The 115,343-nt window shown below is 32.7% G+C and carries 112 protein-coding genes, 1 tRNA gene and 1 pseudogene (1 of these 114 running past the window's edge); 56 read left to right on the top strand and 58 right to left on the bottom strand.

The genetic code is table 11. From position 1 onward, the window contains the following. From greA to ACVBED_RS09890, 7 genes are all read left to right on the top strand, one after another. Positions 1-49, top strand: partial view of a transcription elongation factor GreA gene (greA, locus tag ACVBED_RS09920; RefSeq protein ID WP_447120129.1) — the final stretch only. Its footprint begins 422 nt before the window's first position; only the last 49 of its 471 coding nucleotides appear in the window; the start codon falls outside the window, past its left edge; the stop codon is at positions 47-49. A gap of 48 nt (positions 50-97) precedes the next feature. Continuing rightward, positions 98-487: an HIT family protein gene (locus tag ACVBED_RS09915; protein ID WP_447120128.1), complete on the top strand. Its 390-nt coding sequence runs from the start codon at positions 98-100 to the stop codon at positions 485-487. Positions 488-525: 38 nt separating this feature from the next. Next, positions 526-1,689 (top strand): ATP-dependent Clp protease ATP-binding subunit ClpX, encoded by a 1,164-nt coding sequence (gene clpX, locus ACVBED_RS09910; protein ID WP_447120127.1) that lies wholly within the window; start codon positions 526-528, stop codon positions 1,687-1,689. Positions 1,690-1,785: 96 nt separating this feature from the next. Further along, positions 1,786-3,690, top strand: a complete 1,905-nt coding sequence (locus ACVBED_RS09905) for a T9SS type A sorting domain-containing protein (RefSeq protein WP_447120126.1) — start codon at positions 1,786-1,788, stop codon at positions 3,688-3,690. A 29-nt stretch (positions 3,691-3,719) separates the two neighbouring features. Next, complete coding sequence (locus tag ACVBED_RS09900; RefSeq protein ID WP_473094952.1) at positions 3,720-3,950, top strand: signal peptidase; 231 nt, start codon at positions 3,720-3,722, stop codon at positions 3,948-3,950. A gap of 73 nt (positions 3,951-4,023) precedes the next feature. Continuing rightward, positions 4,024-5,301, top strand: a complete 1,278-nt coding sequence (locus ACVBED_RS09895; RefSeq protein ID WP_447120124.1) for a TlpA family protein disulfide reductase — start codon at positions 4,024-4,026, stop codon at positions 5,299-5,301. Between the two features lie 48 nt (positions 5,302-5,349). Continuing rightward, a tRNA-Met gene (locus ACVBED_RS09890) sits at positions 5,350-5,423 on the top strand. Between the two features lie 48 nt (positions 5,424-5,471). On the opposite strand, the gene ACVBED_RS09885 is transcribed toward ACVBED_RS09890, so the two are convergent. From ACVBED_RS09885 to ACVBED_RS09865, 5 genes are all read right to left on the bottom strand, one after another. After that, entirely contained in the window at positions 5,472-8,072 is a 2,601-nt protein-coding gene (locus ACVBED_RS09885) for a DEAD/DEAH box helicase family protein (RefSeq protein ID WP_447120123.1), read from the bottom strand. Continuing rightward, positions 8,073-8,663 carry a hypothetical protein gene (locus ACVBED_RS09880; protein WP_447120122.1) on the bottom strand — a complete coding sequence of 197 codons (591 nt, stop codon included), beginning with the start codon at positions 8,661-8,663 and terminating at the stop codon, positions 8,073-8,075. Between the two features lie 2 nt (positions 8,664-8,665). Beyond that, positions 8,666-10,606 carry a DNA methyltransferase gene (locus ACVBED_RS09875; protein ID WP_447120121.1) on the bottom strand — a complete coding sequence of 647 codons (1,941 nt, stop codon included), beginning with the start codon at positions 10,604-10,606 and terminating at the stop codon, positions 8,666-8,668. Between the two features lie 9 nt (positions 10,607-10,615). After that, positions 10,616-11,272, bottom strand: a complete 657-nt coding sequence (locus ACVBED_RS09870; protein WP_473094951.1) for a hypothetical protein — start codon at positions 11,270-11,272, stop codon at positions 10,616-10,618. A gap of 69 nt (positions 11,273-11,341) precedes the next feature. Then, positions 11,342-14,719, bottom strand: a complete 3,378-nt coding sequence (locus tag ACVBED_RS09865; protein WP_473094950.1) for a methylmalonyl-CoA mutase family protein — start codon at positions 14,717-14,719, stop codon at positions 11,342-11,344. Between the two features lie 154 nt (positions 14,720-14,873). Between ACVBED_RS09865 and ACVBED_RS09860 the strand changes: the two genes are divergently transcribed. From ACVBED_RS09860 to ACVBED_RS09850, 3 genes are read left to right on the top strand one after another with little or no spacing between them, the layout of a single operon-like run. Beyond that, positions 14,874-15,314, top strand: a complete 441-nt coding sequence (locus tag ACVBED_RS09860) for a GNAT family N-acetyltransferase (RefSeq protein WP_447120119.1) — start codon at positions 14,874-14,876, stop codon at positions 15,312-15,314. Then, positions 15,314-16,384, top strand: coding sequence for an alanine racemase (locus ACVBED_RS09855; RefSeq protein ID WP_447120118.1), 1,071 nt, complete (start codon positions 15,314-15,316; stop codon positions 16,382-16,384). The genes ACVBED_RS09860 and ACVBED_RS09855 overlap by 1 nt, the downstream gene beginning before the upstream one ends. Before the next feature lie 3 nt (positions 16,385-16,387). Then, positions 16,388-16,720, top strand: coding sequence for a hypothetical protein (locus ACVBED_RS09850; protein ID WP_447120117.1), 333 nt, complete (start codon positions 16,388-16,390; stop codon positions 16,718-16,720). Positions 16,721-16,722: 2 nt separating this feature from the next. On the opposite strand, the gene ACVBED_RS09845 is transcribed toward ACVBED_RS09850, so the two are convergent. Genes ACVBED_RS09845 through ACVBED_RS09835 form a run of 3 tightly spaced genes read right to left on the bottom strand, consistent with a single transcriptional unit; the run spans position 16,723 to position 17,825 of the window. Further along, positions 16,723-17,382: a hypothetical protein gene (locus tag ACVBED_RS09845; RefSeq protein ID WP_447120116.1), complete on the bottom strand. Its 660-nt coding sequence runs from the start codon at positions 17,380-17,382 to the stop codon at positions 16,723-16,725. A gap of 41 nt (positions 17,383-17,423) precedes the next feature. Further along, a complete protein-coding gene (locus ACVBED_RS09840) occupies positions 17,424-17,618 on the bottom strand; it encodes a DUF3667 domain-containing protein (RefSeq protein WP_473094949.1) in 195 nt (64 codons plus the stop codon). A gap of 36 nt (positions 17,619-17,654) precedes the next feature. Next, positions 17,655-17,825, bottom strand: coding sequence for a hypothetical protein (locus ACVBED_RS09835; protein ID WP_473094948.1), 171 nt, complete (start codon positions 17,823-17,825; stop codon positions 17,655-17,657). 410 nt (positions 17,826-18,235) lie between these two features. Between ACVBED_RS09835 and rplM the strand changes: the two genes are divergently transcribed. The 4 genes from rplM to ACVBED_RS09815 all read left to right on the top strand — a co-directional run bounded on the left by rplM (position 18,236) and on the right by ACVBED_RS09815 (position 21,137). After that, the gene (gene rplM / locus ACVBED_RS09830) at positions 18,236-18,691 is read left to right on the top strand and encodes a 50S ribosomal protein L13 (RefSeq protein WP_473094947.1); all 456 of its coding nucleotides are present in this window, start codon (positions 18,236-18,238) and stop codon (positions 18,689-18,691) included. A gap of 5 nt (positions 18,692-18,696) precedes the next feature. Next, positions 18,697-19,083 carry a 30S ribosomal protein S9 gene (rpsI, locus tag ACVBED_RS09825; RefSeq protein WP_447120114.1) on the top strand — a complete coding sequence of 129 codons (387 nt, stop codon included), beginning with the start codon at positions 18,697-18,699 and terminating at the stop codon, positions 19,081-19,083. Between the two features lie 187 nt (positions 19,084-19,270). Beyond that, on the top strand, positions 19,271-20,032 hold the full coding sequence (gene rpsB, locus ACVBED_RS09820; protein WP_447120113.1) for a 30S ribosomal protein S2: 762 nt from the start codon (positions 19,271-19,273) through the stop codon (positions 20,030-20,032). Positions 20,033-20,336: 304 nt separating this feature from the next. Beyond that, on the top strand, positions 20,337-21,137 hold the full coding sequence (locus ACVBED_RS09815) for a hypothetical protein (RefSeq protein WP_447120112.1): 801 nt from the start codon (positions 20,337-20,339) through the stop codon (positions 21,135-21,137). Between the two features lie 151 nt (positions 21,138-21,288). Here ACVBED_RS09815 and trmB read toward each other — a convergent pair whose 3' ends face one another. The 9 genes from trmB to tsf all read right to left on the bottom strand — a co-directional run bounded on the left by trmB (position 21,289) and on the right by tsf (position 32,741). Next, entirely contained in the window at positions 21,289-21,966 is a 678-nt protein-coding gene (trmB, locus tag ACVBED_RS09810) for a tRNA (guanosine(46)-N7)-methyltransferase TrmB (RefSeq protein WP_473094946.1), read from the bottom strand. Between the two features lie 74 nt (positions 21,967-22,040). Continuing rightward, on the bottom strand, positions 22,041-22,733 hold the full coding sequence (locus ACVBED_RS09805; RefSeq protein ID WP_447120111.1) for an AcvB/VirJ family lysyl-phosphatidylglycerol hydrolase: 693 nt from the start codon (positions 22,731-22,733) through the stop codon (positions 22,041-22,043). Beyond that, positions 22,733-25,318, bottom strand: a complete 2,586-nt coding sequence (locus ACVBED_RS09800) for a flippase-like domain-containing protein (protein WP_473094945.1) — start codon at positions 25,316-25,318, stop codon at positions 22,733-22,735. The genes ACVBED_RS09805 and ACVBED_RS09800 overlap by 1 nt, the downstream gene beginning before the upstream one ends. A gap of 171 nt (positions 25,319-25,489) precedes the next feature. Further along, a complete protein-coding gene (locus tag ACVBED_RS09795) occupies positions 25,490-26,053 on the bottom strand; it encodes a hypothetical protein (RefSeq protein WP_447120108.1) in 564 nt (187 codons plus the stop codon). A 66-nt stretch (positions 26,054-26,119) separates the two neighbouring features. Next, positions 26,120-26,302: a hypothetical protein gene (locus ACVBED_RS09790; RefSeq protein WP_447120107.1), complete on the bottom strand. Its 183-nt coding sequence runs from the start codon at positions 26,300-26,302 to the stop codon at positions 26,120-26,122. Between the two features lie 18 nt (positions 26,303-26,320). Continuing rightward, entirely contained in the window at positions 26,321-26,620 is a 300-nt protein-coding gene (locus ACVBED_RS09785; protein ID WP_447120106.1) for an epoxide hydrolase N-terminal domain-containing protein, read from the bottom strand. 62 nt (positions 26,621-26,682) lie between these two features. Further along, positions 26,683-27,489, bottom strand: coding sequence for a hypothetical protein (locus ACVBED_RS09780; RefSeq protein ID WP_447120105.1), 807 nt, complete (start codon positions 27,487-27,489; stop codon positions 26,683-26,685). Positions 27,490-27,601: 112 nt separating this feature from the next. Beyond that, the gene (locus tag ACVBED_RS09775; RefSeq protein WP_447120104.1) at positions 27,602-31,741 is read right to left on the bottom strand and encodes a T9SS type B sorting domain-containing protein; all 4,140 of its coding nucleotides are present in this window, start codon (positions 31,739-31,741) and stop codon (positions 27,602-27,604) included. 175 nt (positions 31,742-31,916) lie between these two features. Further along, a complete protein-coding gene (tsf, locus tag ACVBED_RS09770) occupies positions 31,917-32,741 on the bottom strand; it encodes a translation elongation factor Ts (RefSeq protein ID WP_447120103.1) in 825 nt (274 codons plus the stop codon). A gap of 136 nt (positions 32,742-32,877) precedes the next feature. Here tsf and ACVBED_RS09765 point away from each other — a divergent pair, with 136 nt between their 5' ends. Then, positions 32,878-33,441, top strand: coding sequence for a DUF6759 domain-containing protein (locus tag ACVBED_RS09765; protein WP_447120102.1), 564 nt, complete (start codon positions 32,878-32,880; stop codon positions 33,439-33,441). Between the two features lie 60 nt (positions 33,442-33,501). Here ACVBED_RS09765 and ACVBED_RS09760 read toward each other — a convergent pair whose 3' ends face one another. Next, entirely contained in the window at positions 33,502-34,458 is a 957-nt protein-coding gene (locus ACVBED_RS09760) for an acetyl-CoA carboxylase carboxyltransferase subunit alpha (protein ID WP_447120101.1), read from the bottom strand. Between the two features lie 52 nt (positions 34,459-34,510). Beyond that, complete coding sequence (gene gltX / locus ACVBED_RS09755) at positions 34,511-36,022, bottom strand: glutamate--tRNA ligase (RefSeq protein WP_447120100.1); 1,512 nt, start codon at positions 36,020-36,022, stop codon at positions 34,511-34,513. Between the two features lie 85 nt (positions 36,023-36,107). On the opposite strand from gltX, the gene ACVBED_RS09750 reads away from it, so the two are divergent. After that, positions 36,108-36,452 (top strand): phosphomannose isomerase type II C-terminal cupin domain, encoded by a 345-nt coding sequence (locus tag ACVBED_RS09750; protein ID WP_447120099.1) that lies wholly within the window; start codon positions 36,108-36,110, stop codon positions 36,450-36,452. Between the two features lie 6 nt (positions 36,453-36,458). On the opposite strand, the gene ACVBED_RS09745 is transcribed toward ACVBED_RS09750, so the two are convergent. The 10 genes from ACVBED_RS09745 to pdxA all read right to left on the bottom strand — a co-directional run bounded on the left by ACVBED_RS09745 (position 36,459) and on the right by pdxA (position 46,234). After that, on the bottom strand, positions 36,459-37,505 hold the full coding sequence (locus tag ACVBED_RS09745) for a glycosyltransferase (protein ID WP_447120098.1): 1,047 nt from the start codon (positions 37,503-37,505) through the stop codon (positions 36,459-36,461). A gap of 3 nt (positions 37,506-37,508) precedes the next feature. Further along, positions 37,509-38,468 (bottom strand): WaaS/CpsH family glycosyltransferase, encoded by a 960-nt coding sequence (locus tag ACVBED_RS09740; protein WP_447120097.1) that lies wholly within the window; start codon positions 38,466-38,468, stop codon positions 37,509-37,511. A gap of 5 nt (positions 38,469-38,473) precedes the next feature. Next, entirely contained in the window at positions 38,474-39,445 is a 972-nt protein-coding gene (locus tag ACVBED_RS09735; protein ID WP_447120096.1) for a WaaS/CpsH family glycosyltransferase, read from the bottom strand. 26 nt (positions 39,446-39,471) lie between these two features. Continuing rightward, on the bottom strand, positions 39,472-40,233 hold the full coding sequence (locus tag ACVBED_RS09730) for a glycosyltransferase family 2 protein (protein WP_447120095.1): 762 nt from the start codon (positions 40,231-40,233) through the stop codon (positions 39,472-39,474). A gap of 201 nt (positions 40,234-40,434) precedes the next feature. Beyond that, a complete protein-coding gene (gene rocD / locus ACVBED_RS09725) occupies positions 40,435-41,715 on the bottom strand; it encodes an ornithine--oxo-acid transaminase (protein ID WP_473094944.1) in 1,281 nt (426 codons plus the stop codon). 553 nt (positions 41,716-42,268) lie between these two features. Then, entirely contained in the window at positions 42,269-43,621 is a 1,353-nt protein-coding gene (gene accC, locus ACVBED_RS09720; protein WP_447120094.1) for an acetyl-CoA carboxylase biotin carboxylase subunit, read from the bottom strand. 86 nt (positions 43,622-43,707) lie between these two features. After that, complete coding sequence (gene accB / locus ACVBED_RS09715; protein ID WP_447120093.1) at positions 43,708-44,190, bottom strand: acetyl-CoA carboxylase biotin carboxyl carrier protein; 483 nt, start codon at positions 44,188-44,190, stop codon at positions 43,708-43,710. A 108-nt stretch (positions 44,191-44,298) separates the two neighbouring features. After that, positions 44,299-44,502: a 50S ribosomal protein L32 gene (gene rpmF, locus ACVBED_RS09710; protein WP_447120092.1), complete on the bottom strand. Its 204-nt coding sequence runs from the start codon at positions 44,500-44,502 to the stop codon at positions 44,299-44,301. Positions 44,503-44,553: 51 nt separating this feature from the next. Beyond that, positions 44,554-45,075 carry a YceD family protein gene (locus ACVBED_RS09705; RefSeq protein ID WP_447120091.1) on the bottom strand — a complete coding sequence of 174 codons (522 nt, stop codon included), beginning with the start codon at positions 45,073-45,075 and terminating at the stop codon, positions 44,554-44,556. An 85-nt stretch (positions 45,076-45,160) separates the two neighbouring features. Then, positions 45,161-46,234, bottom strand: coding sequence for a 4-hydroxythreonine-4-phosphate dehydrogenase PdxA (gene pdxA / locus ACVBED_RS09700; protein ID WP_473094943.1), 1,074 nt, complete (start codon positions 46,232-46,234; stop codon positions 45,161-45,163). Between the two features lie 295 nt (positions 46,235-46,529). Between pdxA and ACVBED_RS09695 the strand changes: the two genes are divergently transcribed. The 3 genes from ACVBED_RS09695 to ACVBED_RS09685 are packed head-to-tail and all read left to right on the top strand — an operon-like array spanning position 46,530 to position 49,272. After that, entirely contained in the window at positions 46,530-47,135 is a 606-nt protein-coding gene (locus tag ACVBED_RS09695) for a riboflavin synthase (RefSeq protein WP_447120090.1), read from the top strand. Next, positions 47,116-48,570, top strand: a complete 1,455-nt coding sequence (locus tag ACVBED_RS09690) for a sensor histidine kinase (RefSeq protein ID WP_473094942.1) — start codon at positions 47,116-47,118, stop codon at positions 48,568-48,570. The genes ACVBED_RS09695 and ACVBED_RS09690 overlap by 20 nt, the downstream gene beginning before the upstream one ends. A gap of 48 nt (positions 48,571-48,618) precedes the next feature. Beyond that, positions 48,619-49,272 carry a tRNA1(Val) (adenine(37)-N6)-methyltransferase gene (locus tag ACVBED_RS09685; RefSeq protein ID WP_473094941.1) on the top strand — a complete coding sequence of 218 codons (654 nt, stop codon included), beginning with the start codon at positions 48,619-48,621 and terminating at the stop codon, positions 49,270-49,272. Between the two features lie 6 nt (positions 49,273-49,278). On the opposite strand, the gene ACVBED_RS09680 is transcribed toward ACVBED_RS09685, so the two are convergent. Then, the gene (locus ACVBED_RS09680) at positions 49,279-49,989 is read right to left on the bottom strand and encodes a cell division ATP-binding protein FtsE (RefSeq protein ID WP_447120086.1); all 711 of its coding nucleotides are present in this window, start codon (positions 49,987-49,989) and stop codon (positions 49,279-49,281) included. A gap of 142 nt (positions 49,990-50,131) precedes the next feature. Continuing rightward, a complete protein-coding gene (gene rpmH, locus ACVBED_RS09675; protein ID WP_447120085.1) occupies positions 50,132-50,290 on the bottom strand; it encodes a 50S ribosomal protein L34 in 159 nt (52 codons plus the stop codon). A gap of 221 nt (positions 50,291-50,511) precedes the next feature. On the opposite strand from rpmH, the gene ACVBED_RS09670 reads away from it, so the two are divergent. Beyond that, complete coding sequence (locus ACVBED_RS09670) at positions 50,512-51,516, top strand: DHH family phosphoesterase (RefSeq protein WP_447120084.1); 1,005 nt, start codon at positions 50,512-50,514, stop codon at positions 51,514-51,516. A gap of 47 nt (positions 51,517-51,563) precedes the next feature. After that, positions 51,564-53,087 (top strand): SulP family inorganic anion transporter, encoded by a 1,524-nt coding sequence (locus ACVBED_RS09665; RefSeq protein ID WP_447120083.1) that lies wholly within the window; start codon positions 51,564-51,566, stop codon positions 53,085-53,087. 3 nt (positions 53,088-53,090) lie between these two features. Here ACVBED_RS09665 and ACVBED_RS09660 read toward each other — a convergent pair whose 3' ends face one another. Both ACVBED_RS09660 and ACVBED_RS09655 read right to left on the bottom strand, forming a co-directional pair. Then, a complete protein-coding gene (locus ACVBED_RS09660) occupies positions 53,091-53,873 on the bottom strand; it encodes an alpha/beta fold hydrolase (protein WP_447120082.1) in 783 nt (260 codons plus the stop codon). Between the two features lies 1 nt (position 53,874). Beyond that, positions 53,875-54,357 carry a hypothetical protein gene (locus tag ACVBED_RS09655; RefSeq protein WP_447120081.1) on the bottom strand — a complete coding sequence of 161 codons (483 nt, stop codon included), beginning with the start codon at positions 54,355-54,357 and terminating at the stop codon, positions 53,875-53,877. Between the two features lie 140 nt (positions 54,358-54,497). Here ACVBED_RS09655 and ACVBED_RS09650 point away from each other — a divergent pair, with 140 nt between their 5' ends. Beyond that, entirely contained in the window at positions 54,498-54,869 is a 372-nt protein-coding gene (locus ACVBED_RS09650; RefSeq protein ID WP_447120080.1) for a rhodanese-like domain-containing protein, read from the top strand. Positions 54,870-54,937: 68 nt separating this feature from the next. Here ACVBED_RS09650 and ACVBED_RS09645 read toward each other — a convergent pair whose 3' ends face one another. The 5 genes from ACVBED_RS09645 to tilS all read right to left on the bottom strand — a co-directional run bounded on the left by ACVBED_RS09645 (position 54,938) and on the right by tilS (position 60,359). After that, positions 54,938-55,456, bottom strand: a complete 519-nt coding sequence (locus ACVBED_RS09645) for an ExbD/TolR family protein (protein ID WP_447120079.1) — start codon at positions 55,454-55,456, stop codon at positions 54,938-54,940. Between the two features lie 186 nt (positions 55,457-55,642). Next, complete coding sequence (locus tag ACVBED_RS09640) at positions 55,643-57,709, bottom strand: protein-disulfide reductase DsbD family protein (RefSeq protein ID WP_473094940.1); 2,067 nt, start codon at positions 57,707-57,709, stop codon at positions 55,643-55,645. A 10-nt stretch (positions 57,710-57,719) separates the two neighbouring features. Further along, positions 57,720-58,325: a peroxiredoxin-like family protein gene (locus ACVBED_RS09635; RefSeq protein WP_447120076.1), complete on the bottom strand. Its 606-nt coding sequence runs from the start codon at positions 58,323-58,325 to the stop codon at positions 57,720-57,722. A gap of 158 nt (positions 58,326-58,483) precedes the next feature. Beyond that, positions 58,484-59,044, bottom strand: coding sequence for an RNA polymerase sigma factor (locus ACVBED_RS09630; protein ID WP_447120075.1), 561 nt, complete (start codon positions 59,042-59,044; stop codon positions 58,484-58,486). 28 nt (positions 59,045-59,072) lie between these two features. Continuing rightward, positions 59,073-60,359 (bottom strand): tRNA lysidine(34) synthetase TilS, encoded by a 1,287-nt coding sequence (gene tilS, locus ACVBED_RS09625; RefSeq protein ID WP_447120074.1) that lies wholly within the window; start codon positions 60,357-60,359, stop codon positions 59,073-59,075. Between the two features lie 120 nt (positions 60,360-60,479). Between tilS and ACVBED_RS09620 the strand changes: the two genes are divergently transcribed. The 7 genes from ACVBED_RS09620 to ACVBED_RS09590 all read left to right on the top strand — a co-directional run bounded on the left by ACVBED_RS09620 (position 60,480) and on the right by ACVBED_RS09590 (position 65,653). Continuing rightward, positions 60,480-61,316 (top strand): OmpA/MotB family protein, encoded by an 837-nt coding sequence (locus ACVBED_RS09620; protein ID WP_447120073.1) that lies wholly within the window; start codon positions 60,480-60,482, stop codon positions 61,314-61,316. Between the two features lie 122 nt (positions 61,317-61,438). Next, positions 61,439-62,086, top strand: a complete 648-nt coding sequence (locus ACVBED_RS09615; RefSeq protein ID WP_447120072.1) for an O-methyltransferase — start codon at positions 61,439-61,441, stop codon at positions 62,084-62,086. A gap of 3 nt (positions 62,087-62,089) precedes the next feature. Beyond that, positions 62,090-62,806, top strand: coding sequence for a C40 family peptidase (locus tag ACVBED_RS09610; protein WP_447120071.1), 717 nt, complete (start codon positions 62,090-62,092; stop codon positions 62,804-62,806). Beyond that, entirely contained in the window at positions 62,806-63,270 is a 465-nt protein-coding gene (locus ACVBED_RS09605) for a DUF1648 domain-containing protein (RefSeq protein ID WP_447120070.1), read from the top strand. Before ACVBED_RS09610 ends, ACVBED_RS09605 begins: the two co-directional genes overlap by 1 nt. A 5-nt stretch (positions 63,271-63,275) precedes the next feature. Next, positions 63,276-64,526, top strand: coding sequence for a 3-deoxy-D-manno-octulosonic acid transferase (locus ACVBED_RS09600; RefSeq protein ID WP_473094939.1), 1,251 nt, complete (start codon positions 63,276-63,278; stop codon positions 64,524-64,526). An 85-nt stretch (positions 64,527-64,611) separates the two neighbouring features. Further along, a complete protein-coding gene (locus ACVBED_RS09595; protein ID WP_447120069.1) occupies positions 64,612-65,001 on the top strand; it encodes a hypothetical protein in 390 nt (129 codons plus the stop codon). Between the two features lie 4 nt (positions 65,002-65,005). After that, a complete protein-coding gene (locus ACVBED_RS09590; protein WP_447120068.1) occupies positions 65,006-65,653 on the top strand; it encodes a sigma-70 family RNA polymerase sigma factor in 648 nt (215 codons plus the stop codon). 1 nt (position 65,654) lies between these two features. On the opposite strand, the gene ACVBED_RS09585 is transcribed toward ACVBED_RS09590, so the two are convergent. Together ACVBED_RS09585 and ACVBED_RS09580 are read right to left on the bottom strand one after the other, a co-directional pair. Then, complete coding sequence (locus ACVBED_RS09585) at positions 65,655-66,284, bottom strand: deoxyuridine 5'-triphosphate nucleotidohydrolase (protein ID WP_447120067.1); 630 nt, start codon at positions 66,282-66,284, stop codon at positions 65,655-65,657. Beyond that, positions 66,284-67,036 (bottom strand): glycosyltransferase family 2 protein, encoded by a 753-nt coding sequence (locus tag ACVBED_RS09580; RefSeq protein WP_447120066.1) that lies wholly within the window; start codon positions 67,034-67,036, stop codon positions 66,284-66,286. Before ACVBED_RS09580 ends, ACVBED_RS09585 begins: the two co-directional genes overlap by 1 nt. A gap of 378 nt (positions 67,037-67,414) precedes the next feature. On the opposite strand from ACVBED_RS09580, the gene ACVBED_RS09575 reads away from it, so the two are divergent. The 12 genes from ACVBED_RS09575 to meaB all read left to right on the top strand — a co-directional run bounded on the left by ACVBED_RS09575 (position 67,415) and on the right by meaB (position 82,183). Beyond that, the gene (locus ACVBED_RS09575) at positions 67,415-70,447 is read left to right on the top strand and encodes a leucine--tRNA ligase (RefSeq protein WP_447120065.1); all 3,033 of its coding nucleotides are present in this window, start codon (positions 67,415-67,417) and stop codon (positions 70,445-70,447) included. A 278-nt stretch (positions 70,448-70,725) separates the two neighbouring features. Continuing rightward, the gene (locus tag ACVBED_RS09570) at positions 70,726-71,592 is read left to right on the top strand and encodes a MotA/TolQ/ExbB proton channel family protein (protein ID WP_447120064.1); all 867 of its coding nucleotides are present in this window, start codon (positions 70,726-70,728) and stop codon (positions 71,590-71,592) included. Positions 71,593-71,663: 71 nt separating this feature from the next. Further along, a complete protein-coding gene (locus ACVBED_RS09565; protein ID WP_447120063.1) occupies positions 71,664-72,269 on the top strand; it encodes an ExbD/TolR family protein in 606 nt (201 codons plus the stop codon). A gap of 3 nt (positions 72,270-72,272) precedes the next feature. Then, positions 72,273-72,845 (top strand): ExbD/TolR family protein, encoded by a 573-nt coding sequence (locus ACVBED_RS09560; RefSeq protein ID WP_447120062.1) that lies wholly within the window; start codon positions 72,273-72,275, stop codon positions 72,843-72,845. Between the two features lie 18 nt (positions 72,846-72,863). Beyond that, positions 72,864-73,697 carry an energy transducer TonB gene (locus tag ACVBED_RS09555; RefSeq protein ID WP_473094938.1) on the top strand — a complete coding sequence of 278 codons (834 nt, stop codon included), beginning with the start codon at positions 72,864-72,866 and terminating at the stop codon, positions 73,695-73,697. A gap of 246 nt (positions 73,698-73,943) precedes the next feature. Continuing rightward, positions 73,944-74,813, top strand: coding sequence for a PstS family phosphate ABC transporter substrate-binding protein (locus ACVBED_RS09550; RefSeq protein WP_473094937.1), 870 nt, complete (start codon positions 73,944-73,946; stop codon positions 74,811-74,813). 87 nt (positions 74,814-74,900) lie between these two features. Next, on the top strand, positions 74,901-76,634 hold the full coding sequence (locus ACVBED_RS09545) for a tetratricopeptide repeat protein (protein ID WP_473094936.1): 1,734 nt from the start codon (positions 74,901-74,903) through the stop codon (positions 76,632-76,634). Between the two features lie 116 nt (positions 76,635-76,750). Beyond that, positions 76,751-77,836: a peptide chain release factor 1 gene (gene prfA, locus ACVBED_RS09540; RefSeq protein WP_473094935.1), complete on the top strand. Its 1,086-nt coding sequence runs from the start codon at positions 76,751-76,753 to the stop codon at positions 77,834-77,836. Positions 77,837-78,043: 207 nt separating this feature from the next. Further along, a complete protein-coding gene (locus ACVBED_RS09535; RefSeq protein WP_473094934.1) occupies positions 78,044-78,346 on the top strand; it encodes a hypothetical protein in 303 nt (100 codons plus the stop codon). A 50-nt stretch (positions 78,347-78,396) separates the two neighbouring features. Next, positions 78,397-80,514: a methylmalonyl-CoA mutase gene (gene scpA, locus ACVBED_RS09530; RefSeq protein WP_473094933.1), complete on the top strand. Its 2,118-nt coding sequence runs from the start codon at positions 78,397-78,399 to the stop codon at positions 80,512-80,514. A 15-nt stretch (positions 80,515-80,529) separates the two neighbouring features. Further along, positions 80,530-81,189, top strand: a complete 660-nt coding sequence (locus ACVBED_RS09525; RefSeq protein ID WP_447120053.1) for a hypothetical protein — start codon at positions 80,530-80,532, stop codon at positions 81,187-81,189. Positions 81,190-81,199: 10 nt separating this feature from the next. Continuing rightward, positions 81,200-82,183: a methylmalonyl Co-A mutase-associated GTPase MeaB gene (meaB, locus tag ACVBED_RS09520; protein WP_447120052.1), complete on the top strand. Its 984-nt coding sequence runs from the start codon at positions 81,200-81,202 to the stop codon at positions 82,181-82,183. Here the strand turns inward: meaB and ACVBED_RS09515 are convergent, their stop codons facing one another. After that, the gene (locus tag ACVBED_RS09515; RefSeq protein WP_447120051.1) at positions 82,184-82,717 is read right to left on the bottom strand and encodes a DUF4251 domain-containing protein; all 534 of its coding nucleotides are present in this window, start codon (positions 82,715-82,717) and stop codon (positions 82,184-82,186) included. 102 nt (positions 82,718-82,819) lie between these two features. Here ACVBED_RS09515 and ACVBED_RS09510 point away from each other — a divergent pair, with 102 nt between their 5' ends. Together ACVBED_RS09510 and ACVBED_RS09505 are read left to right on the top strand one after the other, a co-directional pair. Then, entirely contained in the window at positions 82,820-83,626 is an 807-nt protein-coding gene (locus ACVBED_RS09510; RefSeq protein WP_447120050.1) for a M48 family metallopeptidase, read from the top strand. 80 nt (positions 83,627-83,706) lie between these two features. Next, positions 83,707-84,033 carry a hypothetical protein gene (locus tag ACVBED_RS09505; protein ID WP_447120049.1) on the top strand — a complete coding sequence of 109 codons (327 nt, stop codon included), beginning with the start codon at positions 83,707-83,709 and terminating at the stop codon, positions 84,031-84,033. A gap of 32 nt (positions 84,034-84,065) precedes the next feature. Here ACVBED_RS09505 and ACVBED_RS09500 read toward each other — a convergent pair whose 3' ends face one another. The 7 genes from ACVBED_RS09500 to pgi all read right to left on the bottom strand — a co-directional run bounded on the left by ACVBED_RS09500 (position 84,066) and on the right by pgi (position 90,956). Then, the gene (locus ACVBED_RS09500) at positions 84,066-84,689 is read right to left on the bottom strand and encodes an outer membrane beta-barrel protein (protein ID WP_447120048.1); all 624 of its coding nucleotides are present in this window, start codon (positions 84,687-84,689) and stop codon (positions 84,066-84,068) included. Then, the gene (locus ACVBED_RS09495; RefSeq protein WP_473094932.1) at positions 84,673-85,491 is read right to left on the bottom strand and encodes an ABC transporter ATP-binding protein; all 819 of its coding nucleotides are present in this window, start codon (positions 85,489-85,491) and stop codon (positions 84,673-84,675) included. The genes ACVBED_RS09500 and ACVBED_RS09495 overlap by 17 nt, the downstream gene beginning before the upstream one ends. Beyond that, positions 85,491-86,243, bottom strand: coding sequence for an MlaE family ABC transporter permease (locus tag ACVBED_RS09490; protein ID WP_447120047.1), 753 nt, complete (start codon positions 86,241-86,243; stop codon positions 85,491-85,493). The genes ACVBED_RS09495 and ACVBED_RS09490 overlap by 1 nt, the downstream gene beginning before the upstream one ends. Before the next feature lie 38 nt (positions 86,244-86,281). Further along, a complete protein-coding gene (locus ACVBED_RS09485) occupies positions 86,282-87,649 on the bottom strand; it encodes an exopolysaccharide biosynthesis polyprenyl glycosylphosphotransferase (protein WP_447120046.1) in 1,368 nt (455 codons plus the stop codon). Between the two features lie 27 nt (positions 87,650-87,676). Then, positions 87,677-88,306 carry a 7-carboxy-7-deazaguanine synthase QueE gene (locus tag ACVBED_RS09480; protein ID WP_473094931.1) on the bottom strand — a complete coding sequence of 210 codons (630 nt, stop codon included), beginning with the start codon at positions 88,304-88,306 and terminating at the stop codon, positions 87,677-87,679. A gap of 85 nt (positions 88,307-88,391) precedes the next feature. Further along, positions 88,392-89,276, bottom strand: coding sequence for a bifunctional 5,10-methylenetetrahydrofolate dehydrogenase/5,10-methenyltetrahydrofolate cyclohydrolase (locus ACVBED_RS09475; protein ID WP_447120044.1), 885 nt, complete (start codon positions 89,274-89,276; stop codon positions 88,392-88,394). 36 nt (positions 89,277-89,312) lie between these two features. Beyond that, complete coding sequence (pgi, locus tag ACVBED_RS09470; protein ID WP_473094930.1) at positions 89,313-90,956, bottom strand: glucose-6-phosphate isomerase; 1,644 nt, start codon at positions 90,954-90,956, stop codon at positions 89,313-89,315. A 472-nt stretch (positions 90,957-91,428) separates the two neighbouring features. Between pgi and ACVBED_RS09465 the strand changes: the two are divergent. Beyond that, positions 91,429-92,184 (top strand): annotated as a pseudogene (locus ACVBED_RS09465) (GLPGLI family protein); the annotation flags it as partial. An 85-nt stretch (positions 92,185-92,269) separates the two neighbouring features. On the opposite strand, the gene ACVBED_RS09460 reads toward ACVBED_RS09465, so the two are convergent. The 6 genes from ACVBED_RS09460 to lon all read right to left on the bottom strand — a co-directional run bounded on the left by ACVBED_RS09460 (position 92,270) and on the right by lon (position 98,622). Next, entirely contained in the window at positions 92,270-92,689 is a 420-nt protein-coding gene (locus ACVBED_RS09460; protein WP_447120042.1) for a hypothetical protein, read from the bottom strand. A gap of 31 nt (positions 92,690-92,720) precedes the next feature. Next, entirely contained in the window at positions 92,721-93,137 is a 417-nt protein-coding gene (locus ACVBED_RS09455) for a hypothetical protein (RefSeq protein ID WP_447120041.1), read from the bottom strand. Between the two features lie 74 nt (positions 93,138-93,211). Further along, positions 93,212-93,622 carry a hypothetical protein gene (locus ACVBED_RS09450; protein ID WP_447120040.1) on the bottom strand — a complete coding sequence of 137 codons (411 nt, stop codon included), beginning with the start codon at positions 93,620-93,622 and terminating at the stop codon, positions 93,212-93,214. A gap of 21 nt (positions 93,623-93,643) precedes the next feature. Beyond that, entirely contained in the window at positions 93,644-94,573 is a 930-nt protein-coding gene (locus ACVBED_RS09445) for a DUF4349 domain-containing protein (protein ID WP_447120039.1), read from the bottom strand. 437 nt (positions 94,574-95,010) lie between these two features. Further along, on the bottom strand, positions 95,011-96,126 hold the full coding sequence (locus tag ACVBED_RS09440) for an AI-2E family transporter (RefSeq protein ID WP_447120038.1): 1,116 nt from the start codon (positions 96,124-96,126) through the stop codon (positions 95,011-95,013). Between the two features lie 96 nt (positions 96,127-96,222). Then, entirely contained in the window at positions 96,223-98,622 is a 2,400-nt protein-coding gene (gene lon / locus ACVBED_RS09435; RefSeq protein ID WP_447120037.1) for an endopeptidase La, read from the bottom strand. A 295-nt stretch (positions 98,623-98,917) separates the two neighbouring features. On the opposite strand from lon, the gene ACVBED_RS09430 reads away from it, so the two are divergent. The 12 genes from ACVBED_RS09430 to ACVBED_RS09375 all read left to right on the top strand — a co-directional run bounded on the left by ACVBED_RS09430 (position 98,918) and on the right by ACVBED_RS09375 (position 111,906). Further along, a complete protein-coding gene (locus tag ACVBED_RS09430; RefSeq protein WP_447120036.1) occupies positions 98,918-101,071 on the top strand; it encodes a peptidylprolyl isomerase in 2,154 nt (717 codons plus the stop codon). Positions 101,072-101,189: 118 nt separating this feature from the next. Continuing rightward, entirely contained in the window at positions 101,190-102,140 is a 951-nt protein-coding gene (locus ACVBED_RS09425) for an MlaD family protein (protein WP_447120035.1), read from the top strand. Between the two features lie 14 nt (positions 102,141-102,154). Further along, positions 102,155-103,483: a 4Fe-4S dicluster domain-containing protein gene (locus tag ACVBED_RS09420; protein ID WP_473094929.1), complete on the top strand. Its 1,329-nt coding sequence runs from the start codon at positions 102,155-102,157 to the stop codon at positions 103,481-103,483. A 28-nt stretch (positions 103,484-103,511) separates the two neighbouring features. Further along, positions 103,512-103,973, top strand: a complete 462-nt coding sequence (locus ACVBED_RS09415; protein WP_447120034.1) for a GNAT family N-acetyltransferase — start codon at positions 103,512-103,514, stop codon at positions 103,971-103,973. 20 nt (positions 103,974-103,993) lie between these two features. Then, entirely contained in the window at positions 103,994-104,779 is a 786-nt protein-coding gene (locus ACVBED_RS09410; RefSeq protein ID WP_473094928.1) for a (Fe-S)-binding protein, read from the top strand. A gap of 165 nt (positions 104,780-104,944) precedes the next feature. After that, entirely contained in the window at positions 104,945-105,433 is a 489-nt protein-coding gene (locus tag ACVBED_RS09405) for a hypothetical protein (RefSeq protein WP_473094927.1), read from the top strand. Between the two features lie 677 nt (positions 105,434-106,110). Beyond that, complete coding sequence (locus ACVBED_RS09400; RefSeq protein WP_447120033.1) at positions 106,111-107,241, top strand: glycosyltransferase; 1,131 nt, start codon at positions 106,111-106,113, stop codon at positions 107,239-107,241. Beyond that, positions 107,242-108,489: an oligosaccharide flippase family protein gene (locus tag ACVBED_RS09395; protein ID WP_473094926.1), complete on the top strand. Its 1,248-nt coding sequence runs from the start codon at positions 107,242-107,244 to the stop codon at positions 108,487-108,489. Positions 108,490-108,505: 16 nt separating this feature from the next. Further along, positions 108,506-109,012: a hypothetical protein gene (locus ACVBED_RS09390; protein WP_447120030.1), complete on the top strand. Its 507-nt coding sequence runs from the start codon at positions 108,506-108,508 to the stop codon at positions 109,010-109,012. Between the two features lie 46 nt (positions 109,013-109,058). Next, positions 109,059-110,327, top strand: a complete 1,269-nt coding sequence (gene serS, locus ACVBED_RS09385) for a serine--tRNA ligase (protein ID WP_473094925.1) — start codon at positions 109,059-109,061, stop codon at positions 110,325-110,327. Positions 110,328-110,469: 142 nt separating this feature from the next. Further along, positions 110,470-111,228, top strand: a complete 759-nt coding sequence (locus ACVBED_RS09380) for a COG4705 family protein (RefSeq protein WP_447120029.1) — start codon at positions 110,470-110,472, stop codon at positions 111,226-111,228. Between the two features lie 108 nt (positions 111,229-111,336). Next, positions 111,337-111,906 (top strand): Dps family protein, encoded by a 570-nt coding sequence (locus ACVBED_RS09375; protein ID WP_473094924.1) that lies wholly within the window; start codon positions 111,337-111,339, stop codon positions 111,904-111,906. Between the two features lie 109 nt (positions 111,907-112,015). Here the strand turns inward: ACVBED_RS09375 and ACVBED_RS09370 are convergent, their stop codons facing one another. From ACVBED_RS09370 to ACVBED_RS09355, 4 genes are all read right to left on the bottom strand, one after another. Then, a complete protein-coding gene (locus tag ACVBED_RS09370; RefSeq protein WP_473094923.1) occupies positions 112,016-112,753 on the bottom strand; it encodes a sulfite exporter TauE/SafE family protein in 738 nt (245 codons plus the stop codon). Next, positions 112,744-113,199, bottom strand: a complete 456-nt coding sequence (locus tag ACVBED_RS09365) for a FixH family protein (protein WP_473094922.1) — start codon at positions 113,197-113,199, stop codon at positions 112,744-112,746. The genes ACVBED_RS09370 and ACVBED_RS09365 overlap by 10 nt, the downstream gene beginning before the upstream one ends. A gap of 5 nt (positions 113,200-113,204) precedes the next feature. Continuing rightward, positions 113,205-114,656, bottom strand: a complete 1,452-nt coding sequence (ccoG, locus tag ACVBED_RS09360) for a cytochrome c oxidase accessory protein CcoG (protein WP_473094921.1) — start codon at positions 114,654-114,656, stop codon at positions 113,205-113,207. Positions 114,657-114,711: 55 nt separating this feature from the next. Further along, positions 114,712-115,343 (bottom strand): c-type cytochrome (locus tag ACVBED_RS09355; RefSeq protein WP_473094920.1); only part of this gene is annotated, 632 nt, incomplete at its 5' end.

Here is a 115,343-nt window from a genome sequence, read left to right as displayed (position 1 = left end):
GCCAAATGGAAATAAACTCTCTTTCGAGGTTTTAAATATCACGATTTAATTTAAACATTAAGCATCAGATGTGTAATTTTGAACGAAGAAAATAGTGATGGAAACAGTTTTTACAAAAATCATTAATGGTGAAATTTCTGCATATAAAATTGCGGAAAACGATAAATTTTTAGCTTTTTTAGATGTTTCGCCTTTGGTAGAAGGTCATACTCTGGTCATTCCTAAAAAACCGATGGATAAAATTTTTGATATTGAAACTGAAGATTTCAAAGAATTATTTGGTTTTGCTCAAACAGTTGCGAAAAAAATTGAAAAAGTGATTCCCTGTAAAAGAGTAGGACTTGCCGTGGTTGGTTTAGAAGTACCGCACGCTCATATTCATTTGATTCCGTTAAATGTCATAGGCGACATGAACTTCAAAAATACCCGTTTAAAATTTTCTACTAAAGAATTTGAAGACACACAAAATTTAATTAAAAACTCATAAAAATTAGTCGAAAGGCTAATTTTTAATTTAGATAAAATATGAACTCAAACCAATGTTCTTTTTGCGGAAGAAAGAGAAATGAAGTGCAAATGCTTATTTCCGGGCAAGAAGGTTTTATATGTGAAAACTGCATCGAGCAAGCGCACGTTATTGTAAAAGAAGGTGGCGAAAAAGAAAAATTTTCACCTGCTGAAAGATTAGAAGAGCTTAAAAAACCACGCGAAATTGTTGACTTTTTAGATCAATATGTTATTGGCCAGGAACAGGCGAAAAAGCAAATGGCAATTGCTGTTTATAACCATTACAAAAGACTTTTGCACACGAAAGATGAAAACCGGGAAGTTGAGATTGAAAAATCGAATATCATTATGATAGGGGAAACTGGCACGGGCAAAACGCTTTTAGCGAAGACAATTGCCCGGGAATTAAATGTGCCTTTTTGTATAGTTGACGCAACAATTTTAACGGAAGCAGGCTACGTAGGAGAGGACGTGGAAAGTATTTTGTCCAGACTTCTTATGGTTGCTGATTTTGATGTGGAAAAAGCCGAAAAAGGAATTGTCTTCATTGATGAAATTGATAAAATTGCCCGGAAATCTGATAATCCAAGTTTAACACGAGATGTTTCGGGGGAAGGTGTGCAACAGGGTTTATTAAAATTATTAGAAGGAAGTATTGTAAATGTGCCGCCACAAGGTGGAAGAAAACATCCCGATCAAAAATATATTCAGGTTAATACACAAAATATTTTATTTATCGCAGGTGGTGCTTTTGACGGTATTAAAGATATTATTGAAAGAAGACTGAATAAGCAAGTGATTGGCTTTAGCGCAGAAAAATTAAATAAAATTGAAGAAGAAGACTATATTTTAAGCCAATTAAATGCGATCGATTTAAAAACTTTTGGTTTAATTCCAGAACTTTTGGGAAGATTTCCGATCATCACTTATTTGGATAAATTAACTAAAGAAACCATGATTCGTATAATGACTGAGCCAAAAAACTCTATTGTAAACCAGTTTGTGGAGTTGTTTAAAATGGATGGTGTTTCTTTAAAATTCAGCGAAAAAGCGATTGGCGATATCGTTGACGATACATTAGAGAAGGGTTTAGGTGCGCGTGGATTGAGAGGAACTACGGAGAAAGTTTTAGAGGATTATATGTACAATATTGACAGTATAGAAAAGAAAATCAGCATATAAATTATAAAATCTTTAATTATTTTGTGGATTTAGAGAAAAAAAGTACTTTTGTACAGAAATATTTATTCGTAGTAAATATTTATAAAACACAAACCGATGATTAAAAATTTACTAACTGCAGGGGTCATTCTCCTTGGCTTAGCTGCGCACGCACAAATTACTTACGTTGGGAACACAGCGGTCTTGACAGTTACGCCGAATACATTGGTTTATAATGGTGGTGGACTGAAAGTCGATACTGGTGGTGCATTTAACAACGGTGGAAATGTAATGGTTGTCGGAACCGGTTCTGACAAATTTGAAACAATTACAACTGGCAATTTTACTTTAAAGGATAATACGCCAGGGGTTTTTACTGCTCCTCCTTCATACGGACAGTTATATATTTCTGGAATCACACAAGTTAATTTAACAGGAATTGTAAGTAAGGAATATCAAGTTCCGTCTAATGGAAGTTACCAGCAAATGGCAATTCCTTTTTATAATAAAACTTTTAGTACCCTTGGTAACGGGACGGTTACCGGAGATTTTGGTGTTGGTAAAACTTTTATTAATTCGCGATATAGTAAAAATGAAATTTTAAAGTGGGATGCTTTTAAAGCGGTGAGTCGTAATACTGATATTGCATCCGCGACGGTCGACCCGACAGGTTACTATATTGTCGGTGGAACTAATTTAAATGTTGCTACGACGCTGCACACGCTTAAGGGAATGCCATACGCAGATGGTATATCGGTAACTTTATCAGGCGCTGGAACAGGTGCTGATTTTGGGAACGGCGGAAATGGCAGAAACGTTTACAACGAAAAATTTAATACATATTTATCGGACGAATTTGTAACTCCCGCGTGGGATGTTGCAAATGGTTATGGGAAAAATATTTACCAATATTCAAATCCTTATTTTACAAATCTAGACTTGTCTAATATCTATATAAATGATGCTAGTGCAAATGGTGATGGTAATTATATAAGTAGCATTCAGGGAATCAGAGTTGATGGAACTTACATAAACACTCGTGCTAGTGGAACAGTAAATAATTCTGAAAAATATGTGACATTCACTAACGCAAATCCTCCTGTTTTGGTTGGGGACGTTACTTATTTGATAATAAAACCAATGCAGACTTTTGAAATTAAATTAAGAAATAACACTACAGCACAAACTTTAGGTTTTGATAAATTAAGAAGATTTAATAATGTTGTACGAAATCCTTCTACTCCATATTCCGTTTCAGCAGCCAAGAACATTGGCTCTGGCGGATCAACTGTCAAACAATTAGGTGTTTTAGCTTTGGATTCAGACGGTAATGAGTTGGGTAGGACTTATTTCGTAGTTTATAATAGTGGTTTGTCCGGTCACTCATCAATAGGAACTACTCAAGTTTCTGGTGAACAGACTAATGTCATTGGAACATATGAAGAAAATCCCACTTTGGGTGGCATAGATAGTAACTATGCTTCACAGTATTGGCTTTATATTAATGAGGCGAATGAGCAAGATTTTAATGGAAAAGCACTGCCGCTGTCCATATTTGGATCTGATGTAAAATCTTTAAAATTTGAAATTCGTGAAAACGGTGCACTAGTTGATACCGGAGTGCATAACCTTTCTACAGGGACAGGCTTCTATTATGAAGCTATAAATGGTAAGGCTGAAGAAGCTGCTCAAGATCAAACTATTCCAGTATCTAACTCTCAATACTCACTATTTTATGGTAAACCAAACCAAACTTTAGGAACTGATACATCAATAAGCAAAATATCAAGAACTCAGGTAGCATATAATCCGTCCATCGATAATTATATTTTAAAATTTGATTCTGAGTGGAAAAAAGCAAACATTCAAGTTTATGATATGAGTGGAAAATTGGTTTTAAGTAAGAAAAATGTATCTACTAGTACTGATTTTGTGATACAGTTGGCTAAAGAGAATCGTGGGTATGTAGTAACTGCTGTGTCAGAAAAAGGAGTAAAAGCAACAGCAAAAATTGTAAGATAATACAAGGTATTTACACAAAAATCATTAACATGGAAAAAAATTTAAAAAATAAATTAGTAGTTACTTTCTTGGTATTAGTTACAAGCCTATTTAATTTTGCAAAAGCTGGAGTAACTCCACCACCACCGCCACCAAATGGCGCGGGTGGACCTGGAGCGGTTCCTGCTACACCTATCGATATATACCAAATTGTATTATTCACATTGGCAATTCTTTTAATAACCTATTTTTATAAAAAAATAAAATTTAATAAGGCATAATCTTTATAATATTTTTAACTTATAATCTCGCAATATTTATTGCGAGATTTTTTATATTTACGCCATGAAAAAAATGATCTTCATTCTTACACTGTTCATTGCATCTTTTATTAAAGCACAATTTACTGTTACCATAAATTCTACTGATTTGAAAAAAGGAGATGAAGCGTACCTTTACACCTTAAATGGATCCAAGGATATATTGTCTTCCAAAGCTTTGAAAGATGTTAATGGCTGGGTTTTTAATGTGCCAAATTCTTACCAAGGAATGATGCGCATTTATATCCCTCAAGCTAATAACTCTATTAATTTAATTTCTGAAAATAAGGACGTAAATATCAGTTTTAAAATGAATGCAAATAAATTAACTGATATTGAATATAAGGATGATTCTAACCGCATTATGAACGAAGTTCAGGATATTCTACGAAAAAAGGAACTTATATTGCCTGCACTTTATCAAATGAATGATTTTTATACTATCGCTTCGCCTTTTAAAAAGGCAATAAATCAGGAAATCGAAAGACTATCTCAGAAAATAACCTATGAACCTACGAAGTATCCTTTTATTTATTTTTACAACGTAAATTATAAAAAATATCTGGAGAACGATGCCAATTCTGTTCCTAAAAAGGAAGATGAGGTCATAAATTTCATCTCATCATCCAGCGAAATGCTGGAAACTTCATCACTATTAAAACCATTATTAATATCCTATCTTAATAATGCACCCAAAAGCTCAGTGTCAGGCTCTATTGATAAATTACTTACCGCATTGAATGTTGAAACGCCCCGCGGACAAACTGTTTTATCAGAATTGATAGAGATTTTTGATACTTATGATATGAGTGATTTAAAAAAAAAGTATTTAACCGAGGCAAGCAGTCTAAAATGTACTATTAATGATCGCTTAGCAGCTACCATTTCAACCAATAAGAATGTCGAAATGGGAGCAACATTCCAAAATTATATTTTTACTCAACCTTTTAACACCGCTGTAAAATCTATTTATGATGTGAAAGCTGACAAAAAAATTATACTTTTTTGGGCTTCAACTTGTTCACACTGCGAAGAAGAAATACCAAAAATCATTGAAAAATACAACGAGCTAAAAGCGCAAAATATTCAGGTGATTGGTCTATCAGTAGACAGTGATAAAGAGAAATATGAAAAGAGAATAAAAGATTTACCTTGGATTAACGATGCCGAGATTCGTGGTTGGAACAGTTCTTACGCAGAAAAGTACAATGTGCACGCTACACCTACTTATTTTGTTTTAGATAAAAATAACAAAATCATCGCTAAACCAGATCATGTGGCAGATTTATTTAAATTTTTAAATCTGAAATAACTATTTTTTAAGTCGCAATAATTTTTTATATTTGCACCACCTTAAAATGGCGAGGTAGCTCAGTCGGTTAGAGCGCAGGATTCATAACCCTGAGGTCACGGGTTCAATTCCCGTCTTCGCTACAAAGCATTGTATATTCAGGTTACAAGCATTATTAAAAAAAGCAGGAATTATAGTTCCTGCTTTTTTTTTAATTCTTTTAAAAATTTGTCAAAACTATTCCCTGTTTTTTGTTCTTCATTTATAAATATGCATTGTATTTTATAATTCTGTGTTCCTTCAGTTACTCCTATTTTTGCTTCACTTTCAATTTTACGAAAGAATTGCTTTGTATAAATTTCAGTATTTTTCTGATTTTTCTCTTCAATTATTATAAATATTTGAAATAGTTTTGAGTCTTTTTTATTCTTTTCAATTAAAAAACAAACAAAATCTGGGTTTAAAGATTTCCCGTCTTCAAAATTATAAAGTTTAAAGTGGTTATGATTTTTGAAAAGATAAATATTTGCATATGATTTTTGGAGTGACTTATATGATTGCTTTAATAAATTAAGTAAATATTCGTCCTGCGAAGCTATTTTTTGGGAATCAAATGGATAAAAACCTTCAATTAAATCTAATTTATTTGTTGAAGTTTTCTGTTTTTCAACATTTTTAGCAACATTTGCATTAACGGAATAACTCATCGTTTTATCTCTAAAAATGTCTGATATTTTATTTGCTTTAAATTCATAACTTCCTCTGAATTCTACTACACTTTTTAAAATAAATTCTTCAATTTCCTTCAAAACTGCTACTATAACTTTTAATTGGACTTCCTTATCCGGATTATTTGCAAAATCATAATCAGCTTCAATTTCTACTATTATCCCTTTCAAAAATGATGGGGAATTTATAAAATCGTTAATAGAAGAAAGATGGGGGAAGTGTTTTTGCAAATTATCAAAGTGATAGAATGGTAATTTATTGAGCGCTTTTCGAATAACAACTATTCCAAAATCAAGGATATGATATGTTTTTGTTGCAATTTTATTTTTTGTTAGACTCGTTTTTTCAAAAATTCTCGAATTTGTAGAATAACCATGAGAAAATTTTACTTTGAAAATTTTTACTCTTAATTCTTTCGGTAGTTCAAAAATATTTGATCTGTCATCTGTTTCTCGTGCATTTAAATAAATAACACCAGATTTATAAAATTCAGTTTCTTTAAAACGATCTTTTAATTTAATATTGTGCTCAATAATTTTTGATTCTTTTAGGCCAATTTCTTCCAAAGCCTTATTAAGTTCAGAAATGTAAGTTGGATTATGCGCAGAATGGTAATAAAGTTCCTCGCAAATTCTGAGTGAATTTCCCAAATCTTCATCAAATTTTCTTTGATATAAAGGCTGCATTTTGTCAATTTGAAAAGGACAGTAACGTGCACCACGACCAATGAGTTGGGCTTCCGACATCGTCGTTTTTCCAATTTTACCAGATTTATGATCGCCGTCTCGTGTGTTGTAAAGACGAACAATGTCAAAAAGATTAAGAACGTCCCAACCTTCATTTAATTTATCGACCGCAAAAACTACTCTAATTTCATTATTTATATCTTCTAAACTATTGATGATTAACTGTTTTTCATTACTATCATTTTTACTATTTATCGAAATGCATTTATTTTTATCAAAATCCTCTTTAATTTCAAGTAAAAAATTTTCTAGTGAAATATTATTTTTCTCTAAATATTCGAATATCGTTTTAAAAATACCTGTCCCATTTTTGATTTTAATATTTTCTAAATCACTTTCTTTTAAGCCCTTAATTTTTAATACAAATTCCTCAAAAAATGCGAGACTTTCGTCAATGGTTTTTGACTTCAAAAGAGTAACTGGTTTTATATTTTTTGCAAAATCTTGAAATATTTTTCTTCGGTATTGACTTAAAATTACTGCTTGCAAAGCGCGCTCAAAAGGCTCCAGATTCGATTGAAGCAAATTAACTTCCTTTGAGTATTTGTCAATCCTGAATTGCTTTAAAGGATAATCAAAAATTAATTTATTCTCATATTTTTCTTTAATATTTAAATTTTCTAAATCTGCAGTTGCCGTAAATTCTATTAAAAAATTTTCTTTATTAGACTTAAAAATTTTATTGACCGTCGCTTCCCAGCTTAAAATAGCTTCTTCTTCATCTTTCGTCAGCTTTCCCTTCTTCGTATCAGCATTAATGTGATGCGCTTCATCCGAAATTAAGACGACTTTCTGTTCCTCAAAATCTTCATAAGTAATTGAATTTTCTTTTGGGGAATTCATCTTTAAATGCAAGCCCTGAATCGTCGTGAAAACGATATTTATGTCATCTTTATTTGTTGCTTCAAAATTTTCTACTTCTGCAATTTCTATTTTTTTATCGTTAAAATCGATTTGGTCTGCAAAAAGATATTTCGATGATAAATTATTCAGAAAATTATCTCTCGTTTTTTCGATGATATTTCTGTTGTGGACAAAAAAAATAAAATTACGATAACCACTTTCGTATAAATTTAAAATGAGGCCAGCCATCACCAACGTTTTTCCACTGCCGGTCGCCATGTGAAAAAGTAAATGAGAAGGTGTTTTTTTAGATTGAAATTTCGAAGTATAATAATCAAATCTTGCAAACGCTTCCTTTTGATAAGGCCGTAATTCCCATTTTGAATTAAGATTTACCGAAATGTTATGAGTGGATTCGATTTTAAAAGAATGCTCACATAAAGCGGTGGAAATTTGATTATTTAAATTCTGCATTTAAATAAATCCTTTTTGGGATAAAACCAATTCTTCACCCCAAAGTTGCGTGAGAAATAAAATTTCAATTGGGAAAAAGCTGGAAGAATTATCGTTGTTATATTTTATAGGACACTCTATTTTTCCTTCTTTTATTATACAAGTATTTTTACCATTGTCAACTATGAAAATATCTCCACAATCAAGTTTTTTGTAAATCTTTTTTAAATCGACGACCGCATATTTTAAAAAGTCACTACAAGTATGAGATGAATTTTTATCGCAGTTAGTAACGCCGTAAACAAAATAATCTGCCTTTATTTTATAATATTCCGATTCTTTTCTGTCAGAATGAACATTATGATCTCTTCTATATCGTATGGTAAAATCCGAATAAATCGCATATTGTTTTTCTCTAAATCTTTCCTGAACTGTTACAGTTTTACCATTTGCAAAAAAAGCATAATCAATTCCATCTTTTATATCTGCCTGAATTGCTTCGTCTTTATCTCGCAAAATTTCTTGCCAACCTAATTGTTTATAAATCTTAAATAGCGCCACTTCTTTATGAATTAAATCTGTAAACGCTCTGTCAATCTTGTAATTTGCCATTTTTAAAAATTATAAAATTGGTTATTCAGTTTCTTCGTACGTTCTGATATTTTATAATCAATGTCGTTTATCTCTGAAAATGGGACATAGAGGTTGTTTTTATCTATAATTCCTAAAGCGATTTTTTGCTGTTCTTCGAAAGAAAGTGCAACGAAATCTTTACCTATTAATTTTTCAAGATCGGCATTATATTTAATTGATTTTTCAAAATTTGGTTTTTTCAAGATCAAAAGTAAGTCTTCTGTAGAATTCGAATTTAAAATAGAATCTACTAATTTCCCATTATTTTCAAGCATTTCCGCATAAACGTAACAACCTCCGCCGGTCCATTTTACGCGTTTCGAAATTCCAGATTGCTCACCATCAATAACTTTTATTAATCTTTGCGTGCTGTCATTTTCGCCATAATCCAATTGTTCGACTCCCAGATATCTTCGGTTTAATTTATGCGCAACGGCCATTGTCGTGCCACTTCCAAGGTGATAATCTAAAACCAGATCTCCATCAGAAGTACACATTTCAATAATTCTTTTAAGAAGTTTTTCCGGTTTTTTACCATTGCTAAAACTAACACCGCCTTCGGTGGAAGCAGTTGTACCAATATCTACCCAGAGATCAGAAGCCAAGACTCCAAAATAATTTTTGCCATCTTCTTCTACGATTCTTTCAATTAAAGGAACGAGCGAGCCACCTTCGTACATTAAAACGGTTTTATCTAATGAGTTAATAAATTCTTCTACTAAGCCTTTAGTTTTATTTTGACTTGCAAAATTTTTAAATTTCTCACCAGCTTTTTTTATGTTTTTTTCTAAAGAATAGATGTTTTTAGCGTTATTTAAAGCATAGATTTCAAATTCTTTTTTAGCTAAAATATCCTTTTCTGCTTTAGACAAATGATAGTTTTCAAATTTCTCTTTATATTTTTTTGATAAATCTGTTACTTTAAATTCATTGTCAGTCTTAATGACTTCATATTTATAGTTTGAATTAAATTCTGCTTTAGTATAAAAGGGATTAAACCTGAATTTTGAGCTTTTTGAGTAAAATAAAATATATTCTTTTACTTTAAAAAGTCTTTCGCCTCTTTTAACATTGATTGCATTTACGCCACTTTCTGTGCTTGATTTTAAAACAATAGTTTCCCGGAAGTTTTCTCTGCCAAAAATCTCGTCACACAGAATTTTTAAATACGCAAATTCACTGTCGTCAACTTGTATGAAAAAAGCACCATCATTATTTAAAAGTTGCCACGCTATTTCCAGACGATTTTTCATGAAAGTAAGCCACGTAGAATGATTAAAACTGTCGTTATATTGAAAGCTGTCATTTCCCGTATTGTAAGGTGGATCGATGTAAATAAGTTTAACTTTTCCTTTGTAGATTTTATTTAAACAATGTAAAGCGATCAAATTATTCCCTCTAATAATAAAATTATCATTTACTGAAATATCATCAATTTTATGTTCTCCATCTTTGTCAAATTTTTTCCAATTGGTAAAAACTTTCGGCTCCAGTAAACGGTCAATTTCATCCACCGCTAAAGTTTCGTTCCAAAAAATTTCTTGTTTTTTTTGATCTTCTTTTGTTTGTCCACCCTCCAAAATGCAGTCCTTGTAGGGGAAATTCAAAACTACTTCCCTAGTTTCTGTGAGATATTCACCATTTGCGCTAAGTCCGATCTTATTTTTAAATGAGGTAAAACTATCTGGTAAAAATTCTTTATTCGAAATAAATTTTTGGAATTTTACTTTATCGAAGACTAAAGTGCCCGAAGCCTCTTGAAAAAAAATACTTTTGGCTTTTTCGTCGCTTATTAATAGTGATAAAAGTGCAGGATCTAATTTTAAACCAGCTTCAACAATTTTATTTTTAAGCAGCACTTCTTCATTAGCAAACATTTCGTTTTGCTCTAAAAGTTTTTTAATGTGCTGGAATAAATTCATTTGTGGATTTTATAAGTCTGAAATTTGTGATTTAAGACTTCGGAAAACTTTTTTGTTTAAAAGTAAATCCATGCTTTCAGTTACGTTTGGATAATCCGGAGGATTAATCATATCTTTTTTCGTTATGTTTTGATATTTAAAAACATAAAATTCTTTTTTCAAAATATTGGTATTTGTATCCATCCAATAATTCCAAAAACTGATATTTGTTCTTTTGTCCCCATTAAAAGCGCCAACCTTTTCAACTTCCAAACCATACTCGCCTTTTACCACGATCAGTTCATCTACATTATATTTATCTTTGAATTGTCGAAAATCTATTTTCTTCTTAGTAGCAGTAAATATTGAGAAGTTTTTCGTGTCTACGGTATCTGTTAAAACGACTACATCATATCCTTTCTCTTTCAAGGTATTGATATAGAAGTCTTTTAATCTTGGCAAGGGATTGCCTTTTTCTGTTCCCATAAACTGTATTACGCCATAAAACTTATCTTCTTCACTTACATTTCGGTCGGTTGCAGTTGTCGCATAGACCGCTTGTTTATAAATTTTGTACGGCCCGTCAATATTAAAAATAATACCTATTTTTTTAGTCGTTTGTTGGGCAGATGTACTGGCTGAAATCGTCGAAAGAATGACCACGATTAATATTTTAAAAATTTTCATTCACAAATATAAAAAAAACTCTCAAAAGAATTTGAGAGTTTTTATTTGTGTCTTGGTTCTTACTCCTGACTACATATTCCGTCTGTATCTTCCGCCAACCTCAAAAAGTGCATTGGTAATTTCTCCTAGAGAACAATATTTCCCCGCTTCCATCATCACTGCAAATAGATTTTCTTGATTAACAGCCGCGTGTTGCAATTCTTTTAAAATTTCTGTCGATTTTTCAGAGTGTGCTTGCTGGTAATTTTTTACATTCGCGATCTGAATTTTCTTTTCCTCATCCGTAGAACGAATGACTTCTTTTGGCAAAACAGTTGGCGAACCATCTTTTCCTAAAAAAGTATTTACTCCAATAATTGGAAATTCTCCTGTATGTTTCAGCCATTCATAATGCATCGATTCTTCCTGAATTTTTGAGCGTTGATACATCGTTTCCATCGCGCCTAAAACGCCCCCACGCTCTGTAATTTTATCAAATTCTGTATAAACTGCTTCTTCAACTAGATCCGTTAATTCTTCGATAATGAACGAACCCTGCAAAGGATTTTCATTTTTAGCCAAACCTAATTCTTTGTTAATAATTAACTGAATTGCCATAGCTCGGCGAACAGACGCTTCAGTTGGTGTTGTGATTGCTTCATCGTAAGCATTTGTGTGAAGAGAATTACAGTTATCGTAAATCGCATAAAGTGCTTGAAGCGTCGTTCTGATATCATTAAAATCAATTTCCTGTGCGTGTAAAGAGCGTCCCGAAGTTTGAATGTGGTATTTCAACATCTGACTTCTTTCATCGGCGCCATATTTTATTTTCATGGCTTTTGCCCAAATTCTTCTTGCAACACGCCCAATTACTGCATATTCCGGATCAACACCATTTGAGAAAAAGAATGATAAATTCGGTGCAAAATCATTGATATCCATACCGCGACTCAAATAATATTCGACATAAGTGAAACCATTTGAGAGCGTAAAAGCCAATTGTGAAATCGGATTTGCACCCGCTTCTGCAATGTGATAACCGGAAATTGAAACCGAATAAAAGTTTCTTACTTTTTCATCAATGAAATACTGTTGTACATCGCCCATCAATCTTAAAGCAAATTCAGTGGAAAAAATACAGGTATTTTGCGCCTGATCTTCTTTTAAAATATCGGCCTGAACAGTTCCACGAACTGTTGCGATCGTTTTGGCTTTAATGTCGGCGTAAATGTTCGAAGGTAAAATTTCATCACCAGTTAAACCTAAAAGTTTTAAACCTAAACCGTCATTACTTGGTGGCAATTCGCCGGTGTAAGTTGGTCTTATAAGATTATTATCGTCGTATTTTTCTTTTAATTTTGCTTCTACTAAATGTTCTAAGTGATGTTCGGTGATATATTTTTCACAATTTTGATCGATCGCGGCATTCATAAAATAGGCAAGTAACATTGGAGCCGGACCATTGATGGTCATTGAAACGGAACACATTGCATTAACCAGATCAAAACCGGAATATAATTTTTTAGCATCATCTAAAGTCGCAATCGAAACACCTGCATTTCCGATTTTCCCATAAATATCTGGCGGCAATGCCGGATCTTGTCCATACAGCGTCACAGAATCAAATGCTGTTGACAGACGTTTTGCAGGGGTATCTGCAGAAACATAATGAAATCTTCGGTTTGTTCTTTCCGGACCACCTTCACCAGCAAACATTCTCGTTGGATCTTCGCCAGTTCTTTTAAAAGGATAAATTCCTGCCGTAAATGGAAATTGTCCAGGAACATTTTCCTGACCTTTCCATTGAATAAGATCACCCCAATCTTGGAATTTAGGTAAAGAGATTTTTGGAATAGCTAAGCCAGATAAACTTTTGGAGGATGTCTCCACTTTTATTTCCTTTCCACGTACAAAATAAGAAAAAGTGTCTTGTTTCATTTCTTCTTTAAAACCTTTCCAGCCTTTTAAAAACCGAATATTATCTTCGGAAAGTTCTTTCTTCGTTTTAATAAAAACTTTTTCTAATTTTTCCGTGGTGTCTTTATCATCTGTAATCAGATTTTTCGCGCCATCGATCAAATACATTCTTTTTGCGATCAGTGCTTGGTTTTTTACATCTGCATCGTATTCACGGTTATTATCAACGATTTCAGAGAGATAGCGAACTCTTCTTGGTGGAATAATAGTGGTTTCTTCCTGATGATTTTGTTCGACGTAAACATTGAAATTTAATTCTGGAAATTTTATATTTAATTTTTTAATTAAAATATTAAATAATTCTGTGGTTCCCCAATCATTAAACTGACTCGCTTTTGTAGAAAAAACCGGCATTTCTTCCAAAGTTTTTTCAAATAAAAGATGGTTTCTTTGGTATTGTTTTCTGACGGCTTGAACCGCATCTAAAGCACCCATTTTGTCAGATTTATTTAAAGCAATTAAATCTGCGTAATCTAGCATTTCAATTTTCTCCAGCTGTGTAGAAGCGCCGTATTCTGGGGTCATTACATACATTGAAAGATCTGCAATTTCTGTAATTTCTGAGCCAGACTGGCCGATCCCGGATGTTTCTAAAATGATTGCATCTGGATTTGCTAATTTTAAAATATTTAAAGCCGAATGGATATATGGTGAAACGGAAACATTGTTTTCTCTCGTTGCCATTGAACGCATATAAACGCGTTTGTCATTAATAGAATTCATTCGGATTCTGTCGCCTAGCAGTGCACCGCCTGTTTTCTTTTTAGATGGATCAATTGAAATTATCGCAATTTTTCTATCTGGATTTGAACGCAAAAAACGCCGCACTAATTCATCTGTCAAAGAAGATTTTCCTGCTCCGCCAGTTCCAGTAATTCCGATAATTGGTATTGTATTATAATGCTTATTTTCAGAGACACGTTTATCTATTTCTTGTACTAAATCTTGTTTCTCCTCCGAAAAATTTTCAACCGCGGATATAACTTCTGCAATAGATTTTGCATCTTCAAATTTAATTTTATCTAAATCCGAAATAGTGATGTCTCTTCCTGTGGGGAAATCACTTTGTTTCACTAAATCATTGATCATTCCTTGTAATCCCAATTCCCGTCCATCATCGGGCGAATAAATTCGGTCGATGCCGTAATCCATTAAATCTTTAATTTCTTCCGGTAAGATTACGCCACCACCACCGCCAAAAATTTTAATCTGCGGAGCATTTTTTTCGCGTAAAAGATCATAGATGTATTTAAAATATTCATTATGACCGCCTTGATAAGAAGTTAAAGCGATCGCATTGGCGTCTTCCTGAATGGCACAATTCACTACTTCTTCTGCAGATTTATCATGGCCAAGATGAATAACTTCACAACCAGTTCCCTGAATCACGCGCCGCATAATATTTATGGCGGCATCATGACCATCAAAAAGTGAAGCTGCAGTTACAATTCTTACATTATTTTTAGGGGAATAATTCTCTGTTGGTATCATATGTTTTGCTAAAGTCCAAAGATAATCATTCTGAAAAAAACTAGAAGGTATTTTGAAGGTTGATTTTCTTTAAAGAAAATCTTTTAAATACATTTTTAAGACATCAAATCTGAGAATCTTATCTTTGCGACAGAATTTTGTTCAAAATTAAATTATGTTAAAAATTAATACTTACACGCCAACCGATAAACCTACCTCTTCAGAAAAAGAGGCGATTGCTGGATTTTTGTTTAAAAGTCTAGAGCAATATGGTGATCCAAAAGAAGATATTTTAAAATGTATAGATTACGCTTTAAAAGAAACCAGCGCTATTGGTGGTTTTATTTGTGTGGCTTTTTTAGAAGATAAAATTGTTGGTTCTGTAATTGTTAATAGAACGGGAATGAAGGATTATATTCCTGAAAATATTTTGGTTTATATTGCCACTGATGCGGAAAAACGCGGACAGGGAATCGGACGGCAGTTGATGGAAAAGGCGATTGAAAAGGCAGATGGAAATATTGCGCTTCATGTAGAGCCAGATAATCCCGCGAAGAAATTATATGAAAAACTGGGATTTACAAATAAATATTTAGAAATGAGATTGGTAAAATAATGGCAACAATTACTTTACATCGTGAAAGACTGCATTACAATTTTGAAAGATTAGACTATTTGTTTAAATCTAAAGAAATACATTGGTCCATAGTCACGAAAATTCTCTGTGGGAATGAACTTTTTCTAAAAGAAATATTAGCTTTAAATCCCTCTCAAGTTTGCGATTCGCGCGTGAGTAATCTTAAAGTGATTAAAAAATTGAATCCCGAAATGGAGACAATTTATATAAAGCCCACGCCAAAAAGATCCGTTTCTTCCGTAGTAAAATATGCGGATATTAGCATGAATACTAATATTGAAACTATAAAATCTCTTTCTGAGGAGGCAGTAAAACAGCAAAAAATTCATAAGATTATTATAATGATTGAGTTGGGAGAATTGCGGGAAGGAGTGATGCGGGAAGATGTCATCAATTTTTATCGCCAGGTTTTTGATCTGCCAAATATTGATGTTGTTGGTTTGGGCGCAAATCTTTCCTGCCTTTTTGGGGTTTTGCCAAATACGGATAAATTGATCCAACTCTGTCTCTACAAACAGCTGATCGAAGCAACTTTCGAAAAAAAAATTCCCTTTGTTTCCGGAGGTTCTTCGGTGACAATTCCGTTAATTTTAAAGAAAATGTTACCGGCAGGAATTAATCATTTTCGTGTAGGAGAGACTCTGTATCAGGGAACTGACGTTTACAAAGATGAAAAAAGCAATCTTCTGGAGCAGGACGTTTTTACTTTGCAGGCAGAAATTATCGAATTAATAGAAAAACCGATGGTTCCCGAAGGTGATTTTGGAACCAATCTGGAAGGTGAGACATATAAGATAGAAGAACATCTAGTCGGAAAAACTTCTTTCCGCGCGATTTTAGATTTAGGAATTTTGGATCTGGACCGCATCAATATTTTTCCTAAAGACGAAACGATTGGCTATTTTGGATCCAGTTCAGATATGATTATTTTAGATTTGGGAGAAAATCGCCAGAATTATAAAGTGGGAGATATGTTAGATTTTTCCATTAATTACATGGGTGCACTTCGCGCAATGAATTCAAATTACATTGAAAAAAAGGTAGTTTAAAAAATGAAAAGAACATTAATTTACTTTGCAGCAGGAACAGTTTTCAGTTTCCTATTATATTACCTTTTTGTTGATACCCAAAATTTAACGTTAAATTTTTATTATTCTTTAGCATACGGTTCTGCGTGGGGACTGGCTTACTATTTAGATAATCCAACTTTTTCTTTGCCAATAAAGCTGGGAATTTCGCTTTTAGCCATGGTAATTTTAGTTGCTCTAGGTTATTTTCTTTTTAATTTAAAACAGGCAATTCCATCCGTTATTAAATTTTCAATCATTTTCGTTGCCTATTATTTAATGGCAAGTTTCCGGAAGACGAAATCCATGCGGGAATAATTTTATTTCACCATTAGAAAACTTAAAGCCATTAATCCTACGAGAACGAGTGAAAAGGCAAAAAAGTTGATAATGAACAAAATAATTCCAATTAAAACGCTGAATCTTTTCCCTGAATGATAAACCCGATGGTGCGCCAGAAAGAAATAGATCAGTGTGTAAATTGTTATCACAAAAATTGACAATCCTTCAATAAAATTGACAATCCCGTTTCCTGAGAATAAATTCACAATTTTGGCAAGTAACCAAAAGACGGTAATAATTAGCAGAAGGAAGGAAAAATAATGGAGTGTGAAGATGCCGTGATCAAAATACCACCATTTCTTTTTGTTATGAAAAATCCAGAGGAAAAAGGCGAAGAGTGGTAAGTAAATAAAAAGTGCTTTTGGCAGTTTGTGAAAAGCCACTTCAAAAAATTTAATAAGGATTTCCTTTTTGGAAATTCCCATTTCTTTTAATTCATAAAACTTGTAAGCAAAAGGTTTTTTAAATGAATTAGTCCAGGAAGGATGCAATTTCATATTTCGATCAAAATCTTCTGTCGTCTTGAAATCATAAATTTCTGAGTCTGCCCTCAGTTTGTTATCGATATTTGTAGCTTCTAGAAATTTATTGACTTTCGCTGAATCTTTTATAAAATCATTTACTTTTAACAGTGCCAAGGAATCCTTTATACTTAAAGATTTATTAGTATTTGTTTTGTTTAAAACTTCTTCAGAATGTAGCGCATCGATAATTTGCTTTTGTTCACCTTTTTTTGCTGCAACATTGTTAAAAACTGCAACTGTTGAAATTGGAGAAGATAATGAAAAAAAAAAGTGATAAAACTAACGAAAATATAGAGTTTCACGGGTACTACATATTGCTGTCTTTTTCCTGCTATATATTCATTTGTCAATTTCCCTGGGCGAAAAAGGAGATGTTTAATGGTTTTCTAGAATTGACCGTCATAATGCGTAAAATCTTCCGCAAAATGTGTGAAAAGAAAGTGAAAGCGCTGTTTTGATTCAATATTTTCCTGTCTGCAGTTTGGGCAGAATTTTTCTTCTACAATATGTCCACAATTCAGGCAATTTTTATTTAATCTTAATTTTCCATGACTCATTGGTTTTTTTTCAAAAATAATGAAATATTTAATATTGTGAATTATTTAATTTGGATAAAATTCCAATAATCATTGAAGATTTGAAAAATATCTCACGCCACTGTCTAAATCTTCTGAACAAAAAACAGTTTTCAACTTAGCCCCGATTGCAGCGGCATCCTTTTTCTTTTGCAAAAAGGAAAAGATAGAGTGAAAAGCGGGACTGAAAGTCTAAAAAGCAGTAAATTTATTGCTTCTAAGATTTTTAAGTTTCTAAATCACAAAGTATTTTTAAATGAGTGGTTTGATTTCTTGATAGACTTAGGTTTTAATTTTCAGATTTCTTAAATATAGTTTTTAGTCCCAAAAAATATTGCTACCTTTGCGCACCCGTTTTGGGGAAAATTATGTTTAATCGTAAACGATAAATTGTGAATACATTAAGTTACAAAACCGTTTCAGCTAACAAAGCTACTGCAAATAAAGAATGGGTTGTGGTAGACGCTGAAAATCAGACTTTAGGGAGGTTAGCTTCCAAGGTTGCAAAGATTTTGAGAGGTAAGCACAAAACGAATTTCACGCCTCACGCAGATTGCGGAGATAATGTGATCGTTTTGAATGCTGGAAAGATTACTCTTTCAGGAAACAAATGGGCAGACAAAACCTACATTTGGCATACAGGTTATCCTGGTGGCCAGAAGTCTATGACTGCTGAAGAGTTAAAAGCAAAAGACAGCTTAAAAGTTTTGGAAAAATCCGTAAAAGGAATGCTTCCTAAAAACAGATTAGGCAGTCAGTTGTTCAGAAATCTTTATTTATATGAAGGGACTGATCACAAGCATGAAGCTCAGCAGCCAAAGGAAATCAATATTAACGAATTCAAATAATTAATATGTCTATAACTCATAAAATAGGGAGAAGAAAAACTTCTGTAGCTAGAGTTTACCTTAAGCCAGGTTCTGGTGTTATTACGGTAAATCACAAAGATGTTGCTGATTATTTCTCCACAGATGTGATGGTTTATAAAGTGAACCAAGCATTTTTATTAACCGAAACGGTTGGTCAATATGACGTCACCGTGAATGTTTTTGGTGGTGGAAATACAGGTCAATGTGAAGCTATCAGATTAGGAATCTCACGCGCACTTTGCGATATTAATGCAGAGTTCCGTTTGTTGTTAAAACCTGAAGGTTTGCTTACAAGAGACGCTAGAATGGTTGAAAGAAAAAAACCAGGACAGAAAAAAGCGAGAAAGAAATTCCAATTCTCAAAACGTTAAAAAATTTCAGATTCAAGATTGAAGATTCAAGATTCAAGACTTTTCGAAGTTTTTATCTCTTGGCAATTGGTTTTTGGCTCTATTATCTAATCAAAAAATTGCCCGTTTAGTTTAGCACCCAAACTTTTCTCCCATCTAAAGAAATGTTGATTGCGTAACAGCGGAATGTAAACTAAAAAACAAGAACATGGCAAAAGCAAATGTAAAAGACCTCTTAGAGGCAGGCGTTCATTTCGGTCACATGACTAGAAAATGGAATCCAAACATGGCTCCATACATTTTTATGGAGAAGAACGGTATTCACATCGTTGATTTACATAAGACAGCAGTAAAATTGGAAGAAGCTTGTACAGCTTTGGAAAAATTAACTTCTGCAGGCAAAAAAGTTCTTTTCGTAGCAACAAAGAAACAAGCGAAAGAAATCGTGGCAAAACACGCGGCTGAACTCAACATGCCTTATATTACTGAAAGATGGCCCGGAGGAATGTTGACGAATTTCGTTACCATTCGTAAAGCGGTCAAGAAAATGAACCATATTGATAAAATGAAGAAAGATGGTACTTTCGAAACTTTATCAAAAAAAGAAAGACTTCAAGTTGACAGACAAAGAGCTAATTTAGAAAAGAATTTAGGTTCTATTTCTGATATGGTGCGTCTTCCTTCTGCTCTTTTTGTGGTAGATATTATGCGTGAGCACATTGCAGTAACTGAAGCTAGAAGCTTAGGCATTCCTGTATTTGCAATCGTAGATACGAATTCTGATCCAAGAAAAGTAGATTATGTTATTCCGGGGAATGATGATGCTTCAAAATCTGTAGATCTTTTGTTAACTAAAGTTGCAGAAGCAGTAAAAGAAGGACAATCTCAGAGAAAAGCAGACAAAGAAAAATCTAAAGAAGAAGGCGAAAAAGTATCAGCAGAAACTGATGCAGATTTCGACGAGAAATAAGATTTTCTTATGATATAGAAATCCGGCTCAAATTTATTTGAGCCGGATTTTTTTTGATTTAAATCTTTAAAGTGATTTTTAATTAAAATTAAAAATTTCGTATTCTATAAATAATCTATATAATATATGCAATATTTATAATATCTTTACTTTATATTCATAATAATTTTAATTATAAATTAATCAGAATATAAATGACTAAATATTGAATTATAACATTTGTTCTAAATCATAAAAATAAAAGATTTTAAACAATTCTTACAAATTTCATTTCTTCCAACAAAACATTTTAAGCATAAACCTAATGAAAACAAAAACTATTAAACTTACGTTTCTGATTCTCTTCTTCGGCGCAATATCACTGCTCTCGGCAAGAAAAAGTGAAAAAGTCCCTTTCATTTTAGCTCAAAATTATTTCGTTCGGAATGACTTTCCGGATAATGATCTGCAAATGAAAAGAATAACATCTGCCGAACAATTGGATGCGATTTTTGGTACTGCAACGAGGATGGGAGAAAATGGTAAACCAACGACCATCGATTTTTCGAAGAGTTTTGCAATTGCTTTAATTAATAGAGTTACAAACGATGTAAAATCTGTAGATATAAATGCTTTGACATTTGGAAACAACACCCTCAATATTGGCTATTTTATAAGTAAGACAGATGTAAAATCATTTTCTTCTCGTAATTTCAGTTTAATAATAGTAGATAAAAAATATTTTAAAAATAAACTTTATGCTAATTTTAATGGTGAAAATGGTGAGAGGATGGCAGGTGCTGATTTTGATGAGTTTGGTTGCAAAGGCTCGGCAGGAAATGTATGGAGTGTTTTAAAAAATAAATGTATCGGACCGGGTGAAACTGATTCTGTTTTTGAGTGCGCATCTGGAAATTTTGGTTTGCTATTTAATGATAATCATTTAAGAGCAGAATTAATTGGGTTTAATTATAAAAACTATGAATCTAACTTGATTCTTTCTAAAAATCAAAAAAGTAAATTTTGGAGAAATGGCGCGGTAAAAATGAAATCTTCAAAGGATTTTTATAGCTTGACGGATGACGATGTTGTGATCGCGAAAGCACGAAGAAAGACTTCAAAATAATCTGACTAAAAACTGTAAATACTTAAAATTCCCTGAGGTCATTCGTTTTATTCGGTGGATAGTTGTATTTGTTTTTATTTAGAAAAGTCTTTTTCTGAGAAAAGCAAAGAGCGAAACTGATAATAAAAAGTAATTATTTTCTGATTTTAATTTACTTTAGACGGAATTTAATATAAGTTATTGTCTTGCCTTTTTTTGAAAATAAATCCTCGTAATAAGTTTGAATTTCCCTCAGAAGTGCGGTATTAGCGTCATATTCTGGCGCCCCATAAATATCGTGGTGCGCCGTAATTATTTCATGTCCTGCGCCTTGCAGCAGCCCTAAAGTATAGCCGTGTAGAAATTCAGAATCTGTTTTCAGATGAACTAAGCCATCTGTTTTAAGAAATTTTTTATAACGAGCCAGAAATTCCGGATGAGTCATTCGGTGTTTCGTACGGCGGTATTTTATTTGAGGATCGGGAAATGTGATCCATATCTCGTCAATTTCATCTGTTGCGAAGAAATGATCTACAAGTTCAATCTGAGTTCTTAAAAAAGCCACGTTTTTTAAACCAGTTTCATGTGCTTCTTTTGCGCCAAACCAAAAACGTGCGCCTTTAATATCAATGCCGATAAAATTTTTATCTGGAAATGCTTTTGCTAAACCGACAGAATATTCGCCTTTGCCACAACCTAGTTCTAAAACAATAGGCTTATCATTTTTAAAAACTTCTGCGTTCCACTTTCCTTTTAAATGGTATTCTGCTAAAGCTTCTGCTCTTGTTGGTTGAAAAACATTTGGTAATGTTTTATTCTCGTCAAAGCGTTTTTGTTTGTTTTTTCCCATAATTTTTTTCGCCACGCAAAAATAAATCTAATATTTTAGAATGCAAATATTAGAGGTAGAATTATTTAAAATGATCATTTAGAAGTGATATTTTGAGAAATCAAAGTCGCCAATTTTGCGTATTCATTATTGTACCTGTGATTTCCTGGTAAATGCTTCATTGTAAAATCTTTAACAGTAATCGCTTTGTAGGGAAATCTGATTCCAATGTTACTTAAAATTGCCAAAGTTTTCGGAGCTTTCATTTTATTGACCTCAGGTAAAACTTTATAATCTCCGCGACCTTTGTCGAAAATCATTCCCTGAAAACTAACTTCAAAATCTGCAGTTTTTGATGGATCCAAAAGAATGACGGAAATTATCTTGTCATGTATGTTTTTTGCCAATCGGTTATAAATAAAAGGTGATATATCCGCACCAAAACTATAACCTAATAACACTATTTTTTGGTTTTTTCTACCTTTTAATCTTGCAGTTAAATAATCGCTAATCTTTTTGGCAGTTTCCGCGGGATTTTTTCGTTTCCAAAAGTAGATTTTAGAATCTAATGCAGTGATGTCATAATTTCTTTTAAATAATTCATCACTCAAACTTTTAGAAAATGTATTAAAGCCGGCGTCACCGCTGACGTAAAATATAAATGGACTGTCATTTTGAGCATCTAATTCACGGATTGGAAAATCTGGATTTTCGGCAGAATCTGCGCAACCTTGCAAAAATGCAAGCGAGAATATCAGAATAATATTAAATTTCGAAAATAATTTCATCACTCTTTCATTACTTTATTCAGTGCAGCAGGAATTTGCAGCAACTCAAAATCATTATTGTAAATTAGAAATTTATTTTCCCAAATAGTCGCATATTTTTCTTTAAAAAATCTGAGAGTTTGAAAATGTTTTAAGCTGCCAACCCGGTGATATGCGTACTTCATAATCTGCTCTACGGGATTGTCAGGTTCTTCTATTCCACTCATTGGCGTAAGTCCCATGTTTAGGTATTTTAAATTTTTACTTTTAGAATAATCAATTAAACTGACAATTAAAACATCTAAACATCCACCTGGCGCTTCTTTTCTTTTTCTAATTAAATCATAAGTGCTTTCTTCAGGTGCAAAGTCTGGGATAATATTTAAAAAAGCCTGAAGTTTTCCGTTTTCATCTTTAATAGCAATAACAGTTTGATTTTTTAATTCATCATCCTCAAAACTTCCCTGGGAAAAAACACTTTCTTTTTTGTCGAATTCATTTAGCCATTCGTCTGAAATACTTTTTAATTCTGATATTAATTCTGCTGAATGGGGCGCTTCATAAACTTCTGAAACATATCCTTTTTTTGAAATACTATTGATGCCATTTCTTAAAGATTTACGGTCTTTTCCTTGCAAAGTAAAATTTTGAACATCGACCAAAGCTTCCTGTCCAATTAACAGTTTTTGTTTTTTTAAGGATTTAAAGAGAAATAAGTTATTTTCTGGAGCCCGGTAGTAAATAGGTTTCAATCCTTTGTTTCGGCAAAATCCTTCAAATTCTCTTAAAATAAAAAGTTTGTCCTCTTCATCGCAAACTGGTTCTTCTAAAACTACGGCAAAATTATTAGCAATTTTAAAAGAAACAAAGCCTTCCCGATTTTCAGAAAAATAGAGGCTTTTATCTTTACTGATTTTAAAAAAATCTAAGGCGGAACTGCCATATTTATTAATTAATTCTTTGGCAGAATTTTCTTCATTTTCTTCATTTTCAAAATCAAATTTAAATGGAATTAAAAGAGCTAAAATTAAAAATAACCAGGAAATAAAACCTAAAAATTTAGTGATACTAATAAAATCACGGCCAAATGGTGTTGCAGCCTTTGGTAGATCAGTATAAAATAAAGTATAACTTTGGAAAGTGTAGTAAATAGATTGATTCCATGTAAAATCTATTCCAAAATGTCTTTTATCAATCAGGTAAAAGCTGAAAAAATCAAAAATCAAAATTGCTGACAGAACAAGTAAGATAGTACTTAAACCCAACCTGAGGAATTTACGGTTGGTCTTTATCAGATATTGTTTTCGGGTAAAAAATAATAGCAGTATTGTAAAAATTGCGAATGAAGCTTCTTCATAATCAAATGCTTTGAAAACATTTCCAACAATTGAAAATATTGAAAAAATAATTGCCAAGTACCAGGCGCTTTTTAAACCTTTTAAAAGTTGTGCAGAAACAATCATTAATCCAATCCCGATTACCAAAACTGATAATTTTGAAATATGTCGCGTTTCAAAAGGCAAATAATGTTTCACCATTACCAAACGTTCGGCTAATGGCGGAGTTATAACTGATATTAAATTTATCACACCTAAAGTAAAGATTGCAATTGCAGGAAAAATCCTTGCAAATAATTTTCTACCGTTGTACAGAAAAGCGAAAATACCAAAAATTAAAGGCAACCAGAATTCAAAAATCCGGTAAAGTAAAGTGATTCCTAAACTAACGGTATTGCTGAAGCCGAAAGAATTAAAAATGTAAAGCATCGTAAATTCTACTGCGCCTAAACCACGTAAAAATGGCGAAACAATCATCAACAAAACAGAAACAGTATAGGCTATAGCCGCTGCAGAGAAAGAGGGGGTAGCACCTAAAGCTGCCATTGCAATAAATACGTGAAATATACCGACAAATTCCATAAGGACAGAATAAATCACAACCCTGTAAAAATGTTTTTTTTCTAATTCTGTGGAAAAAATAGAATCAAGATAAGAAATTATAGTAGGAAATTTGTGGTCTAAAAACTTATAAATTAATCCTTGCTGTTTTATATCTTTAAATAATAAAAAAGAGAGCAGTAAAATGACACCTAAAATTATAATTGCAACCCACGCATTTCCCAGGTCTTTGTGATTAAAGGCGCTGTACGCAAGAATGGGGATGCCAACTACAAATAAAGTAAGCAAACCAACGAATCCATAAATTACACCTGATTGGTGCATTTTTCCAATGTCATAATTTTTTCTTTTTAATTCTGTAGGTAAATACGCTAAGGAAGTTACTCCGCCTGCAGGAAGAAATACGCTGAGAAAATTTCTTTTTAAAAATAGAGATGTGGCTTCAGAAATTTTTATTTTTAAACCAACAGCTTTAAAACTCTCAACATACATTAAAGCTTGAAGCAATATGTAAATGAATGTTACCAGAATTCCTATAATAATCCAAGTGAGATCGGCCTGTTTCAGTTGGGGAATGATCTGTCGCATTTCATGTCTTTCACTGCGGAAAAATACGAAAGCGAGTAAAATTATAAATACTGCAAGTATTTCTTTCCAATAAGACTTTGGCGAAAATTTTAAAAAAAATAGATTTTTTTTCAGTTGCATAAAATAATAATACTCTAAATAATGTCCGATAGATTATTATTTACAAAAGTAGTGAAAAGTAATTTTTTATACATCTTTAAAAAAAAGTCTTCTAAAGATGTCGTATTAAAAAATATTTCAATAAAAAATATTAAATAAAGAGAAGTCTGAAATCAAGAGCAAAGTATTATATTAGCTTTTTATTTTAAAAAAAAACTTTTTAATGTCATTTGCCAAAATTAATGGTTGCTCTGCAGCCGCAAAGTGACCGCCAACTGACATTTCTTCCCAATGTATGATATTAAAACTTTTTTCAATGTAAGAACGGGGAGGAGTGGGTAATTCTTTAGGAAATTTTGCAAATCCTACAGGTGTTTTTACAAAATCCTTCGCTCCAAATTTTAAGGGTATTTTGCTATTTTCCTTGTATATTCTAACAGACGATGAAATGGTTTGAGTAATCCAGTAGAGAGTAACATTTGCCAGTAATTCATCTTTCGTGAAAATTGAATAAATATCTTCATCATTATCACTCCAAGAGTTAAATTTTTCTAAAATCCACACACAAAGCCCTAAAGGAGAGTCATTCAAACCATAAGCTAAAGTCAAAGGTTTTGTACTTTGGATGACTGAATAAGCAGCTTCTTTTGAAGCCCATATTTGTGTAGATCTTTGAAATTCTATAGTTTCTTCGGTAAGTTTTTCATCATCTTTTAAATAAGGTTGGTAAGAGCCAGAAATATAATTTAGATGCAAACCAATAATTCTTTCGGGATATTTTATTGCAAGCCAAGTACTTATCGCTGAACCGATGTCTCCACCCTACGCTCCATATTTTTTATATCCTAATTCAATCATCAGTTTATTCCACAAATCTGCCACAAATTCGGAATTACATCCTTCAACTTCACAGGAACCAGAATATCCAAAACCGATAATAGATGGAATAATTAAATCAAAGCAGATATCATCATTTTGCGTCAGGAGCGGAATTATTTTCATCATCTCTAGAAATGAACCTGGTCAACCGTGCGTCATAATTAAGGGAATACAATTTTCCCCCTTTCCTTTAATATGCAAGAGATGAATGTCGAGATTGTCAATAGTGGCGATGAAATTAGGAAAAGAATTTATTTCTAACTCTATTTTTCTCCAGTCAAAATCATTTAGCCAATAATTAGAAATGTCTTTCATAAACGAAAGATCAGATCCGTATTTCCAGTCAGAATTTTTTATTTCACCTGGCCATCTAGTATTTTTAATTCTAAACTTTAAATCATCCAGAATTTCTTCAGATATATTTGCTTTAAATGGCTTTATCATTTTAATATCAGTTACCGAACTTTAAATTTGCAAATAAAATAGAAGGTAAAATCTTCATTACATTACTTCACAACAGGATCTGTTAAAATTTTCTGTAGATTAGAATTTTTTAAACGCGCTAAATAAATAGGCAAATATTTTTCAAAGTAAATTTGAGTTGCTTCAAAATTATTTGATAGCAAATAGGGTTTTAAATTATCTGAACTGTAAACGAATTGAAGAAAATTAGGAATTAGATTTTGAGGGATCTTAAGTTTAATAAAATAATCATCTCCAAAATATTTTTGCATATTTTCCACATCTTTTGACATCGTTTCGTATTCTTGAGCCCGTTCTTTCTTTTTGCGCTCACCGGAAAGAAGGTCAAAAATACTGTCTAAGCCAAATGTAAGGCCACCACCAGAAAAACCGGCAATGGGAAGTTGAGTTGGTAATCCGTCTCCTTTTGGACGTGGAAGGCCAATTGATTTTTCCAATTGCTCCTTTTTCATGTCAGTCCGCAATGCCAAAACGTCTTTCCTGAGATTTCCGGAAACTTTAAACCGTGGAATGATAACCTCTTCAATATCCGTATATGATACTTTTAATTCTATTAAATTTCTAAAAGAAGACATCATATTCTCAGTAATCAGCACATCTTTTCTATCTGTTACAATGGACGTAAAACGGATCATTTCACCAAATTTAGCTTCTAATTTAAAATTGCCGTTATAATCCGCCAAAACTGTTTTTTGGGTATTGAGATTAGTGACATAAATTTGGTTTAAATAAAGGTTTGAATTGTCTTTTAAAAAAACTTCACCACCGAATATTTGCGCATCGATCTGCGAAACAATCAGGATTAAAAAAAGGAAATATAATTTCTTCATATCGGGAGCAAAAGTAAAGAGAATTTGCTTATTTCCACTTTACAATTCCTTTCGCCTGCGTTAAACTTTTATTAAAGTTCAAAGTCATTTACCAATTTTTAATTAAATGTTGTTAAAAATTAGTGTTTTTTAATAAAATCCAGCCGGTGTAAGTGACTATGGTACTGGCGCCAAACTCTTGCCATTGTAAAACATACCAGTAAGAATCTGTTGGTAATTTTCTATTATTAAGCGTTCCATCCCAAGTATATTGATTGCTTTCTGACCCCGTAAAAACTAATTTTCCATAACGGTCAAAAATTTGAAATTTTGGATTGTCTTTATTTTTAAGCTGCGAGTAATTAAAAGTGTCATTAATATTATCGCCATTCGGAGTTATCGCATTTGTAATAATGATTATAGAAAATTCTTTGGATACTGGCGCACATTGATCTGCGGAGGTAACATAAATTGTATTTACGCCACTTTTAACGTCAGTAAATATATTGGAACTTTGTGGTGCAGAACCATTTAAAAAATAAAGATAAGGCTGCTTTCCTCCGGAAGCATTAATTGTAACGGTTGATCCTTTAATATCAATCGCAGTAATTTTGGGTAATTCAACTTCTTTCACGGAAACTTTTTGCCGGTAAACACAGCCGTTGCCACTTTCTAAATCCACATAATAATCACCTACACTCACATTTGTAATAGATGATGTTTTTTCCCCAGCTCTGCTCCAGCTGTAGGAGGTGAAACCTGTTCCTGCATCAAGCGTTGTCGTCGTTCCTGGACAAATCTTTTTATCCTGTAAAATAGTTGAAGCTGTGGGAAAATCAATCGTAATCATTAAAGTTGCGAGAACAGGACAAAAATCGACTTTTGATAATCGATAATAATAAGTGCCGGTTTTATTAACTGAAACTGGATTTGGGATTGGATTCTGAGAGTTTTTTGCATTATTTAAGTAATCGTAATAACTCACAGTCACGCCAGAATCTGTGGTAAATTCAGATAGATATTTCGACAGATCTACGCTTTTTGTTCCATCTAAATCATCATCACATTCTGAAGTTGAATAGGAAGATTTTATTAAAGTTAACGTTGTTCCTATTTTAAGGTTTAAAGGCTTAATAACTGGCGGGCAAAATTGAGATTCTACACGCACGTAAACTGTTGTATTTGTTTTATAAGAAAAATCATTTTGTAAACCGGTTCCGCCTGCGTTTGCCAAGGCGTTTGTTGTGTAATATTTAACGGTAAATCCTGTACTATTTGGTAAAATGATGGGAGTAATATCGGAAAATTTAACATCAATATTGCCGTCAAAATTCGTGTCGCAATTTTCTGCGGTATAATCGGAAGTATTTAAAACGGCTTTTGGTGATTCTTTAACTTCCACTGATTGAATCAACGAACAACCATTTGGCGATGTTAATGTTACAGTGTAAGTTCCTTTCCCTGCATTAATTATTTGGGTGGTTGCGCCAGTGCTCCAAAGATAACTTACAAAGCCTGGACCTGCATCTAAAGTTGTAGAATCGCCTTCACAAACAGTCACAGTGTTCGATAGAGTGGTAGAACTTAAAGGATGTGCAAACAATAAGTTTAAAGTCCCGATATTGTCGCAAATTCCCGTTTTAGAAAATCTGATAAAATAAGTAGTGTCAGAATTTAAGATTTGATTAGCAGAAATTTCTGTTCCTAAAAAATTGGCTTGAGCGTCCGCAAATGTTTTGTAAAATTTATAAGTAACGGTATTATCTGCCGTAAATAAATTAATGTAATCCGAAAGTGTGACATTTTCTGAAGTATTTTGAGAACAAACAGTTCGCGTGATCGGCGTTGAAATACTAACATTTGCACCGATTTTAAAATCAATTTGTGCTATTTTAAAAGGACAATTGTCGGGAGAGTCTACTCTCACATAAACTGCTGTATTATTAGCATAAGACCAATTGTTTGGTAAAGTATTTCCGTTTCCAGCCGTGGCATCCGTTGGATTTAAATAATATCGAACTTGGAAGTAGGACGAATTTTGTAGAATCTTTGGTGTTATCGTAGAAAAATCAATATCAATTTGTCCATCTAAATTATCATCGCAGTTTACCGCATTATAAAGACTTGGGTCTAAAAATATTTCAGGGAAAAACCCCAAAGTTACAGTTGCGATATCACTACAACCTTCAGGAGTTTTTACAACTGCATAAACGTCTACTCCAGCCGAAACGTAAGCCGTATAATTTAAAATTTCTTGCGCCGCGTCTTCCGCCTTTGCACCAGCTAAATTTTTATAATATTTTTTTGTTACCGGGGAATTCGTTGTAATATTTGCGTTTGATAGATTGAAAGTGCCGGTAGTTCCTATTTTACAACTAGTTAAAGTTGTATTGTTAACTGTCAGTTGCCCAATAGTAATATTAACAATTACCTGCTCACTATCAGGAAAAGTACCATCTCCAGAAAAATAGTAAACAAAAGTATCTGCTCCCACCGCCCCTAAATTAGGTGTATAAGTTATTAAACCAGTGGCGGCATCTATTGCAGCTATTCCTTTCGTTGGCGGTGTTATTATTTTTATAGAACTTAAAACGATATTCTGGGTAGAATTTGTGAATCTTGGTGTTTCGGTAAAACTTCCACAAACTCCCCTAAACACAGTTGTCTGCTTTGTACAATTTAAAACTGTGAAGATGGGAGTTGTAACTGCTGGGCAAGTTCCGTTACTTACAACAACAGTATAATTGCCTGGTTGTAATGGGGTAAAAGTGTTGGTGTTTGCGCCTGCGAGTAATAAATTATTATAATACCATTGGTAAGTGTCAAAACCAGCATTTACTTCCAGAACAATTCCCGGCAGACAAGTTCCAGATTGTTTTGATATAGCGGGAATAGAAGAAAATCCTGCGAAATAACCACCGTAACCAACTGCGCCATCACCTGCTGCAATACCTGCAGTTACTGCTTTTGTGGAATTTATGGTAATATTTCCCATTACATTTAATTTAGAATAGGTCACCCATTGCGCATTTCCGACCAAAGGCTTTGGACCTTCTGCAGCAGTAAGAGGAGAGTCATTAACAGTTACAACAGCACCAACTTCCGTGATGATATTCAGTTTTGTATTTCGGGTCTTACTAAAGACATTATTTCCGCTTGTACCTGGGTTTTCATTAATTAAGCCAATCTCACCAACGACAGTTGGAAGATAGCAACTCAAAGGCGGTATATAATTAAACCCACCAGTTGCTTTAGAGCTATTGCCACTAACACCTGCTAATAATTGATAGAGATAAATATTTTTGGTGGCTTTTACGTACATATTAAAAATGCCATTGCCAGCATTAATATAATTACTGTCAGGTATAACGAAATATTCACCTTCGTTCAAAGTTTTTACGGGCGTTGCACCATTATTTAAATAAATTTGCGTATTATTTTCAGTTGCTACAATGAGACCGCCTTCCATATTATCCCCAATATTGCCATTTCCCTTAATTAAAGCAAATTCTTGCCCCAATCTTTCCACAGGTACAGATTGATCCATTACAATGTCTGAATTGCCAGGATAATTCCCCGCATATTGCCCATTAAAATTACCATTTGTAACAGAGATAGGATTATTTGCAACTATTTTTGCTCCGATAAAACCGGTAAAGTTATCTGGATTATTTCCCAGTCCGTCAATGATATAGGATTGCCCTTTATTTAAAGTAAAAGTAATGATCGATGCTTGAGGCGCTGAAAAAACAACAGATGGTTGGTATCCAGAAACTGTCACTGTCGTATTATCTTCTGTCGCTAAAATCCCTGTCATAAAATTTAGTATGGCATTACTGACGGTAATTGGCGCCATTGCAGCATAAAATTTCGTCCCAATTCCCGCTTTACCTTTAGAAGTCAAAATTTCTGCATGATTAAATTCAGAAAACCTAAAATTAGCAAAATAAGGTTTGTCTCCCTTGCAATAAAGACCCATTGTAGTGGGTGTAAATAAATCCGTCTGAAGCGTTGTTATTATTAAACTTCTCGGAACGGCGAACGTTTGCGGATTTCCTTTGCTTAAGTTAACAACCGTCCCAATTACAATATTATTATTGTAGATAGTAACTGGAAAAGCTGTTGGGGAATTTGTCGAAAAATATAGAGTTTGCTCATAATTGCCTGTTTTCGCGCGATCGATCATGGGTGCAAACCAATGCTCTGTATCTAGCTGTGCAAAACTCTTGATCATAAAAAAAATGAAAAAGAGTAATGCGAATAATTTTTTCATAAGATTGTGTGTGCCACAAATTTATAATTAAATATTCATTTAAAAAGCAAATATTTTACTGGTTTTTTAGAAGAATCCAATTAGTGAAAACAGATTTTAAGCAAGAAAAATCTCTGCTAAATTTTAGCAGAGATTGTATTTAAGATCGATTATTTAAATAATCAAAATCACGACATTAAGTTAAACTAACTCTAATAAAGCCAACAACTTTTAGATCGCTGTTGACAGATTTTACATAATCAGCAACGCTCATCCCACTATCTTTAATGAAAGATTGGTGTACCAAAGTATTGTCTTTGTAAAATTTCTGCATTTTCCCTTTCAAGATATTATCAATAATATTGGCAGGTTTACCTTCTTTAGTTAAAATCTCTCTTTCAATTTCTAATTCACTATCAATTGTTGCTTGGGAAACTTTTGTTTCATCTAAAGCCAAAGGATTCATGGCGGCAACTTGCATAGAAACAGATTTTGCAACTTCACTACCTCCGTCTGATTTACCTGATAATGCGGAAATCGCCGCAATTTTATTTCCTGCGTGAATATATGCTCCCAAAAATGGGCCTTCAATTCTTTCGAAGGCACCGATTTCTATTTTCTCACCAATTATACCAGTTTGCTCAATTAATTTTTCAGCGACAGTTTGGCCGTGGAAATCTGAGGCTAAAAATTCTTCTTTATTTGAATAAAAAACCGCTTGCTCAGCCAATTCATTAGCCAAAAGAATAAAATCAGCATTTTTTGCAACGAAATCTGTTTCGCAATTAAGTGCGATAATTGCGCCCATTGTATGATCTTCATTGGTTTTTGCAATAACTGCACCTTCAGAAGACTCTCTATCTGCTCTATTTGCAGCCACTTTCTGACCTTTTTTTCTTAAAATTTCAATTGCTTTTTCGAAATCGCCTTCAGATTCTACTAAGGCTTTTTTGCAATCCATCATTCCTGCGCCGGTTGTACTTCTTAATTTTGCTACTTCTGCTGCTGCGGGTGTATACATATCGAATATTTTATTTAAATTTATTGTAAATTATTGCTGTGTTTTCAGCGCTGCAAAGATAATAAATTTAATGCAAACTAAAAAGATGCTTTTAACGTTTAAATTTTGTCTGGTTTAAAATAATACATTTAAAGAAATGAAAAAATATTTATATATTTTCAGCCTGTTTATCTCCGCAGTTATGTGTTCGCAATCAAAATACACCGAGGCACAAGTAGAAAAAAGTAGCGATCCGCAAGTCATAGCGAATTTTGTAAAAAATAATCCCAATAATCCTAAAACGCCCGAGTTCAAAAGGAAATTATATGCAATAGTTAGTGGTGGCAACTCCGCTGTCGCAAAACCTACAATTACTCCGCTTACTAAAGCTAAATTAGAAAAGGAAGTAAAGCGTGATTTAACAGGTGGGACTAATGCGCAAAACAAACAGGCCGCCGCAGTCTTAACACATCTTTTTAACAATGATCCAAGTGATAAAAATGCATATATCCAAATTGAAAATAAGTCTAAATGTAATTTAATCGTAAAAATTAGTGGAAAAAAGTTTTATAATTTAACTATTCCAGCCAATAATAATAATTTTATCATGGTGGATAAGGGAACCTACAAACTCACAACTTCTATCTGTGATGCTCAATATTCCTCAGTAAAATCTGTGACAAAAGATATTATAATTACCTTAAATTATAGTAAGAGATAAATAATTAAATCGAAAAAAGTCCACTAAAAGATATTTAGCAGACTTTTTTTAAGTTTTTAATTAGCCTTTAAACTGTCCCATTTCAATAAATTTATCTTGTCTCTGAGTAACCAACTCTTTATCAGTAAATTTTTTAAAAGCTTTTATGTTTGCTAAAATAGACTTTTTTACGTTTTTAAAAGTTGTTTCGGGGTCGTAATGTGCGCCTCCCAAAGGTTCTTTAATAACACCATCAATAAATTTTTCCCGAAGCATGTCATCCGGTGTTAATTTTAAAGCATTGGCTGCGTCTTCTTTATGTTCCCAGTTTCTCCACAAAATTGATGAGCAACTTTCTGGCGCAATTACGGAATACCAAGTATTTTCTAACATGTAAACTTTATTTCCCACACCAATTCCTAAAGCTCCACCACTTGCTCCCTCACCAATAATGATGGTAATGATCGGAGTTTTTAACGTGGTCATTTCAATAATATTTCGGGCGATCGCTTCACCCTGACCGCGTTCCTCAGCTTCTAAACCAGGATATGCTCCCGGCGTATCAACTAAAGTAATAACAGGAATTTTAAATTTTTCCGCTAGTTTCATTAATCTCAACGCTTTTCTGTAACCTTCAGGATTACTCATCCCAAATCTTCGAAATTGTCTTTCTTTAGTCGTTCTTCCTTTTTGAGTACCAATTAGCATGACGCTTTGTCCGTCAATTTTCGCTAATCCGCCAATCATTGCCGGATCATCTGCAAAATTCCGATCACCGTGAAGCTCTAAAAAACTTCCTTCATCTACGATCCCCTTTATAAAATCTAATGTGTAAGGGCGGTCTGGATGTCGCGAAAGTTGCACTCTTTGCCAAGGCGTAAGATTTCCGTAGATTTTTTTCTTTGTTTCTTCAATTTTATCTTCTATCTGGCTGCAGGCTAATTTCATATCAACGCCACTTTCGTCGCCCACAAGCGAGCAAGTTTGGTATTGATCCATCAATTCTTTTACTGGCTGCTCAAAATCTAAATATTCCATTATATCTTTTAGAATTATCTTTCAAATTTATATAAATATTTTAGCAATTGACTTATTTAAGTGTTTCAATCGCAAAATTAATTCTCTTTTCAGTTTCAGTTTTCCCTAAAATTTCCAACAGATCTGGTACATCCGGACCTTTTAATTCACCAACCAAGGCCAAACGCAAAGGCATCATTATTTTACCTAATCCCAGGGATTGTTCTGTTGCGAAGTCGTGAATTGCCTTAGAAATCTCATCTTTCATAAAGGAAGTGAGTAAAATTTTCTCTAAAAGATTCTTTAAAATAGATGAGGTGTTTTCATTCCATGCTTTTTTGGAGGCTTTTTCATCGAACGTTTTGGATGCTGTAAAAAAGAAAATTCCTTCAGTATAAATATCTTTAATAAAAGTGGCGCGCTCTTTCATTAAACCCACGATTTTCAGTAACTTATCATCTGTAATTTTACTTTCAGAAACTTCCTTTAAGTTTTTTAAACTTTCAGAAACTTCCTTGTCGGTTTTTTTCTGTAAATATTGATGGTTAAACCATTCTGCTTTTTCTTTGCTAAATCTTGCGCCGGCCTTATGCACTTTATTTAAATCAAATTCCTGAACCATTTCATCCAAAGAAATAATTTCTTTATCATCTGCGGGCGACCAACCGAGAAGCGCTACCATATTTAAAAATGCTTCTGGCAAATAACCTTCTTCTCTATAACCTTTCGAAACATTTCCGGTGTCCTGATCTTTAAAATTTAACGGAAAAACGGGAAAATTAAATTTATCGCCGTCTCTTTTACTAAGTTTTCCTTTACCTTCAGGTTTTAAAATCAGTGATAAATGCGCAAATTGTGGTCTTTCCCAACCAAAAGATTCATACAATAAATAGTGAAGTCCCAAAGATGGCAACCATTCTTCCCCACGAATTACGTGTGAAATTTTCATTTCATGATCATCAACCACGTTTGCAAAATGATAAGTCGGCATTCCATCTTGTTTTACTAAAACTTTATCATCCAAAGAGTTGGTATTTACATTTGAGGTCCCGCGGATAATATCTTCTAAAATTAAAGTTCTGTCAACAGGCATTTTAAACCTAACGACATATGGCGTTTTTTTATCTAAAAGCGTTTGGACCTCTTCTTTTGTTAAAGACAGACTATTTTTTAAACGGTTTCTAATGATGTAATTGTAAGAAAAAACATCGCCCTTTTCATCATATTCTTTACGAATTTCATCCAGTTCTTCAGGCGTATCAAAAGCCAAATAGGCGTAATCTGTTTTTAAGATTTCCGCTAAATGTTTATCATAAATATCACGTCTTTCAGATTGTCTGTACGGACCAAAATCGCCGCCGTGTTTTGGGCTTTCGTCGGGAATGAGTCCACACCATTCCAAAGCCTCCAAAATATAATCCTCCGCACCTTCCACAAACCTTGCTGTATCGGTATCTTCAATTCTTAAAATAAATTTTCCGTCTGTACTTTTGGCAAAGAGATAATCATACAATGCGGTTCTTACACCGCCTAAATGTAACGGTCCGGTCGGGCTCGGTGCAAAGCGCACTCTCACGTTTTTCATTTTCATTTATTAGGGTGCAAATTTAAGAAAATATAGTACTTTTACTCCTCTTTAAATTATATAGTTTTGTAAAATATTAAAATCTATGTTAGAAATTGGCGACAGACCGTGGGGAAAATATTTCGTTTTGGCAGATGAGCCAAATTACAAACTGAAAAGAATTGAGGTAAATCCTGGTCAAAAATTATCGTATCAATACCATCACAAAAGACAGGAACAATGGACAATTATTGAAGGAAATGCCACTGTTGTTCTTAATGATGAAGAAATAGAATTAGCTTACGGCGAAAGTATTTTCATTCCACAAGGAGCAAAACACAGAATGATGAATCTTAGTGAAAAACCTGTTGTTTTTATAGAAGTGCAAACCGGAACTTATTTTGGTGAGGATGATATTGTGAGGTTAGATGATGAATACGACCGGAAATAATTTTATTTAATCGTTAATTTTTAAAATTTCCCGCCAAACTTTTACTGTGTCCTTCTCTTCATTTGCTAAATTAAATTTGCCCAAAATAAAATCAGACGCCTCTTTACCTTTTATTTTCATTCGATTTTCATCTATGGAAAACTCACCAATAACAGCTTCAATTGTTTTTGCAAACGTCGCAATATCCCCATCATCAATAGGGTAGGAATAATTCTCATTAAAGTAATCCTTACCGCCTTGTCCTTTGTAGCCAATTACTACGCATCCGCATGCCATTGCTTCGGCAGGTGGCAATCCAAATCCTTCTTTATGATTAAAGCTTAAGAATATGGCGCTTTCCTGCATGATTTCGGAGACTTCAGCTTCATCCTTGTTTTCAATTGGGAATAACTTCCAACCTACAATGTTATTTCTATTTTGCAAAATATTTAAAACTTGCAAAACATCCTCGGAAAGTTTACGCGGCATGTAGGCGATCTGTTTTTTCTTGATAGAAGTATATTTAAAAATAGCTCCGTCGATACCTAATCTAATTTTTAAAACATTTATTTTCGGAAAAGTGTATGAAAGATAATTTTCTGCATCATTTGACGCAACGATTGTTCCAAGAAGTTTAGGATTTTTATAAATATTATTTTCGACATCATTTTCCAAAGAGAAATGTCTAAATGTATAATAACAGTTCTGATTAAAAATAACTTTTCGATTTTCAGGATAAATTTTGCCGATATGAGGTCCAAAAATTTCTGGAAAGACAAATATATCTTCCGCTGAAATCACAACGCTTTTTTTCTTTAAGTATTTAATTAACTGTCTGTTAAAAAAATCTCCACCAACATTTATTTTAGCAAATTTGATTTCCTTAAAAACTTCTCGCGAATATTCTACTGGAATATCTAATTTAAACCAATTGTCACTAGTAGGAATTTTTTTTAAAAGTACAGCATTAAAGCCATTTTTTCTTAAAAAATAAACCTGTCGGTAAATCTGTTTTATACCTCCGTGAGCAAATTTATTATTAGGACAAACAAAGTATATTTTAGGGTTCAACATCTTTTAGCTCTTAATCATATTTTGGATCCAATTTTTAATAAAATATTTCTCCTTTATTTCGGCCGTTAATTTTTTGTAAGGCGTCTTCAGAAAACTTTCAGGTAAATTTATGTCATTAATATTATCAATTATGAAGACATTCTGTGAATCATAAAAGTCATAATTTTTAATATTTTTATTAGTTGTTATTATTTTCTTTTCTAATCCGATCGCCTCGAAAGGGCGAAATGATAATCCTTCCTGATTAGGTTGCTCTAAATCTAAAATAGCAAAACTATCTGCATAAAAATTAAATGAAGAACTGAAAGGAATTATTTTATTTATGATTTCAATACTTTTTGCATAAGTTCTATCCAAATTTTTTTGGTGAAATGAGTAAATCATTGCTTTATTTAGATAATTATTCTCATTAAAATAATCAACTATTTTTAGCAATGTAGGAACTCTGTCATCAAAAGTACCGAGAAACGCAACGTCATAATTAATCTCAGAAGCAATTTTATCTTGAAAATAAAAATTGGTGATTTTTATGAAATTATACTTTTCACAATCTCTTTCGTCAAAACTTAAAATAAAGTCAAATCTTTGCAAAATACTTTCGTCCATTGGAATTTTCTCTAAGCTATCCCACAGAAGTGCTTTCGATTCTTTTGCATTTTGAAAAAGAGAATCTAACTGTTTTTCTGAAAGCAGATCAGGCCTGTTTATAATCACCAGATCTACATCTTTTACTTTCTGTATTTTATTTAAGATTTCGAGCGAAGCTTTTGCTTTTTTTATATTTCTCTTTAGAAAAATTTTGCTGAAAAAATTTTGAATTCTCTCGTTAATATTTTTATAATTATAGTTTTCATTTGAAATAATTTGAACTACTTCCGCACCAGAATAGCTTTTTAATCCTTCAAAAACTACTTCATTAAAGCCATAATAATCTGGAGCAATAAATAATATTTTTTTAGCCACTTTAACTATTTTAAATTAAAAACAGTCTCAACCCAATTTTCCAAAGAATATTTTTTATAAATTTCGTCGGATAAAGGTTCATAAAGTGTTTCAAAAAACATAGAATTGAGATTACTTAGATCTTTATTAAGAATTAAAATGTTTTCAGGTTTATAGAAGTCATAATTTCGCAAAGATTGATTATCGCTTATTATTTTTTTTCCTAAAGCCATTGCTTCAAAAATCCTAAAACTTAATCCACTTTGATTTTCACGAACCAGATCTAGTAACACGTTTCCTTTCATGTAAAATTGAGGTATATTTTTTTGATTAATTCTTCGAGTTTGATATTTTTTTGATACATTTTCACCTTTGAAACTAACCATTTTTAATAGATTTTTCTTCCAAGATTTTTTACCAACAATCACATACTGGTAAGTTAAACCCATTTTTTCTAAACGTTCCGTGATTTTATATAAAATTTTTAAACGCTCATCATAAGAAGCCAAATAAACCAGGTCAAATTCTGGATTTTTATCAGTTTTTACCTTCTCTAAATAATTATAATTATTAATTTTCGTAAAGCCGTATTTTTTAGAATCAGCACCTTCAAAAGAGTAAATGGTATCAAACAAATGGAGAATATTACCCACAGGGCAACGCGCTAAACTGTCATACAAATATGCAATATATCGGGAAGTGTATTTTTTTATTGCAACATGAAATTTCTCTTCTATTAATTCTGGATTAATTATTAAAATTTGATCTTGATGACCGAGCATTTTTAGTTCGTCTAAAATAAATTGTTGTCTTTTTTCATTTTTGACATTTTTTTGAAGAAAAACTTTTGAGAAAGTATTAGTAATTTTTGCAGAAAAATTTCTGTGTTTATAGGCACCAATATTAATATGATGCGCTTCTATACCCTTTTTGCGCAATGTAGCGGCGATATGTTCATCGTAATTCCAAAAATCAAAACTAATTATACAGATTTTCATTAAACTTTTTTTTCTGAAAAGGTAAGTTAAGATTTATTCCCAACTTTTTTTAAGGATTCGTAAGTTTCAAAAACGCTTAAACTTTGAAGGTATGACAGTTGATAGCCTTCTTTACCATCCAAAAACCCTCTATTTAGCATATAAGATTTAAAAAATTTAAAAATAGTTTTTAAATATTGCGTAAATACATTGAAACGTTTCCCTTTCGCAAATAATTCTTCGCCTTTTAAAATGCCATAATGAATCATTTTTGCTTTATACGAACTATAACTGTCAACGGAAAAATGAAGTAATTTATTTTCTAAAAAACCAATTTTACCCATTACTTCTAAAGTTTCATGTACTTTTTTGTTAGCGGCGTAGTGGCATCTGCTTTTTCTAAAAAGGCGAAAATTTTTATCGTGCTGCGTCCCGGAATATTTTAAAGCTTTTCCAGCAAAGAAAAATTTTCGATAAAAATAATAAGCGTCTTTTGTGGTGGGTTTTTCTAATTCTAAAAGAATCTCGTTTTCTAATTTTGGTGTTAGTCTCTCATCTCCGTCAAGGAATAAAACCCAATCGTTCGAAGCATTTTCTAAAGCCAAATTTCTTTGTTTTGTAAAGTCTTCGAATTTATTTTGAATAATTTTTACTGTTGGAAAAGTGTTTGCAATTTCTACAGTTTTATCTGTACTAAAAGAGTCTATGAGAATAATTTCGTGGCAGAAGCGAAAACATTCCAGAACCTGTTGGATGTTTTTTTCTTCGTTAAAAGTAATCATCAGACCGGAAACTTTCGGCAAACTCATTTGAAATTCTAAATTAGATGAATAAATTGTAAATAGTTAAAAAGTAAAAAAAATTTGCCACGAATTTACGACTATATTTCTGCCTTTATCACTGAATAACACAGATAAACTTTATGATTTTTTTTTACTCTTTTGAATCAATCTTTGTGCGTTTATGATTAAAATTTACAATTTTGTTTTTGAAAACTATTTTAAAAAAGACTATTTTTTAAATTCTTGAATCGTTTTTTCAATAATTTTCACACAATCTAAAATCTGTTTTTCTGTAATAACTAAAGGTGGCGCAAAACGAATAATATTTCCGTGGGTTGGTTTGGCTAATAAACCATTATTTTTCATGGCGACACAAAGATTCCAAGCCGTTTCACTTTCAGGTGAATCGTTGATGATAATTGCGTTTAACAAACCTTTTCCGCGAACTTTTACAATCAAATCTGATTTTTCAATGATTCGATTCATTTCTTTGCGGAAAATATTTCCCAATCGTCTGGCATTTTGAATTAAATTCTCTTCATTAACTACTTCCAGCGCAGCAATTGCCACATTCGCTGCAATCGGGTTACCACCGAATGTTGAACCATGTTGACCTGGTTTTATAACTTCCATGATTTTATCATCCGCTAAAACTGCAGAAACAGGATAAGCGCCTCCTGAAAGTGCTTTGCCTAAAATTAAAATATCTGGTTTTGTATAAGTTGATTGTTTTTCACATTGATTCTCGCAAGTGCAATTACCACAAACTGCCAAAAGACTGCCAGTACGGGCAATTCCTGTTTGAACTTCATCTGCAATGAACAGCATGCCATTTGCATGACAAACAGCCTGTGCTTTAGAGATAAAATCTTCATCCGGTGTATAAACTCCCGCTTCTCCCTGAATCGGTTCTACTAAAAAGCCGATTACATTTTTATCTTTGGCAACTTCTTTCAAAGCGTTGATATCGTTGAAAGGAATGCTTACAAATCCGCCAGTGTAAGGACCGAAATTATCCCGCGCATTGTCATCATCAGAAAAAGAAATAATTGTTGTTGTTCTTCCGTGGAAATTACCCTTGCACACAACAATTACCGCCTGATTTTCTTCAATACCTTTTTTCTCATAAGCCCATTTTCGGCATAATTTAATAGCAGTTTCTACTGCTTCTGCACCAGTATTCATCGGCAATACTTTATCGAAACTAAAATAATTAGTTACAAATTTTTCGTATGGACCTAAAGCATTATTGTAAAAAGCGCGGGAAGTTAAAGCCAAAGTTTGTGCTTGGTCTATTAATGCTTGCACAATTTTTGGATGTGAATGTCCCTGATTTACAGCAGAGTAAGAAGAAAGAAAATCATAGTATTTTTTACCTTCCACATCCCATACAAAAACTCCTTCACCTTTTTCTAAAACCACAGGAAGTGGATGATAATTATGTGCTCCGTATTTATTTTCTAATTCAATAAAGTACTGTGAATCCCTTGCTTGCAAAACTTCTGACATAATATTTTGTTTTTGCAAATTTAACGATAATTATTCAAATCTTTGAGTGAAAGAGTCTCAATAAGAGACATTTTAATTATAGGTAATTTGACTTATAAATATTAATAAATTAATCGAAATTCATTCCATAACCGATAAGTGCCTCTTTTATAGCCTCTATTTTTTTTGGGTCTGGAATTGTGCAACCATTTCGTCGTTTCATTTCAGCAATAGCGTTCTTTTTTTGATTGTGAGTTTTGGATGGTTTCTTTCGCGACCTTATTTGGCTGAACTTTTTGTGCAAAAGTAAAATTGAAAATTATGAAAATTCCAAAATATTTAATTGTACAAATCATTATTAGTATTTTGTGATATGAATTAAAATATTGTAAAAATATTGATTTTATTTATGTTTTAATGAAAAAAAAGTTATCAAATGGTTATTATTTTATTTAAATATAGGATTATTCACTTTTCTTTAAATCTATTTTAGTTAAGTTTGTTTATTTAAAAAATTAGCAAAAAAAATACTGACATTCAAAATATCAGTATTTGTTAATTATAAAATTAATTTTTAATTATCAAAATCTTTATCCATTTTAAAATCTTCCATAAATTTGGTTGTGTAATTTCCATCCAAATAATCTTGATTTTCCATCAATTGACGGTGAAATGGAATTGTTGTTTTAATACCTTCTATATAAAATTCATCCAATGCACGACGCATTTTTGCAATCGCTTCATCACGGGTTTGCGCAGTTGTGATCAACTTTGCAATCATAGAATCATAATTTGGTGGAATTGTGTAACCAGAGTAAACATGCGTATCAACACGAATTCCATGTCCGCCCGGAATATTTAATTCTGTAATTTTTCCTGGTGAAGGTCGGAAATCATTAAACGGATCTTCCGCATTAATTCTGCATTCTATTGAATGAAGCCTTGGGAAATGATTAATTCCACTTATTGGTGAACCGGACGCTAAAAGAATTTGCTCTCTAATTAAGTCATATTCAATAACTTGCTCAGTAATCGGATGTTCCACCTGAATCCTGGTATTCATTTCCATGAAATAGAAGTTCCGGTGTTTGTCAACTAAAAATTCTATGGTTCCAACGCCCTCGTAAGCGATATATTCTGCGGCTTTTACGGCGGCGTCACCCATTTTTTGACGAAGTTCATCGGTCATAAAAGGGGACGGTGTTTCTTCCGTCAGTTTTTGATTTCTTCTTTGTACAGAACAATCTCTTTCAGATAGGTGACAGGCTTTTCCATATTGATCTCCCGCAACCTGAATTTCAATGTGTCGGGGTTCTTCAATTAATTTTTCCATGTACATTCCGCCATTTCCAAAAGCGGCAACCGCCTCCTGAATAGCAGAATCCCACATTTCTTTTAGGTCTTCCGGTTTCCAAACAGCGCGCATTCCTTTTCCACCTCCACCTGCTGTTGCTTTGATCATCACTGGATATCCAGTTTCTGCAGCAATTTCTACGGCGTCTTCATAAGAATCAATTAAACCGACAGAGCCTGGAACGCAGGGGATTCCGGCCTCTTTCATGGTTTTTTTTGCAGTCGCTTTATCACCCATTTTTTCAATTTGCTCAGGTGAAGCGCCAATAAATTTTATACCGTTTTTCTCACAAATTCTAGAAAAATTAGCATTTTCTGAGAGAAAACCATAACCCGGGTGGATTGCATCGGCATTGGTGATTTCCGCTGCAGCGATAATGCTTGGAATTTTTAAATAAGAATCTTTACTCGCAGGCGGACCGATACAAACGGCTTCGTCTGCGAACCTCACATGCAAACTGTCTTTATCAGCGGTGGAATAGACTGCAACTGTTTTGATGCCCATTTCCTTACAAGTGCGCAAAATACGCATTGCAATTTCGCCACGATTTGCTATTAATATTTTTTTAAACATCTTAGAAATTTTAAATTTTAAATATTGAATTTTAAATTATTTTAGACTGTCCATCTAAAATTTATAATCTTAAATTTAAAATTGTTTTAAGAAGGATCTACTAAGAATAAAGGCTGATCATATTCAACAGGGGAAGAATCATCCACTAAAATTTTAACAATTTTACCGGAAACTTCTGCCTCAATTTGATTAAATAATTTCATCGCTTCAATTACACAAACCACTTTCTCTGCCGTAATTGTATCGCCTACATTTACAAAAGTTTCTTTGTCTGGTGAAGGTTTTCTATAAAATGTCCCGATCATTGGGGATTTAATTGTAATATATTTACTATCATGCTCTGTTGCGGAAGTGGCTGTTAAACTACTTTCCATTTTTGGCGCCTCAGGATTTGATTGTGGTGCGAAAGATTGCTGATACATTTGTGGTTGCGCCACATAGTTTACAGATTCGTTTCCTGCTAAAGGTGTTTTAATGTTGATTTCAAAATCTTTAGTTTTGTATTTTACTTCAGAAACGCCTGCTTTTGCAACAAATCTAATTAGATTTTGGATGTCTTTTATGTCCATAAAAAGAATATTATTTATAGGCCAAAGATAATAAAAAACAACAAAAAACCACTCAAATTTTAATAATTTGAGTGGTTTTGTATGATTTTTGGCTTAAAACCGAGTTTTTTAGTCTTCGTCCGTAGTTGCAACTTCTTTTTCTACTACAACCTTTCCTCTGTAATATAATTTACCTTCATGCCAATGCGCTCGGTGATAAAGGTGCATTTCACCAGAAGTGGCGTCTTTTGCAATTTGAGGAACGATTGCTTTGTAATGCGTTCTTCTTTTATCTCTTCTTGTGCTCGATTGTCTTCTTTTAGGATGTGCCATTTTGTAAATTTTAAATTTTAAATTTTACTTTAAAATTATATTGTTTAAATTTTAATTTTTATTTTTTAAATTTTTCAACGCGTTCCAGCGTGGATCTACTTCATCTTCTGTCTCTATCTCATCTTGCGGACTAAACTTTTCTAGCAGCGAAATATCTTCTGCCGAAAGTTTTGGTGATACCTTCTTCATCGGAACCGTAAGAACTATATCCTCGTACAGAAGTTGTGCGATGTTAAAAGCATTATCCTGGCGGGGAATAGTGATTACGTCAACATCGCTGTCGTCATATTCATTTCCGAATTTTACCAAAACTTTTATTTGATTTTCAATTTGATAATCAAAATCTGTTGTGGTAATATCACAAACTAACTGAATTGTTCCTGCTACCTTGATCTGAATTTCCAAAAAATTCTCGTGTTTTACCATGAAAACATCTGCTGAAATTTTTGGAGCTGTAAACTCTTGTTCAGTCTCAAATAAATTAAAGAACGCTTGATCTACTTCAAATTTAAAGTCATGCTTTCCATCTTTTAAGCCGGAAAATGCAATGTCGTAGTTTCTAAATTTGTCCATAAAATCGGTTTGCAAAAATAAATTAATTTTTTAAGATAACAAAATGTTTTTGGCTTTAAAAATATTTAAATAGCAAATTAAATATTTATCTCTCTTCCCGGTACCTATTTTCAGGACTTTGTTTTTTTACCTCAAGTCTGTTTTCACGCAATTCGTTGTACTCAGTTCGGTTATTAAAAATTTTAATTCCTGTAAAAATAGCTTCAGAAAATGACTGTTCATCCGCAATATTTTTTCCAGCAATATCGTAAGCAACGCCATGATCTGGTGAAGTTCTAATAAATGGTAAGCCTGCAGTATAATTAACTCCATCTTCGTAAGCAATTGTTTTAAAAGGAGCTAAACCTTGATCATGGTACATAGCCAAAACTCCGTCAAATTTTGTATAGTTTGAAGGTTGAAAAAAACTGTCCGCTGGATAAGGTCCAAAGGTGAGAATGCCATTTTCAAATAAATCCTGAATAGCGGGTGAAATTATTTCAATTTCTTCTTTACCAATTGCGCCACCATCACCTGCGTGCGGATTTAAACCTAGAACTGCAATTTTAGGTCTTTCAACACAAAAATCTTCTATTAAAGTTTGGTTTAAAATTTTAATCTGCTTTTTAATAGTTTCTTTGGAAATATGACCAGCAACTTCAGAAATTGGAATGTGATGGGTAGATACAGCCACTTTTAAATCTTCTGTTACTAAGAACATAACTCCTTTTTTACCTGCTTTTTCTTCCAAATAACCCGTATGTCCAGTATGTTTAAAACCTAATTTTAACATTTCATCTTTGTTGATCGGCGCGGTTACTAAAATATCAATATCTTTATTTAAAAGTGCTTGTGTTGCTGCCTCTAATGAATCGACCGCCATTTTGGTGGATTCTTCTGTGGGGATACCAAAATTTACATTAACGTTATCTTTCCAAAGATTCACCATATTTATTTTTGCGTTTACCGCATCTTTTACATCTTCTATGTAATTAAAGTTTACCTGAAGTTTAAAAATGTTCTTCTGGTAGGTAAATAATTTACCGGATCCAAAAATAATTGGCGTGAAAAAATCGGTTATACTTTTATCTTTCAAAGCTTTCATAATAATTTCCGGACCGATACCGTTGAAATCACCAACAGAAATTCCTACTCTTATTTTATGATGTTTAGAACTCATTTCTTTATCTTTGAAGTTGTAATTAAAGATTGCAAATTTAACAAAATTAATTTAGTACCAATTCGTATTTCTCTTCCTTGCGGAAAAAGCAAATACTAAATTTTAGCCCTGATTGACTCAGTTATTTTTAAATGCTTAATTTGAACCGTTGAAACTCATTTCTCGTTTTTGAAGTGGCATCTTTTTTAAGAACGCCTCTTTCTTGGCGTTCCACTTCAAAAAAAGAGATATAACGAAAAGAAGGTACCAATTTTTTAAATTGGCATAAAACGTGGTGCACCTAAAAAAAATAAAAATGTTCACAGGAATTATAGAAGGCACGGGAAAAGTTCGAAATATTGAAAAAAACGGGAGTAATATCGATTTTACTTTGACCTGTGATTTTACAAAAGAACTGAAAATTGACCAAAGTTTGGCGCATAACGGCTGCTGTTTGACAGTTGTTCAAATAAATGGTGACGAATATAAAGTTACTGCAATTGATGAAACGCTGCTAAAAACGAGCCTAAAAGAGTGGAAAGTTGGATCTGAAGTGAATCTTGAACGTTGTTTAAAATTTGAAGGAAGATTAGACGGACATTTGGTGCAGGGGCACGTAGATGAAACTGCAAAAGTGAGCGGAATTGATAATAGAGACGGCAGTTATTTTATTACTTTTAGAATGGATGAATATTCACAATTTGTTACCGTGCCTCAAGGTTCAATCACGGTTAATGGAATTAGTTTGACTGTCGCTGAAAGTAATGATTTTGATTTTTCTGTGGCCATCATTCCTTACACGTGGGAATTCACAAATATGAAGAATTTAAATATTGGCGATGAAGTAAACTTAGAATTTGATATTATAGGAAAATATATTACAAAACTGATGAATAGAGATCATGTCGCTAAAAAGATATAAGGGATATAGTTTTAGAAATAGAATTTTTTGGGGATTTCTGACCGTTTGCCTTTTAAGTATTATGGGTATGAGTGCCCTGTCTTATTTTGTGCTCAAAACGAATTCACAGGCGCAAAGCAGAACGCAGCTGTTGAAACAGTCTGAGGAATTAATGGCTTATCTGGATTATGCTGTAAGTCATCAGCAAGTGCAGACGACAGATTTAAAAAACATTCTTCAAAATAAAATTTTTGAGATTGCAGATATTAACAAGCATGATGTTATTCTGTACGATTTGCAGGGAAATTTTTTATTGTCGAACAAAGATGAGAATTTAATTAAACAGAATAAGTTACCTTTTTCAATTTTAAATAAAGTTTTAAGAAAGGAAAAGAGAGTGGATATTGAAAACTTTGATAAAATCAATAATTCTACGAGTACCTCCTCCTATCTTGTTTTAAAAAATAATATGTTGGTGCCTATTGCCATCGTCTATCTGCCTTCCTACCACAATAACACAAGTTATTACGATTTATTTAATAAATATCTAAAATTATTTATAGTCCTAAATATCATTCTTATATCGTTCAGTATATGGCTCAGTTGGGTGATTTCTAAGCAATTAACTAGGACATTGACAAAGTTTTCAAATATGATTACACAAATCACACTCTTTGAAAAGGAATTGAAGCCCATCAAATATTTTCAAAATGACGAGTTAAGTTCTCTCGTTAAATCCTATAATAAAATGATTCTACAGCTTCAAAATCAAAAAGAACATTTAAGTTTTATAGAGAAAGAAGATGCATGGCGCGGTATGGCAAAACAAGTAGCGCATGAAGTAAAAAATCCTTTGACCCCAATGAAATTAACAATTCAAAATTTTGAAAGAAAATTTGATTGCGGTGATCCGGATATCGCTGAAAAAGTAAAAAATCTAAGTAAATCTATGGTGCACCAGATCGATTTGGTTGCGGCTGTTGCAACGGCTTTCTCTCAATTTGCGCAACTTCCTGAGCAGCAAAATGAAGTACTGAATCTAAATCAGCAGGTGAAAGAGATTCTCTATGTTTTTAGCGATGAAAACATTCATATTCATGCAAATCAAACTAACATTGAGATTAATATCGATAAGATTTATCTTTCGAGGATTATTGTAAATGTCGTTACTAATGCGGTACAGGCGAAAGTGGAAGGTAAAAAATCCATTATAAATGTAGATCTGGAACAAATAAATAAAAGAATCAATATTTCTGTAGAAGATAATGGCAAAGGCATTGCAGAAAGGCTTCAGGAAAAAATTTTTGAACCCAATTTTACTTCAAAAAATAATGGAATGGGTCTTGGTCTTACAATGGTAAAGAAAATGGTGTTAGAGTATGACGGCGATATTGTTCTTACTTCTGAAGAGGGAAAAGGCTGCCGATTCGTCATATCTCTGCCGGCAAATACTTAATTCTTGTTGAGAGCTTTTAATTTTAAAAATTTTTCAGTTCTTCAAAATTTGAAGGTTTTTCGCGTAGGAACAGATGCGGTTTTACTAGGCGCGCTTTCATCAGTAGAAAACTACGAGAATATACTGGAAATAGGAAGTGGTTGTGGAATTATTTCTCTTATGGTTGCTCAGCGCAATTTATCGGCTAATATCATTGCTATAGATATTGATGGAGAGGCCAAAAAATTATCATTTTTAAATTTTATAAATTCACCGTATTCTGATAGACTTTCTGCCAAAAATATTGATTTTAAAAACTTTCAATCAGACAAAAAATTTGATTTAATTATTTGTAATCCACCTTATTTTGAAAGAACGCACCAAAGTAATCGGGACGAAATTGCGCGTCAAAAGATTCACCTGAACTTTATCGAGTTAATAGTTAATACCGCACTTCATTTAGATGATAATGGTTTATTTTCGGTTGTAATTCCATTCCAAAGTGAAAAAGATTTTAAAGATATTGCTACTCAAAATTCTCTTTTCATCTCAAAAAAAATTACGATTTTTGGCCGGGAAAATTTAAAACCGAAACGTGTGATTTTGGAATTTAAAAAACAAAAATCACTTCCAGAAATTTTAGAATTTATGATAGAAAAAAGTCCGAGAATTTTCTCAGACCAATATTTAGAAATCACGAAGGATTTTCATATATTTAAATGATTGTAATTATTCAAATAGTTCTGCCGTATTCATAATGGAAACTTTACCATCTTCGCATTTTATAGCTTCACCTGGAAAATTCTGAATCATGTGGTAATCGTGCGTTGCCATCACCACCGCACAATTATTTTCCAGAGCAACTTGTTTCAGAAGTGTCATGATATCATTAGAAGTTTCGGGATCTAAGTTCCCTGTTGGTTCATCGGCTAAAATCAATTGTGGATGGTTCAAAAGCGCTCTCCCAATGGCGATTCTTTGCTGTTCTCCACCGGAAAGCTGATGCGGCATTTTATGCTTCTTGGTTTTCATACCAACGCTGGAAAGGACTTCATTAATGCGGTCATCGATTTTAATCTTATCACTCCAACCCGTAGCCTCCAAAACAAATTTTAAGTTTTTTTCAATATTTCTATCTGTCAGTAATTGAAAATCCTGAAAAACGATGCCCAATTTTCGGCGTAGATTAGGCACTTCTCCCGCTCGAAGAGCTTCCAATTTAAAGCCTGCAACGGTACCTGTGCCTACTTTTAGCGGAAGATGGCCGTAAAGTACTTTTAAAAGAGAACTTTTCCCCGAGCCAGTCTTACCTATTAAATAGCAAAAATGACCTCTTTGAATGTGCAGATTGACATCACTTAAAACCGTAAAATTTTTCTGGACTATTTTTGCATTTTTTAGAACGATGATACTGTCTCCGTCTTCATTTCTATGTGGCATACTTAAAGTTTTAGGTTCAATATTTATATTGCTGGTCAAAAATAATTAAAAAAGCAGCGTAAAGCCTAAATTTTAGCAAATTTTAACAACAAAAAATGCCTGAAAAAATTTTTCAAGCATTTTATAATATTTTTAAAAAGAATTATCTCTTAGCACGTTGTGAAGAAACACTTAGGCTTCTTCTACCTTTAGCGCGTCTTGCTGCTAAAACTCTTCTACCGTTTGGTGTTGACATTCTTTCACGGAAACCGTGCTTGTTTCTTTTCTTTCTCTCAGATGGTTGGAAGGTTCTTTTACTCATGACTTATATATTTAGCCTTTATTATTCTTAAAATTCAGATTGCAAAGATATACATATTTTTAAAATCTACAAACCAAATCTTCATTTTTTTGCAAAAGTATTAAAATGGACATTATTTAATTAAAGCACTAAAAATCAGTATTTTAAGCAAAGTATAGTTTGTTTTTTAAGATATTCTTCTTATAAAAACCTACCTTTGCAGTCTTCAAAAAATTTAAAAAATGTTCAGCTCACAGGAAATTTCAGATATAAAAAAATTATTATCACCCGATAAAAATATAGTTATAATTACACATCATAATCCCGATGGCGACGCAATTGGCTCTTCATTAGGTTTAAGAAACTTTTTAAAAAATAAAGGGATTGAAGCTACCGTTTTGGTACCGAATGACTTTCCAAAATTTCTGAAATGGATGCCAGATTCCAAAGAAATAGTAATTGCAGATTACAAAAGAAAAATTGCGGGTGAAGCGATTTATAAAGCTGATGTTATTTTTTGTTTAGATTTTAATACCGCTTCTAGAATAGGAATTTTAGGAGATTGGCTCACAAAATCTTGGGCAAAGAAAATATTAATAGACCACCATCAACAGCCAGACGTGTTTGATTTTGTTTATTCGGATACTGAAGTTCCGGCAACTTCTCAAATGATTTATCAATTTATTGAAGCATTGGGAGATGAAAATTTAATAGATAAAGATGTAGCAGAATGTCTGTATACAGGAATTATGACAGATACAGGCGGTTTCAGATTCCGTTCAACTAGCGCATTGACGCATAAAATCACGGGAAATTTAATTGAAAAAGGCGCGGATCCCGCGATGATATCTTCAAATACTTGGGATACGAATTCTGTTTCGCGTTTGCATTTGTTAGCTTTGGTTTTAGGAAGAGTAGAAACTGTGCAAGATGGCGAAGTTGCTATTTTAACTTTAAAAAGGGAAGAATTAAAATCTTTAGGATATCAGAAAGGAGATACGGATGGTTTTGTAAACTATGGTTTAAGTATCAAAGGCACAAAAGTTTCCGCATTTTTCATGGAAGATTTATATGATGATTTTATTAAAATTTCATTTAGAAGTAAAGACGAGACTGACGTGAACCAATTCTCAAGAAAACACTTCAGCGGTGGCGGTCACATTAATGCCGCTGGTGGAAGGTGCGACGAAACTTTAGAAAATACGGTTGAAAAATTTAAGCAAATCATCGCAGACGAAAATATGTAAACTATAAATCCACTTAATAGGTGGATTTGTTTTTTAAAAAAAACTTAATGAATCAAATTATAAATTTATTTAATTTTAAACAAAAAGTAGATTACAAAACTGAAATTCTTTCAGGAATAACAGTTGCTTTGGCACTTATTCCCGAAGCTGTGGCATTCGCTTTTATTGCAGGACTTTCACCATTGACCGGACTTTACGCGGCTTTTGTGATGGGATTTGTAACATCTATTTTTGGTGGCAGACCAGGGATGATCTCTGGCGCGACTGGCGCGGTGGCAATTGTGATTGTTGCTTTGGCAAAGACGCACGGCATTGAATATATTTTTGCAACCGTAATTTTAGCCGGAGTAATTCAATTTCTTGCAGGTTTATTAAAATTGGGGAAATTAATTCGACTCGTTCCGCAATCTGTGATTTACGGTTTTGTGAATGGTTTGGCAATCGTGATTTTCATGTCTCAATTGGTTCAGTTTAAAGACACTTCAGGAAATTGGCTCACAGGCATTACACTTTACAGTATTTTAGGGTTAGTACTTTTAACAATGTTGATTATTTGGCAAATGCCAAAATATACCAAAGCGTTTCCAGCTTCTTTAACCGCGATTTTAGTGGTTTTTGGATTGGTTTTCTTTTTTAATATTCCGACAAAAACTGTCGGCGATTTGGCTTCCATTAAAGGCGGATTTCCACCTTTTCATATTCCTGATCTTCCTTTTAATTTTGAAACTTTAAAAATTGTCTTTCCGTACGCCGCAATCGTAGCGGGCGTAGGTTTAATAGAAAGTTTACTGACTTTAAATATTGTAGATGAATTAACGGAATCCACCGGAAATGGAAATAGAGAAGCGTTAGCGCAAGGTGCAGCAAATATTTTCTCAGGATTTTTCTCTGGAATGGGCGGTTGTGCAATGATCGGGCAAAGTTTAATTAATATTTCTAACGGTGCGCGAGCAAGGTTATCAGGAATCGTGGCAAGTGTGATGCTTTTAGTTTTTATAATGTTTGGAAGTTCGTTGATTGAAAAAGTTCCCGTTGCCGCTTTAACGGGTTTAATGGTTATGGTTGCAATTGGCACTTTTGAATGGGCGAGCTTTAAAGTCTTTACAAAAATGCCAAAATCTGATATTTTCGTAATGGTTATTGTGACTTTAATAACGGTTTTTCTTCATAATTTGGCCCTTGCAGTAATCATTGGCGTCATCATTTCGGCACTTGTTTTTGCCTGGGATAATGCAAAAAGAATTCGTGCCAGAAAATATTTGGATGACGATGGTGTGAAACATTATGATATTTACGGACCATTATTTTTTGGCTCAACACAGGCTTTTTCAGAGAAATTTGATTTAAAAAGCGATCCGGATGAGATAATTATTGATTTTCAGGAAAGTAGAGTTGCTGATATGTCGGCAATTGAAGCCTTAAATAAATTAACCGAACGGTACAAAAAAGCAGGCAAAATCGTTCATTTAAAACACTTAAGTAGAGATTGTAAAGATTTATTACAAAACGCAGACAGTTTAATCGAAGTTAATATTTTGGAAGATCCGAGTTATAAAGTGATGCCCAAATAATCATTAAAAAATGAAATGCTTTGGTAAATCGTGAAGTAATTCTGTGTTAATTATTGCGGCGCAAATTTCAGGTTTTTCAAGTTGTCCCATATGTCCGCAATCTAAAACGTAAGATTTTATGTTGGTTTTATCTGGAAGGTGTTTTAAAGTTTTTTCAATGTTTACGGCAGAATCATGTTTACCAGCGAGCACTAGTATTTTAGCATCAAGAATTTGTATAATTTCCAATTTATCCGTTCTTTCGATCATTCCTTTTACCGCTGCTAAAACGCCAGAATTGTCTGTCGATAAGGCAATTTCTTTAGTGAAATTTATTTTTCCTTCTAAAATATCTTTCTCGTTTGGGTTAAATAAATTCGGAATTCCGGCACTCACATAATGTTTAAAAGCATCTTTTATAATTCTGAAACTTTTGCTGCGTTGTTCTTTTTTCTCTTCATCATCGGCAAGAAAAGTGGAGAAAAATAGCGTTATACTTTTTAATTTATCTGGAAATAATTCTGCAAAAGCTAATGAAACGTACCCGCCCATTGAATGTCCCAGAAGATGAATTTTTTCTAAATTTAAATCGGAAATCACTTTTTCAACCTCTTTTGCCATCATTTCCATCGTGTTAATTTCACCGTAATTTGACGATTTTCCGTGTCCGGGTAAATCTATTTTTATAATTTTAAATTGATCCGAAAGATGAGGTTCCAAGAACTTCCAGATTTCTGAACTTTCCATAAAACCATGAAGTAAAACTAAGTTTTCTTTGCCGTTTCCGGTTAGTTCGTAGTGTAACATACTATTTATAAATATCGATGTAATCTACAAAACCGGCACCATTTACTTTATTTTGCAAACGCCAAAACTTGCCTTGTTTTTTAAAAGTATTGTTTTCTTTTCGCGTAAAAGTTGCGCCGTCTTGTTTAATGTTTTGAATAATTTTACCCTCCAAATTCATATAAATATCCGACACTACTTTCATTGTTCCCGTAATTTTTAAATTATTTTTTCCAGCGTTGATACTTCCCGAAACTTTGTACTCGTCTTTTCCGGTTTTGTCAAAACTGATCTCGCCATTTTTCGATATTGAATTATGAGTTAATTTATGTGTTCCGCTCCAGTCAAAGTAAAAATTAGTATTGTTTATTTTTGTAATGCTGTCATTTTTCTTTGCAATAATTTCATTTAAAGAATCTGTTTTAGTCTTACTGTCTTTTGTATTTGAACTTTTATCACAAGAAATAAAGCAGATTAACAGGCAGAAATAGAATAATTGTTTCATTAATAATTTTTAATAAAATTAATGATTCATAACGACATTTTGAATTAATTTTTAAATTATTATAATGCTTATTTAATAATTATCAGAAAATTTTACCACCGAATTTTTGTAAATTGTAGGCTAAATCTCATTTTAAAAACATGAAAAATATTATTGCCATCGTTTTAGTTTTAGCACTTGTAAACTGCGCACCAACAGTAAAACCTACACAAAATTTACCAGTAACTTCTTCTAAAGTAATAAAGGAAAAACTGAGTGAAGATCCTTTTCTGGTTGACGTAAGAACACCGGAAGAATTTGCCAAAGGCAGCGCAAAAGGTGCGGTAAATATTCCTTTGGATGAAATTCAAAACCGGATTTCTGAATTTGAAGGCAAGAAAAATATTGTCACTTTTTGCGTAACTGGAAAACGAAGTGGGAAAGCAATTTCTATTTTAAAAGAAAACGGAATTACCGATGCTGTCAGCGGGATTGGTTTGGAAAATGTCAAAAAATTACAGGAAAAAAATTAAATTAAAAAATTTTATTTTAAAGAAAAAACAGCCTCAATTCGCTGTTTTTTCTTTAAAATCACTTTGTGCTATTTTATTTTCTCTTCATAAACCTTTTTCTCTAAAGGTTTAAGATCTGATAAGCCGTATCTGTCACTTTTTGTGATCGCCATATTATCAAGCATATCAACGAAGTTTTTATAATTTGCGTCATCAGTTGGTTTGATGATTATTGTAAAAAAATCTGGTTTTTGCGCCACTTTTTTATAGTCGTAAATTATTTTTTCAATTTTACTTCCTTCAAAAGTGGTTTCTTCTAAAATCTTGGTATTTAGATCCTTCAATTCACTTTGGTAATAAAAAACGCGGTTGTCTTTTCCAATGATAAAAGTAACCTGATCTTTAAAATCAATCACATTATTATTTATTGCCGGCGGTTTCGGCGGATAACTTAGGTCCATAATATTAGGTTTGGAGAAATTGGTGGTAAACATAAAAAAGGTGATCAATAAAAATCCCAGATCGACCATCGGCGTCATGTCCACGCGAATCAATTTGTTGCTTAAAGAACGTTTTCCCTTCACTTCTTTTCCTGTAATGTTTTCCATAGTTTTAAATTTAAAATGTTTAAGAAATTTGGATTTTTAATAAACTAAATGTAATTAATTAAAATTTTATTTACAAAAATAATGCCTTTATTTAATATTGTTTAAATAAATCGTAATATTTAAATATTGAGCATAAAAAAAACCTTGATAATTTCTTACCAAGGTTTAAAAAATTTACTATAATTTCTATTTATTTTTCTTAAAATAGTCAATTCCACAATTCAGGAATTTTTTAAAATCATCTTTAGACATATAACCTGAAACTGGCGGATTGATCACTTTTCCGTCTGGCGTCACCAAAACGTAGTGCGGCTGCGAATTATTATTAAAATTAATCTGTTGAAACAAACTCCATTTATCTCCAATCGTTTGTATTTTTTTAAATTGACCATTCCCCATATCTACTTTAGTTTGTTGATTTAGAGGAAGTTCTTCTTTATCATCAACATATAGCGACGCGAGAATAACATCATTTTGTAAAGTTGGCAAAACATCAGGTTGCGACCAAACAAATTCTTCCATTTTACGGCAATTTTCACAACCATAACCGGTGAAATCGATCAACACAGGTTTGTTTTCTTTTTTAGCTAATTCTATGGCTTTAAAGTAATCATTTTCCGGATGCATTCCTAAAATTCCGTCTTTTTCATCATGGAAATAACTCACATTTAAAGGTGGCAAAATACCGCTTAGTAATTGTAGTTTTGGTCTTTCCGCAGGAATTAAACCTTGAACTAAATAAATCACAAAGGCAATTCCAGCCACGCCGAATAATTTTCTACCGATTGAAATTTTCGGTTTTTTATCATCGTGTGGAAATTTAATTACGCCGAATAAATAAAGTACTAAACCGATTGTAATAACGATCCAGATCGCAACAAACAATTCTCTTTTTAGCAAAAATGTTTTGGTTACTAAATCTGCTTTTGATAAAAATTTCAAAGCCAAACCGAGTTCGATAAAACCTAAGAAGACTTTCACGGTATTCATCCAACCGCCAGATTTTGGCAAAGATTGCAAGGCTTGTGGGAAAAGTGCTAATAGTCCGAAAATAATTGCCCAAGCCAAGCCGAAACCAGCCAATGCAAAAGTTAATAGCATCGGAATATTGGTCGAGCCTGTAACGGCGCTTCCCAATAAACTTCCTAAAATTGGACCTGTGCAAGAAAATGAGACAATTACTAAAGTTAAAGCCATAAAAAATATACCGATAATTCCGCCCGCATCTTCTGCTTTTGAAGATTTATTGGCGATGGAACTCGGCAAAGTGATATCGTAATAACCGAAGAAACTTCCTGCAAAAAATATAAAAACGATAAAAAATGCAATATTCAACCCAACACTTGTTGAAATTTGATTAAAAACATTTCCTGCAATTCCGTCAATAATATGAAATGGAACGCTCAATAAAACAAAGATTAAAAGAATAAAAAAGCCGTAAATAAATGCGTCTCGTTTGCCTTTCGCTTTGTCCTTCATACCTTTTGTAAAGAATGAAACTGTCAAAGGAATCATCGGAAATACGCATGGTGTCAATAAAGCAACCAATCCGCCGATAAAGCCTAAAAGTAAATACATCCAATAATTTTCAGAACTTTTTTCCTGAACTACACCGCAATTGGTCAAAGGATTTTTAAAATCCAAAGTCGAAACTTTTAAATTTGGTACGCCCGAAGAAGTTGCTGCAATAGTTTGGTTATTTTCTTTTAAAGTAGAATCTTTTACCAAAGTTACAGGAGCAGCGCTTTTTTCTGGTGCAACTTCAGGATTTTCCTTTGCATTCGTGGTCGTGGATGCCGCGATTGTTTTTTGAAATTCTAAAGTATTTGGCGCCAAACAAACTCTGTCATTACAGGTTTGATATGTGATTTCCGCGGAAATATTCGCTGATTTTGCAGGATTTTTTAATTTAAATTTTTGTTTAAATAAAACTTGATCTGAGTAAAACACAATTCTTGTTCCGAAGGCTTCAGAAAATTCATCATGCTTTTTCCCAACTTCGGTCACTTTTCCTATTAAATCAATTCCTTCGGTTGAAGTCAACTTCATTTCAGTTGGGATCCCTGAATCTACTGGTAGATCTTTAGAGTAAATATGCCAACCTTTTTCTATGGAACTTGTAAGAACTGCTTCATATTGATTGTTTCCAAGATCTTTTATATCATATTTAAATTTTACAGGATCTTTAATTTGCGCAGAAAGTGCGGAAAAAATAGTAAGAAAAAAGGCTAAAAACCAAATTTTAAATTTCATAATAAGTCGCTTATTTTATAGTTTTCAATACAGCCAAAAGCATTTCGCTGGAGAGTCTGTATTTGTAATCTGGATTAATATACTCAAAAATGATCTCGCCAGATTTATTCAGCAAAAATACGGAAGCTACAGGTAATAATGGTGTTAATCCACCTTTTACTTTCCCAGCAAGCATCGTTTGATAATTATCAGGCATTTTAAAAGCAATTCCTGTTTTTTGGATTAATTTCCCGCCATCATCTGAAAGCAAAGTGTAAGCTACTTTATCTTTTTTTGCAACATCAGGAATATTTTGAAAATTTTCCGGACTGATTGCGATTATTTGATAGCCTAAATCTGTAATTTCCTTTTCAATTTTTGCTAATCCAGAAAGTTGTGCGTTACAATAAGGACACCAACCGCCGCGGTAGAAGACAACTACGGAAGGTTTCTTAGAAATCAGGGCTTGTAAGTTGACATCTTTGCCGTTGACATCTTGTAAAGTGGCATCTGAAAATTTTTGACCAATTAAAATTGGCTTTACGGCGTCTGCAGTTGGGTAAATTTGTGCTTGACTCAAAATCCCTGTCAATAAAAGAGATAATGTTAGTAGAAATGTTTTTGTAAATTTTGACATTGTTTAGGTTTAAAAATTATTAATTAAATGTTTGTTTATCATTTAAAGCGAATTCTGTAAGTAAAATTTACAGTTTTAAATAGACGCTTCATTATTAGGTTCCAAATTTTCATCAATATCACCCAAAGAATTTAAAATATTTTTTAAGTATTTGATAATCAAACAGAAATATTTGCATTTTCTTTTACTCTTCGTATTTGTTCCACACACTTGTACTTTTGATTTTGTGCATTTTTCGTAGTGGAATATTTATATTTTGATTGAATTTCTTCAATACTTTTGTTTTTCATAAAAATATCTGCGATTAAATTTTGGCAATGCAATGAAATTTTACCAATGAAATCTGCCAATTTATCCGCGTAATTTCGCTCATTTTCTATTGCTAAATCAATTTCTTCTGAGTTTTCAGCATAATAATTATCAGAGATTTCTTCAGTGTTAAATTGTTTTCTCAATTTTTTGAGCCAAAGATTCTTTGCAATTCCGGTCACATAATTTTCCAGACACGTATAAACCTGAAAATTATCCGCGCAAAGTTTCTCATACAAAACAATTAAAGCGTCCTGAAAAATGTCTTCTGCATCTTCTACAGAACCTTTGTTATTTAAAACAAACAGTTTTGTGTAGACAAAATAACTGCTGTACAAAATCCCGAAAGCCTCATTGCTGTTGCCTTTAAAATCTTTTAGAGATAAATTATTTGTTGTGCTGCGGTTCATATTTCGTTTAAAAATTGGTATTTAAATTTTAGAAAATAATTTCAACAGAATCTTTATCACCTTCTTTCGCTATAAAACGGGAATCCTGTCTGTAAGGCAGAATTCCCAAAACCTGATTTTTAGAATCAGACAAAATTTTAATTTTTTCCTCGGCTAAAGTAGATAATTTTAATTCTTTTATCACTTTTGAAATCTTCTTTTTCCCTATCATTCCGATGGGAAAAATAATATCCGAATCTTTTTTTTCTCTAATTTTTAGTGGAAGTTCTATTTTTTTTAAATCTATTTTCCAGCTTTTAGCGGTAAAATCAGCAACTTCAATAAAGTTTTTTAAAATAACCCGGACTATTTCTGGTAAAATGATTTCCTCAAAATCTACCTTTCTTAAATTATTTTCTTCAATAATTAAATCATTTCTTACAATTTGAATTTTATAACCGTTAGAATAAAATAAACTGCCATTTTGTGAGATAAATATTTTGGAGATTTCATTTTTGTCAATAAAACCATAAGTTTTTAAAAGTTCGAATTTTACAAAATCGGATTGTTCATTTAGTTTTTCCTTGTCAAAAACAATTTTAGAATTTATTTTTTGGCTTAAAATTTTACGTTTTTGCTTGATTTCTGCTGAAATAAAATCTTGAGTGTTTTCTAAGTAAGTTAAAGTTTTGCTAAAATTTTCTAAGAAAACATCATTGGTTTTTATAAGTTGAGGTGTAATTTCATGTCTGATAAAATTTCTTAAATAATCAGATTTTTGGTTGCTTTTATCTTCCCGAAACTCAATATTATTTTCTGCCGCAAATTTATAAATGTCGTCTTTACTAAATTTTAAAAGCGGGCGTAAAATCCCATTTTTGTTTTTAGGGATTCCACTTAAACCTGGTAATCCAGAAGCACGGGAAAGATTGATTATAAAAGTTTCAAGTTCGTCATTTAAATGATGCGCAGTCACCAAATAATCAAGGTTTTCTACAGATTTTATTTCATCAAAAAAGGCATATCTTAAATTTCTCGCCCAAAGTTGGATAGAATTTTCAGGCTTATGATCAACTTCAGAAACGGTGTATAAGTGAAATTTAATTCCGTTTTTAACACAAAAGTTTTGAACTAATTTTTCATCTAAATTAGAATCTTCACCACGCAGTTTGTAATTAATATGCGCAATCTGAAAGTTTAGCTTTAGCATTTTAAACAAATTTGCCATCACCATAGAATCTGCACCGCCGCTTACAGCCAAAAGAAATTTTTCATCTTTAAAAGTGAGAAGTAATTCTAATATGGCAGCGTGAAAGTTTTGTTTATTAAGATACATTTAACAAAGATAATTCTTCTTATTAAAATGATTTCGTAAATTTGAACTATAATTTACCGCCCTAATAAATTACTTAAGGTGGTCTTTAATTTTTTAAATCAAACAATTAAATTTAATCTTATGAAAATTTTGAAGATGGTCGCAATTGGTGCGATGGCAATTTCCTTAACGTCGTGCGTAAGTAAGAAGCAATTCGAAGCGCTAAACATTAATTACAAGCAATGTCTCGATGGTGCAGCCGCAAACCAGAGAAGCATTCAAGATTTAAAAAGTTCAAATGCAGGGCTCACAAGTGAAAACGGTTTGTTGAAAGACCAAAATAATTCTTTAAAATCTTCTTTAGACGCTTGCCTTAGCAACACAGGGAAAGGTTCCGCAAACATTGATAAATTAATTGGCGAGATCAATTCATCTAATGCATATATTAAAAAATTAATTTCTACAAATTCGAAAAATGACAGCTTGAATATGGCTTTGTCTAATAAACTGAAACGCTCTTTGGACAATATCGCGGATGGCGATGTACAAATAAAAGTATTGAAAGGCGTGGTGCTGATTTCACTTTCTGATAAAATGCTTTATAAAACAGGAAGTTTTGACGTAATGCCCGCTGCACAAGAAGTGCTTGGAAAAGTGGCGAAAGTAATTAACGATTACGATAAATATTCAGTATTAATTCAAGGTAATACTGATAATGTTCCTTTGAACAGCTCATCGGTGCCAAAAGACAACTGGGATCTAAGTGCTTTACGAGCGACTTCAGTTGCAAGAATTTTACAAGGTCAATTTGGTGTTGACCCAGCGAGAATTACAGCCGGTGGAAATTCAGAATACCAACCAAAATCGACAAATATGTCAGTGACGGGAAGAGCTGAAAACAGAAGAACAGAAATTATCATCATGCCAAAATTGGATGAGTTTATGAAATTAATGGACATTGCACCAATTAAAAACTAATTGTTTTTCTAAAAAAATGAATTCAGCGCTGTTAGAGTTTTAATCTCTAGCAGCGCTTTTTTTTTGCAGTCGTTTCTCAGTTTTTATTTTTATTATGTAAATTTGAAAAAAGTAAACTATCAATGAGTTTTTTTGAAGAAAATTGTCTGGAAATGGATCGTTATTTAGAATCTAATACTTCTAATGAACCTGAAATTTTAAAAAAACTAAGAAAAGAAACTTTTCAGAAAACAACGCAACCGCATATGATTTCGGGGCTTCAGCAAGGAAGATTACTAAGTATAATCTCAAAAATGATTTCGCCAAAAAATATTTTGGAAATTGGGACTTTTACAGGTTATGCAACTTTATCTTTAGCTGAAGGATTATCCAAAGATGGAAAAATCTATACAATCGACAAAAATGAAGAACTCGCTTATTTACCAGAAAAATATTTTTCAGAAAGTGTTTATTCTTCCCAAATAAATTTTATTAAAGGAAATGCTTTAGAAGAAATCCCAAAATTAAATGTAGATTGGGATTTGGTTTTCATAGATGCGGATAAGCAGAATTATATTAATTATTTTAATCTAATTAAACCCAAAATGAAAAGTGGGAGCTTATTGTTAATTGATAATGTCTTATGGCACGGCAAAGTTTTAGAAGAAAATTCGACGCTAGAATCCACTAAAATCATTAAGGAATTAAATGAATTAATTGCGCAAGACAAAGATTTTGAAAATCTTATTTTACCTTTACGCGACGGCATTCAACTCGCCAGAAAAATTTAAATTATGGATAAAGCCATTTGCAATGTGTCAGTCGCGCCAGTTCGTGCCGAAGCCTCAGATAAAGCGGAAATCGTAACCGAACTTTTATTCGGTGAAAGTCTCTCTGTTTTAGAAGTTACGTCAAACTGGACCAAAATAAAAATCGATTTTGACGGTTACGAAGGTTGGATGGATACCAAACAATATTCTGCAGTTTCTGAGGAATATTTACAAAACAGAAGAGTCAGCTTAATCACAGAAAATTTCCAGTCGCATATTTTAAAAGATGGTAAAATGCTTTTATCCATCGGTTCTGAGGTAGATTTTGAAACGATTTCTACGCAAAAAAGTGAAAATTTACGACAAAACATTATTACAACCGCCAAAGAATTTTTGAACGTTCCTTATTTATGGGGCGGAAAAAGTTTTTTTGGAATTGACTGTAGCGGACTTACGCAGTTGGTTTATAAAGTTAATGGAAAGAAAATTCCGCGCGATACTTATCAGCAAGGTGAATTGGGTAAAGTTTTAGATTTCGTGGAAGAAAGTCAGGCAGGTGATTTGGCATTTTTTGATAACTCGGAAGGCAGAATTATTCATGTCGGAATTATGCTGAATTCTCATCAAATTATACATGCACACGGAAAAGTTCGCATTGATGAACTGGATTCTACAGGAATTTTTAACAAAGAAAAAAATACGCACACACATAAATTGAGATTTGTAAAAAATTTACTTTGATGAAAGATATTCTGAATTTCTTAGATGGTTTTAATTATGCTTTACTGGGTATTCTTTGGATTTACAGTGTTTTACAATTCAAAAAGTTGCCAAAAATAATTCCGGTTCACTATGATTTAAATGGAAATCCTGATTCGTTTGGAAATAAAATATGGTTTTTTATTCTTCCAACCGTTGCCATTTTAATTTTTGCATTAATTTCTTATACACAAAAAGACATTTCGACTGTCAATTTTCCTTTTAAAATAACTGAAAGTAATAAAGGAAATCAAATTTTTATAATGCAATTATTTTTGAAATTGTTACCAATCATTGTTTTGATTCTTTTCTTAAATATCCAGAAAAACACATTTAAATATTCAACAGAAAACGATTATCAAGGTAAATTTTCCAATTCAAAGTTTTTGATTTCGATTTTTGCTTTGATTGTAATGGCTGTTTTTGCGGCTTATATTTACAGATAAAATTAATGAAATTCCTCTACCAAATCTTTATCGAACTTTTAGTTTCAGGAATGAAAATCTATTCCTGGTTTAATGACAAAGCAAAAAAAGGAATTCTCGGTCGTAAACAAAGTTGCAATATTGTAGAAAAAACCTTTTTAAAAACTGATGAAGTAGTTTGGATGCACGCTGCCAGCCTCGGTGAATATGAACAAGGACTTCCAGTTTTAGAACTTTTAAAAGCAAAGTTTCCGGATTATAAAATATTAATCACTTTTTTCTCGCCAAGTGGATATGAAAATGTCATTAATAAAAAAAATATGGCAGACGCCATTGTCTATCTGCCTTTTGACAAAAAAAAATGGGTCAAAGAATTTACTTCAAATTTCACCACAAAAATATTTTTCACGGTAAAATACGATTATTGGTATAATTTATTAGAAGAATTGAAACTTCAAGGCGCAAAAACTTACGTCATTTCAGCGCTTTTTTATGAAACTCAGGTATTTTTTAAACCTTATGGGAAATGGTTTTCCAGAGAATTAAGGGAAAACATCGATTACTTTTTTCACCAGACTTACCATTCAACTGCTTTGGCAAAAAGTATTGGTTTAAAAAATTCCATCACGACCGGCGACACAAGATTTGATAGAGTTAAAGAAATCTTCGACCGCGATAATTCTATGCCTTTTATTGAAGATTTTAAAGGTAAAAATAGACTGATAGTTTTCGGAAGTTCCTGGGAAAAAGAAGAAAAAATAGCCGAAATAATTTCCAAAAAACCAGCACAGACCAAAATTATTCTGGTGCCGCACGATTTAAAAAGAATTCCAGAAATTCAAGCAAATTTTCCAAATGCAATTTTATACAGCGATTTAATTGCATCTAAAAACCAACAACCAACAACAGACAACCGACAAATTATAATCGATTCCATCGGTTTACTTTCAAAAATTTATTCTTACGCAGATTTAGCCATTGTTGGGGGAGGTTTTCATTCGAAAGGACTTCATAATATTTTGGAAGCGGCCACTTTTGGAATTCCTGTTTTCTTCGGAAATCAATACCGAAAAAATCCCGAAGCCGATGATTTAATCAAAAATAATGGTGCAAAATCTTTCAATAATGAATTGGATACCGTAGACTTCCTACTTAAAATTTTAGCCGAAAATCCCGGTGAAACTTTAGCAAAAATAGGCGAAAATTCAAAAGAATTTATTCATTCTCAGCCAAACGCCACGAATCTAATAATTAAAAAAATAGAAGAGAATTTATAAAATTTTAGCGTTTGTTGTAACCTTTTTTTATTTCTCGACTCTATTGAATTAGAAGCAGAAATATTAACCATAAAAAATAAAAAAAATGGACACAACAGATTTTAAACAACAAGTTCATCCTATTTTTAACCTTTTAAAATACGTCTTTGTAATCGTTCCGATTGTGGCGGGTGCAGATAAATTTACCAATATTTTAACGGATTGGACGCATTATATTAATCCTACAGTTTTAGATATGCTGCCATTTTCCGGTCATACATTTATGATGATAGTTGGCGTAATCGAAATTGTTGCAGGAATTATTGTTTTTAAAATGCCAAAAATTGGAGGTTTAATTGTTTCGGCATGGTTGGTTTTAATTGCGCTATCTTTATTGGTAAGTTGGAGTTACGCAGATGTTGCCGTAAGAGATTTGGTGATGGCGATTTCAGCGTTCTCAATGGCAAGATTAGCAAAAGTTTTCGATTTTAAATAAGAAAATGCAACAGCAAAAATACAGCGATCAGGAATTAGTTGATAAAGTGATCAACAAAGAAATGGCACTTTTTGAATTGATCATTCGGCGCAATAACCGCTACATTTATAGAATTGGAAAAATGTATAGATTCTCGCACGAAGATATTCAAGATTTGATGCAGGATACTTATGTGGACGCTTTCGCGCATCTTCATCAGTTTGAAAGCCGTTCTTCTTTCCGTACCTGGATTTCCAAAATAATGTACAATAAATGTTTTAGAATGACGAAAAAGTGGGAATCTAAAAACATGGAGTCACTGCAAAACCATACTGAAAATTTAGAAAATATTCAAGATAAAACAACATCAAATACAGTGATGAATAACGAAATCAATTCTGTGATAGAAGAAAGTTTGCTCAATATTCCGTTAGATTATCGGTCCGTTTTTATTTTAAGAGAAATAAATGGTTTGAGCGTTGTGGAAACGGCAGATATTTTAGTTATCACCGAAGGTAATGTTAAAGTTCGTTTAAATAGAGCGAAAACTTTTTTGCGCGCAGAAGTAGAAAAGTTTTACACCAAAGAAGATATTTTTGAGTTTAATTTAATTTATTGTGACGCCATGGTAAACCGCGTAATGAAGCAAATAAATTTATTAGAAGCTAAATAAATTACTTTAAAAAACCTTGAAGTTTAAGATCCTTTACAATTTCAGTTATATTTTCCGGAATGTTTTCTGTTTGGAAATAATTGAAATTTAATTCATTATTAAAGCACAAATTCTGCATTTTTTGATTATCCAAAATTTCATCTAAAGTTTCTTTTAAAACTTGGTCTATTTCTAAAAAATAATCTTCGTCTAATTTTTGACTTAAAACTAAAGCGCGAAAAATCTTATTAATTAAATAGAGATAGAGTTTGTAAGTTTGCTCGAAATTTTGTCTGGAAAGTTTTTCTTTATATTCTTTTAAGATAGTTTTCACCAGGAATAAATTAACGTACACCTCGCCAAATTTATCACTTGTCACTTTTACATGAAGCGTAATTTCGCCGCTCAATTTCCGTATTAAAACCAAAAAATATTTCGGATTGGTAACTGTTTTTGCAAAGTAGGAAACACGTTCTTCGATTTTTTTCTCTAAATCATTTCGTTTTTCGTCCGCTGTTACGGTTTCAATTAGTTCAAAATAAAGTTTTTGGGAGAGAATTTTATCTTTTCTTAATAATCTGAAAATTAATTTATCCTTTTCTTTGGGTGTAAATTCGCTCAGAGCTTCTTTAAATTCTTTAGAATATTCCATTAATTAAAAAGTTTTGAGTATTTTAAAAAACCGTTTAACGCCCAATTTGCTGTATAATACCAGGATTTTAAAGTTGAAAATTTCATATAATCTTTGTAAACCAAATATTGATCGACCATAATATTTGTTTTTTTTCTGGAAATACTGGTTGGATGCATTCGGTATTTCACCATTGTTTTATTTAAAGGCTTTCCTTCAGGAATTTTTTTCAACAAATTCAGCCACATCACATGATCTTCTCGCTTACTTCCTTCAGGGAAATATTCTTTACCAACGCGCTCAGAATCGTACATTGAACTCAATAAAGACAATCGACAGGTTTTCAATAGATTATTAAAAGTCACGATTTTATCCGCTTTAAAATCTTCGATTTTTGGGTTTAAATTTTCATCGCAACGTGCATAATTAGAATAAGCGAGTTCCGCTTTTTCCGCCTTCATAAACGCAACCATTTCTGCTAAAAAATTTGGTTCCCAAAAGTCGTCTGCATCAAGAAAAGTAATGTATTTTCCCGTCGCATTTTTCAGCGAAATATTTCTCGCGTGTCCGGCGCCACCATTTTTCTCAGCAACTGTTAATTTAGCTCTGGGATCATTTAAATTTTCAATGATGCCCACTGAATTATCTTTTGAACAATCGTCCGTGATCAGCCATTCCCAATCGGTAAAAGTTTGGTTTAAAACCGATGCTATAGTTTCCTTCAAAAATTTTGAGGAATTATACATCGGCGTAATAATGGAAACTTGGGGCATTTAGAATTTTTACAAATATAAAATTATATTCATAAAAATAGTTTTCAAAGGGAGCGGCAAGATTTTGCACCTTTCAGACTTGTCTTCCCGTGTTCCGCTGTATCTTTTTTTGCTATCAAGTTTTCCACGAGAAACAATACTTATTTCTAACAAAAAAAGGATGGCGCTTCACCCGCGGCTAAAAATTTAGTTTATTTTTTATTTTGAAAGGAAGTTTCAATCATTTAAAATGCAGTACAATTTTTTTAATTTAAATTTTTTCATTTCAAAATCTTAAATTTGTCAAAAATTAATTAAATAAGATATTAGAAGTAAAGATTAATATTGATTCACAACTGAAATCTAACTTCTAATATCTCACCTCTAATATCTCACCAAATGTTCTACGACCATAAAAAAATTGAAAATTACTGGCAAAATTATTGGCAGGAAAATCAAACTTTTAAAACATCTGACAATACAAATTTGCCAAAATATTATGTTTTGGACATGTTTCCATATCCTTCCGGTGCAGGTTTGCACGTGGGTCATCCTTTAGGTTACATCGCTTCAGATATTTACGCGAGATACAAAAGACATGAAGGTTTTAATGTATTACACCCAATTGGTTACGATTCTTTCGGACTTCCCGCAGAACAATATGCCATACAAACGGGTCAACATCCGGCAATTACTACTGAACAAAATATTACCAGATATGAAGAACAATTGCGGAAAATTGGGTTTTCCTTTGATTGGAGTCGAGAATTAAGAACTTCAGAACCAGATTATTATAAATGGACGCAATGGATTTTTATCGAATTATTTCATTCCTGGTATAATAAATTGGCTGACAAAGCAGAAGCGATTTCTACTTTAATTAGTCATTTAGAAAACTTCGGAACAGAAAATCTTAATGCTGCTCAAAATGAAGATTTAAATTTCACTGCTGAAGAATGGAAAAATGCGGACGAAAATAAAAAACAAGAATTACTTTTAAATTACAGATTGGCTTACAGAGCGGAAACAACCGTAAATTGGTGTCCAGGTTTGGGAACTGTTTTGGCCAATGATGAGGTGAAAGACGGAAAATCTGAACGCGGCGGTTTTCCGGTTTTTCAGAAAAAAATGATGCAATGGAGCATGCGGATCTCTGCTTATTCTGAAAGATTATTGCAAGGTTTAAAAACTATAGATTGGCCACAACCTTTAAAAGATTCTCAGGAATATTGGATTGGGAAATCGCAGGGCGCGCAAGTTTCATTTAAAGTTCAAAATTCAGAAGAGGAAATTTCTGTTTTTACAACAAGACCAGACACTATTTTCGGCGCGACGTTTATGGTTTTAGCGCCAGAAAATCCTTTGGTTGAAAAACTAACTTCAGATTTCCAAAAATCTGAAGTTAAAAATTATATTGAACAAACTTCTAAGAAAACTGAGAGAGACAGAATGTCTGATGTGAAGTCAGTTTCGGGCGCTTTTACTGGAAGTTTTGTTGAAAATCCTTTTTCAGGTAAAAAAATGCCGATCTATATTTCAGATTATGTATTGATGGGCTATGGAACTGGTGCTGTAATGGCAGTTCCGGCGCATGATGAACGCGACCACCGTTTTGCGAAAAAATTTGGTTTGGAGATTTTAAAAGTCGTAGAAACTGAAGAAGATATTCAGGAAAATTCCTTTGATTCTAAAGATTCTGTGTGTGTCAATTCTGATTTTTTAAATGGTCTAAATTATAAAGACGCCAAAGCAAAAATTATCGCAGAAATTGAAAATAAAAAAATTGGTTTCGGAACAATCAATTACAGACAAAGAGACGCCATATTTTCCCGACAAAGATATTGGGGTGAACCAGTTCCGGTTTATTATAAAAGCGGATTTCCGTACACTTTACCCTTTTCTGCTTTGCCGTTAGAATTACCAGAAGTTGAAAAATATTTGCCTACAGAAGATGGTGATCCGCCATTGGGGAATGCAAAAGAATTTGCTTGGGATGAGAAAAAGTTGTCGGTTGTGAGTTCTCAGTTGATAGATAATAAAACTGTTTTCCCAATTGAACTTTCTACAATGCCTGGTTGGGCGGGAAGTTCCTGGTATTTCTTGCGTTATATGGATCCGAATAATGAAAATGGATTTGTAAGTAAAGAAAAAGCAGATTATTGGGGACAGGTTGATTTATATATTGGGGGAAGCGAGCACGCCACGGGACATTTACTCTATTCCCGTTTTTGGAATAAATTTTTAAAAGACCGCGGTTTTATTGCGCAGGAAGAACCATTTAAAAAACTCATTAACCAGGGAATGATCTTGGGAATGAGTGCGTTTGTGAATATCATGAGACCGCATTTTAGAGAGAAGGATGGAGGTTATATTATTTATTCCAATAGTAAATATGTGATTCTGGAAAAATCTGATATTGATTTTATTAATAATAATTGGCTAAGAATTGCCGAAATTAAATTGAATCAAATTAAACCAGATGAAAATTTAGAAACAGACCGAAAAATTTTACAATACATATCTAGGTTTAACGAAATTGTGAGTCATTTTGGATTTGAAGATTTAAACTATAATTTAGGATATAATACTTTTGCATTACAATTTCAAACCGATAAACATATCGATATTAAATTTTTAAACGCCACTAATGACGAACTAGATATAGATAAAGTGTCGCTACAAAAAGGAGAATTTGAAGATTCAGTTTTATTTTGGGAAAATAAAAAAATCAAATGTAAACGAGAAGTCGAAAAAATGTCTAAAACCAAATACAATGTCGTTAATCCCGATGAGATCTGCGAAGAATTTGGCGCCGATTGTTTAAGGCTTTATGAAATGTTTCTCGGTCCTTTAGAACAAAGTAAACCTTGGAACACTCAAGGATTAACGGGCGTTTATGGTTTTCTTAAAAAATTCTATAATTTATATTTTAACGAAGATATATTAGAAATTTCTGAGGACGAACCAACGAAAGTCGAATACAAAACACTTCATATTTTAATAAAGAAATTAAGTGCCGATTTAGAGAATTATTCATTTAATACTTCCGTTTCATCTTTTATGATCGCTGTAAATGAATTTCAAAAATTAAAAACGAATAAACGAAAAATACTATTACCATTAGCAATTTTAATTTCGCCTTACGCGCCGCATATTGCAGAAGAATTGTGGAATAAATTAGGAAATAAAAAAAGCATAGAATTTGAAGCTTTTCCAACTTTTGACTCACAATATTTAGTGGAAGAAAATTTTGATTATCCGGTGAGTTTTAATGGTAAAATGCGTTTTAAATTATCCTTGCCCACTTCATTTTCCAAAGAAGATATTGAAAAAAGTGTTTTTGAGGAGGTAAAAACGGGGGAATATTTAGCTGGAAATACACCAAAAAAGGTTATAATAGTGCCTCAAAAGATTGTCAATATCGTATTCTAAATAAATTATTTTCTTAAATTATTATAAATTTTCAACTGTCTAAAAATTTTGTTATTCAAAAAAAAACAATACAATTTTTTTTGATATTTTAATGTTTATGTTAAATTCACTTAAAATTTCTAAAAATAGCCTCAAAAATTGTTGATGCGATAAACAAGACGTTGGTTGCTTGTAAAAAAAATCGGAGATAACCTAAAATTACATTTGCATTTTTAAAAATTTTAACTTTAATTTACAGCTTCAAACAATTAAAAATAACAATTATAATTTAGTTTAGTATGGAAATGAATGTTTCAAACAACGAAGAGCAAGTAGTTGCTAAAAAGAAAGGCGGTCTAAATCCTGCTATTATTATTCCTATCTTATTTGTAGTAGGAGTTGCGATTTTTTTATTCATATTGGGAAGTCCTAGCAATTTTCTTGATGATGCTCGTACCGCTGGTAAGGCATCTGTAGCTTTTGCAAGTGTAGAAGCAAAAGAACTTCACCCACAATCATTCATGGGCATTATTTATATGGGTGGACCAATTGTTCCAATTCTGATCACTTTTATGATCACCGTAATTGTATTTTCTTTTGAGCGTTTCTTCGTTTTGAAAAAAGCTTCTGGATCAGGTGATCTTGATAGTTTTGTGGTTAAAGTTAGAAGTTTGCTTAATCAAAATAGAGTTGATGAAGCTTTAGAAGAATGTGACAGACAAGAAGGTTCTGTTGGTAACGTGGTAAAAGAAGGTCTTACAACCTACAAAGCACTTGCTAAAGATTCTACTTTAAATAAAGAACAAAAAATGGTTGCTTTGAACAAAGCTATTGAAGAAGCTACAACTTTAGAGATGCCAATGCTTGAGAAAAACATGATGATTCTTTCTACTTTAGGAACGGTTTCTACTTTGATCGCACTTTTGGGAACTGTAATCGGGATGATTAAGGCGTTTTTCGCTTTAGGTTCAGGTGGTGGAACTCCAGACGCTGCTGCATTATCAATAGGTATTTCTGAAGCATTAATTAATACAGCTTTAGGTATTGGTACATCTGCAATTGCAATTATTCTTTACAATTATTTTACTTCTAAAATTGATGGATTAACTTACAAAATTGACGAAATCGCAATGAGTATCCAACAGTCTTTCGCTGAATTTAACTAATATTCGGCAGAGAAATTGCATCTTGAAAAATAGTTGCTTTAAAAAGATTTAATTTAAAATAAAAAGATATAATGGCGAGAATAAAACCGAAAAGACATGGCGTAGTAACCGATATGACGGCGATGTGTGACGTTGCCTTCCTGTTACTAACCTTCTTTATATTGACTACACAGTTCAAAAAACCTGATGTAGAACAAATTAAACCGCCATCTTCTATTTCAGAAAAATTGCTACCTGATGCAAGTCTCATGACTATTGATATTACAAATGGTGGTACATTTTACTTTACACCAGTAGAAAATGGTACAGAGAGAATTGCGCTGTTAGACAAAATGGGCGACAAGTATGGTATAAAGTTTTCGAATGAAGATAAGGTTGCTTTTTCTAAGGTTCAATCAATAGGTGTTCCTATTGAAAAACTTAGAAGTTACTTAGAATTGTCAGATGTCGAAAGAAAAGCTATTAAAAAGTCTGAAGGTATACCTTTAGACAGCACCAACAAACAAATGATAGATTGGATACAACAAAGTTTGGCTGTTAATGGTGGATATAAATTAGCAATTAAAGGTGATGTCAATACTAAATATTCAAAGGTTAAAGATTTATTTGAAGGTTTAAGAGATATTGATTTTCTTAAATTTTGGTTAATCACTTCGCAAGAAGGTAAACAACAATAAGAAATGGCAGAAGTACAAGTAAAAGAAGATAGCGGAAAGGGCGGCAAAGTTCGGTCGAAGAAGCAGAACAGTAGGGTAGACATGACGCCGATGGTAGATTTAGGATTTTTACTAATCACCTTTTTTATGTTTACCACAACTTTTAGTAAACCAAACGTAATGGATCTTGGTCTTCCTGCGAAGCCGAAGAAAGATCAAATCGACCCTAAAACTGAAATTAAATTAAGTAATTCGATTTCATTAATTTTAGGTGAAGGGAATCGAGTTTTTTGGCATCAGCAGGACAATACGTCACTTACACCAGAAACTTTAAATGAAACTTCTTATGATAGAGAAGGCATAAGAAAAGTAGTAGAGCAAGCGAAAGCGAGAGCTGATAATCCTGCAATTTTTACTGTTATTATTAAGCCGACGAATGAAGCAGTTTATAAAAACTTTGTAGATGTTTTAGATGAAATGGCTATTACCAAAAATGACAAGTACGGTGTTACTGATATCAAACCTTGGGAAAAAGCGATTTACAAAACGAAATTAGCCGGAACTGCAGCACCTGCAGCAAATACTCCTGCTAAATAATTACTTAAACTTATAAAGATGTCAGACGAAACGATATACAAAGAAACTCCTACCTTAGATGAAATTGTATTTCAGCATAGGAATAAGGAATATGGCGCTTATGATTTGCGGACAAAATACCCGCATATTTTAACGAAATCATTTATTTTGGGTACTGTATTATTTTTGGTTTTAGCATTATCACCATTCATTTACATGAAAATTCAGCAGATGAATGCCAAAGACAAAGTTGAGGTAGATTCTAAGCTTGTGAATGTTTTACAAAAGGATAAAATAATAGAACAGCCAATTGAAAAGAAACCGCCGCCACCGCCACCACCAAAAGATCCACCTAAACAAGAGGTGATACAAAACGTGGTGCCAGAACCGAAAAGGGCTCCGAAGATTGAAACTCCTCCTCCACCAATTGAGAAACAATTGCAAACTACAACAGGATTAATAAACCAGGAGGGTATTAAAACTCCTACTTATACGCCGCCGCCGCCACCTCCATCCTCAGGAAAGGGAAATACAGTTGAAGTAAAACCACCCTCTAATGAAGTATATGATACAGTAGATCAAAGTTCTGAGTTCCCAGGTGGAATCAATGCTTTTAGATCAGCAGTGTCAAGCAGTTTTGACACGTCAGTAATGAGTGGTGATGAAGGTAATGTTAAGGCTGAAATTACTTTTGTTGTTGAAAAAGATGGAAGTATGGCAGATATCAGAGCCAGTGGACCTAATTCAGAATTCAATAAAGAAGCAGAAAGAACTGTTAAAAGTATTAGAAAGAAATGGGCGCCAGCTAAGGTTAATGGGCAGGTAGTTAGATACCGATACCGATTACCTATTACAATGCAATTTGCATTCTAAAATTAGTAAATTTTTTAAAGAGAAGCATTTGCTTCTCTTTTTTTAATAATTTTGTTTATATGATTTTCAATTCCCTTTCAGTAGTTACTGGTTTTTTCTATATTGTTCTAGGTATAGTTGTAGTAATTTATAAATTTTTTATCATTGTATTAGAACCTAACATTGCATATCCTTTAGGTGGATTGTTGATGGCGTATGGAATATTTAGAATAGTGAGAGCAATAATCAAAATAAAACGCAGTAGGGATGAAGACTAAGTATTTTTATTTACTGTTTTCTTTGATAATTTTATCTTGTGGAAAAAAGACTGAAAAAATTGTAGACGATCCCCAGCAAGGTCATATTTCCATTGAGGTAGATGAATCTTTCCGAAGTGTATTGGAAGCTCTAACTGAAAGTTACACATCCTTAAACCCTAAAACTAAAATTGACTTAATAACGAAGAAAGAGGATTTTGCTTTTCTTGATCTGTTACACGGTAAAACTAGGATTGCGGTGATGTCGAGAGAGTTGTCACCAAAAGAACGGGCGGCATACGACCAAAGCACTGAATTAAAATGGCAACCCGCAAAATTTGCAGGTGATGCTGTGATCTTCATCGTGCCCAAATCTTCTACTAGAACATCCATTAGTTATGAAGAGATTCAGCAGAAATTAATGTCAAATCAGGAAGATATGATTTTTGATGGTACAAACAGCAGCAACCTGAATTTTGTAGCGCAAAAGTTAAACAAAAAACCATCCGATTTACAGTTTTCTGTGATTGAAGGTAATGTTAATCTTATCGAACAGCTTAAAAAATATCCAGACAAAATTGGAGTAATAAGTCTCAATACCATTAGCAGACCGTATGGTAAGGAAGCTGAAAAACTTCGTGAACTTATTAAAATTTTACCTGTTATGAAAAATGGAAACTCTTATGAGCCCTCCTTAACCAATATTAAAAATATGACTTATCCCTTTACAAGGATATTATATTTTTTAACGAATGAGGTTTATTACGGTTTAGGAAATGGCTTTATTAGATTTGCTTGCACACAATTAGGACAGATAATTGTGGAGAAAGAAGGATTGCAACCTTACAGTACTTACAGGAGAGAAGTTCAAATGCGATAATTTTTACCAAGACAATAATTTCTAAATTCAAATTTTGGTCTAAATATTGTTTTTAGAGAGATACAAATAATTAACTTTAAATTTAAAATGGAATATATAATGAATGTAACGAAGAAATCAGTGATTGGAATTGCTGCCTTGTTTTTAATGAATTTTTCTTTTGGACAGTCAATTGAGCAAGGCATAGCTAGCGTTGATAGTCAAAAATATGCGAAAGCCCGAGAGATTTACAATGAAATGATCACCAAAACTCCAGATCAAGCTGAAAATTATTTTTATTTGGGGGATACCTATCTGACTCAGTTTGAGCCAAACTTTGTAAAAGCTGCAGAATATTTTAATAAAGGAGTTACTTTAGACAGAAGAGCATATTTAAATAAAATCGGTTTAGCAACCATTAAATTAGGAAAGGGTGACAAATCTGGATTTACAGATATCCAGAATATTGTAAGTGATTCAAGAGAAAAGGATGCCGAAGTTTTATATCGAGCTGCGGAAGCTTTAACAATGTTTGATGCAACCAGTTCACCAGATGTGGCCATTGACTATTTGAATAAAGCAATAGCAAGAGCCGATAGAAAAGGTGTTCCAGCTTATTACTATTATACATTGGGTGATGCTTACAGAATTAAAAAAATTCCAGGTGATGCGATGAATGCTTATGATAAAGCATCAGCAGTTGCACAAAATAAAGCCTCGGTTTTTACAAGAATGGGAACTTTATGGATGGCAGCAAAACTATGGAAATTAGCAAAAGAAAAAATTGATCAAGCAATTGCTGTTGATCCAACTTACGCGCCGGCTTACAGAGCTTTAGCAACATTTGATATTTTTTATCAGAAAAATGCAGAAGCTAATGCAGCCTTAATTAATTATGCTAAATATTCTGATGAAGATCCTTCAACACAGCTAGAAATTGCTAAACTTTATTTCACTACGGATGATTTTGCAAATTCTAAAATGACTTTAGATAAAGTCTTTGATAAAGTAGAAGATCCTATCAAATATAAACTTAGAGCTTATTTACTTTTCCAAGATGGAAACTATATTTCTGCAAGACAAGATTTAGATATTTTTATGCAGAAAGCAGAGAAAAATAGAATTTTAGAAGCTGATAAAGGTTTATCTGGTCTAATCGATGCCGGTTTAGCCAAAACTGAAACAGATGCTACTAAAAAAGCGGCTTTATTAGCGAGCGCTGCAAAAAATGTCGCTCTAGCAGTTGCTGCGAAAGATGAAACATTAGATTGGACTTTAGAATTAGCTAAAATAAATGGTAATGCGATTGGATCAACAGACAGTGGCGCCAGTACGCCAGAAATTGAGGCTTTGAAAAAACAAGTTCAGGCAAATCCAAAGGACACCAATATTTTATTTAAATTGGCAAATAGTTATCAGGATGCTAAAAATTGGAACGGTGCCGTCTTAACTTGGCAAAAAATGAACAATCTTTTGCCAGATTGGGCACCAGCTTATTATAGTCAAGGCTATGCTTATCAACAAGGAGGAAATACGGATTTAGCTGCGAGTTCTTATCAAAAATACATTGATAAAGTAAAACCTGCAGAAATCGACGCAAATAAAGAGACTTTATCTTATGCTTATTTTGCAATAGCGTATCTAGACAAAGCGTCAGATCTTGCCAAAGCAAAAGATTACGTTTCTAAATCTGTTACACTAAATCCAAATTACGAAGATGCAGTAAAATTAAATAAAGAGTTAAATAGCAGTGCAGATGCAAACGTAGCTCCGACCGGGAACATGGATAATTCTACAAATAAAAAGCCAGTAGACTCGACTAAAATCACACCTTCTAAATAGAATAGAAAGTTATTTTAAAATCCCGGATTTTGTCCGGGATTTTTTTTGTCTTTTTTTAAAAATCTCATTTTTGAATTGCTGTATCTATTTGTATCTTTGCGACCCAATAAAAATTTATGTCAAAATCACTTATTCCTAAATTAGAAGCCATTAAACAACGCTATAATGAAGTTGCGGATTTAATTATTCAGCCTGAAATAATTTCTGATCAAAAAAAATATTCTACTTTAAATAAAGAATACAGTGATTTAGGTAAAATTGTGGCCGTCTTTGATCAATACCAACAGGCTTTAAATACAATTGAAGAATCTGATGAAATTATTGCTGACGGTTCTGACAAAGAATTTGTTGAAATGGCAAAATTCGAAAAAAATGAATCTATAGAAAAAATTCCTGGTTTAGAAGAAGAATTAAAAGTTTTGCTAATCCCGAAAGACCCAACGGATGATAAAAATGTAATCGTAGAACTTCGTGCGGGAACTGGTGGAGATGAAGCGGCAATTTTTGTTGAAGATGTTTACAGGGCTTATGCCATGTATTTTAAAACCAAAGGATGGAAGCACGAAATTACAGATTCCAGCGACGCTTCAAAAGGTTATAAAGAATTGATCGTGCGTGTGGAAGGTGTAGGCGTTTACGGAATTATGAAATTTGAATCCGGCGTTCATCGTGTTCAGCGTGTGCCGGAAACTGAATCGCAAGGAAGAGTTCACACTTCCGCGATTACGGTTGCGGTTCTCCCGGAAGCTGAAGAAGTAGACTTTGAATTAAATCCCGCAGATGTGGAAATGCAAACTTCACGTTCTGGCGGAGCAGGTGGACAAAACGTAAATAAAGTAGAAACTAAGGTTCAATTGACACATAAACCATCCGGAATGGTTGTGATTTGTCAGCAGGCGCGTTCTCAGCTCGCAAACAGAGAGCTGGCGATGGAAATGTTGCGTACGAAGTTATACGATATAGAATTACAAAAAGCCGTTGGTGATATCGCTGCACAAAGAAAAACAATGGTTTCTACTGGTGATAGATCTGCAAAAATTAAAACTTATAATTATCCACAAGGAAGAATTACAGATCACCGAGTGAATAAATCTATTTATAATCTGGATGCTTATATGAATGGCGATATTCAGGAAATGATAGACGCAGTAATTATGGCAGAAAATGCTGAGAAACTTAAGGGAGAAGAAGAAGGCGTTTAATATTTGGGCGCCTTTATCCGTCTTCCGTTCCCAATCTTTTTATCATTGCGATCGAACAGATTTGTAATTTGAATTCACTAACCAATCTCGCAATTATAAAAAGGATTTCCACTCAAGCCGGGGCGTATCACATTCTATTTTCTTTTCAACAATCTCTATCGGTAAAATTAAATTTTCATTAACTTTATCCTAAATTAAAATACTGTTATGAAAAAATTATTGACGTCTTTATTATTGGGTGGTTTATTAATCTTTACTTCTTGCACAAAGGAAAAAACCACCGTTGTAAGTGCAAACGGGGATTCTACAACTTCTGTCACTACGATCGGCATGGATAATCAAAAAGTAGATTCTGCAAAAATTAAGATGAACACTGGTTTGGAAAAAACCAATGATGCATTAGAAAAAGGAGCGACAGATGTAAAACAAGGTTTGAAAAAAGCCACAGCCGATGCTGCAGCCGCAGTTGAAAAAGGCGCAAAAAATGTAAAAGAAAAAACTGAGAAATAGTTTCAGTCTAGACCTTTTTTATTTTAGCTATTTACTTTTTAAATCCAAATATGCGTCAAGAAATCCTAAATAAAAATCCCGATTTTTCAATAAATTTCTCCGAAAAAATTCCTTATTTTTTTGAAAAAGATGGTCTCCAATTAAAATCATCTTACACCGAAAAAGATGAAATAAAGAATGAACTTATAAATTCATCTGCCGGAATTGCACCCTATTTACGGGGTCCATATTCTACAATGTATCTTCAAAAACCCTGGACAATTCGCCAATATGCAGGTTTTTCGACAGCAGAGGAGTCTAATAAATTTTATAAAAAAAATCTTTTGGCTGGTCAAAAGGGATTGTCGGTTGCATTTGATTTGGCCACACATCGCGGTTATGACTCAGATCATCCTAGAGTGCAAGGTGATGTCGGAAAAGCTGGTGTTGCGATAGATTCTATAGAAGACATGAAAATTTTGTTTAATGAAATTCCATTGGATGAAATCTCAGTTTCAATGACCATGAATGGCGCCGTTCTGCCCATTTTAGCTTTTTATATTGTTGCCGCTGAAGAACAAGGTGTTTCGCAGGAAAAATTATCAGGAACCATTCAAAATGATATTTTGAAAGAGTTCATGGTCCGGAATACTTATATTTATCCGCCAACGCCTTCAATGAAAATTATTGCAGATATTTTTGAATACACTTCTAAATATATCCCGAAATTTAATTCAATTTCCATTTCGGGATATCACATGCAGGAAGCTGGCGCAACGCCGGTTTTAGAAATGGCTTATACTTTAGCCGACGGTTTAGAATACGTGAGAACTGGTATAAAAGCTGGAATGAAAGTAGATGATTTTGCACCAAGACTGTCATTTTTCTGGGCAATCGGCATGAATCATTTTATGGAAATTGCGAAATTACGTGCAGCAAGATATATTTGGGCAAACCTTCTAAGTCAGTTTGATCCAAAAAATCCAAAATCTTTAGCCTTAAGAACGCATTCTCAAACTTCGGGATGGTCTTTAACGGAGCAGGAACCATTTAACAATATTACAAGAACAACTATTGAAGCGTTATCTGCTGTACTTGGCGGAACACAGTCGTTGCATACAAACGCTTTAGACGAAGCTATTGCTCTGCCAACAGATTATTCTGCAAAAATTGCCAGAAATACACAAATTATTTTGCAACAGGAAAGTGGCATTTGTAATGTTGTCGATCCTTTTGGCGGAAGTCATTTGGTAGAAAGTTTGACGCAGCAAATGATTGATGAAGCGATGAAATTTATCAATGAAGTAGAAGAGGAAGGCGGCATGACAAAAGCCATTGAAGCCGGAATTCCAAAGATGAGAATTGAAGAGGCTGCTGCAAAAAAACAGGCAAAAATTGATAGCGGCGAAGAATTTATTATTGGTGTAAATGCTTTTAAATCAGTTAAAAAACAAATTGATTTAGATATTCTAGATATTGATAATACTGAAGTTCGACGATCTCAAATCGAAAGATTAAATAAAATTAAAGCTGAAAGAAATGCAGATTCAGTTCTAGAAATTTTAAACAAATTGAGAGATTGTGCGAAAACTGGAAGTGGAAATCTTTTGGAATTATCTATCGAAGCGGCAAGAAGAAGAGTGACTCTTGGTGAAATGAGTGATGCTTTGGAAGAAAGTTTTGGAAGGTATAAAGCTAACATAAGAACAATACAAGGAGTTTATGCCATGAATGCAAGTAAAAACGTATATTTTGAAAAAGCCATTTCATTAGCTCAAAAATTTGAGGAAAAAGAAGGACGCAGACCAAGAATCATGGTAGCAAAAATGGGACAGGATGGTCATGATCGCGGTGCAAAAGTTGTTGCAACTGCTTTTGCAGATATGGGATTTGATGTAGACGTCGCTCCATTATTCCAGACGCCAGAAGAAGTGGCGATGCAAGCGGTGGAAAATGATATTCATATTTTGGGCGTTTCTTCTTTGGCGGCCGGACATAAATTTCTTGTTCCGCAAGTGGTGGAAGAATTAAAAAAATTAGGTGCGGAAGATATTACAATAGTTGTCGGCGGTGTAATTCCGCAGCAGGATTATGATTTTCTGTATGAAAATGGCGCGCAGTTTATCTTTGGGCCTGGAACTAATTTGCCAAAATCTGCATGTGAGATTTTAGAAAAAATGTTGAAGTAATAGATTTAAAAAATAATGAGGAGTTTTTATTTTTTATTTTTAGCATTAATTCTATTTTCTTGCAATAAAAAAGAGAAAAGAGTTAATGAAAATTACTTTAATAAAAATCATAGTAAGGAAAATGAAAATGTAATTTATGAGGTTTTAAATCAAATTATTAATGATGAATTTAAAAATGATAGTTTGATGTTTGTGAATGGAAATTTCAGACACTATGAAAAGATTTATGACATTTCTTTAAAGCCAATTTATTTACAATCGGATAAAATAGATAAAAATATTCCGCCACCACCAGGAGTTGCAATTAACGTAAGATACGATTCTATTTTCTTAAAAAAAGATTCTGCATATTATAGTTATACTGCTAAAATATTGCGTGGTTTTATATTTAATAGGAATAAAATAAAAAGAAATTTACAATACATAAATGACGAACAACTTTACAATTTAAGTAAAAAGCCATCTAATAATTATTGGATGGAATTTCAGAAAATTTATGGCGACAAATGTATTGAGCGGCTATCGGTTCCGTTTTTTAATAAAGAACAAAGCTTTTGTGTAATTACGATTTCTAATATTTGTGATCCATTAAATGGTTTTGGTAATACCGCTTTCTATAAAAAAGTTAAAGGTAAATGGATATTAATTAGAACAGAAAATAATTGGGTAAATTAAATTAATTTCTATGGAAATTTCTACAGAAACTTTAGTAAACGGCATAAAATCCGGCGATAAAAGATTGCTCGGAAAAGCCATTACTTTGGTGGAAAGTAAAAAAGTGGAACATAGAATACAGGCAGATTTATTGCTAAAAGAAATCTTACCATTTACAGGAAAATCAATTAGAATTGGCGTTACAGGTGTTCCAGGTTCAGGGAAATCTACCTTTATCGAAAATTTCGGAAAACTGGCAATTGGAAAAGGCAAAAAAGTAGCAGTTTTAGCAATTGATCCAAGTTCTACTTTAAACAAAGGAAGTATTTTGGGCGATAAAATCCGAATGGAAGAATTGGCGCGTGAGAAAAATGCTTTTATCAGACCAAGCCCAAGTTCTGGATTTTTGGGTGGTGTCGCAAATGCGACTTTTGAAAGTATGTTGCTTTGCGAAGCGGCAGGTTACGATTTTATTTTAATTGAAACGGTCGGAGTTGGTCAAAGTGAAGTTTTAGTTTCAGATATTACGGACGTTTTTTTATTTCTTAAAATAATGGGTGGCGGCGATGAGCTACAAGGCATAAAACGCGGTATTATGGAAATGATAGACGTCGTTTTCATTAATAAAGTGGATGATAAAAATCTGCGTGAAGCAAAAAATGCAAAAGTGGAATTAATGCGTGCCTTACATTTTATGCCATCAAAAGAGAAAAATTGGAAAATCCCAGTGGTTTTAGGTTCGGCTTTAGAAAATAATGGTTTAGATAAAGTTTTTGACGAAATAAGTAACTTTATTGATCAAAAAAAAGATAATGATAACTTTGAGGAAACCCGACATTTGCAAGCAGAAAAACGTTTTGAGTATTGGGTTCAAAATTATATTTTGGAAGAATTAAAAACAAAGGAAAGTTCTGAAAATGAATTTAATTTACATAAGAAAAATGCCTCAGAATTGAAGTCTAATCCAAGTTCTGAAGCGAGATTGTGGGTAGAAAAAATATTTAAGAAAACTTGATTATTTTTTATCTACCTTATTTTTCATAATATATCCGTCGTAACTAATTGATTGCCTGTCTTGAGCGCTTAAATTAGCATAAGTTTTTCCGTTTGAATAAATTTCTAAGTTTATCGTCACATTTGTAGATTGATCAGTAGTCACGATTTTGTAATCCCAATCCCCTTTTTTATTCTGAGATTTTGAAAGTGTGTAATTTTTAGTAGTAAAATTAAAATTATTTTTATCTTGGTTCAAATTAGGCGTATATAATCTTCCAAAATATGGTAAATCCACAGTTAATTCTTTATTTTTTAAAGTAATAATATATCCGTAATCTAAATTTAAAAATCTTTGAGAACCGCCTCCATTAGGAAAACTGTTCATAACGTTGATCACGTCGCTGTTGGTAGGATTTGCACGTTCCGCACGAAAGGTAAATTGATCGGAAGATATCAGTTCTTTTAAATTAAGCGGTGTGGTATAAACATTTTTTGCACAACTATTAAAACTAAAAATAATTAATATGAGACTTATATAGAGAGTGTTTTTCATTTTCTTAATTTTACAAAAGATATCAAATTTAATGCTAAAGGCACTGTTTTTTAATTAATTTTAAAGTTGGAATAAAAATTGCAAATTCAAAAAAAAATTATTATGAAAGTTAAAAATATTTTAGGAATTAGCTTAGTTAGCGTCAGTCTATGGGCTTGTACAACTAATCCGATCACAGGCAGATCATCATTGCATTTGGCCAATGACCAACAAATAGACGCAATGGCACTTCAAGAATATAAACAAACTTTGCAGACGGCGAAGGTAATTAATGGAACAGCTTCAGCAAATCAGGTGAAAACTGTGGGAAATAGAATAAAAAATGCCGCAATTAAATATTATACTGATTTAGGTTTGCAAGCCAATTTGGCAAATTATCAATGGGAATTTAATTTATTACAGGATCCACAATTAAATGCGTGGTGTATGCCAGGCGGTAAAGTTGCCGTTTATTCTGGAATTTTGCCAGTTACCAGAGATGCAACCGGATTGGCAGTCGTGTTAGGTCATGAAATTTCACACGCTTTAGCTGGACACGGTAATGAAAGGATTTCACAAGCAATGATTGCTCAATATGGCGGTGCAATTCTTGGGAGTACAATTTCTAATCAGCAAGTGGCGGCTATTTTTGCAAAAGCATATCCTGTTGGCGCACAAGTAGGACTTTTAGCCTATGGGAGGAAACAAGAATTAGAGGCGGACGAAATGGGATTGTATTTAATGGCAATGGCTGGCTATGATCCGCAGCAAGCTCCAATTTTCTGGCAAAGAATGGAAAGTGCTGCAGGAGACGGACAGCGACCGCCAGAATTTTTGTCAACACACCCCGCTCCTGAAAATAGAAGAGCAGATTTATTGAATGATATGCCAAGAGCTTTGCAGTATTATCGTGCGGCCGGTGGAAAATAAAATTAAACAAAAATTAAAAAACCTTTCTAAAATTTTAAGTAAATTTGGAAAGGTTTTTTAATTTAAAGATTACTCAGGACATGAAAAATTTAACTTTTATCGGGATAATTTTATTGGCATTATCGTTTCTCTTATACTATTTAATTCCTGAATTTTCTTTCATAAAATTATTTGAACCTATTAATTTAATGGGAATTTTGGCGGGAATAGGCATTGGATTAATTATCGGCGGTTTGGTAGGTTATCTAAGCAAAGGCTCATCTATCCGAAAAGAAAATCAAAGAAAAAACTATATCCAGTTGCAAAAAGAAAAAAATGCATTAGAAATTCAAGCTGCGATTTTAGCTCGTAATCAAACGATTGCAGATGAGGAAATTGAGAAAAAAAATATGCAAAACCCATTGTGATTTTGCATAATTATCTTTTTATCTAATATTTTCTAAAACTTATACCCGAGTCCGACCAAAAGAAAACTTGGTCTGTTGTCGTATCTTATTGTTGTTTGGTAACCTACAGCTTGACTGACGTATTTACGTTGATCTTGAGAAAAAGCGCCTTCGTACCTCGCGCTTAATATAAGTTTAGATAGCTGAAATTGCGCTCCAAATTGATAACCAACGGTAAATTCTTTAGATGCATTTTCTGTAAAATCTTGATATTGATTGTTTTTAGATAGATTATAGCTTGCAACTGGACCTACAAAAACACCCAACGTTTCTCCTAAAAGATTGTAGCCCAATAAAACTGGCAAATCTACGCGGTTGTATTTTGCTTCTAATTTCACATTACTGTTAGGATCTGTAAATTCGTTTTTAAATGTAGTGTAATACAATTCTGGCATTACAAAAAAAGAAGTTGGTGTTGAAATTTTTACAGAAAGACCTACGTTATATCCTGCAGCATTTTTCCCGGAATTATTATAAGCTGTTGTAGTAGTATTGGAAATGTCCTTCCAAGAAGCTGAGCTTGTTTGGAAAATAGCATTTGCTTTTACTGCAAAAGATATTTGTGCGGATGCTAAACTCGCTAGACTTATTAAAGCGATACTAAAAATCTGTTTCATTTTCTGGGGGTTTTGTTATAATATTTTCAATGTACGTTTTATCTGTTTTTAAAAAATAATCTCTTAGTTCTTTAAACAGTTCTGATGAATAAACGAAATCAATAAGGTTTTTATTATTTGCGTTGATCAAAATGTCTTTATTTCCTTCCCATTCTTTTATTCCCATTCTTAAGTAAACTATTTTTTCTCCAATGGTCATCACGGAGTTCATGTCATGAGAATTAATGATCGTAGTTGTATTGTATTCTTGTGTTATCTCAAGAAGTAAATCGTCAATAATATTAGAGGTGTAAGGATCTAGACCAGAGTTGGGTTCATCGCAAAATAAATATTTTGGATTATTTACAATAGCTCTGGCAATCGCTACGCGCTTTTGCATACCTCCCGAGATTTCTGATGGGTATTTTCGATTAGCTTTACCTAGATGCACTTTACCAATAACATCCATCACGCGGCGTTTCTTCTCTCTATAAGTTAAAGCACTAAACATATTTAAAGGAAACATAATATTTTCATCAACCGTCATCGAATCAAATAACGCACTTCCCTGAAAAACGGTACCAATTTCTGAACGTAAAGTTTGTTTTTCCTCTCTGGACATTTTATTAATATCCCGGCCATCAAACATAATTTCACCAGATGAAGGCTGATAAACATTAAGTAAACTTTTAAGAAACACCGTTTTCCCCGAGCCACTTTGACCAATAATCATATTGACCTTGCCAGTTTCAAATGTCGTAGTAATGCCCTTTAAGACCTCAACGTTACCAAAATTTTTCTTTAAATTTTTTACTTCTATCATTAGCTTAAAAACATTTGGGTGAGTAAAAGATTTGCCATTATAATTGAAACAATAGTCCAGACTACAGCTTGTGTACTTGCGCGCCCAACTTCTAGCGAACCACCTTTTACGTTAAAACCAAAATAAGCGGGAACTGTTGCAATTATAAAAGCGAAAACTGCTGTTTTGAAAAACGCATACCAAATAAATGAAAACGGCATGTACATCTGAATGCCGGTTATATAATCTGCTTTACTCCAACTTCCGGTTGCAATACCAGCTAAATATCCTCCATAAATGCCAAAAACAATGCTAATTGCAATCAATAAAGGATTAAAAATAACACTCGCTAATATTTTTGGTAAGATTAAAAAATTTGGTGAATTAACTCCCATAATATCCAAGGCGTCTATTTGCTCTGTTACGCGCATTGTTCCGATACTGGAGGCGATATAAGAACCGACTTTTCCAGCTAAAATAACTGAAATGATTGTAGGTGCGAATTCTAAAATCAACACTACTTTTGTTGCGTAGCCAATAAAACTTAGTGGGATAGGAAAAGAAGATGCTGTAAAATTATTAAACATCTGTATTGCCACAACAGCACCAACAAATGTGGAGGTAAAAAGTACTAATCCGAAGGAATTTACGCCTAAATCTGCAATTTCTCTAAAAAATAGTTTTACAAAAACAGAAGAATTCTGCGGTCTTTTTAGAGCTTTCCCCAGTAGTATAAAATATTCACCAATGGAAACAAACAATCGATTTAACATGGGGCTAAATTAGTATATTTTATTTTATTTATTTGAATTTAATGCGCATTTTTATCACCATTTAGAATCAATAATATCGTTTTAAAAACAATAACCAGATCCAAACTTATGGTCCAATTCTTAACATAAAATGAATCTGCTAAAATTCTTTTATGCATGGTCAACTCAATATTTTCACCGTCACCACGTAAGCCATTTACTTGGGCTAAACCAGACATTCCAGGTTTTACATAACTGCGGAGAGAATACCGTCTAATTTTTTGCTTAAAATAATCATCTACCAATAGCATATGAGGTCTGGGACCAATAATTGACATATCACCCATTAAAACATTAATGAACTGCGGAGTTTCATCTAGACTTGATTTCCTTAAAAATTTACCAAAAGCAGTAATTCTCAAATCGTTTGTGGAGGTAGTTTTTGTACTGCTTGTCTCATTTTCAAACATCGTGCGGAATTTAATACACTCAAATACCTCTTCTTGAAAGCCATATCTTCTTTGAAAAAAAATAACGGGCCCCTTACTTCCTAACCTTATAAAAATCGCAACAAGAGGGAAAAGCCATGTACCGATAAAAATTAAAAATAGTAAAGAAAATATAATATCTAAAATTCTTTTTATTAGATAATTGGTAAAATAATCCAATGGGAATTTTGCTTGTGTCAAAATTGGTTGCATTTCAACATATTCCAAATCATATTTTAAAAAATTATTTTGAATAATATTTGGAACCAAAGAAATTAAAACTTTGCTTCTTTCAGCAGAATTAAATATCGCAAATTCTAATTCTTTTTCTATAACAGAATTTTCTGAAGGTAAGATTAAAGTGTGAATTCCATTAGCTTTCCAAAATTTTTCAAGATTTTCAATGGTTAAAGTTTCATTAAAATTAAAAAATTTAAAACCATAGTCTTTCCTTTGATTCAAAATACTTTTCAAATAATTAGTAGATTCATTTTCGGACAAAAACATAATGTTTCTATGGTTAAAACCAAATGTCCGCAGGTATTTTAAAGTAAAAAATGAAAAGGATTTTATTATGGTCAAACAGGCGAAAAGAGCAACGCCCACCTGAAATCTATCTTCTTTTAAAAATTGATTATTACTCACCTTTCCTAAAAGAATTATTCCCAAAATGAAAATAAAAATATGTGTTATAATTCTTTCAAGATAAATTGTAAACGTAAGATTACGTGGAATGGAATATAGTTTTGTTCTGCCGCTAAGTAAAATCCAGAAAGAATTAAGTATAAATAATGAAATTATATTAAGTTCAGAAATGCCGTCACCTTCATCAAAACCATCTTTTATCCAAAATAAATATATAAAAACGACAGATAATACTACGATATCTAATGCAATAAATACACCTTTAAAATATCGTGAATAGCGAAGTCTCTGCATCTAAAATAAAAATTTGGAATAATAAATTTACGGAATATTTAGATACTTATGTGTTTGCACAGAAACTTGCCACTGAGGATTTTGTAAAACAAAATCTGTCATCTTAGGATACATTTCCGCACGCTTGCTCCACTCGCTTTGGAGGTATAATTTACAATTTTCGTTGACCTTTTCCGCTTGTTCTTCGGCAAATTTAAAATCATTATTGTTAAAAATAATTACTTTTAGCTCATCGGCTTTATCATAAATATCAGTTTTTGGAAGCCCTGTTTTTTTTGGCGAGAGGGTAATCCAATCTAACATCCCACTCATTTTGTATGCGCCAGAAGTCTCAATATGGATTGTACAACCAAGATCTTTTAGTTTTTTTGTCAAAGATTCTAAATTCCACATGAGCGGTTCACCACCTGTTAAAACTATTGTTTTACAACTTGAAGCGGCAATTAAAGCAATTTCTGAAGTTTCCATCAAAGGATGTAAAGTTGGGTCCCAACTTTCTTTCACGTCACACCAGTGGCAACCTACATCGCACCCTCCTAATCTAATAAAATAGGCAGCTTTTCCAGTATGTGCGCCTTCCCCTTGTATAGTATAAAAGTGCTCCATCACAGGAAGAAGTTCACCATTCTCTAATCTTATTTTTTCTAAATCTGTCATTTCTAAAATGTTCTACCGGTTTTATTACCGGCTTTTTTCAAATACTGGACTAGTTTATTCGATTAAAATAATCTATGTCCAAAAATTAATCGTTATATACTGAAGTTTTATACGCTAAAAGTGTGTTTTTTAATAACATAGCGCGCGTCATTGGACCAACACCGCCAGGAACTGGAGTGATCCAGGAAGCTTTTTCTGCACAACTTTTGAAATCTACATCACCAGCTAAATGATATCCTTTTGCAGAATCATCTTCTACTCTTGTAATTCCAACATCTACGATAATTGCCCCTTTTTTAATCATTTCATTTTTTAAAAAACCTGGGTCGCCCAAAGCCGTAATTACGATATCTGCGCTTTGCGTAAATTTCTCAATATGGGGGGTGAAACTGTGCGTTAAAGTAACCGTTGAATTTCCTGGGAAATCTTTTCTTCCCATTAATATACTCATCGGTTTACCAACAATTCTGCTTCTTCCGATAATGACGCAGTGTTTTCCTTTGGTTTCAATGCCGTAACGTTCTAATAATGTGAGAATGCCAAAAGGTGTAGCTGGTAAAAAAGTGTCCATTTCCAAAGCCATTTTCCCAAAGTTTTCCGGATGAAAACCGTCTACATCTTTACGTGGGTCAATTGCCATGATAATTTTTTCCTGATCGATCTGTTTTGGTAAAGGTAACTGTACAATGAAACCGTCTACTGCTTTGCTATGGTTTAATTCATGAATTTTTTCAAGAAGTTCAGCTTCGGAAACGGTTGCTGGAAATTTTAGAAGACTAGATTTAAATCCAACATCTTCACAATCTTTCACTTTGCTGTTTACATAAGCCTGGCTTGCGCCATTATTACCTACAAGAATGGCGACCAGATGCGGTGCTCTTTTTTTATTATTTAATATTTTATCTACTTCTACCTTTATCTCTGCTTTTATTTCTTTCGAAATTTTTAAGCCATCAAGTATTTTTGCCATAATATCTATTTAGAGGAATTTATCATTCTTATTCTTTTAGGATTTATTATTTTTATAATAATTAATCAATGCATTAGTAGAGGAATCATGAGAGTTTACTTCTTGATCATCAATAAGTTTTGGAAGTATTTTTCCAGCTAAAACTTTACCTAATTCCACTCCAAATTGGTCAAAACTAAAAATATTCCAGATGATGCCCTGTACAAAAATTTTGTGTTCGTAAAGTGTAATTAATTGACCCAAAGTAAACGGGGTTAATTCCTTAAAAAATATTGAATTAGTTGGAGAATCCCCCGTGAAAACTTTGTAAGGCGAAAGTTTAGAAATTTCCTCTTCTGTTTTTCCTTCTGTTTTTAGTTCTTCAATCACTTCATTTTCAGTTTTACCAAAAGCCAATGCTTCAGTTTGCGCAAAGAAATTAGCTAATAATATTTCTTGGTGATTTGAAATTGCATTGCACGATTTCACATAAGCGATAAAATCTGCTGGGATTAATTCTGTTCCCTGATGAATTAATTGATAGAAAGCATGTTGTCCGTTAGTTCCAGGTTCGCCCCAAATAACTGGGCCAGTTTCATATTCTACAAAATCGCCATTTCTGTCAACAGATTTCCCATTACTTTCCATATCGCCTTGTTGCAAATACGCTGGAAATCTTTCTAGATATTGTGAATAGGGAAGTATAGCATAAGTTCCCGCGTCATAAAAATTGCGGTACCAAATTCCTAAAACCCCCATTAAAACAGGTATGTTTTCCGAGAAATCGGTAGTTTTAAAATGTATGTCTGTATCTTCTGCTCCTTTTAAAAGTTGCTCGAAGTTTTCATAACCAATAAAAAGAACGATGCTTAAACCAATTGCGCTCCACAAAGAATATCTTCCGCCGACCCAATCCCAAAATTGGAATATATTTTCTTCAGCAATCCCAAACTCTTTTACCGCTTTAATATTGGTAGAAAGTGCTACAAAATGTTTCTCAACGTCTTCTATTTTTCCGGATTTTAAATACCATTCTTTCGCAGAATTTGCATTGGTCATCGTTTCTTGCGTGGTAAAAGTTTTAGACGCAATAATAAAAAGTGTAGTCTCTGGGTTTAAATTTTTTAAAGTTTCGAAAATATGATTGCCATCAATATTTGAAACAAAGTGCACATTTAATCTTGTTTTAAAATGTTTTAAAGCCGAGCAAACCATTACTGGCCCGAGGTCTGAACCACCAATGCCGATATTTATAACATCTGTAATTTCTTTTCCGGAAAACCCTTTATGCGAGCCAGAAATTATTTTTTCTGAAAAAGATTTCATTTGGTCTAAAACCTTTTTTATTTCAGGTTTAATATTTTCGCCATTTACTAAAATTGGTTGTGGAGAAAAATCTCTTAATGCGGTATGAAGAACTGCGCGATTTTCAGTTTCGTTAATAATTGCGCCGGAAAACATGGCTTTAATTCCGTCTTCAAGTTTACATTCTTTTGCAAGATTTAAAAGAAGTTCTAAAGTTTTATCATCAATTAAATTCTTAGAATAATCAAATAAATAATTTTCTCGTTGTACAGAAAATTGAGAAAATCGTTCGGGATTATATTGAAAAAGCGAGCGCATTTCAAAATCATTTGTCGCAAAATGTTCTTGAAGTTTTTTCCAGGATTCGGTTTCGAGAGGATTTATTTTTGGTAGCATTTTAGAGAATTTTAAATGATAGATTTTAAATTTTAAATAAATTTAAAGCCTTGCAAATTTAAAGAAAAAACTTTGCTTATTAATATTTGCTTTCATAATATAATTTAACATTCATTTTAAATTTTCTTTTAAAAAATTTGCATATTTATATTTTTGAGTAATAATAACAATAAATTTATAAAAATGAAAAAATTATTTTTACTATTTGCTTTTGGCATTACAGGCTTATTAAGCGCACAAACAGTTGTTTTAAACTAGTTCTTCTGGAAATGATTACACCTACACTTATACATCTACATGTGGCAGAACTACATCTTTTACCAGTGTAGGCTCTGAATTAAATTATAGTTCTGCCTTAATTACGGCAAGCAATTATAATGTATTGTTATGTGGATCTCCAGTAAAACAAGTTACATTCCTTGCCCCACCTCCAAATTAATATTTTATCTTTTAGTATGCAAAAAACAGTTTTCATCTTTTTATTTCAGTATGCAGTATCGTAGCACATTCTCAAAATAAAATAGATTCAAAAATTAGAGTGTTGTATGTTTTAAATTATTTAGAAAGTAAAAAGCCCAACAGTAAAAAAATAGATAAAACTTTAGTTCTAGTGGCAAGTCGAGATAAATCTGTTTTCCTCACAGCCAATTCGTACACTTCAGACTCACTAAAATTAGAAAATAAACGTGGTGAAGAAGTAATGCAATATTACGAACCACAATACCAATATAATATTTTAATAGATAAGGATGAGATCAACTTTTCTGATTCTATTATGGGTACTGAAATTGGTTACACTGAACCAAATGAAATGAATTGGACTTTAGCAAATGAGTACAAACAAATTTTTGGTGTGAAATGTCAAAAAGCCACTATTTCAAAATATGGTAGAAAATGGATTGCTTATTTTAGTAGCAGTTATTCCTTTCCTTTTGGCCCGTACAAATTTAATGGACTTCCGGGTTTAATTTTAGAAGTGCATGATTCTAATAATGAATTTAATTTTACGGCGGTTGAAGTTAAAACTTTTAAGAAAGAATATCCGATGTCAAGGTTTTCAAACGCGAAAAAGTTTTCTAAAAAAGATTTTTTGAAAGCAAAAAATAATTTAGAGAGTGATTTTACTTTCGGGGGAAAAATAAAAAATACTCCAGATTTTACCAAGTTACTTAATGACAAATATAAAGAAGATAAAAAATATGAAAATCCTATTGAAATAGGTAATTAATTTTAAGAATTAGCTATCCAATCCAAAATAAAACCTCCCAAATTTTTCGGAGGTTAATAGAAGGCTCTTTTTATTATGAAGATGGTTATCTTCCAGTTGTTCTATCATATACTTCATTAAAGCGTTCCCGACCGTCATCACTTTTAAAGTTTGGAGTAAAATCTAATAAAACTGCCAGCTTACTTTTTGGCATATTTGAATTAAAATTATTTTTTACTCTTTTAAAAGAACGAATTAAGGCAAAATCAAAATCTTCATTTACTTCTGGCAGAACTTTGGGATGGATCATTTTTCCATCTTTATCTATATCAAAAGTGATGATAAATTTACCGTTAACCTGATAATCTGATGAAAATACACTGAAGTTATTTTGTACATCTGCAATCAGTTGTTTATTACCGCCTTTATATACAGCGTCTAAATCTTTGCTTTCGGGTGTTACGGTGACCTGGCTAAAAGTAAAACCAAAAGCTACCAATCCTATTATTGAAAGAAATTTCTTCATGTGACTATTTTTTATTATCTGTAAAATGTTTTTATCTGGATGCAGGTTCGTGTGTAAATTGAGATTGACCGCCACCACTAATTCTTTCTGGAATTCTAAAGTCAACTAAAATCGCGAGACTTTTTTTAGGCGAATCAGTTTTAAAATTATTTTTCACTCTTTTAAACGTGCGTATAAAATCATAGGTGAAATTTTTGTCAACTTGCTCAGGCTGAACTTTTGGGTTGATGATAGTTCCATCTTTATCTAAATCGAAACTCAAAACAAATTTTCCGTTTATAATATAATCAGAGATAAATGCGCCGAAATTATCTTGCACATCTTTCATCAATTGTTTATTTCCACCTTTATAAAAATCATTTAAATCTTTACTTTTTGGGGAAACAAATATTTGAGCAAAAGTAAAAGTAGCTGAAAGTAAAATACTTAAGATGAAAAATTTTTTCATTTAAAATTTGTCTGATGACAAAGTTAAGAGTTTTTAATAAGAATTCTTTTAATTTTTTTGCAAAAAAACAGCAATTATCTTTTCTCGTGGTAGGTTTTTGACGGCGTTCTGTTTTCATATCTGTCCTTCACGCTGAAATCCATGGTTACTGCTAAATCTTTTGTGGGCATTTCCGTATTAAAATTATTTTTTACTCTTTTAAAGGTTCTTATAAAAGCAAAAGAGAAAGCATCATCAACTTGCTCTGGAAAGACTTTTGCATTGGTGATTTTACCATCTTTATCCAGATCAAAAGTGATCACAAATTTTCCATTAATTCCATAATCAGCAGAGAAAGCACGAAAATTCTGACGCAGATCTTGCATAAGTTGTTTTTTCCCGCCCTTGTATACTTCATTTAAATCTTTATTATTTGAAGTGACGATTACCTGCGAAAAGGTAAATATTCCCGCAAAAAGTGTGATCAATAACAATAATTTTTTCATTTATTTTAGTTTGAAGTAAAGTTAATTATTATTTTTATTTTCAACCTCAAGTCTCACTGTATTTTTTCTTTTATTCCATCTGTAAATAAGACCAGCAACTATAATAATTAATACGACTGGCCAAATGCTGAATAATCCCATTATAATTTTCTGAATTAAAAGAAATCCTACTATTAAAGAGGTCTTCAAATCATAAACAAAATTTGTTTTGTATTTGTTGTCAATATTTTGACTGTTTGTAATTGCGATTTCCGCCACACGAATTTTTGGTTCTCTAATGAATATTTTTACGCTGCTATATTTTAAATTGTCATCTGTAGTGAAATTTGCCGTTTTCTGGTAATTGTTTTCAGATTCGTTTTCATTTTTCAGCTTTAACTTTGCCGCATTTGTTTTTAGTTTAGAAATTTCATCCTGATTTTTTTCGAGTCTGGTATTTTCTAATTTTGCTAAATGAATATTGGCTGTGATATCTTCCGCATAAATATTTCTTGCTTTTAGAAAAAGTTTTTGATCATTAACATATTGCAAAAAATCACCAAATTTTTCCGTCGGAACACGTACTTCCATGCTATTTTCAGATTGGTATTTTCTGACTAGCATTGCTTTTTCATTGGAAGTATTATAAGTTTCGTCTGAAAGAATATCTGAAATCAAAGCACTTTTAGTGACGAATCCGCCATTGTTTCTGACATATTTTTCAATTTCAACGGTCGATTTATAAACATCCTCCACTTCCATACTCAGATCGGCAGATTTCATAAATTTTTTATCCTTGATGTTTTGCGTAGCAGCGTAAGATATTTCTGCGGATGCGCTATCGGTTGCGACAACTGCATCATGTTGAGAATAGCCAGTATTTTCAGCAGTTATATTTCCACTTTTTTTACATGAATTAAGTAAGAAAATGCTTAGTAGAACTGCTGAAATTTTTAAGTTTTTAAGTTTCATAAGATTTGGTTTTATAATTATGAAAGTAAATTTCTAAAAGTTAGCAGAAGTTAGTTTGTAAACTGCTTGTTTAAAGCTTGTAAAATTTTAAGTGTTATAACAGAATGATAATCAATTAATTGTAAAAAATTTATCTGAATTTTATCTAAATTATTTTACAAGATTAGAAGTTTTAATTATTAAAGATTGCTTTTTCGTCTGAGTTTGTCTTCAAGTAAGATCTAAATATTGATTAAGAATGGGATCCAAATTCTATACAATTACCGGCAGTAGAATACTAACGCCCAAGATTTTGGTCAAAAGAAAGAGTATTAAGAAACCATCAAATATACTTCAATGATTCCAAGCAAAGATAGTAAGCACGGAACCTTCCTAACTGTTGAAAAAGCTTTTTAAAATTTTCGTATTTTTACTTTTGCTATAGATTTTTAAAGGTATTAATCTTTTTCTTCGATTGTAATTTTCTTGCTGATTTTCAATTTTCTTTTTGGTCGAACGACTTTTTCTTCATCACCTAAAAGTGCGCCCCACGGCTTTAATCCTTCAATTCTGTCTAAAATTATTTTCAAAATAGCGAGGAAAGGTATTCCTAAAAACATGCCCGAAATTCCCCACAAACTTTCTCCGATTAAAATAATGATGAAAGAGAAAAGTGCATTTATTTTTACCTTAGAACCAACTACGAAAGGCAAAATAATATTACTGTCTAAAAGGTGAACGCCTAAATAGCCTACAATTACCAGTAGAAATTTTGAAGTTCCGCCCATTGCAAAACTAATAAAACTTGCCAAAATCGCCGAAATAAAAATTCCAGCATAAGGAATCACATTTAAAATACCCGTCAGAACGCCTAATAATAGGGCGTACTTTACATCTAAAACTGTTAAAACAATACTCGTAAGTGATGAAACTACAAAAATCTCGATAAATAAACCTGCTATATATTTCTTTATAATTTTCTGGATTTCAGTGGTAATTTCTTCAACTTTATAACGGTGCTCGTCTTTAAAAACATTGATTATAAAGCGATATAATACACGTCGATAATTTAAAATAAAAATAAAAAAGATGACGCTGAATGCCGCAAATGCTAAACTTGAGGAGAAAATCGCTAATGTAGTACCTAAAATGATCGTGCTTGAGGAAAGAATTTTGTCACCCGCTTCATTTAAATATTTCAACTGTTTATTGAAATTGATGTTAAAAGTGTGAGAAACCCAGGTTTGCAATTCACCAAATGAGTGGGTAACTTGTTTTTGCAGCTGCGGCCAATCATTACTTAAACTAGAAAATTGACTTCCGAAAAAGAATATTAATCCGCCTAAAAATGAAATCATAATTAGAACAGAAACTAAAGTAGAAAGACCTCTGTTAAATTTCAGCTTTCTTTCTAAAAAATTGGCAAAAGGTAAAAAAAGCAGCGAAATTAAAAAAGCAAAAAATAAAGGGGCTAATATCATTTTTCCAATATCAGCCAGATAGCCAATGCATAATACACTGACTAAAACCAAACTAAGTTTGATCAGAAAAGGTAGATTTATTTTTTGCAACATTTTAAATTATTAAAACAAATATACTTAAAAATGTAAAAAAAATCCACTGTCAAAAAAAAATTTGCAGCGGATTTTATATAAATATTTGAATAAAAATTACTTTTCCAAAGCGAGATCGATTACTTCGCTCATTCTTTCTATATAGTTGATCTTTAAATTTCTAAGATAATCTTTTTTAATTTCTTCCACATCTTTTCGGTTGGCTTCACACAGAATTATCTCTTTTATTCCGGCGCGGTTTGCTGCCAAAAGTTTTTCTTTAATACCGCCAACTGGTAATACTTTTCCACGAAGTGTAATTTCACCCGTCATGGCGAGATGAGATTTTATTTTTTTATTTTTAAAACTTGAAACAATTGACGTTAGCATCGCAATTCCTGCAGAAGGACCATCTTTTGGTGTTGCACCTTCGGGCACGTGAACGTGGATGTTTTTTTTCTGCAGATCTTCCGCAGAGATACCAAGTTCATCATGTTTAGCTTTGATATATTCTAAGGCAATTGTTGCGGATTCTTTCATTACATTTCCGAGATTTCCGGTCATTGTGAGGTTTCCTTTTCCTTCACTTAAAATACTTTCGATAAATAATATATCTCCACCAACGCTTGTCCAGGCTAAACCGGTCACAACACCCGGAACACTTGTTATTTCTGACAAATTACCAGGACGCGGAACTCCTAAAATTTCGTCTGTTTTATCAATGGTGATTATTGGATTATATTCCTTCTCCATAGCGGTTTGCAATGCAACCCAACGGCAAATTGCCGCCAATTTTTTTTCTAAACTTCTAACGCCACTTTCAGAAGTATGCGCATCAATGATATGCCTTAATTCTGCATTTCCTAGTTTTAGAGATTTTACATTTAATCCGTTTTCTTCTAACTGTTTTTTAATCAGATGTCGTTTTGCGATCTCTATTTTTTCTTCCAAAGTATAACCTGCAATCTCAATAATTTCCATTCTGTCTAAAAGTGGAGTTTGTACAGTTGAAAGAGAATTTGCCGTGGCAATGAACATTACTTTAGATAAATCGTAACCCATTTCTAAGAAATTGTCATAAAAATTATTGTTCTGCTCGGGATCTAAAACTTCTAATAAAGCAGAACTTGGATCACCATGAATGCTACCAGCAATTTTGTCAATTTCGTCTAAGACAATAACGGGATTAGAAGTTCCGGCTTTTTTAATGGATTGCAAAATTCTGCCTGCCATTGCACCAATGTACGTTTTTCTATGACCTCGGATTTCACTTTCATCATGAAGTCCGCCTAATGAAACGCGTACATATTTTCTTCCTAAAGCATCTGCAATTGATTTTCCCAAGGATGTTTTTCCAACCCCCGGAGGGCCAACTAGACATAAAATAGGGGATTTCATATTATTTTTTAATTTTAAAACGGCCATGTGTTCTAAAATTCGTCTTTTAATATCTTCTAATCCAAAATGCGCTTTGTCTAAAACTTTTTCTGCTTTTATAATGTTAAAGACATCTTTCGTGTAAGTTTCCCAAGGTAGATCTGTGAAAAAATCAAGATAATTTCTTTGTACGTTATAATCTGGTGAGTTTGGATTTTGTCGCTGAAGCCTACTGATTTCTTTTTGAAAATGAGCTTCAACCTCATCATTCCATTTAGTTTTTTCAGTTTTTAGTAAAAATTCTTCAACATCAGACTCGGGTCCACCGCCCAATTCCTCCTGGATGGTTCTGATCTGCTGATTTAGAAAATATTCTTTTTGCTGTTGGTCTAAATCTTTACTGGTTTTTTGATGAATAGCATTTTTAAGTTCCAGTTTTCGGAAATCTTCGTGCATTAATTCATAGCACTTATTGGCGCGAAGCATGAGACTTTTTTCTTCTAATAAATCTTGTTTAAGGTTGGAAGTAAAATTGGCATTTGTACAAATGAAATTTAGCAGATCTTCATTATCGTTCATATTTCGAATGGCAAAATTTGCAGCATTCGGAATATTTGGATCAAGTTCGATCATTTTAATTGCTAAATCTTTAATGTTATCGATCAAAGCTTCAAATTCTTCCTTATCTTTAGAAATAGTATCCTTTAATTTTGTGATTTCTGCCTTAAAAAACGGTTTTGTCGCAACGTAATTTTTTATTTTAAATCTTCCTACACCGCGCGTTATCGCCGTTATATTACCTTCAGGAAGTTTGATGATTTTAATAATTTTCGCAATTGTTCCTACAGTGTAGAGGTCTTTCTCTACAGGATTTTCAATATCGCCGTTTCTTTGACTTATAATACCAATAAGTTCATTATTTTCTTGTGCGCTCTCTAACAAATTTTTTGAAATTTGGCGTCCGGCGGTTATAGGTATGACTACTTTAGGAAACATCACCATATTTCTTACAGGAAGAATGGGAAATATTTTTTGATTTTTATCTGTTGGAACCATTTCTCTTTCATCAATTTCTTCTGTAACGATGCTAAAACCGTCTTCTAAAATATCTGTGAAGTCTAAATCTTCAAATTCTTTCATAATATGTTGAATGACATATTGTCATTTTTTAATTTTAAATAAATACCTTTTTCTAAAAATAATTTTAAATAGAGGGTTTGCGACTTTGTTCTCTTCATTTGCCAATTCTTGTGCCATTAAAAATGATGAAAAATAGTTGGTCATAATTTCCAGTTTTGAATTTAAATAAGTTCGAGAAATGATAGACCTGTAGCGGAGCAATCTTTAATAAAATACCAATAAAAAAATTAAAAGTTTTCTAATATTTTAAAAATGTGTATTTTCGCGAATTGATTATCATTAAATAAAATAAAAAATGGCAGTTTTAGGAGAGATTAGAAAGAGACCTTGGCTTTTGATGGGTGCAATCGCAGTAGCGCTATTAGCGTTTTTAGTAAATCCACAAAGTATTGAAAAAGTTTTTGGGAAAAATCCTGATGTTTTAGGAAAAGTAAACGGAGATGCAATTACAAGAGAAGAGTTTAATGATCAACTTTTTGTGCTACAAAGCCAAGCAAAACAACAGGGACAACCAGAAAAAGGTTTAGAAGAACAAGCCTGGCAAATGATGGTGCAGTCTAAATTAATTGCACAGCAGTTTGACAAAATGGGACTTCATCTAACCGATGATATGTTTTGGACCCAACTACAATTCGATCCAGTTTTTGCTAAAAATAAAGATAATTTTGATGAGAAAGGAAACTTCAAAACGCAGGAAATCAAAAAACAGATTGAAGATCTACAAACTAGCGGTAATGTAGAAGCCTTGGCTAACTGGAAAAAAATGAAGGGTGCGATTCAATATAGAATGATGGCGCGCCAGATTTTTGCGAATGTATCTAATGGAATAACGACCAGTAAAAAAGAAGCCAGTCAGATGGTGAAAATGCGTGATGAAAACGCTGTTATAGATTATGTAAAAGTAGATTATACTACTTACATGAAAAAAAATCCTATTAAAGTTACTACGGAAGACCTAAAGGCTTACATCGATAAACATAAAATTATGTTTAAAGCGGATGCTTCGCGAAATATTGGTTTGGTTTATTTTCCTGCAGCGCCAAGCTCTGAAGATGATGCCACAACCTTAAAAGATATTACAAAACTTTATACGGGCGGAACGGACGCAAGCAACGGCACGGAAAATTTTCAAAATACCAAGAGTGACTCTGCATTTATTGCTTTAAATTCTGACTTGCCATACAATGCTCAATATTTTTCTCAGGCGCAACTTCCCTTAGGAATTAAAGATCAGGCCGCTACAGCAAGCGTTGGTCAATCTTTTGGACCTTACAAAGAACAGCAATTATATGTTGTTTCTAAAATTTTAGATAAGAAACCATCGGATTCTACTCTTTCAAGACACATCTTAGTTTCATATAAAGGAAACCAAGCTGCAGGAGCTGCAACCAGAACTAAAGAGCAGGCTAAAAAACTGGCAGATTCTATCACTACAATTATAAAAGCTGATCCATCAAAATTTACAGAATTTTTGAAATATTCTTCTGATCCAAATTCTGCCGCACAAGGCGGAAGTGTGGGATGGACAACACCCGCAACACCTTTTGTAAAGCCTTACTTAGATTTTTTAGCGAGTAATTCTAAAGGTGCAACTGGAGTGGTAGAGTCACAATTTGGATATCATATTATCAATATTGAAGATAAAAAATCTGGTGCGATGACTTATAAATTAGCAAATCTTGTGAAAGAAATTAAACCTTCTGATAAAACTGATAATAAAGTTTACACTGACGCTACCAAATTTATACAGCAAGTGCAAGGTAAATCTTTCAATGACTTCGCAAATATTGCAAAGAAAAATAATTTTAACTTTTTTAATCCGAAATTAGTAAAAAGATTTGACGGAACACTTCAAGGTATTGGAAGCGACAAAGATAATGACGTAATAGCGTGGGCTTTTGATAAAAAAACAAAGAAAGGAGATACAGATATTTTCTCTATTGAAGGGACAGGTGGTAAAATAGTGGCTTTTGTTAATGGAATACAGGAAGCAGGAACTTCAGATCCAGAATCTGTAAGAGACCGACTAGAACCAATTGTAATGAATGAGTTATTAGGTAAAAAAATTGCTGAAAAGATCACATATGCCAAAGCAACTTCTTTAGATCAAATTGCGAAATTATTTGGTGTAGCAAAAGCATCAGGACAAATAAATATTTTAAACCCGATAATTGGTAGTGCAATGGAACCGAAAGTTGCTGGTGCGGCGTTTGGTGTTGCAAATAATAAAATTTCTAATCCGATAGAAGGAATGACAGGAGTTTATGTGGTGCAAAGAAAATCGACGGGAATTAACAAACAGCCGGGAGATGAAAAACAAATCGCAGAGGCAATTACAAAACAAAATTCGCAACAGTTTGGGCAGGCTTTCCTAAAAAGTTTGCAGGACAATGCAGATATTAAAGACTATAGAATAGAAGTGTTTGGCAAAGTTCCAGATCAGCAGTAAATTTTATAAAAAATGATAAATAGCGGCTGTAAAAGGTCGCTATTTTTGTTTGTCAATCAGACTAAATATAAAATATTTTAATGAAAATATACTATATTTGTTAATTCAAATTAATTAAATGAAATTTTCAAAAGAACTTAAAGCGGGCCTCATCGCAATATTAGCAATCGTTGGTTTTGTTATACTTTTTCAATTTATGAAAGGTAAAAATCTTTTCTCAACTGATGACGTTTATTATGTTAAATATGAAAATGTCGCGGGTTTGGCAAAGTCTAATCCAGTTTCTATCAATGGTTTAAAAGTGGGGCAGGTGGATGATATCAAGCCGATTACTTTACCAAATGGTAAAATATTTTTCGTGGTAAAAATAAGTATGGACGATGGTTTTAAATTTTCAAAAAAATCTGTTGTAGAAATCTTCGAACCAGGATTAATGTCTGGGAAGGAGCTGCGGATTAATTTAGCTTATGGTGAACCTGTTGCAAAAGACGGTGATACTTTGTCAGGAAATTTTAAGCTTTCTGCCCTGAATAATATTTCCACCCAAATTGGTCCGGTAAAAGACCAACTGCAGTCGGTATTAAGAAGAGTTGATTCTGTGGCATCGAGTACAAACCAATTACTTAATGCTCAAAATAGAGCAGAAATAAAAACATTGCTTAAGAATCTAAATCACACAGTTTTGTCCTTTGAAGCGACTTCAAAAGCGACAAACGCACTATTAGCTGATAATAATCCAAAAGTGCAGAAAGTTCTGGATAATGCTAATTTGGCAACTATTAGTGCAAAAGGCACAATTGATAAGTATGGAAATATTGCAGATAATGTAGACGTTAAAAAATTAAACAATACTATTGAAAAACTCAGCGTCACAGCCGATAAATTAAATGGTGTTATTTCTGGCGTCCAAAACGGAGAGGGTTCATTAGGGAAACTGACTAAAGACGATGCGCTTTATAATAATCTTACGCAAACTTCTGCAAACCTTAATAAATTAGTAGAAGACGTAAAAGCTAATCCTAAGCGTTATATTAATTTTTCAGTATTTGGCAAAAATAATAAAGATTAAAATCTCTTTCTAATATGGAATATATTGTAAATATTATTTTTCTTATTGCGATAGTAATTGGTTTTGGGCTATTTGCTAAAAGTTTACGTAAAATTTACCGCAATATCAAACTTGGAAAAGTTATCGACAGAAGTGATAATCCCTCAGAAAGATGGCGCGTAATGTCTAAAATAGCTTTAGGACAAACGAAAATGGTAAAAAGACCGGTTGCAGGTATTTTACACATTATTATTTATGTTGGTTTTATCATCGTTAACCTTGAACTTTTAGAAATTATTGTTGATGGTTTATTCGGGACGCATCGCTTTTTAGCGGGGATTTTAGGTCAAAATGGTTATGCGTTTCTCACAGCAACACTAGAAGTCTTAGCGGTTCTAGTAATTATCGCAGTGGTGCTATTTTTTATTAGAAGAAATTTTTATAGTATCAAAAGATTCCAAATGAAAGAGCTTTTTGGTTGGCCAAAAGAAGATGCCAACTGGATTTTAATCATTGAGTTTATCTTGATGATCGCATTTCTCACCATGAACACGTCCGATTGGGTTTTACAGCAAAAAGGTGCTTTTGCGGCGCATGGAAGTTTTCCTTTTAGTTCAAATTTTTTAGCGCCGTTATTTACTAATTTTAGTGTCGGTTCCCTGGAAATTATAGAGAGATCTGCTTGGTGGATACACATTTTAGGTATTTTATTTTTCATGAATTACCTTTATTATTCTAAACATTTACATATTATTTTAGCATTCCCAAATACCTGGTATTCGAAGTTGAAGCCAGAAGGTGCGTTGGATAATTTAGCGTCGGTAACTAAAGAAATAAAATTAATGATGGATCCAAATGCTGATCCATATGCTGCTCAGCCAGAAGTCGATGCAAATACAATTCCTGAAAAATTTGGTGCGAGTGATATTTTTGATTTAAATCAAGTTCAGCTTTTGAACGCTTATACCTGCACGGAATGTGGTCGATGTACCTCAGTTTGTCCCGCAAATATTACCGGTAAAAAATTATCGCCGCGTAAAATAATGATGGATACGCGTGACCGATTAGAAGAAGTGAGTAAGAACATCGATAAAAATGGAAAATTTGTTGATGATGGAAAAAAATTACTCAATGATCATATTTTACCGGAGGAGATTTGGGCTTGTACTACTTGCAATGCTTGTGTAGAAGCCTGCCCCATACTCATTGACCCACTTTCAATTATTGTAGAAATGCGTCGATTCTTGGTAATGGAGCAATCTGCCGCGCCAAAAGAATTAAATTTAATGATGGCAAATGTTGAAAATAATGCAGCGCCATGGCAATTTAATCAGGCTGACCGGTTAAACTGGGCAAAAGAATAAAGTTACATTTCAAATGATTAAAAATTAAATGGCAGAGATTGTTTCATATTTATCAAAATATTCAGAAGAGTTTAAAACTTTGAACACTGCGTGGTTAGAAAAATTCTTCTTTGTTGAAGCTTATGACGAGGAAGTGCTTTCTAAACCGGAAAAATATATTTTAGATAAAGGTGGAAACATCTATTTTGTAATTGAAGCAGAAAAAGTAGTCGGAACAGTCGCCTTGATGTACAATGAATATGGTGAATTAGAATTTACAAAAATGGCAGTGGCAGATGAAGCAAAAGGAAAAGGCTTCGGAAATTTATTGCTTCAGCACTGCATAGAAGAAGCGACGAAAATGGATTGTGAGGATTTATTTCTTTATTCTAATACTAAATTAGAACCCGCTATTAATCTCTATAAAAAATTTGGATTTTTAGAAATTCCTGTTGAAAAATCGGAATATGCCAGATGCAACATAAAAATGGTAAAACATTTAAAACAATAATTTAAAGTCTATAATTGAACATGGATTTCAATATAAAAACAATGGCAGAATATGCCGCCGAAGGAAAAAGTCCCGAAGTTCTATTTTTTGTAGGATGCATGGGTAGTTTTGATGATCGGGCAAAGAAAATAACAAAAGCTTTTTGTAAAATTCTACATAAAGCGGAGATAGAATTTGCAGTGTTAGGGCAGGAAGAAAGCTGTAACGGTGATCCTGCAAAACGCGCTGGAAATGAATTTGTTTTCCAGATGATGGCCTTCACGAACATTGAAATAATGAACGGTTATGGTGTAAAAAAAATAGTGACGACTTGTCCGCATTGCTTTAATATTTTAAAAAATGAATATCCACAATTGGGTGGAAATTATGAAGTATTGCACCACACACAATTTTTAAGCAAACTTATTCAGGATGGCAGATTAAAAATTGAAGGCGGATCTTTTAAAGGCAAAAGAATTACTTTTCACGATCCCTGTTATTTGGGTCGCGGAAATGGGGAATATGAAGCGCCAAGAATGCTTTTAGAGAAATTAGACGCAGAATTGGTAGAAATGAAACGTTGTAAAAGTAACGGTTTATGTTGCGGTGCTGGCGGTGCGCAAATGTTTAAAGACCCAGAGCCAGGCAATAGAGATATTAATATAGAAAGAACTGAAGAAGCTTTATCGGAAAATCCAAAAATAATTGCAACCGGTTGCCCTTTTTGTAACACGATGATGACGGATGGTGTGAAACATTTCAATAAAAACACGGAAGTTGAAGTTCGCGATATTGTAGAACTTCTAGCTGAAGCGGAGGATTTATGATAAAAAAAAATGTACCTTATTTTTTTATAATAGCAGGTGTAATTTTATTTTTGGGGAATCTCTGGTCTGTTCATTTTGATACATCAAAAATAAATTATTATAGTACTGCTGCGAGTGTCCTAATCGCTATTTTAGGTTTTGTTGAATTAAAAAAGAAACATAAAAATGAAAATTGAAGAATCGACAATCGTAGAAACTAATGATTACCGAGTAATTGTTTATCCATCGTCAAAGGCATTTAGCGCAAGCGAAACAAAAAAAATTACTGAGACTTTATATGATTTTCTTTCATCTTGGGCCGCTCATGGAAAATCTTTAAGTTCATCTTTTAAAATTGAAAGGAATCAATTTATTATTATTTGCGTGGATGAGGAAAAAGAAGGAGCTTCTGGTTGTTCCATCGACACATTAAATGGCGTGATGAGAAATTTAGATAAAGAATTCTCTCTAGGTCTTTTTGATCGGATGAAAGCCAGTTTCATCGAAAATGGTGAGGTGAAAACTCTGAAATTACAAGACTTTAAAAAAGGTTTAAAAGACAAAGAAATATCCGAAAATATTGAAGTTTTTGATTTTTCTAAAGATTCTTATATCAGTTTTTTAAGTGATTTTCTACTACCATTAAAAAGAAGTTGGGCAGGAATTTATCTGTAGTTTTTAAAAACGATTGCGTTTTGACAAAATAGACAAAATATCTTTTTGGTTTTTATTACATGTGTATCAATATCATTTATTTCAAAATCATTCACAGAGATCAGGTTTTTTGATTAACCTTTAGTTTAGCTAAAAAAATAGTTTTAGCATGATTTCGAGGTGCTTTATTTTTTAATGTTTTACTTTTATTTTGTGGCGCTAGTCTCTTGGTAAGCCTGTTAAAACTTACAATATATAAGAGTATTCAGCATCACAACCACCTTTTGGTTTTAAGTTTTTTCTTTAGTGTTTTTTTAATTCAAAAAAATTAAGAGAAAAAGATTATAAACATTTTTAGTTTTATTATTTAGACTTATTGTTAACATGTTCATTGTTAGGTTTTCGGAAGTAGATTTTTGTAGCAAAGAATATTATTTTGAAGAGTAATGATATTTCACGTATAAATCCTAACGAAGCAAGACTTAATACATTCACAAACTATAATCAAGTTGGCAAATTTCGTCTAGAACTCATAATTAAAAATTATGAACATCTAACTATTTGGGTTTTACATGGCATTTATTATTGTTGCAGTATTATTCTTTCCATACCATTATTTTAGACTCAAAAATTTATTTTAGTATTGAAACTGCGTAAGAATACTTTTCATTATCTTTAATTAGTTTTTGATAGTTGAAATGCGAAAAATTTTATTTATTTCTTCCTGGTTTCCTAATAAAATAGAACCTACTAATGGCAATTTTGTACAGAGACATGCAGAAGCTGCGGCACTTTTTAATCAAGTGGAAATCCTGCACGTAGTGGGTGATCTTAACCAAAAAGAAAAATTTTTATTCGATGATAAAATAATTAATGATCTTCGGACTTTAATTGTTTATTATAGAAATTCAAATAATTTGTTGCTAAATTTTGCCAGAAGAATGTCGGCATATAAACAAGGTTTTGCTCAGCTATCAATGCCAGAAATTGTTCACGGAAATGTGTTGCATAATTCTATGCTTTTTGCAGTATATCTAAAAAAAAAATATAAAATTCCTTTTGTTGTTTCTGAGCATTGGTCGGCTTTTCGAAAAGAAGCTTACAATCAAACTTCGGTGCATATTAAATATTTTGCACGAAGAATTGGTAATAAAGCGGCGTATATATTACCAGTAAGTAAAAATCTGAAAAATGGATTACAATATTTTGGTATAAAAGCAAATTACAAAATAGTTCCAAACACTGTTGATACAGATTTATTTTATCCCCAAAATTCCAGTACTTCGGTTTTTACATTTATGCACCTGTCAAATCTTATACCTTTAAAAAATGCAGAAAAAATTCTTTTGGTTTCTTTAAAACTTTTGGAAAGTGGGTATAAATTCAAACTAAAAATTGGCGGAGATGGAAGTTTTGAGGCAATTGAAAATCTGAAAAAAATAGCAAATAATTCAAAACTAAGAAGTGAAATTGAGATTTTTGGAATGCAAACTTTGCCAGAAGTTGCCCGTAAAATGAGAGATGCTGATTGTTTTATTCTTTTTAGCGATAATGAAAACCAACCTTGTGTGATTGCCGAAGCCTTCGCAAGCGGTATTTCTGTAATTTCCACGAATGTTGGTGGAGTCTCTGAGTTTTTCCCAAAGGAATTTGGAATTTTAATTGACAAGCCAAAATGTAAACTTTTAGAAGATGCGATGATAGAAATTTTAGAAAAAAATAAAAGTGTTGATCAACAACAAGAAATGGTAAATTACGCCAGAAATATTTTTTCAAAAGAAAAGATTGGTTTTCAATTCACAGAGATCTACAATCAAATTTTAAAATAATTGAATAGTTTAAAGCAATTTATTAGCGATTTTTTTAAAAACGAAGGACATCATGTCTTTCTTTCGCTTTTAATTGCAAAAGTTTGTGGCTTTTTAGGTTCACTTTTTATTATCCGTCTTTTATCAGAACAAGATTTTGGAATGATAACTATCGTCAGCTCTGTTTTTTTTATTTTTTTGTCATTCAGCGGCTTTGGAAGCCAACAAATTTTATTAAGATACGGATCGGTTACGCAGGATTTAGAAGAAAAAAAAATACTTTCTAAATATCTTTTAAAAAAAGGATTTATTTATCAAGTTCTTTTGAGCGCACTTTTTCTCATCGTTAGTATTTTTTATGTTGGTAAATATGAAGATATTTTTTACATTTTTTTACTGTTCAACATTAGGTTAATTGGTTACTATTTTTTAATTCATATTCAATGTGAGTTTAGAATTTCAGGTAAAAATAAAAGTTTTGCGCAGGTAAGTAATGTGGTAAATATTTTAGGTGTTGTTTTATTATTTGCCTTCTCCAAATATTTTGGACTTAAAGGTTACTTACTTGCCATCGCACTTACACCATTTATATCTTTGCTTTGGTTTAAAAGAAAATCATATATCTCTGTCGTAAAAGAAGTTGTTTTTAGCAAGAAGGAGATTTGGAATTTTGGCTTTCTGGCTGCAGGAAGCGCACTTTTATCTGATATGCTATTTTCAGCGGATGTTTTACTTCTTAGTTTTTTAATGACTGAAACAGCGGTGGCAAATTATAAAGTTGCTATATTAATCCCATCAAATATCACTTTTTTGGCCGCAACATTCATGCAGACAGATTATTCTGTTTTAGCCAAAAACAGTAAGAATAAGGAGTTTTTGAAAAATTATGTTTTGAACTTCTATAAAATTTTTGTACCGATTTCAGTACTAACTTTTCTTGTAGGTTTTTTGTTCAAAGTTGAGATAATATCCTTTTTCTTTAGTGGTAAATATTCCGGCAATGAAATTATTTTTGCTGTATTGCTTGGCAGTTTTTCGCTTAATATGCTCTTAAGAAATCTTTATGGGACGTTGATTTCAGCAGTTGGTTTAATGAAATTTAATACTGTTATTTCTTTATTAAATATTATTTTACTGGTAACTTTTGCGTTTATTCTCGTGATTAAATTTGGGGTAATGGGAATGGCATTAAGTTTATCTTTAAGTATGATAATTTGTGGCTTTTTACTTCTATTTGCATTCTATCTTTATTGGAAAAGTTTAAAATAAAATTATCTTTGCAGTAATGAAAAATGCATTTTTTATTTTAATGTTTCTTGGTTTCGTCTTTATTTCCTGTCGTGGAAATGAAGAAAACCCGCAGCAAATTGATCAGGTGGTGAATTTGTATATAAAAGATGCGACAGGAAAAGATTTGCTTGATACCAAACTTTCAGGCGCTTTTAATAATATAAAATTTTTAGATTTAAATGGTTTAACGGATCAGGTACCTATCAGTTCATTTTCATTAAAAAAAAATTTAGATACAGTTAATTATATTGATTACGATTCTGGAGCAAAAAGAATTTTACAGGATTCATTAAACCCAGGGAATAAAACTTACAGGTCTAATTTTATTTTGAGTCTTAGTAAAAATATAGATGCTACAACTGCAGTTACAACGCAAGATACCATCAAAATAGAATATTCCTGGACGCCAGCTTTGTTTCAAATTTCAAAGTTTTACTATAATAAAAAGCTGGTTTTTTCAAAAGTTTCTGGGAAACCAAATGTTATTACAATTATCAAATAAAATTAAGAGTGCAGTAAATTTTTTCTGCTAAAAATAAAAGTTAGTTATGTTACAAGTCAGTTATTTAAAAGAAAATAAAGAAAGCGTCTTAGAAGGTTTAAAAAAGAGAAATTTTAAAAATTTAGATTTGGTCGATGAGGCTATTGAAGAAGATCAGAAGCGCAAGAACGTTCAGGTGAAATTGGACGAAAATCTTTTTGAGATGAATAAGATTTCTAAGGAAATCGGTTTGCTAATGAAATCTGGCAAGAAAGAAGAAGTAGATGGAGCAAAGATGAAAACTGCTGATTTTAAAGATAAAATTCAAGTCTTTCAACAGGAATTAAAAGATGCAGAGCAAAATTTATTGACTATTTTATATCAGATCCCAAATGTGCCTTATGAAAAAGTGAAGGCAGGAAGTTCTGAAGCCGACAATGAAATTATTTTTCAGTCTCAGGAAGTTGAAGCTTTGGGTGAAGGGGCAGTTCCACATTGGGAATTGGCAAAGCAATTTAATATTATCGATTTTGAATTGGGAGTTAAAATTGCCGGCGCAGGTTTCCCGGTTTATTTAGGAAAAGGAGCAAAATTACAGCGAAGTTTGGTTCAGTATTTTTTAGATAAAAATACGGAGGCTGGTTATTTGGAAGTCAATCCGCCACATGTTGTGAATGAAGCATCTGCTTATGGAACCGGACAGTTGCCTGATAAAGAAGGACAAATGTATTTTATTGGTGAAGACCAATTATATCTGATTCCGACGGCGGAAGTTCCGGTGACAAATATTTACCGAGACGTGATCGTTGATGAGAAAGAGCTACCGATCATGATGACCGCTTTTTCGCAATGTTATAGACGCGAGGCGGGTAGTTATGGCGCGCATGTTCGTGGTTTGAACAGATTGCATCAGTTTGAAAAAGTTGAAATTGTACGTTTAGAAAAACCAGAAAATTCTTACGCAGCTTTAGAAGGTATGGTAAAACATATACAAAGTATTCTAGAAGATTTGGAATTACCTTATAGAATTCTTCGCCTTTGTGGTGGAGATACTGGTTTTGCGGCAGCTATGACTTATGATTTTGAAGTCTGGAGCGCAGCGCAGGAAAAATGGCTCGAAGTGTCTTCTGTTTCAAATTTTGAAACGTTTCAGGCCAACCGTTTAAAATGCCGTTATAAAATTGAAGGCAAAACACAGTTGGTCCACACTTTAAATGGATCAGCAATTGCCTTACCAAGAATTATGGCAGCTTTACTAGAAAACAATCAAACTGATAGAGGTATTAAGATTCCAAGTAAAATCGCGGCTTATACAAAGTTTGAGTTTATTGATTAGAAATTATTTAATTATATCAACTTAAAAGTCCACAAAATTATTTTGTGGACTTTTTTTAGATTAAAAACCTTTACTAATAATTCAAATTTAACTCAGAATTAGAATTTATATTTGTAGATATTCAATAAATAAATTGATAATTATGAAAACTGAAACATTAAACAGAGTCGCGAGTTTAGGAATATTATTTTGGATCATAAAAATTGTGTCCACTACTGTTGGCGAAACTGCTGCAGATTATGTTTCGGTTAACTTAAATTTCGGTCTGGTAAATACTACGATTTTGATGGGTGTAATTACCATCGGTGTTATCTTCTGGAATTTTAAACAAAAGAACTATTTTCCGCCTTCCTATTGGGCATTAATAGTGATGATGAGTATTGAAGGGACCTTGATAACAGATCTTTTAGTGGATCAGTTTGGTGTTTCTTTATTGATATTAGATGTTGTTTTTGCAATCGCGATGTCTTTGGTTTTCTATTTTTGGTATAAAAAAGAAGGTACTTTATCAATCCACGAAATAAATAATGACAGTAGAGAAAAATTTTACTGGATTATTGTTTTAACAACGTTTGCTTTGGGAACGGGCGTTGGTGATACCGTTTCAGAATATTTAAATGTAGGATATCTTTATTCCTTAATTATTTTTGGAACTATTTTTATTCTTGCAGGCGTTTTAAATTATTTAAAAATAATTGGCGATGTTTTAGCCTTTTGGATTGCTTTTATTGTCACACGACCAATCGGTGCTTCTTTAGGAGATTTATTTATTCAAGCGCCAAAAGATGGTGGACTTGGAATTTCAGTTGCAGTTATTAATATTTTCTTTTTTCTGATAATCATAAGTTCGGTGGTATATATTAATTGGAGGAAAAATCAACATATAAATTTAAAATCTTAAAATTACCAACTTGTACTATTAAGTTAAATTTTTCTTAAAATTTATTTCGCACTGCTTACGGCATTTTAATTGTTTAATTCTGAAGATAATTTACAAAACATTTTAAAAATGGCTAAGCAAGACAAAACAACAACAAGTTCAAAAAAAACGACAGATAAAATGGAGGCTAAAGGTTTTCCAGCACCTTCACAACTTTCTGTCCCAACCGATTTAAAACCAACGCAAGTTGAAAATTGCGTAAATGCAGTTAATCCTTTGATAGCAGATGCTTTTGCGTTATACACAAAAACAAAAAACTTCCATTGGCATTTATCTGGTATTCATTTTAGAGACTTTCATCTTTTATTTGATGAGCAGGCAAGCGTAATTTATAACAGTATAGATATTCTTGCTGAACGTATAAGAAGAATTGGAGGTACAACGATAAGAAGCATATCTCACATTTCCAAATTACAAACTATTACGGACAATAATGAAGATTTTGTAAGTCCGAAAGATATGATAAAGGAATTGCTCGCGGATAACAGTCATATTGCGGTAAATCAAAGAAAAGCGATTAAAACTACTGAGGATAATGGAGACTCACCGACGAGTAATCTTTTGCAGGAACAGTTAGATGCTACAGAAAGAAGAATTTGGTTCTTATTTGAAATTAGTAAAGGACTTGAAAATAGTTAAATAATTATTTTATCCATATATTAAAATACCTTCAAAATTTTGGGGTATTTTTTTGTTGAATTATTCTAATTATAAAACTTTGTAATGAAGTTGGTAATCGAAAATTTATCTAATGACAAATAGAGTTATCCATCTTCATTGGAGAATGTGGATCATTAACTTTTAAAGAATTCGCAGGCGGTGAAATGTATGGAATGTTTAATTCTAATCCGCGCAAAATAAAAAGACCACCCAAAATTATCATTAATACGGGGATTATTTTTAAAACTTTAATTCTAAAAGCAGTCGTCATTAAATTTCCTACCAAAACAATGGCGAACATAAAAGGTAACGTTCCCAAACCAAAAAGCACCATAAAACCTGCGCTTTGTAAAATCCCACCAGCGGCTAAACTCGCTGTTAAAGACATGTAAACCATTCCGCAAGGTAGAAATCCATTTAGAATTCCGGTTAAATATCGGGATTTGTAATCTGCCTTTTGAAGTAATTTTCCTAAATTCATTTTTACTTTATATAAAAATTTAGATAAAAAAGGAATTTTTGAAGCAAAATCTTTACCTCCGAAGGAAAAAACAGCCATCGTTATTAGAAGAATTCCAACAATTATAGTGAGGTAAGATTGAAAGCCAGCCAATTTGAAACCTTGACCTACGATTCCTAAAACTGCACCAAGAAGCGAATAAGTTGTAATTCTGCCAAATTGGTAAGTAAGATTTTGTAAATAATAATTGGTGGCCTGTTTTTTAGTCAAACCCATAGAAAGTGCTATAGGACCGCACATTCCGATACAGTGAAAACCAGAAGCAAATCCTAAAGCCAAGGCGGAAAAAATTAAAGTTATTTCCATAAGACATCGTAGTCTATTTGATATGGTTTTTTACTGGTCATCCATTTTATCTTTAAAGTGTATGATCCATCTGCTAAAATTTTTGCCGGGATTGTAAAAGAGTGATTTGCGGAAAGTTCAACATCTTTTTTTACGTCGAGGTTAGAATCATTTGTTCGGAAAAGCAGAAAATTTGCTTTTCCACCGTCTGGATCTATGTTTTGTGGAAAAGTGATTTTGATACCCTGATTATTTTGAGTAAACACGGGTTTTGCACTTAATTCATCAGCATTATTTTTAGCATTTATTACATCTTGGTAAGCTAATTCGTCCTCATAATAATGGTCGGAAATCACTTCAGCATTTTGTTGGCCTTGCGGAAATATTAAAATCATAAATAAGATGAAAAGTATAAAGCTTGCTAAAGCCAGTATAATTCCGTGTCCCCAATTGAATTTTTTAAACATAATTTTTAAAACTGAAGTTTAAACGGACCCTCAAAATAAGTTTTAAAACTATCTAAAAGTTTACCGTCTTTATCATAAACACCGATGGTAATATTTTGTTTTGACGCTGTAATATCTTTTTGAGGAAATGCTATATTGACAGATCCTTTCGTCATTTGATCTTTTTTTAAAATTATTTTACTAGTATTTCCAAAGGTTATTGTTCCGTTTGCGGGTGTGAGTATTTTGATAGTAACTATTTGATCTTTGTTTGCTTTATTTAGAAAAGTATAATTGTAAGTATTGCTGATTTGACCGTCGCGAACAAAATAACTTGAGCCAGCAGGTTTAATAAATTTCGCCTCCATGTCACCACGGCTATAAAGTAAAAAGCCCAGAAAACCAATTAATAATAAGAGCAAGACGGAATACGCTTTCATTCTATTTGTAAATCTGAAAGGTTTCTCTTCTTCTATTTCTTCCTCAGTTGCGTATCTGACCAATCCTAAAGGAAGTCCAACTTTTAGCATGACATCATCACACGCGTCAATACAAGCGGTACAATTTATACATTCTAACTGTTGCCCATCTCGAATGTCAATTCCCGTGGGACAGACTACCACACACTGGTTACAATCAATACAGTCGCCTTTTCCTTCTGCTTTTCTATCTTCGCCTTTTCTCCAAGTTGAGCGATTTTCACCTCTTTTAAAATCGTAGTAAACATTGATTGTTTGTTTGTCAATTAAAACACCTTGAAGCCTTCCGTAGGGACAGACCATCGTGCAAACCTGTTCTCTAAACCAAGCAAAAACGAAATAAAATGCGGCTGTGAAAAGAACCATCATCAAAAAACTAGTGGCGTTTTCGATCGGTCCATTTTGCATAATGCGGAAAACTTCTTTGTAACCCACAATATACATAAACATTAAGTGTGAGATCACGAGAGAAATAATAACGAATACAAGCCACTTCAGCGCTCTTTTAAATATTTTCTCAGAATCCCATTCTTGGTTTGCGAGTCTTATTTGCTTATTTCTGTCACCTTCGATGGCATATTCAATTTTTCTAAAAACCATTTCCATAAAAATAGTCTGGGGACAAACCCATCCACAAAAAATCCTGCCAAAAACAACCGTGAAAAGTATCACGAAAATCATCCCAGTAATTGCTCCTAAAGCAAGTATGAAGAAATCCTGAACGTAAAAAGGTTGACCAATTATGTAAAATTGACGATCCATTACATTAAAGAGAAAAAATGGATTGCCGTTTATGGTGATAAAAGGATTAGTAAAGAATACAATCAATAGAAAATAGCCAACAATATTTCTATAATTAGTAAATTTTCCCGAAGGTTTTCGGGGGAAAACCCACTTTCTCTTTCCCGATTGTTCCATTGTCCCCACTGAATCCCTGAAAGTTTCAGCATCTACAAGTTGCCCTTGTCCTCCTCTGTAATTTTGTTCTAAATCGGCCATTTATTTACCGTATTAAATATTTAAAATAAAAAGTCCGGTTACATTTTTTTAATTATTACTTCTGCCAATGCGCTTCTGTTCCCTGGATATCTGCGCCACCTTCTGCCTTCGTAATTGGTGGTTTTTCTTGATTTAAATGATAAACGTAAGCTGCTACATTCTGGATATCATTACCAGAAACGACACCATTTTTGCCCCAAGCCTGCATTGCTGGATTATTAGGTGAACCGTTTTCCACCATCCAAAAAACATTTTTAAATAAAGTTTTTTCTGGCTGGTTGATCCAGAAATTATCTGTAAGGTTTGGACCAATTCCGCCTTTTGCACCTTCTCCGTGGCAGGAAATACAGTTTGTTTTAAAAACTTCTTCACCAGCCGCCACATTTTCTTCAGAGAAAACCGCAGTTTCTAAAGTCGCTTGTGGGACGTTTTTCATATATTCTGCTACGGCAGCAGTTTGTTGTTTGTATTCGTCATCGTATTCTTTTATAGGATGCGCAAAATCTGTCAACCAATAAGAGGCCATATAAATTATGCAATAAACACAACCAAAATAAAACAAACCTAACCACCATTTTGGTAACTGGTTGTCCAGCTCCATAATACCGTCGAAACCATGGTCAATAAGAATATCTTTTTCTTCAGTAACTGATTGTTTTTTAAAAGCACTTTGATATAAACCTGTAA

The organism is Halpernia sp. GG3, assembly GCF_052976925.2.
Note: the sequence above shows the minus strand (reverse complement) of the source record. Positions and strands in the feature narration are given on the sequence as shown.

Coding starts and splice junctions, on each gene's coding strand:
- rpsB (WP_447120113.1), top strand. CDS start 19,271: ATGGCAAAAGCAAATGTAAAAGACCTCTTAGAGGCAGGCGTTCATTTC.
- ACVBED_RS09885 (WP_447120123.1), bottom strand. CDS start 8,072: ATGCAGAATTTAAATAATCAAATTTCCACCGCTTTATGTGAGCATTCT.
- ACVBED_RS09835 (WP_473094948.1), bottom strand. CDS start 17,825: ATGAGTCATGGAAAATTAAGATTAAATAAAAATTGCCTGAATTGTGGA.
- ACVBED_RS09405 (WP_473094927.1), top strand. CDS start 104,945: ATGAAAATTGAAGAATCGACAATCGTAGAAACTAATGATTACCGAGTA.
- ACVBED_RS09615 (WP_447120072.1), top strand. CDS start 61,439: ATGAGTTTTTTTGAAGAAAATTGTCTGGAAATGGATCGTTATTTAGAA.
- ACVBED_RS09705 (WP_447120091.1), bottom strand. CDS start 45,075: ATGGACAAATTTAGAAACTACGACATTGCATTTTCCGGCTTAAAAGAT.
- lon (WP_447120037.1), bottom strand. CDS start 98,622: ATGAAAGAATTTGAAGATTTAGACTTCACAGATATTTTAGAAGACGGT.
- ACVBED_RS09745 (WP_447120098.1), bottom strand. CDS start 37,505: ATGTTGAACCCTAAAATATACTTTGTTTGTCCTAATAATAAATTTGCT.
- ACVBED_RS09585 (WP_447120067.1), bottom strand. CDS start 66,284: ATGGAATATTCTAAAGAATTTAAAGAAGCTCTGAGCGAATTTACACCC.
- ACVBED_RS09695 (WP_447120090.1), top strand. CDS start 46,530: ATGTTCACAGGAATTATAGAAGGCACGGGAAAAGTTCGAAATATTGAA.
- ccoG (WP_473094921.1), bottom strand. CDS start 114,656: ATGGCCGATTTAGAACAAAATTACAGAGGAGGACAAGGGCAACTTGTA.
- ACVBED_RS09390 (WP_447120030.1), top strand. CDS start 108,506: ATGAAAAATGCATTTTTTATTTTAATGTTTCTTGGTTTCGTCTTTATT.
- ACVBED_RS09915 (WP_447120128.1), top strand. CDS start 98: ATGGAAACAGTTTTTACAAAAATCATTAATGGTGAAATTTCTGCATAT.
- pdxA (WP_473094943.1), bottom strand. CDS start 46,234: ATGAGTTCTAAACATCATAAAATAAGAGTAGGAATTTCTGTTGGTGAT.
- ACVBED_RS09400 (WP_447120033.1), top strand. CDS start 106,111: ATGCGAAAAATTTTATTTATTTCTTCCTGGTTTCCTAATAAAATAGAA.
- ACVBED_RS09620 (WP_447120073.1), top strand. CDS start 60,480: ATGAAAATTTTGAAGATGGTCGCAATTGGTGCGATGGCAATTTCCTTA.
- ACVBED_RS09370 (WP_473094923.1), bottom strand. CDS start 112,753: ATGGAAATAACTTTAATTTTTTCCGCCTTGGCTTTAGGATTTGCTTCT.
- ACVBED_RS09775 (WP_447120104.1), bottom strand. CDS start 31,741: ATGAAAAAATTATTCGCATTACTCTTTTTCATTTTTTTTATGATCAAG.
- ACVBED_RS09665 (WP_447120083.1), top strand. CDS start 51,564: ATGAATCAAATTATAAATTTATTTAATTTTAAACAAAAAGTAGATTAC.
- ACVBED_RS09515 (WP_447120051.1), bottom strand. CDS start 82,717: ATGAAAAACACTCTCTATATAAGTCTCATATTAATTATTTTTAGTTTT.
- ACVBED_RS09805 (WP_447120111.1), bottom strand. CDS start 22,733: ATGAAATTATTTTCGAAATTTAATATTATTCTGATATTCTCGCTTGCA.
- ACVBED_RS09875 (WP_447120121.1), bottom strand. CDS start 10,606: ATGAATTTATTCCAGCACATTAAAAAACTTTTAGAGCAAAACGAAATG.
- ACVBED_RS09730 (WP_447120095.1), bottom strand. CDS start 40,233: ATGAGTTTGCCGAAAGTTTCCGGTCTGATGATTACTTTTAACGAAGAA.
- ACVBED_RS09790 (WP_447120107.1), bottom strand. CDS start 26,302: ATGATGAAAATAATTCCGCTCCTGACGCAAAATGATGATATCTGCTTT.
- ACVBED_RS09440 (WP_447120038.1), bottom strand. CDS start 96,126: ATGTTGCAAAAAATAAATCTACCTTTTCTGATCAAACTTAGTTTGGTT.
- ACVBED_RS09850 (WP_447120117.1), top strand. CDS start 16,388: ATGAAAAGAACATTAATTTACTTTGCAGCAGGAACAGTTTTCAGTTTC.
- ACVBED_RS09430 (WP_447120036.1), top strand. CDS start 98,918: ATGGCAGTTTTAGGAGAGATTAGAAAGAGACCTTGGCTTTTGATGGGT.
- gltX (WP_447120100.1), bottom strand. CDS start 36,022: ATGAAAAACGTGAGAGTGCGCTTTGCACCGAGCCCGACCGGACCGTTA.
- ACVBED_RS09895 (WP_447120124.1), top strand. CDS start 4,024: ATGATCTTCATTCTTACACTGTTCATTGCATCTTTTATTAAAGCACAA.
- ACVBED_RS09670 (WP_447120084.1), top strand. CDS start 50,512: ATGTTCAGCTCACAGGAAATTTCAGATATAAAAAAATTATTATCACCC.
- ACVBED_RS09605 (WP_447120070.1), top strand. CDS start 62,806: ATGAAAGATATTCTGAATTTCTTAGATGGTTTTAATTATGCTTTACTG.
- ACVBED_RS09575 (WP_447120065.1), top strand. CDS start 67,415: ATGTTCTACGACCATAAAAAAATTGAAAATTACTGGCAAAATTATTGG.
- ACVBED_RS09455 (WP_447120041.1), bottom strand. CDS start 93,137: ATGAAAAAATTTTTCATCTTAAGTATTTTACTTTCAGCTACTTTTACT.
- serS (WP_473094925.1), top strand. CDS start 109,059: ATGTTACAAGTCAGTTATTTAAAAGAAAATAAAGAAAGCGTCTTAGAA.
- ACVBED_RS09420 (WP_473094929.1), top strand. CDS start 102,155: ATGGAATATATTGTAAATATTATTTTTCTTATTGCGATAGTAATTGGT.
- ACVBED_RS09475 (WP_447120044.1), bottom strand. CDS start 89,276: ATGGCAAAAATACTTGATGGCTTAAAAATTTCGAAAGAAATAAAAGCA.
- ACVBED_RS09490 (WP_447120047.1), bottom strand. CDS start 86,243: ATGTTAAATCGATTGTTTGTTTCCATTGGTGAATATTTTATACTACTG.
- ACVBED_RS09460 (WP_447120042.1), bottom strand. CDS start 92,689: ATGAAGAAATTTCTTTCAATAATAGGATTGGTAGCTTTTGGTTTTACT.
- accB (WP_447120093.1), bottom strand. CDS start 44,190: ATGGACATAAAAGACATCCAAAATCTAATTAGATTTGTTGCAAAAGCA.
- ACVBED_RS09735 (WP_447120096.1), bottom strand. CDS start 39,445: ATGAAAATCTGTATAATTAGTTTTGATTTTTGGAATTACGATGAACAT.
- ACVBED_RS09645 (WP_447120079.1), bottom strand. CDS start 55,456: ATGGAAAACATTACAGGAAAAGAAGTGAAGGGAAAACGTTCTTTAAGC.
- ACVBED_RS09655 (WP_447120081.1), bottom strand. CDS start 54,357: ATGAAACAATTATTCTATTTCTGCCTGTTAATCTGCTTTATTTCTTGT.
- ACVBED_RS09800 (WP_473094945.1), bottom strand. CDS start 25,318: ATGCAACTGAAAAAAAATCTATTTTTTTTAAAATTTTCGCCAAAGTCT.
- ACVBED_RS09505 (WP_447120049.1), top strand. CDS start 83,707: ATGAAAAATTTAACTTTTATCGGGATAATTTTATTGGCATTATCGTTT.
- scpA (WP_473094933.1), top strand. CDS start 78,397: ATGCGTCAAGAAATCCTAAATAAAAATCCCGATTTTTCAATAAATTTC.
- ACVBED_RS09905 (WP_447120126.1), top strand. CDS start 1,786: ATGATTAAAAATTTACTAACTGCAGGGGTCATTCTCCTTGGCTTAGCT.
- meaB (WP_447120052.1), top strand. CDS start 81,200: ATGGAAATTTCTACAGAAACTTTAGTAAACGGCATAAAATCCGGCGAT.
- clpX (WP_447120127.1), top strand. CDS start 526: ATGAACTCAAACCAATGTTCTTTTTGCGGAAGAAAGAGAAATGAAGTG.
- ACVBED_RS09855 (WP_447120118.1), top strand. CDS start 15,314: ATGGCAACAATTACTTTACATCGTGAAAGACTGCATTACAATTTTGAA.
- ACVBED_RS09445 (WP_447120039.1), bottom strand. CDS start 94,573: ATGAAACTTAAAAACTTAAAAATTTCAGCAGTTCTACTAAGCATTTTC.
- ACVBED_RS09870 (WP_473094951.1), bottom strand. CDS start 11,272: ATGAAAATTTTTAAAATATTAATCGTGGTCATTCTTTCGACGATTTCA.
- ACVBED_RS09415 (WP_447120034.1), top strand. CDS start 103,512: ATGGCAGAGATTGTTTCATATTTATCAAAATATTCAGAAGAGTTTAAA.
- ACVBED_RS09510 (WP_447120050.1), top strand. CDS start 82,820: ATGAAAGTTAAAAATATTTTAGGAATTAGCTTAGTTAGCGTCAGTCTA.
- ACVBED_RS09860 (WP_447120119.1), top strand. CDS start 14,874: ATGTTAAAAATTAATACTTACACGCCAACCGATAAACCTACCTCTTCA.
- ACVBED_RS09495 (WP_473094932.1), bottom strand. CDS start 85,491: ATGATAGAAGTAAAAAATTTAAAGAAAAATTTTGGTAACGTTGAGGTC.
- ACVBED_RS09660 (WP_447120082.1), bottom strand. CDS start 53,873: ATGTTACACTACGAACTAACCGGAAACGGCAAAGAAAACTTAGTTTTA.
- ACVBED_RS09780 (WP_447120105.1), bottom strand. CDS start 27,489: ATGAAGAAATTATATTTCCTTTTTTTAATCCTGATTGTTTCGCAGATC.
- ACVBED_RS09600 (WP_473094939.1), top strand. CDS start 63,276: ATGAAATTCCTCTACCAAATCTTTATCGAACTTTTAGTTTCAGGAATG.
- ACVBED_RS09500 (WP_447120048.1), bottom strand. CDS start 84,689: ATGAAACAGATTTTTAGTATCGCTTTAATAAGTCTAGCGAGTTTAGCA.
- rpsI (WP_447120114.1), top strand. CDS start 18,697: ATGTCTATAACTCATAAAATAGGGAGAAGAAAAACTTCTGTAGCTAGA.
- ACVBED_RS09410 (WP_473094928.1), top strand. CDS start 103,994: ATGGATTTCAATATAAAAACAATGGCAGAATATGCCGCCGAAGGAAAA.
- ACVBED_RS09525 (WP_447120053.1), top strand. CDS start 80,530: ATGAGGAGTTTTTATTTTTTATTTTTAGCATTAATTCTATTTTCTTGC.
- ACVBED_RS09555 (WP_473094938.1), top strand. CDS start 72,864: ATGTCAGACGAAACGATATACAAAGAAACTCCTACCTTAGATGAAATT.
- ACVBED_RS09690 (WP_473094942.1), top strand. CDS start 47,116: ATGTCGCTAAAAAGATATAAGGGATATAGTTTTAGAAATAGAATTTTT.
- ACVBED_RS09590 (WP_447120068.1), top strand. CDS start 65,006: ATGCAACAGCAAAAATACAGCGATCAGGAATTAGTTGATAAAGTGATC.
- ACVBED_RS09765 (WP_447120102.1), top strand. CDS start 32,878: ATGAAAAAATATTTATATATTTTCAGCCTGTTTATCTCCGCAGTTATG.
- ACVBED_RS09680 (WP_447120086.1), bottom strand. CDS start 49,989: ATGCCACATAGAAATGAAGACGGAGACAGTATCATCGTTCTAAAAAAT.
- ACVBED_RS09565 (WP_447120063.1), top strand. CDS start 71,664: ATGGCGAGAATAAAACCGAAAAGACATGGCGTAGTAACCGATATGACG.
- tsf (WP_447120103.1), bottom strand. CDS start 32,741: ATGTATACACCCGCAGCAGCAGAAGTAGCAAAATTAAGAAGTACAACC.
- ACVBED_RS09815 (WP_447120112.1), top strand. CDS start 20,337: ATGAAAACAAAAACTATTAAACTTACGTTTCTGATTCTCTTCTTCGGC.
- ACVBED_RS09425 (WP_447120035.1), top strand. CDS start 101,190: ATGAAATTTTCAAAAGAACTTAAAGCGGGCCTCATCGCAATATTAGCA.
- ACVBED_RS09880 (WP_447120122.1), bottom strand. CDS start 8,663: ATGGCAAATTACAAGATTGACAGAGCGTTTACAGATTTAATTCATAAA.
- pgi (WP_473094930.1), bottom strand. CDS start 90,956: ATGCTACCAAAAATAAATCCTCTCGAAACCGAATCCTGGAAAAAACTT.
- rpmH (WP_447120085.1), bottom strand. CDS start 50,290: ATGAGTAAAAGAACCTTCCAACCATCTGAGAGAAAGAAAAGAAACAAG.
- ACVBED_RS09750 (WP_447120099.1), top strand. CDS start 36,108: ATGTTAGAAATTGGCGACAGACCGTGGGGAAAATATTTCGTTTTGGCA.
- rpmF (WP_447120092.1), bottom strand. CDS start 44,502: ATGGCACATCCTAAAAGAAGACAATCGAGCACAAGAAGAGATAAAAGA.
- ACVBED_RS09545 (WP_473094936.1), top strand. CDS start 74,901: ATGGAATATATAATGAATGTAACGAAGAAATCAGTGATTGGAATTGCT.
- ACVBED_RS09630 (WP_447120075.1), bottom strand. CDS start 59,044: ATGAACCGCAGCACAACAAATAATTTATCTCTAAAAGATTTTAAAGGC.
- prfA (WP_473094935.1), top strand. CDS start 76,751: ATGTCAAAATCACTTATTCCTAAATTAGAAGCCATTAAACAACGCTAT.
- ACVBED_RS09560 (WP_447120062.1), top strand. CDS start 72,273: ATGGCAGAAGTACAAGTAAAAGAAGATAGCGGAAAGGGCGGCAAAGTT.
- ACVBED_RS09900 (WP_473094952.1), top strand. CDS start 3,720: ATGGAAAAAAATTTAAAAAATAAATTAGTAGTTACTTTCTTGGTATTA.
- accC (WP_447120094.1), bottom strand. CDS start 43,621: ATGTTTAAAAAAATATTAATAGCAAATCGTGGCGAAATTGCAATGCGT.
- ACVBED_RS09760 (WP_447120101.1), bottom strand. CDS start 34,458: ATGGAATATTTAGATTTTGAGCAGCCAGTAAAAGAATTGATGGATCAA.
- rocD (WP_473094944.1), bottom strand. CDS start 41,715: ATGTCAGAAGTTTTGCAAGCAAGGGATTCACAGTACTTTATTGAATTA.
- tilS (WP_447120074.1), bottom strand. CDS start 60,359: ATGTATCTTAATAAACAAAACTTTCACGCTGCCATATTAGAATTACTT.
- trmB (WP_473094946.1), bottom strand. CDS start 21,966: ATGGGAAAAAACAAACAAAAACGCTTTGACGAGAATAAAACATTACCA.
- ACVBED_RS09450 (WP_447120040.1), bottom strand. CDS start 93,622: ATGAAAAAATTATTGTTATTGATCACACTTTTTGCGGGAATATTTACC.
- ACVBED_RS09650 (WP_447120080.1), top strand. CDS start 54,498: ATGAAAAATATTATTGCCATCGTTTTAGTTTTAGCACTTGTAAACTGC.
- ACVBED_RS09640 (WP_473094940.1), bottom strand. CDS start 57,709: ATGAAATTTAAAATTTGGTTTTTAGCCTTTTTTCTTACTATTTTTTCC.
- ACVBED_RS09595 (WP_447120069.1), top strand. CDS start 64,612: ATGGACACAACAGATTTTAAACAACAAGTTCATCCTATTTTTAACCTT.
- ACVBED_RS09610 (WP_447120071.1), top strand. CDS start 62,090: ATGGATAAAGCCATTTGCAATGTGTCAGTCGCGCCAGTTCGTGCCGAA.
- ACVBED_RS09635 (WP_447120076.1), bottom strand. CDS start 58,325: ATGTCAAAATTTACAAAAACATTTCTACTAACATTATCTCTTTTATTG.
- ACVBED_RS09375 (WP_473094924.1), top strand. CDS start 111,337: ATGGCTAAGCAAGACAAAACAACAACAAGTTCAAAAAAAACGACAGAT.
- ACVBED_RS09380 (WP_447120029.1), top strand. CDS start 110,470: ATGAAAACTGAAACATTAAACAGAGTCGCGAGTTTAGGAATATTATTT.
- ACVBED_RS09580 (WP_447120066.1), bottom strand. CDS start 67,036: ATGCCCCAAGTTTCCATTATTACGCCGATGTATAATTCCTCAAAATTT.
- ACVBED_RS09365 (WP_473094922.1), bottom strand. CDS start 113,199: ATGTTTAAAAAATTCAATTGGGGACACGGAATTATACTGGCTTTAGCA.
- ACVBED_RS09865 (WP_473094950.1), bottom strand. CDS start 14,719: ATGATACCAACAGAGAATTATTCCCCTAAAAATAATGTAAGAATTGTA.
- ACVBED_RS09550 (WP_473094937.1), top strand. CDS start 73,944: ATGAAGACTAAGTATTTTTATTTACTGTTTTCTTTGATAATTTTATCT.
- ACVBED_RS09535 (WP_473094934.1), top strand. CDS start 78,044: ATGAAAAAATTATTGACGTCTTTATTATTGGGTGGTTTATTAATCTTT.
- ACVBED_RS09785 (WP_447120106.1), bottom strand. CDS start 26,620: ATGATAAAGCCATTTAAAGCAAATATATCTGAAGAAATTCTGGATGAT.
- ACVBED_RS09570 (WP_447120064.1), top strand. CDS start 70,726: ATGGAAATGAATGTTTCAAACAACGAAGAGCAAGTAGTTGCTAAAAAG.
- ACVBED_RS09480 (WP_473094931.1), bottom strand. CDS start 88,306: ATGACAGATTTAGAAAAAATAAGATTAGAGAATGGTGAACTTCTTCCT.
- ACVBED_RS09485 (WP_447120046.1), bottom strand. CDS start 87,649: ATGCAGAGACTTCGCTATTCACGATATTTTAAAGGTGTATTTATTGCA.